This is a genomic window from Mesorhizobium sp. M1004, from assembly GCF_040318795.1.
Classification (GTDB): Bacteria; Pseudomonadota; Alphaproteobacteria; order Rhizobiales; family Rhizobiaceae; genus Mesorhizobium.
Genome location: NZ_JAMYNB010000004.1, coordinates 1 through 110795, shown reverse-complemented (window position 1 = coordinate 110795; position 110795 = coordinate 1). Strand labels below are relative to the sequence as shown.

General features: G+C 63.3%; 114 protein-coding genes, 1 tRNA gene and 2 pseudogenes (1 of these 117 running past the window's edge). 74 read left to right on the top strand and 43 right to left on the bottom strand.

What is annotated here, in order from left to right:
- Together NKH54_RS09875 and NKH54_RS09870 are read left to right on the top strand one after the other, a co-directional pair.
- On the top strand, positions 1-361 hold the 3' portion of the coding sequence (locus NKH54_RS09875) for a F0F1 ATP synthase subunit B (protein WP_352512927.1). The gene continues 239 nt to the left of window position 1, outside the view; only the last 361 of its 600 coding nucleotides appear in the window; its start codon lies beyond the left edge, outside the window; it ends in the stop codon at positions 359-361.
- A gap of 10 nt (positions 362-371) precedes the next feature.
- Positions 372-863, top strand: coding sequence for a F0F1 ATP synthase subunit B (locus NKH54_RS09870; protein ID WP_023668483.1), 492 nt, complete (start codon positions 372-374; stop codon positions 861-863).
- 254 nt (positions 864-1117) lie between these two features.
- Here the strand turns inward: NKH54_RS09870 and rnhB are convergent, their stop codons facing one another.
- Both rnhB and NKH54_RS09860 read right to left on the bottom strand, forming a co-directional pair.
- The gene (gene rnhB / locus NKH54_RS09865) at positions 1118-1816 is read right to left on the bottom strand and encodes a ribonuclease HII (protein WP_023726390.1); all 699 of its coding nucleotides are present in this window, start codon (positions 1814-1816) and stop codon (positions 1118-1120) included.
- 154 nt (positions 1817-1970) lie between these two features.
- Entirely contained in the window at positions 1971-3125 is a 1155-nt protein-coding gene (locus NKH54_RS09860) for a PA0069 family radical SAM protein (protein ID WP_023754078.1), read from the bottom strand.
- A gap of 150 nt (positions 3126-3275) precedes the next feature.
- Between NKH54_RS09860 and NKH54_RS09855 the strand changes: the two genes are divergently transcribed.
- Both NKH54_RS09855 and NKH54_RS09850 read left to right on the top strand, forming a co-directional pair.
- Positions 3276-3779 carry a glycosyltransferase gene (locus NKH54_RS09855; RefSeq protein WP_023684377.1) on the top strand — a complete coding sequence of 168 codons (504 nt, stop codon included), beginning with the start codon at positions 3276-3278 and terminating at the stop codon, positions 3777-3779.
- A 252-nt stretch (positions 3780-4031) separates the two neighbouring features.
- Positions 4032-5006 carry a hypothetical protein gene (locus NKH54_RS09850; RefSeq protein WP_023823457.1) on the top strand — a complete coding sequence of 325 codons (975 nt, stop codon included), beginning with the start codon at positions 4032-4034 and terminating at the stop codon, positions 5004-5006.
- Here NKH54_RS09850 and NKH54_RS09845 read toward each other — a convergent pair.
- The 7 genes from NKH54_RS09845 to NKH54_RS09815 form a co-directional block, all read right to left on the bottom strand.
- Positions 4996-5427 carry a GFA family protein gene (locus NKH54_RS09845; protein ID WP_352658811.1) on the bottom strand — a complete coding sequence of 144 codons (432 nt, stop codon included), beginning with the start codon at positions 5425-5427 and terminating at the stop codon, positions 4996-4998. The genes NKH54_RS09850 and NKH54_RS09845 overlap by 11 nt on opposite strands.
- A 126-nt stretch (positions 5428-5553) precedes the next feature.
- Positions 5554-6108 (bottom strand): molybdenum cofactor biosynthesis protein B, encoded by a 555-nt coding sequence (gene moaB / locus NKH54_RS09840; RefSeq protein WP_353028123.1) that lies wholly within the window; start codon positions 6106-6108, stop codon positions 5554-5556.
- On the bottom strand, positions 6095-6988 hold the full coding sequence (locus NKH54_RS09835) for a 4-(cytidine 5'-diphospho)-2-C-methyl-D-erythritol kinase (protein WP_353028122.1): 894 nt from the start codon (positions 6986-6988) through the stop codon (positions 6095-6097). Before NKH54_RS09835 ends, moaB begins: the two co-directional genes overlap by 14 nt.
- Positions 6989-7014: 26 nt before the next feature.
- Positions 7015-7200 (bottom strand): membrane protein, encoded by a 186-nt coding sequence (locus tag NKH54_RS09830; RefSeq protein ID WP_023668475.1) that lies wholly within the window; start codon positions 7198-7200, stop codon positions 7015-7017.
- Between the two features lie 72 nt (positions 7201-7272).
- Positions 7273-8130, bottom strand: a complete 858-nt coding sequence (locus tag NKH54_RS09825; protein ID WP_023668474.1) for a S49 family peptidase — start codon at positions 8128-8130, stop codon at positions 7273-7275.
- A gap of 121 nt (positions 8131-8251) precedes the next feature.
- Positions 8252-9046, bottom strand: coding sequence for a tRNA1(Val) (adenine(37)-N6)-methyltransferase (locus NKH54_RS09820; protein ID WP_353028121.1), 795 nt, complete (start codon positions 9044-9046; stop codon positions 8252-8254).
- Positions 9046-9270: a putative signal transducing protein gene (locus tag NKH54_RS09815; RefSeq protein ID WP_023692106.1), complete on the bottom strand. Its 225-nt coding sequence runs from the start codon at positions 9268-9270 to the stop codon at positions 9046-9048. The genes NKH54_RS09820 and NKH54_RS09815 overlap by 1 nt, the downstream gene beginning before the upstream one ends.
- Positions 9271-9490: 220 nt before the next feature.
- On the opposite strand from NKH54_RS09815, the gene NKH54_RS09810 reads away from it, so the two are divergent.
- The 5 genes from NKH54_RS09810 to NKH54_RS09790 all read left to right on the top strand — a co-directional run bounded on the left by NKH54_RS09810 (position 9491) and on the right by NKH54_RS09790 (position 14699).
- Complete coding sequence (locus NKH54_RS09810; protein WP_023668471.1) at positions 9491-10507, top strand: polyprenyl synthetase family protein; 1017 nt, start codon at positions 9491-9493, stop codon at positions 10505-10507.
- Between the two features lie 87 nt (positions 10508-10594).
- Positions 10595-11263, top strand: a complete 669-nt coding sequence (locus NKH54_RS09805; protein ID WP_023687112.1) for a GntR family transcriptional regulator — start codon at positions 10595-10597, stop codon at positions 11261-11263.
- 352 nt (positions 11264-11615) lie between these two features.
- On the top strand, positions 11616-12206 hold the full coding sequence (locus NKH54_RS09800; RefSeq protein ID WP_023740683.1) for a biotin transporter BioY: 591 nt from the start codon (positions 11616-11618) through the stop codon (positions 12204-12206).
- A gap of 109 nt (positions 12207-12315) precedes the next feature.
- The gene (locus tag NKH54_RS09795) at positions 12316-12732 is read left to right on the top strand and encodes a DUF1284 domain-containing protein (RefSeq protein ID WP_023740684.1); all 417 of its coding nucleotides are present in this window, start codon (positions 12316-12318) and stop codon (positions 12730-12732) included.
- 191 nt (positions 12733-12923) lie between these two features.
- Entirely contained in the window at positions 12924-14699 is a 1776-nt protein-coding gene (locus tag NKH54_RS09790) for a tetratricopeptide repeat protein (protein ID WP_023709651.1), read from the top strand.
- Positions 14700-15177: 478 nt separating this feature from the next.
- On the opposite strand, the gene NKH54_RS09785 is transcribed toward NKH54_RS09790, so the two are convergent.
- On the bottom strand, positions 15178-15639 hold the full coding sequence (locus tag NKH54_RS09785; protein WP_352514476.1) for a GNAT family N-acetyltransferase: 462 nt from the start codon (positions 15637-15639) through the stop codon (positions 15178-15180).
- Positions 15640-15815: 176 nt separating this feature from the next.
- On the opposite strand from NKH54_RS09785, the gene NKH54_RS09780 reads away from it, so the two are divergent.
- Positions 15816-16760 carry a glycine--tRNA ligase subunit alpha gene (locus tag NKH54_RS09780; RefSeq protein WP_023687115.1) on the top strand — a complete coding sequence of 315 codons (945 nt, stop codon included), beginning with the start codon at positions 15816-15818 and terminating at the stop codon, positions 16758-16760.
- 3 nt (positions 16761-16763) lie between these two features.
- On the opposite strand, the gene NKH54_RS09775 is transcribed toward NKH54_RS09780, so the two are convergent.
- On the bottom strand, positions 16764-16934 hold the full coding sequence (locus tag NKH54_RS09775; protein WP_352500447.1) for a hypothetical protein: 171 nt from the start codon (positions 16932-16934) through the stop codon (positions 16764-16766).
- A gap of 224 nt (positions 16935-17158) precedes the next feature.
- On the opposite strand from NKH54_RS09775, the gene NKH54_RS09770 reads away from it, so the two are divergent.
- Positions 17159-17560 (top strand): endonuclease domain-containing protein, encoded by a 402-nt coding sequence (locus NKH54_RS09770; RefSeq protein WP_023732115.1) that lies wholly within the window; start codon positions 17159-17161, stop codon positions 17558-17560.
- Between the two features lie 302 nt (positions 17561-17862).
- Positions 17863-20331: a glycine--tRNA ligase subunit beta gene (glyS, locus tag NKH54_RS09765; RefSeq protein WP_353028120.1), complete on the top strand. Its 2469-nt coding sequence runs from the start codon at positions 17863-17865 to the stop codon at positions 20329-20331.
- A gap of 80 nt (positions 20332-20411) precedes the next feature.
- Here the strand turns inward: glyS and NKH54_RS09760 are convergent, their stop codons facing one another.
- Positions 20412-20801, bottom strand: coding sequence for a hypothetical protein (locus NKH54_RS09760; RefSeq protein ID WP_023684361.1), 390 nt, complete (start codon positions 20799-20801; stop codon positions 20412-20414).
- Between the two features lie 159 nt (positions 20802-20960).
- Positions 20961-21413: a hypothetical protein gene (locus tag NKH54_RS09755; RefSeq protein WP_023684360.1), complete on the bottom strand. Its 453-nt coding sequence runs from the start codon at positions 21411-21413 to the stop codon at positions 20961-20963.
- 371 nt (positions 21414-21784) lie between these two features.
- Between NKH54_RS09755 and NKH54_RS09750 the strand changes: the two genes are divergently transcribed.
- The 3 genes from NKH54_RS09750 to NKH54_RS09740 all read left to right on the top strand — a co-directional run bounded on the left by NKH54_RS09750 (position 21785) and on the right by NKH54_RS09740 (position 24952).
- The gene (locus NKH54_RS09750; protein ID WP_031209625.1) at positions 21785-22750 is read left to right on the top strand and encodes an L-threonylcarbamoyladenylate synthase; all 966 of its coding nucleotides are present in this window, start codon (positions 21785-21787) and stop codon (positions 22748-22750) included.
- Between the two features lie 18 nt (positions 22751-22768).
- Positions 22769-24199, top strand: coding sequence for an FAD-binding oxidoreductase (locus NKH54_RS09745; protein WP_353028119.1), 1431 nt, complete (start codon positions 22769-22771; stop codon positions 24197-24199).
- A gap of 186 nt (positions 24200-24385) precedes the next feature.
- The gene (locus NKH54_RS09740) at positions 24386-24952 is read left to right on the top strand and encodes a DUF6101 family protein (RefSeq protein WP_353028118.1); all 567 of its coding nucleotides are present in this window, start codon (positions 24386-24388) and stop codon (positions 24950-24952) included.
- 173 nt (positions 24953-25125) lie between these two features.
- Here the strand turns inward: NKH54_RS09740 and ubiA are convergent, their stop codons facing one another.
- The gene (gene ubiA, locus NKH54_RS09735; RefSeq protein WP_353028246.1) at positions 25126-26109 is read right to left on the bottom strand and encodes a 4-hydroxybenzoate octaprenyltransferase; all 984 of its coding nucleotides are present in this window, start codon (positions 26107-26109) and stop codon (positions 25126-25128) included.
- Positions 26110-26160: 51 nt separating this feature from the next.
- Positions 26161-27072, bottom strand: a complete 912-nt coding sequence (locus tag NKH54_RS09730) for a LysR family transcriptional regulator (RefSeq protein ID WP_353028117.1) — start codon at positions 27070-27072, stop codon at positions 26161-26163.
- A gap of 90 nt (positions 27073-27162) precedes the next feature.
- On the opposite strand from NKH54_RS09730, the gene NKH54_RS09725 reads away from it, so the two are divergent.
- On the top strand, positions 27163-27957 hold the full coding sequence (locus NKH54_RS09725) for a phytanoyl-CoA dioxygenase family protein (protein WP_353028116.1): 795 nt from the start codon (positions 27163-27165) through the stop codon (positions 27955-27957).
- Positions 27958-28088: 131 nt separating this feature from the next.
- Entirely contained in the window at positions 28089-29375 is a 1287-nt protein-coding gene (purD, locus tag NKH54_RS09720) for a phosphoribosylamine--glycine ligase (protein WP_353028115.1), read from the top strand.
- A 12-nt stretch (positions 29376-29387) separates the two neighbouring features.
- Here purD and NKH54_RS09715 read toward each other — a convergent pair whose 3' ends face one another.
- On the bottom strand, positions 29388-30500 hold the full coding sequence (locus NKH54_RS09715; RefSeq protein ID WP_502907502.1) for a glycoside hydrolase family 25 protein: 1113 nt from the start codon (positions 30498-30500) through the stop codon (positions 29388-29390).
- A gap of 342 nt (positions 30501-30842) precedes the next feature.
- Complete coding sequence (locus NKH54_RS09710) at positions 30843-31079, bottom strand: hypothetical protein (protein WP_353028112.1); 237 nt, start codon at positions 31077-31079, stop codon at positions 30843-30845.
- A gap of 434 nt (positions 31080-31513) precedes the next feature.
- Here NKH54_RS09710 and NKH54_RS09705 point away from each other — a divergent pair, with 434 nt between their 5' ends.
- Together NKH54_RS09705 and NKH54_RS09700 are read left to right on the top strand one after the other, a co-directional pair.
- Positions 31514-33283 (top strand): acyl-CoA dehydrogenase family protein, encoded by a 1770-nt coding sequence (locus NKH54_RS09705; protein ID WP_353028111.1) that lies wholly within the window; start codon positions 31514-31516, stop codon positions 33281-33283.
- Positions 33284-33315: 32 nt separating this feature from the next.
- The gene (locus tag NKH54_RS09700) at positions 33316-34068 is read left to right on the top strand and encodes a crotonase/enoyl-CoA hydratase family protein (protein ID WP_353028110.1); all 753 of its coding nucleotides are present in this window, start codon (positions 33316-33318) and stop codon (positions 34066-34068) included.
- 7 nt (positions 34069-34075) lie between these two features.
- On the opposite strand, the gene pdxH is transcribed toward NKH54_RS09700, so the two are convergent.
- Complete coding sequence (pdxH, locus tag NKH54_RS09695; protein ID WP_353028109.1) at positions 34076-34693, bottom strand: pyridoxamine 5'-phosphate oxidase; 618 nt, start codon at positions 34691-34693, stop codon at positions 34076-34078.
- Between the two features lie 40 nt (positions 34694-34733).
- Here pdxH and NKH54_RS09690 point away from each other — a divergent pair, with 40 nt between their 5' ends.
- Together NKH54_RS09690 and NKH54_RS09685 are read left to right on the top strand one after the other, a co-directional pair.
- Positions 34734-35195, top strand: coding sequence for an RT0821/Lpp0805 family surface protein (locus NKH54_RS09690; protein WP_353028108.1), 462 nt, complete (start codon positions 34734-34736; stop codon positions 35193-35195).
- 124 nt (positions 35196-35319) lie between these two features.
- A complete protein-coding gene (locus tag NKH54_RS09685) occupies positions 35320-36249 on the top strand; it encodes a DnaJ C-terminal domain-containing protein (protein ID WP_023692090.1) in 930 nt (309 codons plus the stop codon).
- Positions 36250-36268: 19 nt separating this feature from the next.
- On the opposite strand, the gene NKH54_RS09680 is transcribed toward NKH54_RS09685, so the two are convergent.
- On the bottom strand, positions 36269-36904 hold the full coding sequence (locus NKH54_RS09680) for a TetR/AcrR family transcriptional regulator (protein ID WP_023743671.1): 636 nt from the start codon (positions 36902-36904) through the stop codon (positions 36269-36271).
- A 187-nt stretch (positions 36905-37091) separates the two neighbouring features.
- Here NKH54_RS09680 and mddA point away from each other — a divergent pair, with 187 nt between their 5' ends.
- The 3 genes from mddA (at position 37092) to NKH54_RS09665 (ending at position 39506) form a co-directional block, all read left to right on the top strand.
- Complete coding sequence (mddA, locus tag NKH54_RS09675) at positions 37092-37826, top strand: methanethiol S-methyltransferase (RefSeq protein ID WP_353028107.1); 735 nt, start codon at positions 37092-37094, stop codon at positions 37824-37826.
- Between the two features lie 224 nt (positions 37827-38050).
- Positions 38051-38872 (top strand): enoyl-ACP reductase FabI, encoded by an 822-nt coding sequence (gene fabI / locus NKH54_RS09670; protein WP_023727494.1) that lies wholly within the window; start codon positions 38051-38053, stop codon positions 38870-38872.
- Positions 38873-38918: 46 nt separating this feature from the next.
- Positions 38919-39506 (top strand): histidine phosphatase family protein, encoded by a 588-nt coding sequence (locus tag NKH54_RS09665; protein ID WP_353028106.1) that lies wholly within the window; start codon positions 38919-38921, stop codon positions 39504-39506.
- Between the two features lie 82 nt (positions 39507-39588).
- On the opposite strand, the gene NKH54_RS09660 is transcribed toward NKH54_RS09665, so the two are convergent.
- Positions 39589-39843: a DUF1344 domain-containing protein gene (locus tag NKH54_RS09660; protein WP_023685405.1), complete on the bottom strand. Its 255-nt coding sequence runs from the start codon at positions 39841-39843 to the stop codon at positions 39589-39591.
- A gap of 183 nt (positions 39844-40026) precedes the next feature.
- Between NKH54_RS09660 and aroC the strand changes: the two genes are divergently transcribed.
- Together aroC and ribB are read left to right on the top strand one after the other, a co-directional pair.
- Complete coding sequence (gene aroC / locus NKH54_RS09655) at positions 40027-41142, top strand: chorismate synthase (RefSeq protein ID WP_352886437.1); 1116 nt, start codon at positions 40027-40029, stop codon at positions 41140-41142.
- Positions 41143-41216: 74 nt separating this feature from the next.
- On the top strand, positions 41217-42317 hold the full coding sequence (ribB, locus tag NKH54_RS09650) for a 3,4-dihydroxy-2-butanone-4-phosphate synthase (RefSeq protein ID WP_023668438.1): 1101 nt from the start codon (positions 41217-41219) through the stop codon (positions 42315-42317).
- A 319-nt stretch (positions 42318-42636) separates the two neighbouring features.
- Here the strand turns inward: ribB and NKH54_RS09645 are convergent, their stop codons facing one another.
- Positions 42637-43860: an MFS transporter gene (locus NKH54_RS09645; RefSeq protein ID WP_353028105.1), complete on the bottom strand. Its 1224-nt coding sequence runs from the start codon at positions 43858-43860 to the stop codon at positions 42637-42639.
- A gap of 118 nt (positions 43861-43978) precedes the next feature.
- Here NKH54_RS09645 and NKH54_RS09640 point away from each other — a divergent pair, with 118 nt between their 5' ends.
- The 8 genes from NKH54_RS09640 (at position 43979) to NKH54_RS09605 (ending at position 50598) form a co-directional block, all read left to right on the top strand.
- Positions 43979-44587: a TetR/AcrR family transcriptional regulator gene (locus NKH54_RS09640; RefSeq protein WP_023685410.1), complete on the top strand. Its 609-nt coding sequence runs from the start codon at positions 43979-43981 to the stop codon at positions 44585-44587.
- Between the two features lie 93 nt (positions 44588-44680).
- Entirely contained in the window at positions 44681-45664 is a 984-nt protein-coding gene (locus NKH54_RS09635) for a hypothetical protein (protein ID WP_353028104.1), read from the top strand.
- Positions 45665-45735: 71 nt separating this feature from the next.
- Entirely contained in the window at positions 45736-46662 is a 927-nt protein-coding gene (locus tag NKH54_RS09630) for a histone deacetylase family protein (protein ID WP_023685412.1), read from the top strand.
- A 3-nt stretch (positions 46663-46665) separates the two neighbouring features.
- Positions 46666-46917: an exodeoxyribonuclease VII small subunit gene (locus NKH54_RS09625; protein WP_023668433.1), complete on the top strand. Its 252-nt coding sequence runs from the start codon at positions 46666-46668 to the stop codon at positions 46915-46917.
- A 38-nt stretch (positions 46918-46955) separates the two neighbouring features.
- A complete protein-coding gene (locus tag NKH54_RS09620; protein ID WP_023668432.1) occupies positions 46956-47222 on the top strand; it encodes a DUF2277 domain-containing protein in 267 nt (88 codons plus the stop codon).
- Positions 47223-47232: 10 nt separating this feature from the next.
- Complete coding sequence (locus NKH54_RS09615) at positions 47233-48153, top strand: pirin family protein (RefSeq protein ID WP_352597346.1); 921 nt, start codon at positions 47233-47235, stop codon at positions 48151-48153.
- Positions 48154-48254: 101 nt separating this feature from the next.
- Entirely contained in the window at positions 48255-50168 is a 1914-nt protein-coding gene (gene dxs / locus NKH54_RS09610) for a 1-deoxy-D-xylulose-5-phosphate synthase (RefSeq protein WP_023685414.1), read from the top strand.
- A 145-nt stretch (positions 50169-50313) separates the two neighbouring features.
- The gene (locus NKH54_RS09605; protein WP_023668429.1) at positions 50314-50598 is read left to right on the top strand and encodes a hypothetical protein; all 285 of its coding nucleotides are present in this window, start codon (positions 50314-50316) and stop codon (positions 50596-50598) included.
- Here NKH54_RS09605 and NKH54_RS09600 read toward each other — a convergent pair.
- Positions 50595-50997: pseudogene (locus tag NKH54_RS09600) on the bottom strand (GFA family protein). The gene NKH54_RS09605 and the pseudogene NKH54_RS09600 overlap by 4 nt on opposite strands.
- Positions 50998-51143: 146 nt before the next feature.
- On the opposite strand from NKH54_RS09600, the gene NKH54_RS09595 reads away from it, so the two are divergent.
- Positions 51144-51953, top strand: a complete 810-nt coding sequence (locus NKH54_RS09595; protein WP_023731318.1) for a TlyA family RNA methyltransferase — start codon at positions 51144-51146, stop codon at positions 51951-51953.
- On the top strand, positions 51950-53185 hold the full coding sequence (locus tag NKH54_RS09590; RefSeq protein WP_023668426.1) for a class I SAM-dependent RNA methyltransferase: 1236 nt from the start codon (positions 51950-51952) through the stop codon (positions 53183-53185). Before NKH54_RS09595 ends, NKH54_RS09590 begins: the two co-directional genes overlap by 4 nt.
- 66 nt (positions 53186-53251) lie before the next feature.
- Here NKH54_RS09590 and NKH54_RS09585 read toward each other — a convergent pair whose 3' ends face one another.
- From NKH54_RS09585 to NKH54_RS09565, 5 genes are all read right to left on the bottom strand, one after another.
- Positions 53252-53641, bottom strand: a complete 390-nt coding sequence (locus NKH54_RS09585; RefSeq protein WP_023709873.1) for a type II toxin-antitoxin system VapC family toxin — start codon at positions 53639-53641, stop codon at positions 53252-53254.
- Positions 53628-53903, bottom strand: coding sequence for an AbrB/MazE/SpoVT family DNA-binding domain-containing protein (locus tag NKH54_RS09580; protein WP_084569973.1), 276 nt, complete (start codon positions 53901-53903; stop codon positions 53628-53630). Before NKH54_RS09580 ends, NKH54_RS09585 begins: the two co-directional genes overlap by 14 nt.
- Before the next feature lie 79 nt (positions 53904-53982).
- Positions 53983-55686 carry a metalloprotease TldD gene (gene tldD / locus NKH54_RS09575; protein WP_245264574.1) on the bottom strand — a complete coding sequence of 568 codons (1704 nt, stop codon included), beginning with the start codon at positions 55684-55686 and terminating at the stop codon, positions 53983-53985.
- Entirely contained in the window at positions 55683-55880 is a 198-nt protein-coding gene (locus NKH54_RS09570; protein ID WP_027050054.1) for a hypothetical protein, read from the bottom strand. Before NKH54_RS09570 ends, tldD begins: the two co-directional genes overlap by 4 nt.
- 69 nt (positions 55881-55949) lie before the next feature.
- Positions 55950-56534 carry an invasion associated locus B family protein gene (locus tag NKH54_RS09565; RefSeq protein ID WP_023668422.1) on the bottom strand — a complete coding sequence of 195 codons (585 nt, stop codon included), beginning with the start codon at positions 56532-56534 and terminating at the stop codon, positions 55950-55952.
- 363 nt (positions 56535-56897) lie between these two features.
- Here NKH54_RS09565 and coxB point away from each other — a divergent pair, with 363 nt between their 5' ends.
- The 13 genes from coxB to NKH54_RS09500 all read left to right on the top strand — a co-directional run bounded on the left by coxB (position 56898) and on the right by NKH54_RS09500 (position 66832).
- Positions 56898-57794 carry a cytochrome c oxidase subunit II gene (gene coxB / locus NKH54_RS09560; RefSeq protein ID WP_050485823.1) on the top strand — a complete coding sequence of 299 codons (897 nt, stop codon included), beginning with the start codon at positions 56898-56900 and terminating at the stop codon, positions 57792-57794.
- Positions 57795-57832: 38 nt separating this feature from the next.
- Entirely contained in the window at positions 57833-59485 is a 1653-nt protein-coding gene (ctaD, locus tag NKH54_RS09555) for a cytochrome c oxidase subunit I (protein ID WP_023668420.1), read from the top strand.
- A 71-nt stretch (positions 59486-59556) separates the two neighbouring features.
- The gene (locus NKH54_RS09550; RefSeq protein WP_023668419.1) at positions 59557-60501 is read left to right on the top strand and encodes a heme o synthase; all 945 of its coding nucleotides are present in this window, start codon (positions 59557-59559) and stop codon (positions 60499-60501) included.
- Positions 60498-60653, top strand: a complete 156-nt coding sequence (locus tag NKH54_RS09545; RefSeq protein ID WP_023668418.1) for a cytochrome c oxidase system small membrane protein — start codon at positions 60498-60500, stop codon at positions 60651-60653. Before NKH54_RS09550 ends, NKH54_RS09545 begins: the two co-directional genes overlap by 4 nt.
- Before the next feature lie 8 nt (positions 60654-60661).
- Complete coding sequence (locus tag NKH54_RS09540) at positions 60662-61288, top strand: cytochrome c oxidase assembly protein (protein ID WP_023692073.1); 627 nt, start codon at positions 60662-60664, stop codon at positions 61286-61288.
- A gap of 1 nt (position 61289) precedes the next feature.
- Positions 61290-62171, top strand: coding sequence for a cytochrome c oxidase subunit 3 (locus NKH54_RS09535; protein WP_023668416.1), 882 nt, complete (start codon positions 61290-61292; stop codon positions 62169-62171).
- A gap of 77 nt (positions 62172-62248) precedes the next feature.
- Entirely contained in the window at positions 62249-62389 is a 141-nt protein-coding gene (locus NKH54_RS09530; RefSeq protein WP_023668415.1) for a L,D-transpeptidase family protein, read from the top strand.
- 13 nt (positions 62390-62402) lie between these two features.
- Positions 62403-62789 (top strand): DUF983 domain-containing protein, encoded by a 387-nt coding sequence (locus NKH54_RS09525; protein ID WP_023709870.1) that lies wholly within the window; start codon positions 62403-62405, stop codon positions 62787-62789.
- Complete coding sequence (locus tag NKH54_RS09520) at positions 62786-63541, top strand: SURF1 family protein (protein ID WP_023709869.1); 756 nt, start codon at positions 62786-62788, stop codon at positions 63539-63541. Before NKH54_RS09525 ends, NKH54_RS09520 begins: the two co-directional genes overlap by 4 nt.
- Positions 63542-63703: 162 nt before the next feature.
- Positions 63704-64714 carry a 4-hydroxy-3-methylbut-2-enyl diphosphate reductase gene (gene ispH / locus NKH54_RS09515; RefSeq protein ID WP_023692071.1) on the top strand — a complete coding sequence of 337 codons (1011 nt, stop codon included), beginning with the start codon at positions 63704-63706 and terminating at the stop codon, positions 64712-64714.
- Positions 64715-64721: 7 nt separating this feature from the next.
- A complete protein-coding gene (locus NKH54_RS09510; RefSeq protein WP_023824241.1) occupies positions 64722-65684 on the top strand; it encodes a homoserine kinase in 963 nt (320 codons plus the stop codon).
- Positions 65681-66217, top strand: a complete 537-nt coding sequence (rnhA, locus tag NKH54_RS09505) for a ribonuclease HI (RefSeq protein ID WP_023818961.1) — start codon at positions 65681-65683, stop codon at positions 66215-66217. Before NKH54_RS09510 ends, rnhA begins: the two co-directional genes overlap by 4 nt.
- 30 nt (positions 66218-66247) lie before the next feature.
- On the top strand, positions 66248-66832 hold the full coding sequence (locus NKH54_RS09500) for a histidine phosphatase family protein (protein WP_023668409.1): 585 nt from the start codon (positions 66248-66250) through the stop codon (positions 66830-66832).
- A 72-nt stretch (positions 66833-66904) separates the two neighbouring features.
- On the opposite strand, the gene NKH54_RS09495 is transcribed toward NKH54_RS09500, so the two are convergent.
- The 3 genes from NKH54_RS09495 to NKH54_RS09485 form a co-directional block, all read right to left on the bottom strand.
- Positions 66905-67384, bottom strand: a complete 480-nt coding sequence (locus NKH54_RS09495; protein WP_353028103.1) for a DUF2938 domain-containing protein — start codon at positions 67382-67384, stop codon at positions 66905-66907.
- An 87-nt stretch (positions 67385-67471) separates the two neighbouring features.
- The gene (locus tag NKH54_RS09490; protein ID WP_023698522.1) at positions 67472-67954 is read right to left on the bottom strand and encodes a peroxiredoxin; all 483 of its coding nucleotides are present in this window, start codon (positions 67952-67954) and stop codon (positions 67472-67474) included.
- Positions 67955-68065: 111 nt separating this feature from the next.
- A complete protein-coding gene (locus tag NKH54_RS09485; protein WP_353028102.1) occupies positions 68066-68872 on the bottom strand; it encodes a protein-disulfide reductase DsbD domain-containing protein in 807 nt (268 codons plus the stop codon).
- A 215-nt stretch (positions 68873-69087) separates the two neighbouring features.
- On the opposite strand from NKH54_RS09485, the gene NKH54_RS09480 reads away from it, so the two are divergent.
- Positions 69088-69696 carry a YqgE/AlgH family protein gene (locus NKH54_RS09480; protein ID WP_023668405.1) on the top strand — a complete coding sequence of 203 codons (609 nt, stop codon included), beginning with the start codon at positions 69088-69090 and terminating at the stop codon, positions 69694-69696.
- 196 nt (positions 69697-69892) lie between these two features.
- On the opposite strand, the gene NKH54_RS09475 is transcribed toward NKH54_RS09480, so the two are convergent.
- From NKH54_RS09475 to thrC, 4 genes are read right to left on the bottom strand one after another with little or no spacing between them, the layout of a single operon-like run.
- On the bottom strand, positions 69893-72781 hold the full coding sequence (locus tag NKH54_RS09475; protein WP_023706671.1) for an EAL domain-containing protein: 2889 nt from the start codon (positions 72779-72781) through the stop codon (positions 69893-69895).
- Between the two features lie 3 nt (positions 72782-72784).
- Positions 72785-73381: a GNAT family N-acetyltransferase gene (locus tag NKH54_RS09470; protein WP_023668403.1), complete on the bottom strand. Its 597-nt coding sequence runs from the start codon at positions 73379-73381 to the stop codon at positions 72785-72787.
- A gap of 14 nt (positions 73382-73395) precedes the next feature.
- On the bottom strand, positions 73396-74688 hold the full coding sequence (locus NKH54_RS09465; protein WP_023668402.1) for a M16 family metallopeptidase: 1293 nt from the start codon (positions 74686-74688) through the stop codon (positions 73396-73398).
- Positions 74689-74702: 14 nt separating this feature from the next.
- The gene (gene thrC / locus NKH54_RS09460; RefSeq protein WP_353028101.1) at positions 74703-76100 is read right to left on the bottom strand and encodes a threonine synthase; all 1398 of its coding nucleotides are present in this window, start codon (positions 76098-76100) and stop codon (positions 74703-74705) included.
- A 128-nt stretch (positions 76101-76228) separates the two neighbouring features.
- On the opposite strand from thrC, the gene NKH54_RS09455 reads away from it, so the two are divergent.
- From NKH54_RS09455 to NKH54_RS09425, 7 genes and pseudogenes are all read left to right on the top strand, one after another.
- A complete protein-coding gene (locus NKH54_RS09455) occupies positions 76229-76960 on the top strand; it encodes a hypothetical protein (protein ID WP_353028100.1) in 732 nt (243 codons plus the stop codon).
- A 199-nt stretch (positions 76961-77159) separates the two neighbouring features.
- A complete protein-coding gene (locus NKH54_RS09450; RefSeq protein WP_023806728.1) occupies positions 77160-77483 on the top strand; it encodes an ArsR/SmtB family transcription factor in 324 nt (107 codons plus the stop codon).
- On the top strand, positions 77480-77905 hold the full coding sequence (locus NKH54_RS09445) for an SRPBCC family protein (RefSeq protein ID WP_353028099.1): 426 nt from the start codon (positions 77480-77482) through the stop codon (positions 77903-77905). Before NKH54_RS09450 ends, NKH54_RS09445 begins: the two co-directional genes overlap by 4 nt.
- A 57-nt stretch (positions 77906-77962) precedes the next feature.
- Positions 77963-78355: a VOC family protein gene (locus NKH54_RS09440; RefSeq protein WP_023668397.1), complete on the top strand. Its 393-nt coding sequence runs from the start codon at positions 77963-77965 to the stop codon at positions 78353-78355.
- A gap of 25 nt (positions 78356-78380) precedes the next feature.
- Positions 78381-78602, top strand: a complete 222-nt coding sequence (locus tag NKH54_RS09435) for a hypothetical protein (RefSeq protein WP_023668396.1) — start codon at positions 78381-78383, stop codon at positions 78600-78602.
- Between the two features lie 3 nt (positions 78603-78605).
- Positions 78606-79064: pseudogene (locus NKH54_RS09430) on the top strand (DUF1801 domain-containing protein).
- Positions 79065-79077: 13 nt separating this feature from the next.
- Entirely contained in the window at positions 79078-79509 is a 432-nt protein-coding gene (locus tag NKH54_RS09425) for a DUF1801 domain-containing protein (RefSeq protein WP_353028098.1), read from the top strand.
- 6 nt (positions 79510-79515) lie between these two features.
- Here the strand turns inward: NKH54_RS09425 and NKH54_RS09420 are convergent, their stop codons facing one another.
- Positions 79516-80202 (bottom strand): HAD family hydrolase, encoded by a 687-nt coding sequence (locus tag NKH54_RS09420; RefSeq protein ID WP_353028097.1) that lies wholly within the window; start codon positions 80200-80202, stop codon positions 79516-79518.
- Between the two features lie 182 nt (positions 80203-80384).
- Here NKH54_RS09420 and NKH54_RS09415 point away from each other — a divergent pair, with 182 nt between their 5' ends.
- Positions 80385-81518, top strand: a complete 1134-nt coding sequence (locus NKH54_RS09415; protein ID WP_353003646.1) for a site-specific DNA-methyltransferase — start codon at positions 80385-80387, stop codon at positions 81516-81518.
- A 218-nt stretch (positions 81519-81736) separates the two neighbouring features.
- Here NKH54_RS09415 and NKH54_RS09410 read toward each other — a convergent pair whose 3' ends face one another.
- Positions 81737-82348: an HAD family hydrolase gene (locus tag NKH54_RS09410; protein WP_023687166.1), complete on the bottom strand. Its 612-nt coding sequence runs from the start codon at positions 82346-82348 to the stop codon at positions 81737-81739.
- Positions 82349-82370: 22 nt separating this feature from the next.
- Complete coding sequence (gene mutY / locus NKH54_RS09405) at positions 82371-83492, bottom strand: A/G-specific adenine glycosylase (RefSeq protein ID WP_353028096.1); 1122 nt, start codon at positions 83490-83492, stop codon at positions 82371-82373.
- Positions 83493-83542: 50 nt separating this feature from the next.
- On the opposite strand from mutY, the gene NKH54_RS09400 reads away from it, so the two are divergent.
- From NKH54_RS09400 to NKH54_RS09385, 4 genes are all read left to right on the top strand, one after another.
- A complete protein-coding gene (locus tag NKH54_RS09400; RefSeq protein WP_023687168.1) occupies positions 83543-84049 on the top strand; it encodes a DUF721 domain-containing protein in 507 nt (168 codons plus the stop codon).
- A 167-nt stretch (positions 84050-84216) separates the two neighbouring features.
- Positions 84217-84945 carry a DsbA family protein gene (locus NKH54_RS09395; protein ID WP_353028095.1) on the top strand — a complete coding sequence of 243 codons (729 nt, stop codon included), beginning with the start codon at positions 84217-84219 and terminating at the stop codon, positions 84943-84945.
- A gap of 69 nt (positions 84946-85014) precedes the next feature.
- Positions 85015-88473, top strand: coding sequence for a chromosome segregation protein SMC (smc, locus tag NKH54_RS09390; RefSeq protein ID WP_353028094.1), 3459 nt, complete (start codon positions 85015-85017; stop codon positions 88471-88473).
- 1231 nt (positions 88474-89704) lie between these two features.
- A complete protein-coding gene (locus NKH54_RS09385) occupies positions 89705-90013 on the top strand; it encodes a hypothetical protein (RefSeq protein ID WP_023670691.1) in 309 nt (102 codons plus the stop codon).
- A gap of 117 nt (positions 90014-90130) precedes the next feature.
- On the opposite strand, the gene NKH54_RS09380 is transcribed toward NKH54_RS09385, so the two are convergent.
- Both NKH54_RS09380 and NKH54_RS09375 read right to left on the bottom strand, forming a co-directional pair.
- Positions 90131-90205: transfer RNA gene (locus NKH54_RS09380), tRNA-Gln, on the bottom strand.
- Between the two features lie 110 nt (positions 90206-90315).
- Positions 90316-90660 (bottom strand): VOC family protein, encoded by a 345-nt coding sequence (locus NKH54_RS09375; protein ID WP_023670692.1) that lies wholly within the window; start codon positions 90658-90660, stop codon positions 90316-90318.
- Positions 90661-90875: 215 nt separating this feature from the next.
- Here NKH54_RS09375 and ppdK point away from each other — a divergent pair, with 215 nt between their 5' ends.
- From ppdK to NKH54_RS09360, 3 genes are all read left to right on the top strand, one after another.
- Positions 90876-93581, top strand: a complete 2706-nt coding sequence (ppdK, locus tag NKH54_RS09370; protein ID WP_023670693.1) for a pyruvate, phosphate dikinase — start codon at positions 90876-90878, stop codon at positions 93579-93581.
- Positions 93582-93755: 174 nt separating this feature from the next.
- On the top strand, positions 93756-94856 hold the full coding sequence (locus tag NKH54_RS09365) for a glycosyltransferase family 9 protein (protein ID WP_023670694.1): 1101 nt from the start codon (positions 93756-93758) through the stop codon (positions 94854-94856).
- A gap of 89 nt (positions 94857-94945) precedes the next feature.
- Complete coding sequence (locus NKH54_RS09360; protein WP_050485822.1) at positions 94946-95716, top strand: polysaccharide deacetylase family protein; 771 nt, start codon at positions 94946-94948, stop codon at positions 95714-95716.
- A gap of 165 nt (positions 95717-95881) precedes the next feature.
- On the opposite strand, the gene NKH54_RS09355 is transcribed toward NKH54_RS09360, so the two are convergent.
- On the bottom strand, positions 95882-96271 hold the full coding sequence (locus NKH54_RS09355; RefSeq protein WP_023670696.1) for a DUF427 domain-containing protein: 390 nt from the start codon (positions 96269-96271) through the stop codon (positions 95882-95884).
- Between the two features lie 159 nt (positions 96272-96430).
- On the bottom strand, positions 96431-96790 hold the full coding sequence (locus tag NKH54_RS09350) for a hypothetical protein (protein ID WP_023670697.1): 360 nt from the start codon (positions 96788-96790) through the stop codon (positions 96431-96433).
- Positions 96791-97102: 312 nt separating this feature from the next.
- Here NKH54_RS09350 and NKH54_RS09345 point away from each other — a divergent pair, with 312 nt between their 5' ends.
- Together NKH54_RS09345 and NKH54_RS09340 are read left to right on the top strand one after the other, a co-directional pair.
- Positions 97103-98731, top strand: a complete 1629-nt coding sequence (locus NKH54_RS09345) for a fatty-acid--CoA ligase (RefSeq protein ID WP_023703205.1) — start codon at positions 97103-97105, stop codon at positions 98729-98731.
- 122 nt (positions 98732-98853) lie between these two features.
- Positions 98854-99636 (top strand): DUF1499 domain-containing protein, encoded by a 783-nt coding sequence (locus tag NKH54_RS09340; protein WP_023703206.1) that lies wholly within the window; start codon positions 98854-98856, stop codon positions 99634-99636.
- Between the two features lie 2 nt (positions 99637-99638).
- Here NKH54_RS09340 and NKH54_RS09335 read toward each other — a convergent pair whose 3' ends face one another.
- Positions 99639-100547 (bottom strand): MBL fold metallo-hydrolase, encoded by a 909-nt coding sequence (locus NKH54_RS09335; RefSeq protein ID WP_023692735.1) that lies wholly within the window; start codon positions 100545-100547, stop codon positions 99639-99641.
- A 117-nt stretch (positions 100548-100664) separates the two neighbouring features.
- On the opposite strand from NKH54_RS09335, the gene NKH54_RS09330 reads away from it, so the two are divergent.
- The 7 genes from NKH54_RS09330 to NKH54_RS09300 all read left to right on the top strand — a co-directional run bounded on the left by NKH54_RS09330 (position 100665) and on the right by NKH54_RS09300 (position 110583).
- Complete coding sequence (locus NKH54_RS09330; RefSeq protein WP_023703207.1) at positions 100665-101258, top strand: biotin transporter BioY; 594 nt, start codon at positions 100665-100667, stop codon at positions 101256-101258.
- 272 nt (positions 101259-101530) lie between these two features.
- Positions 101531-102412, top strand: coding sequence for a glucose-1-phosphate thymidylyltransferase RfbA (gene rfbA, locus NKH54_RS09325; RefSeq protein WP_023698135.1), 882 nt, complete (start codon positions 101531-101533; stop codon positions 102410-102412).
- A gap of 1 nt (position 102413) precedes the next feature.
- On the top strand, positions 102414-102968 hold the full coding sequence (gene rfbC / locus NKH54_RS09320; RefSeq protein ID WP_023687179.1) for a dTDP-4-dehydrorhamnose 3,5-epimerase: 555 nt from the start codon (positions 102414-102416) through the stop codon (positions 102966-102968).
- A gap of 25 nt (positions 102969-102993) precedes the next feature.
- Positions 102994-104088, top strand: a complete 1095-nt coding sequence (rfbB, locus tag NKH54_RS09315; protein ID WP_023670704.1) for a dTDP-glucose 4,6-dehydratase — start codon at positions 102994-102996, stop codon at positions 104086-104088.
- Entirely contained in the window at positions 104085-105056 is a 972-nt protein-coding gene (gene rfbD, locus NKH54_RS09310; RefSeq protein ID WP_353028093.1) for a dTDP-4-dehydrorhamnose reductase, read from the top strand. The genes rfbB and rfbD overlap by 4 nt, the downstream gene beginning before the upstream one ends.
- Complete coding sequence (locus tag NKH54_RS09305; protein ID WP_353028092.1) at positions 105053-109603, top strand: glycoside hydrolase family 99-like domain-containing protein; 4551 nt, start codon at positions 105053-105055, stop codon at positions 109601-109603. Before rfbD ends, NKH54_RS09305 begins: the two co-directional genes overlap by 4 nt.
- Positions 109600-110583 carry an NAD-dependent epimerase/dehydratase family protein gene (locus tag NKH54_RS09300; protein WP_353028091.1) on the top strand — a complete coding sequence of 328 codons (984 nt, stop codon included), beginning with the start codon at positions 109600-109602 and terminating at the stop codon, positions 110581-110583. The genes NKH54_RS09305 and NKH54_RS09300 overlap by 4 nt, the downstream gene beginning before the upstream one ends.
- Before the next feature lie 63 nt (positions 110584-110646).
- On the opposite strand, the gene NKH54_RS09295 is transcribed toward NKH54_RS09300, so the two are convergent.
- The coding region (locus NKH54_RS09295) for a transposase (RefSeq protein ID WP_353028245.1) at positions 110647-110795 on the bottom strand (149 nt) is incomplete at its 5' end.

Below are 110795 nucleotides of genomic sequence, written 5' to 3'. Positions count from 1 at the left end.
CCGCAGCGATCGCATCACGCAGGACCTCGACCAGGCCGCCAAGCTGAAGGGCGAGGCCGACGCCGCCGTTGCCGCTTACGAGCAGGAACTGGCGGAAGCCAAGGCCAAGGCCAACGCGATCGGCCAGCAGGCCAACGACGCTGCCAAGGCTGAAGCCGAGGCTGCCCGCAAGAAGGTCGAGGCCGCCCTCGACAAGAAGCTCGGCGAGGCCGAGGCCAGCATTGCTTCCATCAAGGCCAACGCCATGAAGGAAGTCGGCATGATTGCCGAGGACACCGCTTCAGCCATCGTCGATGCGCTTGTCGGCGGCAAGACGAGCAAGGCCGAGATCTCGGCTGCGGTCAAATCCGTGGCCCGGTGAGGAGCACATCATGGACGCCACATCTCTCGCAACGCTTTGGGCAACGGTTGCCCTCGTCATTTTCCTCGGCGTTGCCGTTTACATCAAGGTGCCAGGCCTGATCGCCAAGTCGCTCGACGCCCGTGCGACCAAGATCAGCGACGAGCTTGCGGAAGCCCGCCGGTTGCGCGAAGAGGCCCAGCAACTGCTCGGCCAATACCAGAAGAAGCGCAAGGAAGCCGAGCAGGAGGCCGCAGCCATCGTCGCTGCCGCCAAGCGCGAGGCCGACATGCTTGCCGCCGAGGCGCACAAGAAGACCGAAGACTATGTCACCCGTCGCACTGCGCTTGCCGAGCAGAAGATCGGCCAGGCCGAGCGCGAAGCCGTCGCCGAAGTGCGCGCCAGCGCCGTCGACATCGCCGTCGAGGCGGCCCGCACGCTGCTTGCCGGCAAGATCGACGCCAAGGCCGGCGCCGACCTGTTCAAGTCCGCGCTGCAGGACGTGAAGGCCAGGCTGAACTGAGCGGGGTTAACTCGCTGACATCAAGCCGCCCGGGCAACCTGGCGGCTTTTTTGTTGAGCGGCGACGGAGATTGGCGAAGGCGGTGGTGCGCCTGATCTCCCCCTCGAGGGCCCTCGAGGGGGGGATGTCGCCAAAGGCGACAGAGGGGGTCCGTTCGACCAGGCGCGACGCTCTTTCTGCGACCAAGAAGGGCTAGCACTTCACGCGCGCGACCCCCTCTGGCCTGCCGGCCATCTCCCCCTCAAGGGGGGAGATTAGCTGTCCAACCCGACAAACCCTTCTTCTTCCACCACCTCAACCCCACCCAGCCTGAACGGCGCGAATGATGCCCGGTGCAGCCTTGCCACCGGCCCATGCGCTTCGATCGCGGTGCGGTGCCGCACGGTGGCGTAGCCCATATGGACCTCGAACCCGTAGCGCTCGTGATGGCTGCCGCAGCCGCACATCATGCGGTCGCGCATCACCTTGGCGACGATCGAGGCGGCGGCGATCGATTGCGAGCGCTGGTCGCCCTTGATCAGCGCGCGGCCTTCGCAGAGGAGGCCCGGCGGCACATCGCGGCCATCGGCCAGCGCCAGCTTCGCCTGGATCGGCAGGCCGGCAAGGGCGCGGCGCATGGCTTCCAGGCTGGCCTTGAGGATGTTGCTGCCGTCAATGCCTTCGGCGCTGACCGAGGCCATCGACACGCCGAGCGCTGACCCCAGGATTTTCAGGAACAGCGCCTCGCGCTGCAAATGGTTGAGCCGTTTGGAATCGTCGAGCCCGTCGGGAATGTTGGCGGGATCGAGGATCACGGCCGCCGCCACCACCGGCCCGGCCAGCGGACCGCGGCCGGCCTCGTCCATGCCTGCCACCGGCCACAGGCCTTCCGCCATCGCCTTCGTCTCGAAGGAGAAGTCGGGCTTTTCGACGATTTCGAAAAGAAGCGGAGAATCGGAACGTGCGCGAGCCATGTTGCGGCGAGGTTCGCATCGGCTCCGATTCTCCGCAAGTCCCTCCAAGGTCGAGTGGGGCAAGACCGGGAGGGCACCGTCTGCAGGCCGGGGGACAGGCCGGACGGGATTCTTGGGTCGCCTGACAGCCACGAGGGCAGGGCAGGCGCTACTCTCAGAGCAGCATCAGCTGCTCGGTCGCCTTGGCGGCGGCGACAAACTGGTCGGTTCGGAGCGTGCGCCGCTCGGCGTTGAGGCCGAGCCGCTTGGCCGTGATCTCGAAGCGCCGGCCGATCTGCCAGGCATAGGGGCCGGCGCCTTTCATCCGCTTGCCCCATTCCGAATCATAGTCCTTGCCGTCGCGCATCGAACGGATCAGCGACATCACGTGCCGATAGCGGTCGGGATAATGGCGCAGCAGCCAGTCCTTGAAGATCGGCGCCACCTCGAGCGGCAGGCGCAGGATGACATAGCCGGCCTCGCGGGCGCCTGCGGCGCGTGCCGAATCGAGGATGCGCTCCATCTCCTGGTCGGTCAGGCCGGGAATGATCGGCGCCACCATGACAGAGGCCGGAATGCCGGCATCGGAAAGCTGCCGGATCGCCTCAAGCCGCTTGGTCGGCGTCGACGCGCGTGGCTCCATGGTGCGCGCCAGCATGCGGTCCATCGTTGTCACCGACAGCGCCACCTTGGCCAAGCCCCGTTCGGCCATGCGCGACAAGATGTCGATGTCGCGCGTCACCAGATGGGATTTGGTGACGATGCCGACCGGATGGCCGCGCGCCTCCAGCACTTCGAGGATCTCGCGCATAATCCGGTATTGTTTCTCGATCGGCTGGTAGGGATCGGTGTTGGTGCCGATCGCGATGGTGCGCGGCTGATAGCCATCCTTCGACAGTTCCTTGTCGAGCAGCCGCGCCGCATCCGGCTTGGCAAACAGCTTCGCTTCGAAATCCAGCCCCGGCGACAGGCCCATGAAGGAATGCGTCGGCCGGGCGAAACAATAGACGCAGCCATGCTCGCAGCCGCGATAGGGGTTGATCGAGCGGTCGAAGGAAATGTCGGGCGATTCGTTGCGGGTGATGATGGTGCGCGGCTTCTCGACCTGCACTTCGGTCTTGAACGGCGGCAATTCCTCCAGCGAATTCCAGCCGTCGTCGAACACATCCCGGCTGACCGGCTCGAACCGGCCGGACGGGTTGATGCCCGCGGAACGGCCGCGGTTGCGATCCGGACGGACGCGCATGCCGCTCTGTTCGATCATCGCATTGGCCATCTCGGCTCGCCCTGCTCCGAAAGCAGCAATGTCCGCACGCACGATATGTTCCATTTTGGCCCTTTCCCAAGGACTGTCGGCTGGCTGTCGAATCGCTCTGTTCATGAAAATAATCCTATTTCGCTGATGAGAACAAAGCAAGAACTTTTTCGTTGGGCCATGCAAAACTGGCGCTGCGCCGGGCTTTCCGCTATTCGGCTAAAAATGCTCAGCGTTCTCATCGAAACCCGGGATGACGAAGAAGGCCTTGCCCGCACGCTCGCCTCGTTGATCGGCGGCGCGGTCGAGGGCGTGGTGCGCGATGTCATCGTCTGCGACACCGGCTCGACCGACCAGACGCATCGGGTTGCCGATCATGCCGGCTGCCACTTCGTGGCCGGCGGCATTGCCGCGGGAATCAGGCAGGCGAAGGGTGACTGGCTGCTGTTTCTGGAACCCGGCGCAAGGCTGGCGGAGGGCTGGATCGACGACGTTGTCGCTCACACGGCGCGGCAAACCATGCCGGCGCGCTTTTCCCGTGCGCGCGGCAGCCGCACGCCGTTCCTGTCACGGGTGTTTTCGGGCAACCGGGCGCTGGCCGAAGGGCTGGTCATCAGCAAGCGCCAGGCCGCTGCCCTGTCGAAGAACGCGCACAGCGCCGAAGCCCTTGCGCGCGGTCTCGCCACCAGGCGGCTCGACGCCGAAATCTGGCTGGCGCCGAAGAAGTGATCTTTCTCCCTTTTCCCGTTCCCAGGGAGAAGGGTGCCCGAAGGGCGGATGAGGGGCAGCGTCGGCGTCTCATCCGCATTGGCACGGTCGCAGCACCATCCCTCTTTTTCGCCGCAAAAAGCTATTGTGCATTGCACAAAAGCTGACGCGGGATTAGCATTCCGTTGATGCGGGATATCGGGGTTTGGGTAGTGCCGGAGCGGTAAGCAAGCGCCGCGTCGTCGTTGCTGCCGTTCATATCTGAGGACCCCGATGAACCTTTCGTCCCCTGACAAATCCGGCGCCCCCAGTCTGGAAGCCATTGCCCGCAACGGCAGCCTGCTCCGCCGCATTGCGGTGCGTATCCCGACCTATCTGTCCGACCTGCGCGAAAATCCCGCATGGCTGCCGATGTTCGTGCTTGCCCGCACCATGCCGGCGCGCAAGCTGCACTGGCTTGGCGCCAAAGCCGCGCGCCCCGCGCAGAGTGCCGGAGCGACGATGTTCAGGGGCGTCGACCTCAAGTCGATCGTCGCGGCGCTGCGCACCGATGGCCTGTTCTCCGGACTGGTCCTTCCGCAGGCAATCCACGAAGAGATCGCCAGCTTTGCTCAGAGCACGCCGTGCTTCGGCAATTTCGACCGCCGGCTCGAATTCATGCCCGGAGAACACGCAGAAGCCGAGAAGCGGTTCGGCCGCTCTTTGCTCAGCGGACACTATTTCGAGCGCATCCTCGGCTGCAAGGCGGCACTCGCCATCCAGAACGACCCGCTGCTGCTCGACATCGCCCAGCACTATCTGGGCGGGCAGGCAAAGCTGATCACCACGCGTGTCTGGTGGAGCTTTCCGACCGGCGAGGCTTCCGACGCCGACAAGAACCTTGCCTCGCTCGGCAAATATCATTTCGATCTCGACGACTGGCGGATGCTGAAATTCTTCTTCTATCTGAAACCCTGCGATGCCGGCACCGGTCCGCATGTCTATGTCAAAGGCAGCCACAACAGGCGCAGTCTCAAGCACCAGCTGACGCTGCTGGTCGGCCATCCGGCGCAAGACGTGCTCAAGGTCTATGGCGAGGACAGCCCGGTCACGCTGACCGGCGAGGCCGGGCTCGGCTTCGTCGAGGACCCGTTCGGCTTCCACATGGGCACCGTGCCGTCCACCACGCCACGGCTGATGATGGAGGTCGGCTTCGGCGTCTCGCCGCCCTCGCGCCGCCGCTTCCACGGCGAGCCGGTCATCCGCTGACGCCGGAGCGGATCTCGACCGGCATCCAGCGCGCTTGCCGCCGGGCAATGCGACCCTCTTTGTTCTCGGCATCATAGTCCATTGGGACCGGCTCGCGGTTGAACCGCGGCCGGTCATCCAGCGCATTGACGATGACGATCGCTCTCGGTTCGCCGTCGGTGGTCACAGCAGCGACATAGACGCCGCAGTCCCGGCAGATGAGATAATCGGCGGTGCGCAATCCGAACCGGTATCGGTGCAGCCGGGCCTCGTCCTCGACCGCGACGATCAATCGCCCCTGCGGATCGGCGGCGGCGCGTGAGCCATGCCGGACGCAGAAGGCGCATTGGCAGGCGCGGATCTCCATCTCGGACGGCTCAATTCCGGTTTCGAAGGTCAGGTGGATGTTGCCGCAATGGCAGCCGCCGCGGTGCGCGCTCATTGGATCTCTTCCGTCTTGACTTGGCGACAGACTATCCGCCCGACGACCCGGAGGAAATGACCTCTCGAAGGCGCAGCCGCCATTCTGCCTGACAAAGGCAGCACTTGGCCGGCACTTTGCCTTGGTTTACGAGGCGGCCTTGCCGCGCCGCAAATGCTCGTCCAGGCGCGGCATGATCTCGACGAAGTTGCAGGGCATGTGGCGGTAGTCGAGCTGCGGTTTCAGGATGCCGTCCCAGGCGTCCTTGCAGGCGCCGGGCGAGCCCGGCAGCACGAAGACGAAGGTGGCGTTGACGACGCCGCCCGTCGCTCGGCTCTGCACTGTCGAGGTGCCGATCTTGTCGTAGGAAATGCGGTGGAACACTTCGGAAAAGCCATCCATGCGCTTCTCGAAGATCGGCTCCAGCGCCTCCGGCGTCACGTCGCGGCCGGTAAAACCGGTGCCGCCGGTGGTGATGACGACGTCGATCTCCTTGTCGCGCGACCAGCCCAGCACTTTGTCGCGGATTTTCTCCCGGTCATCCGTGACGATGTCGCGCGCGGCCAGGACATGGCCGGCCTCGACGATGCGATCGGCCAGCGTCCGCCCTGATTTGTCGTCGGCAAGGCTGCGCGTATCGGACACCGTCAGCACCGCGATGCGCACCGGGATGAACGGGCGGCTCTCGTCAATTTTGGCCATCGGCACCCTCCGAAGCGATGCTTCGTGTCGCGGCGACAAACCACTCCGGTTCGCGACTGCGGATCTCGGCGGCGGCGCGCTTGGCGACATTGCCGGTCTCGAACAGTCCGAAGCATGTCGCGCCGGAGCCCGACATGCGCGAGAATCCAGATCCGGCCCTGTTCAGCAGGGAAAGCGCTCGGCCGATGGGCGGCTGGATCGCCTGCGCCGCCGGTTCGAGATCGTTGCGGGTGATCTCCAGCCAATTGCGGACGCTGTGGAAGTCAAATGCGCGCGGCAGCGGCGGCAGTCCATCATTCTCGCGTTTCTCAAGTGCGTTGAACACATCAGGCGTCGAGACGGCGACGCCGGGATTGACCAGCACCAAAGCGAGCGCCGGAAAATCCGGCACCAGCGACAGCTCGTCGCCGACGCCACGCGCAACCAGCGGTTTTGCCGCAAGACACATCGGCACGTCGGCGCCGAGCGTGAGACCGATCCGGCTCAGTTCGGCCTCGCCGATGTCGAGCCCCCAGGTCCGGACAAGACCCTGCAATACCGCCGCCGCGTCGCTCGAGCCGCCGCCGACGCCGGATGCGATCGGCAGGTTCTTTTCCAGCCGGATGGCAACCGGCGGCGTGCTCTGCTGGCCGGCCTGCCTGCGCAGCGCCTCGCGCGCCTTCACCACCAGATTGCTGTCGTCGATCGGCACGGAAGTCGCGTAACGGCCCGATACGGAGAACCGGTCGGCGTCGGCAGGCTCGATCTCGACCCTGTCGCCGAAGCGGGTGAAAACGACCAGGCTCTCGAGCAGATGGTAGCCGTCGGCGCGCTTGCCGGTGACGTGCAGCGCCAGATTTATCTTGGCGGGCGCAAGCCACGTCCGGGCTGCGGCATCCAAACTGTCGGCTGCTGACGGGATGATGCTCAGTCCTTGGCCAGGCGGTATTCGCCGGTCTTAGGATCCTGGACCAGCGTGCCGTTGGTGCCGTTGGCTGCCTGCTTTTCGGTGCGCCGCACCTTGGCGGTCACACGTTCGGCCTCGCGGACGAAGGTGCGGTAGCCGAAATAAGCGGCTGCGCCGACAACTGCGAAGAAAATGATCTGTGGCATTTCAAAGCTCCTCCCTCGCAAGGCGGCAAGGCAGACTGTCAAGCCCTCATGCTAGACTCTTTCCCTGCTTTTTCAAAGCCCGAAGCGAGCCCACAATGCGCGCTCTTCCGCCGCATCGATCACGCCGCTTGCGGCGGCGGCGGCAATATCGGGCGCTGAAAAGTTCGAGCCGAACAGGCCGATGCGGCCAAACAGGCCACGCGGCGCGGTGACCAGCCTGAGCTGGGTTTTCGCGCCGAAGCGGGTTTTCAGTACCGTGCGCATGTCGCTCAACGCATCGACGAGGCCAAGCTCCAGCCCTTTCTTGCCGGTCCAGAACAGGCCGGTGAACAGGTCCGGATCGTCCTTCAGCTTGGTGCCACGGCGTTCCCTGACCAGGTCGATGAAGGTCTCGTGCACTTCCAGCTGCAGCGCCTTCAGGCGCTCGACGTCTTCCCTCTTCTCCGGCTTGAACGGGTCGAGCACCGCCTTGTTCTGGCCGGCGGTGTGGACACGGCGCTCGACACCGATCTTCTTCATCAGTTCGGGAAAGCCGAACGAGGCCGAGACGACACCAATCGAACCGACGATGGAGGACGGATCGGCAAAGATCTCGTCGCCGGCGACCGCGATCATGTAGCCGCCCGAGGCCGCCACATCCTCGACGAAGACCAGCACCTTCTTGTTCTTCTCGACCGCGAGGTCGCGGATGCGCTTGAAGATCAGCCGCGACTGCACCGGCGAGCCGCCAGGCGAATTGATCGAAATGGCGACGGCGGGCGCATCGAACAGGAACGCCTTTTCGATGAGGGCGGCGGTGGACGCCAAGGAGAGGCTCGGCCGGAACGGGCCGCCGCCGGCCATGATGGTGCCATGCAGCCTGATGACGGGAATGGTGACGACGCTGGATCGCCAGGATTTCGGCAGCAGGCGGTTGAAAAGGCGTTTCACGAGGTGGCTGTCTCCAAATGGCTTCAACGCATGTAGGGATTTGCCGGTCAACGGCAATGCTGCAATCCATCTCAGCCAACTGTGTGCCGGTTTTGCGGCAACGACACTGACGGGCCCAAAATCAATCACCAAACAGCGACGCCAGTCCGTTGTTGATCATCTCGGTGCGTTCCGACGGGCCGTCGCCCGTTTGCCCATGCAGCATCAAAGGCTGGCGGATCGACAGCTTGCCGCGCGCGCCGAGCGCTGCCCTGACGACAATGCGGATTGCGGCTGCTTCCGGGCGCGGATGGACGGCCAGCATCTCGGCGTCGCCGAAGCGGCCCGACAGCGCATGGAGGAGGTCGCCAAGCTGTTCCGGCCGCGCAATGACGGCCAGGCCCCCGCGCGGTTTGGCGACGGCAGCCGCACTCCGGATCCAGCTTTCGAACAGCCCCTGTTCCATCACATGCGCTTGCCGCCGCAGCGGATCGGGCGTGGCGCGGTCTTGCGCCGCGTTGAAGGGCGGGTTCATGATGACGAAATCGAAGGAATTGTCGGCAAGGCCGGCTTGCGTCCGCGCCCGGCCCGACAGCGTGACGTCGGCGGTCAGCACCGAGGCGCGATTGCCGAGATGCGCATTGCCGGGATGGGCGAGCGTGGTTGTGGCGAAGCTTGCCATCTCGGTCGACCGTTCGACGAGCACGACCTGCGCCTCTGGGCAGCGCGACAGCACGGCGAGACCCGCCGCACCGGCGCCGGCGCCGAAATCGGCGAGGCGTCCAGAAAAGCCGGATGAAACTGCTGCCGCCAGCATCATGGCATCCATCCCGGCGCGATGCCCTGTCCTGGGCTGGACCAGCCAGAAGCGGCCGCGATGGAAGGCATCGACCGTATGGGCCGGCGTATCGCTGGTAAGCGCGCTCGCTTCAGCCATTATGTCTGGCGGATTTCGTTCTCGATGCCGGCGTCTTTCAAGATGCGCCGCGCCTGATCGGCCTGGTCGGCATCGACCATCACGCGCTTCTGCAAAAGACCGATCGACCCTTCGAGAATGCTCATGTTCTGGTCGGCGACGAAGCAGGCAATCCCGGCATCGCGCATCAGCGATTCGACAAAGGAGATGATCACGGCATCGTTGGTGCGCACGAGTTCTATCATCGGACGAAGTTCGCAGGTTGCAGCGTTGATGTAAACGCTGGAGCATGGCGCCGAAAGTGTGGAGCGGTTTTCGGGAAACGGCATGCGGTCGCTAAGGTTGACACGCCGTCACCGCAGCCGCGCCAATTCGCCTCTTGCCGTGCCCGTATGTGCCGCCCTAGAGTCCCAGGCGGGACCAGGGTGCCGTCGCACGCGTGATCAAAGACGGGAGTGTTTGTTGGTGGGTGTCGTTCTCAACATCGAAAACGGGAAGCGGGAACCCGCCTCCATCAAGGATCTCATCGACCTGACAGCAGCCGATATGGGGCGCGTCAACAAACTGATCCTGTCCAAGGCCGGCTCCGACGTCGAGATGATCCCGGAGGTCGCCAATCATCTGATCTCGTCCGGCGGCAAAAGGCTGCGTCCCATGCTGACGCTCGCGGCGGCCCAGATGTTCGGCTATTCCGGCGAGGGCCACGTCAAGCTCGCCACCGCGGTCGAGTTCATGCACACCGCCACGCTGCTCCACGACGACGTCGTCGACGAGAGCGGCATGCGGCGCGGCAAAAAGACTGCCCGCATGATCTGGGGCAACCAGGCGAGCGTGCTGGTCGGCGATTTCCTGCTCGGCCAGGCTTTTCGCATGATGGTCGATGTCGGTTCGCTGGAAGCGCTCGACATCCTGTCCAGCGCCGCCTCGATCATCGCCGAGGGCGAGGTGATGCAGCTGGCGGCCGCCAAGAACCTGGATACCACCGAGGACGAGCATTTCGCCGTCATCAAGGCCAAGACCGCGGCGCTGTTCTCGGCTGCCGCCGAGGTCGGTCCGGTCATCGCATCGGCGACGCGCAACGATCGCGCCGCATTGCGCTCCTACGGCATGAATCTCGGCCTTGCCTTCCAGCTCATCGACGATGCGCTGGATTATGGCGGCTCCAGCCAGGAGCTGGGCAAGAATGTCGGCGACGATTTCCGCGAAGGCAAGGTTACGCTGCCGGTCATCCTCGCCTACCGGCGCGGCACCAAGGCCGAGCGCACCTTCTGGAAGCGCGCCATCGAGGACAATGTCACCGACGATGCCGGACTGGAAAAGGCAATCGGCCTGATGACCCGCCATGGCGCCATTGCCGACACCATCGGCCGCGCCCGCCATTTCGGCGAGATCGCCCGTGACGCGCTGGCGCCGCTGGAAGCGACGCCGCAGAAATCGGCGCTGATCGACGTCATCGACTTCTGCATCAGCCGGGTGAACTGACCCGCGCCTGGCGCCAAAGCAAGTTTGCACGCAAAATCGGGCAATCACCGCTCGACAATCGGTTGCGGCGCAAATTATCTATAAAACATGGCAAAGACCGCAGACGACACTATCGCCGTGCGCATCAGCAAGGTGCTGGCGGATCGCATCATATCGGGTGCGATCGAACCGGGAGCCCGGCTGCGGCAGGATCACATCGCCGAGGAATTCCAGACCAGCCATGTCCCGGTGCGCGAGGCCTTCCGGCGCCTGGAGGCGCAAGGGCTGGCGGTCAGTGAGCCCAGGCGGGGCGTGCGCGTCGCCGCTTTCGATCTCGGCGAGGTAAGGGAAGTCGCCGAAATGCGGGCAGCGCTCGAAGTGTTGGCGCTGCGCCATGCCGCGCCGCATCTGACGGCTTCCATTCTCAATCTTGCCGAAGAAGCCACAAAGGCCGGCGACAAATCCCGCGATGTCCGCTCTTGGGAGGAGGCCAACCGCACCTTCCACCGGCTGATCCTGGCGCCCTGCGGCATGCCGCGGCTCATCGCCACCATCGACGATTTGCACGCCGCAAGCGCCCGCTTCCTGTTCGCCGCCTGGCGTTCGGAATGGGAAATCCGCACCGACCAGGATCATCGCGCGATCCTAAGCGCGCTGCGGCAAGGCAACACCGAATCGGCCGCGGCCACGCTTGGCCGGCACGTGCAGTGGATCGGCCAGAAACCGGTCAAGACCGCGTCGGGCAAGATGCGCGAAGCGTTTGCCATCGTCGGGTAGGGACGAAGGGACAGTCGTCGGTTTCCGCGCGTAGCGATCCTTCACACCCCCCTCTGTCCTGCCGGACATCTCCCCCGCAAGGGGGGAGATCAACAGCTTTGCCGTTGCGTTAGTCCTGCAACGTCGGCCATTGGCGAAAGCAGAGGCGACATCCGATCTCCCCACTTGCGGGGGAGATGGCCGGCAAGCCAGAGGGGGGTGCTGTCCCGCCAGCCTTTCCAAATGTCCTTTATTCGACACGCAAGCCCAAGCCTTTTTAGGGGTGAGGGTTGCCATTCCCGCGCAAATATGGATTCGATAATAGATCGAACAACAAAATTATCTATAATTTCAAACCAGCTAGGAAGCAACCATGACCGACATCGCCTTTTCGCCGTCCAAGCCGTCCTTCAGCCCGTTGCGCCTGCAAACCCGCTCGCATAGCTGGCAGGCCGCGGCCGTCGTCCTCGGTACGCTGTTTCTGGCGCTGTTGTCCCAGATCGAGGTGCCGATGGTGCCGGTGCCGGTCACCATGCAGACCTTCGCCGTGACGCTGGTCGGCGCACTTTATGGCTGGCGGCTTGGCGCCATGACCATCATCGCCTGGCTCGCCGAGGGCGCCGTGGGCTTTCCTGTCCTGTCCGGAGGGGCAGCGGGCGCGTCGTATTTCGTCGGGGCAACGGGCGGTTATCTCTTCGCCTTCCCGCTCGTCAGCGCGCTTGTCGGCTGGCTGGCCGAGCGCGGCTGGAACGGCAACCGCGTGCTGCTCGCCTTCGCCGGCATGGTCCTCGGCAACCTCGCCTGCCTGGTTCTCGGAACGGCCTGGCTCGCCGTCATGATCGGCCTCGAACAGGCCATCGCCTTCGGTTTCCTGCCGTTCCTCGTCGGCGGCCTGCTGAAATCGGCGCTCGGCGCCGCGACGCTCAAGCTGTTTTCCGGTAAGGCGGACCCGGCAGGAGCATGATCCCGAAAAATGAGTCCGGTTTTCGGAAGAGATCATGCTCAAACAAAAAGATGGAGCCCCATCCCGATACCATCGGGATGGAACAGGCTCCGCTGGCGCGTCCTGACCGATGACCGTCCGGCTGCGCTCCCACCATCTGCTTTGCCTGCTAACCTATATCGGCGAAGGGTACAGCGCAGCCTTCGTCGCCAATTATGACGTGATCGCGAAACGTCTGGGCCGGGGCGAGGATATTCTGATCGTCTCCGGCCCCGACGACATCTGTCGGCCGCTGCTCGGCGAGGCCGAGCCCCACTGCTTGCGCGAAAGCGCCGCAGGCCGGGACGAGCTGGCAGCACGCGATGTCGGCAAGCTGCTGACCCGGCCGATCCGGGCCGGCGTCCGCTTCAGCCTCGACGCGGCAACGCTTGCCGCCTTGCGCGCGGCCTTTTCAGCCGGCGTGACGCGTGAGGCCTGCCAGGGTTGCGAGTGGGCCGGCCTGTGCAGCACGATAGCGGCAGGCGGATATCGCGATGTCAGGCTGTAGCTCCCAACCCCGATCTGCTATTGTCGGAACTGACAGTGTCTGCGTCGCCATGGTTTGTTAATCGGGTGACCCGATTGTGAATTCGGCCCGGATTGAAGCCTGACCCCAAAAAGGCCATGCTTTGTCAGGAAACATCGAGTCTATGGCTTCTCCGCGCCGACGCGGGATGGCGCTTGGCTGAAAGGGATACGATGCGGCAAGGACGTGCGCGCTGGCTCGCGGGGCTGGCAATTGTGGCAGGGATGGCGATTTCTCCGCTGCCTGCCTACGCCAAGGAATCGACCGACCCGGTCAAGATCACCTCCTTCTCGGGCGCCTATCTCGCCGCCCGCATCGCCGAAGGCGACAACGACCTCGACAATGCCATCGCTTATTACAAGCAGGCGCTCGCCTTCAATCCCGGCGACACCTCGCTGCAGCAAAGCCTGATGCTGTCGCTGATCGCGCAAGGCCGCTTCGAGGAATCGCTGGTCTATGCCGACAAGCTCAAGGCAGTTCCCGACGTCGAGCGCTTCTCGCGTCTGGCTCTGGCGGTCGATTCCTTCCACAAGAAGGATTTCACCAAGGCGCAGTACTGGCTCAAGCTGTCGCTCGAATCCGATCTCGACCGGCTGATTTCCGGCGTCATGTCCGGCTGGGCACAAGAGGGCGCCGGCGACCCCACCGGGGCGATGGCCTCGATCGACAAACTGCAGGGGCCTGACTGGTTCGGCCTGTTCAAGTCCTTCCACCGCGCGCTGATCGCCGATGCCGCAGGCCTATCGGACAAGGCCGACGCGCTTTATGACGCGACCCTGACCGACGTCACGGCCGGCGGTGCCGCGCCCGAGACATGGATGCGCAACGCCCAGGCCTACGCGTCTTTCCTGGCGCGCAAGGGAAACAAGAACAAGGCGCTCTACGTGCTCGACAAGGCCGAGGCGTTCGCGCCCGGCAAGCTCGACATCCAGGCGCTTCGCGACAGGATCAGCAAGGGCGACAAGATCGAGCCCTTCGTCGCCAGTCCCTCCGAAGGCGCCGCTGAAATCCTGCTCGACCTCGCCATCGCGCTCAATCGCGGCGGCGGCGAGCCGTTCGTGCGCCTCTATCTGCAATATGCGCTCGCGCTCAAGCCCGACAGCGACGCCGCTTTGGTGCAGCTTGCGGCCGTTGCGGAGCAGCTGAAGGACGGCGAAGGCGCCATTGCGCTCTATAGCCGCATTCCAGCCTCCTCGCCGCTGAAGGAGCTTTCCGACCTGCAGCTCGGCCTCAACCTTGCCGATCTCAACCGTCACGACGAGGCGATCGCCCATCTCAAGGCATTCGTCGAAGCTCACCCCGATGACATGCGCGCCTATCTGGCGCTGGGCGGGGTCTATGCCTCGAAGGAGGATTTCCGCTCCGCCGCCACTCTCTACGACAAGGCGGTCGCGGTGCTGAAGACGCCGACCAATGCCAACTGGAACATCTACTATCAGCGCGGCATCGCCTATGAGCGGCTGAAGGAATGGCCCAAGGCCGAACCGAACTTCCTCAAGGCGCTGGAACTGTTCCCCGACCAGCCGCAGGTACTGAACTATCTCGGCTATTCCTGGGTCGACATGAACATGAACCTCAAGGAAGGCCTGGCGATGATCCAGAAGGCCGTCGACCTCAGGCCGAGCGACGGCTACATCGTCGATTCGCTGGGCTGGGCCTATTTCCGCATGGGCCGGTTCGACGACGCCGTGCGCGAAATGGAGCGCGCCGTGTCGCTCAAGCCGGAAGATCCGGTGCTCAACGACCATCTCGGCGATGCCTATTGGCGCGTCGGCCGCAAGCTCGAAGCCACTTTCCAGTGGAATCAGGCGCGCGACCTGAAGCCGGATCCCGATGTGCTTGCCATTTTGCAGCAGAAGCTGATGAAGGGCCTGCCGCCGATCGAATCCAACACGGCGCAGGAAACCCCGAAGGTCAAGCCGGCCACCCCGCCAGCGCCGAAGGGGTGATCGGGCCATACTTCTGATGAAACGGGGCTCGCTGAGCCCCGTTTTTTCGGCTTGGCATCTTAGAGCAATTCCAGGAAAGTGTGCGCGGTTTTCCGTTCGGAATTGCGACAGAAACAAAGAGATAGAGACGCCCTATCGCGATCGTCATTCCGTGGCGGAGCAAGGAGCAAGGAGCGAAGCGACGCGGCGCAGACCATAGAAGCCATGCCGTGACCTTAAGGCGTTGCGAGGGTGCAGAATTCTGCTCCGCTTCGTTCTTCGATCAAGGTCACGGAATGGATTCCAGGTCTGCGCGACGCCGCTTGGCGGCTGCTTCGCCCTGGAATGACGAAGTCGGGAAGGCTTTCAGCCAATCTCCAGCGTTGGCGCTCATTCTAGAGCGCGTCGCGCTGAAACGGATTCATACGACGCGCTTTAAGTCTTTGTTTTGATGCATGTCGTTGTCCCAGAGCCGCGGCACACTTCTGGGCGACATGCATTAGAACAGCTTTCGGTAGACGACGAACCCCGAGAGATCGCCGATCTTGTTATAGAGCTTCATCGCCGTGTGGTTGGTTTCGTGTGTCAGCCAGTAGACGCGGCTGGAGCCTGCGGTTTGCGCCCTGGTATAGACGTCTTCGATCAGTGCCCGGCCGACGCCCTTGCCGCGCGACGCCTCATTGGTGAAGAGGTCCTGCAGATAGCAGTTCGGCGAAATCGCCGTCGTGGTGCGGTGGTAGAGATAATGGACAAGACCGAGAAGCTTGCCTTCGCTCTCCGCGACCAGCGCATGCATCGGCTCATAGGCATCGAAGAAGCGCGACCATGTCATTGCAGTGATGTCACCGGGCAGGGCGGTCTCGCCCGAGCGGCCGTAAAACGCATTGTAGCCGTCCCACAGCGGCAGCCATTGCTCGTAATCCTCTCGGGTGACGGGGCGTACGGTGAACTGGCCTTGCATGGCTGAACCTTTGTCGTTGAAGCTGGGCGAGCAAACGGCCACCGGCACCGTCCGGCAATGGGCCAGTCCGAAGCAAAGCGTTCAACCTCTCATCAAGGCGGCGATAGGCGCTGCCTTGACGCCTACCGGCCCGGCAACTAGGGAATGGCATCATTTCAGCGCTTTCCGAGGCCGCCGTGACGTCAGACAGTCCAGCCCATATGCATCCCAGCCGCTCGTTCCAGGGGCTGATCCTGACCCTGCACAATTACTGGGCCGCCTATGGCTGCGTCATCCTGCAGCCTTACGACATGGAAGTCGGCGCCGGCACCTTCCATCCGGCCACCACGCTGCGCGCGCTCGGGCCCAAGGGCTGGAACGCCGCCTACGTCCAGCCCTCGCGCCGGCCCAAGGACGGCCGCTACGGCGAAAACCCCAACCGGCTGCAGCATTATTACCAGTACCAGGTGATCCTGAAGCCCAACCCGCCGAACCTGCAGGAACTCTATCTCGGCTCGCTCAAGGCGATCGGCGTCGATCCGTTGCTGCACGACATTCGCTTCGTCGAGGACGACTGGGCAAGCCCGACGCTTGGCGCCTGGGGGCTCGGCTGGGAGTGCTGGTGCGACGGCATGGAAGTGTCGCAGTTCACCTATTTCCAGCAGGTCTGCGGCATCGAATGCGCGCCGGTGGCGGGAGAACTGACCTACGGCCTGGAGCGGCTGGCCATGTATGTGCAGGGCGTCGACAATGTCTACGACCTCAACTTCAATGGCCGAGAAGGCGCCGAAAAAGTCACCTATGGCGATGTCTTCCTGCAGGCCGAGCAGGAATATTCCAGGCACAATTTCGAATATGCCAACACCGCCATGCTGCTCAGGCATTTCGAGGACGCCGAAGCCGAATGCAAGGCGCTGCTCGCGGCCGGCGCCCCGGCTTCGAACGACAATCTGCCGATGCACCGCATGGTCTTCCCGGCCTATGACCAGTGCATCAAGGCCAGCCACGTCTTCAATCTGCTCGACGCGCGCGGCGTGATTTCGGTGACCGAGCGGCAGAGCTACATCCTGCGGGTGCGCAATCTGGCGAAGGCCTGCGGCGAGGCGTTCCTCCAAACCCAGGCCGGCGGCCTCGCCGCCTGAGGCTCACTTCATCATTTCGGGGGACATGTTGATTGGGGCCAACATCGGGCCAGTCGATCCGGCCATGGTCCGCAAAGCCTGCCGTACGCCCGGCATCGCGAAGGCGCCATGGGCCTGCGCGGTCAAACAGGCGCTGAGCGCGATGATCTGCAGAAGTCTCGATGCCGTTTTCATGGTCGTTCAGCCAATAAGTTCCCTGCCTGAGCGTTCGTCGCTTCAGCGCTGCGTTTGGTTCATGGAAATCTTTGATCAAAGGACGGGCGGGCTGGTTGCGGCCCGACAGGGGCGGTCAAAATTTCTGGAAACAGCGGTCAGCCGAGTTGCTATGCCCTCTTGCCTCCCCCTAGATGGGGGAGGTCGCCGCGAAGCGGCGGGTGGGGGTGACAGCGCGACGTTCCATGCCAAAACTCGATCGATTCAAGCTGCAGTCTGCGCAAAGGCTTCGCGCGGCGATGACCGACGAGGAACGCATCCTGTGGCGGCATCTGTGGCGCATTCCAGTAGAAGGCACTCATTTTCGCAGGCAGGCGTCGGTAGGCGTTTACTTCCCTGATTTCACCTCCCACCGGCTGAAGCTGATCATTGAGGTGGACGGTGTCCATCACAGCTTCGATGACCAACAGCACCATGACGAACGTCGAACGAAATGGTTTGAGAGCCAGGGTTATCGAGTCATCCGCTTCTGGAACCATGAAATCAAAAACGAACTGGATTCCGTGCTCGATACGATCTATGCGGCGGTGGAAGAACGAAAATCACACCTGCGTTTGCGCGATGGTGCCGAAGGTATCGGCGGCTGAGAGGTCGCCACCCCACCCCGGCGCTACGCGCCGACCCTCCCCATCGAGGGGAGGGTGGGAGCCTAACTATGCCTGATCTGCTTCTAGAACTTCGCTCCGAGGAAATCCCCGCCCGGCCGCGCAACCGCAGCGCCGGAGGCGCGAGGACGCGCAATCAGAAGGCATGCGGGTGGAGAAACTCTGATGCCTGATCTTTTGCTAGAACTTCGCTCCGAGGAAATCCCCGCCCGGCCGCGCAACCGCAGCGCCGGAGGCGCGAGGACGCGCAATCAGGGAGAAGGCATGCGGGTGGAGAAACTCTGATGCCGGATTTGTTGCTGGAACTCCGCTCCGAGGAAATCCCCGCCCGTATGCAGCGCAAGGCGGCGGGCGATCTCAGGAAGATGCTGACCGACGGTCTGGTCGAGGCGGGTCTGACCTATGACGCCGCGCGCGAATACTGGACGCCGCGGCGCCTGGCGCTCGATGTCAGGGGCCTGACCGCGCGCTCGAAGGATATCCACGAGGAGATCAAGGGGCCGTCGACGACGGCGCCGGAACAGGCGGTGCAGGGTTTTCTGCGCAAGGCAGGCCTTGCCTCGGTTGCCGAGGCGCATGTTCATTCCGATCCGAAGAAGGGCGATTTCTACGTCGCCCATATTTCGAAGCCGGGCAGGGCGGCGGAAGAAATCATCGCCGAACTGGTGCCGGCCATCATTCGCGGCTTCCCCTGGCCGACATCGATGCGCTGGGGGCCGGCTTCAGCCAAGCCCGGTTCGCTACGCTGGGTGCGGCCGCTGCAGACGATTCTGTGCACCTTCGGCCCGGAGACCGAGGAGCCGGTGGTGGTCGATTTCGAGATCGATGGCATCCGCTCGGGCAATATCACCTACGGCCATCGTTTCATGGCGCCGGGAGAAATCACCGTGCGCCGCTTCGACGATTACGTGACCAAGCTGGAAGCGGCCAAGGTCGTGCTCGATGGCGACCGCCGCAAGGAGATCATCCTTGCCGACGCCCGCAACCTTGCCTTCGCCAACGGGCTCGATCTGGTCGAGGACGAAGGGTTGTTGGAAGAAGTGTCGGGCCTGGTCGAATGGCCGGTGGTGCTGATGGGCGAATTCGAGCAGGCCTTTCTTGCCATACCGCCAGAAGTGGTCCGGCTGACCATCCGCGCCAATCAGAAATGCTTTGTCACCCGGCCGCAGGGCGACGGCGAAAACCTCTCCAACCGCTTCATCCTCACCGCCAACATCGAGGCCAAGGACGGCGGCAAGGAGGTCGCGCACGGCAACGGCAAGGTGGTGCGTGCCCGCCTGTCGGACGCGCTGTATTTCTGGAAGACCGACCAGGGCGATCTGCCGGATCTGGAGCAGCTCGAGGCGTCGGCGAAGAAATTCGGGCTCGATCTGAAAAAGCCGCTCGACCAGCGCATGGCCCGCCTCGACCATCTCAATGTCACCTTTCACGCCAAGCTCGGTACGCAAGGCGATCGGGTGGAGCGGATCAAGCGGCTGGCGCAGGAGCTGGCGCCAACAGTGGCGCAGTCGATCTCCCCCCTTGAGGGGGAGATGGCCGGCAGGCCAGAGGGGGTCGCTTCGGCTGCCGCGACGCCGTCCGGTCTCTCGAAGAAAGAGGGAGTTGGCACTCCACGCGAGACGACCCCCTCTGTCGCCTTCGGCGACATCTCCCCCTCAAGGGGGGAGATTACCGCGCTCGCCGCTCGCGCCGCCGTGCTGGCCAAGGCTGATCTCACGACAGAAGCAGTGGGCGAGTTTCCGGAACTGCAAGGCGCAATGGGCCGCAAATACGCGCTGCTGCAGGGTGAGCATCCGTCCGTGGCTGCGGCGATCGAGGAGCACTACAAACCGCAAGGTCCGTCAGATAGCGTGCCGACCAATCCGGTGTCGATTGCCGTCGCGCTGGCCGACAAAATCGATACGCTGGTCGGCTTCTGGGTCATTGATGAAAAGCCGACGGGGTCGAAGGACCCTTACGCGCTGAGAAGGGCCGCACTGGGCGTGGTGAGAATCCTGATCGAGAATGGGATCTCACTGCCGCTGACATCGCTCTTCGATAGTGCCTATCAAACGGCGAGTTATCTCGCGTCTAAGGCTGGACGGGCATTTGGGCCCGACCTCCTCGCCTTCTTCCACGACCGCCTGAAAGTCTATCTCCGCGACCAGGGCGCTCGGCATGATCTCATTGACGCCGTGCTGGCAGGTGGTGGAAGCGCGCCAATCTCCCCCCTTTTGGGGGCGGCGAAGCCGACAAAGGGGGGCGCTGTCCCGCCGACCTCTCATTCTGGCGCGCCCCCCTCTGCCCTGCCGGGCATCTCCCCCACAAGGGGGGAGATCGGCCAATCGCACTCGGACGACCTCCTGCAGATCGTGCGTCGCGTCGAAGCTCTGGGGTCCTTCCTCGACACCGAGGACGGCAAGAACCTGCTCGCCGGCGCCAAGCGGGCGGCCAACATTCTGGCTGCCGAGGAGAAGAAGAAAACGCTCGTCGCCGAGACTGTTGAGCCGGCGCTGTTTCGCGAGGAGGCCGAGAAATCGCTGTTTGCAGCGGTGAATCAGGCGGAGAGAGAAGCCGGCGAAGCGATTCAAAACGAAGACTTTTCCGCCGCCATGCTGGCGCTTAGCGTGCTGCGCGAACCGGTTGATTCATTCTTTGAACGTGTTCTCGTGAATGATGAGGACCAGGCCGTGCGCGCCAACCGTCTGGCATTGCTCGCCCGCATCCGCACGGCCACCGACCAGGTGGCTGATTTCTCCAGAATAGCTGGCTAGCTAAGGGACGGACAAGCCCGAACACGGGCGGCGTTCACACGCCGCCCGTCTTGTTTTCAGTCCTCCCGAGGCTGACTCCGTCAGTCCTCCAAAATGCTGACATGCACGCTGTCTGAATAGACGTCGACCTGGATCAGCGGCTCGCCATTGACGATGGCGTTCCGTGTCGAGGAGCTCATCGCGCCACTGCGCTTCAGCATGCGTTCCAGATACGCGCGATCATCGTTGCTGCGGAACCAGTCATCGCCCTGGTCGTCGGCGTCGCGCCGGTGGAACTTGTGCCAGTTGGCACGGTCCTGCCGCACCATCTGTGCTGCGCTGCTCAGCTCATAGCCGTCGCTGGCATGGTGGTCGCGATCGGAAATGCGCGCGACGTAGGACCCTAGCTCGTCACCGGCCTGCGCGCCGCCGACACCTATAGGTGACGCCAGCAACAGGCCGGCAATAATCAAAGATTTCGTCATGTTCATGATAACCCCTCGCTCTCCTACAACCCGGCGCGCTCATGCCAAAACCGATTGGCGAAATTGGGGCCGCCGCCGCCAAGCCGATCGTGCGCCGGGCTGTCGATTGGCGTCAAGCGGCATGGATCGGCCGACTGTCTTGGCCGACTGTTTTGGCTGAATGGCCTACTCGGCTTTGCCGACGCCCTCGATCGGCTGCTGCGGTGTTGTTGCCGGCTGCGGCGCTGCCGGTTGCGACTCGGGCTTGCCGTTCGATGCCGTTGCAGTTCCGGCTGGTGCGGTCTCTGCCGTCGGCTCAGTTGCCGGCGCCGCGGCGCTCGCCCTGGCCGGAGCCGGCGCGGCGAAGGCGCCGCCGACGATGCCGCCGCGAATGATCATCGGATCCTGCCTAGGCTTTTCGGGGATCGCCGCGACCTTTTCATAAGTCACATCGGGCTGGGCATCGCCGAGCGCGACGATCGATGGCGTCGAGGCGGTCCTGACCGGTTCGGATCCGCCAACCTTGATGACCGATGGCGTCGAGGTCGAGACGCCGAGAAAGACGATCGACGAGGCGTGCGCCCCACCGGTCATCGCCGCCAGGGTGAAACCAAGCGCTCCAAGCACACGCATCGACATCGAAACCGTCCCCTTGCCCAACAAGCCGCCAGCCCTAACCCAAGTAGCCTTAACCCGAGTGGATTGATGCCGGCTTGCAGGGAAACATAGCATTTTAGGCATTGATAATTCGCCAACGCCGGCTTGCCCGAAAACCACTGCCGTATTAGAGCAATTCCAGGAAAAGTGAGTAGCGGTTTTCCGTCCGGAATTCCGCAAAAACAAATACTTAGAGCGTTTAAGCGAACAGCTGAACCGCTCTAATGCATGTCGCTCAAAAGTGGCCCCGGTTTTGAGAGAACGACATGCATCAAAACAAAGACCTAAAGCGCGTCGCATGAATCCGGTTCAGCGCGACGCGCTTTAGGTCCGGTGCCTGTGAGGTGAAGCGAGTGGCTGAGATACTATCCGTCGGCGAAGCGATGGAGCAGGCGTTGGCGCTGCTTGAGGGCGGCGACGTGGTCGCCATCCCGACGGAGACCGTCTATGGACTGGCCAGCGACGCGACCAATGGCGTCGGCGTCGCCCGCATCTTCGAAGCCAAGGGCCGGCCGCGCTTCAACCCGCTGATTGCCCATGTCGCCGATCTGGCGATGGCAGAGCGCATTGCGGCCTTCGATCCGCTGTCGAAACGGCTGGCCGAGGCGTTCTGGCCGGGGCCGCTGACGCTGGTGCTGCCGCTCCAACCCGGCAACGGCATCCATCCGCTGGTCACCGCCGGGCTGGACACGATCGCGCTGCGCATGCCGAGGGGCTTCGGCGGAGAGCTGATCGCCAGGCTCGGCCGGCCGCTGGCCGCGCCCAGCGCGAACTCTTCGGGCAAGATAAGCGCGACGACAGCGCAAGCCGTGGCGGCCGATCTCGGCGCCAAAATCCGGCTGGTGGTCGATGGCGGCGCCACCCCGGTCGGGCTGGAATCGACCATCGTCAAGGTCGAAGGCAACAGCGTGCGGCTGCTGAGGCCAGGCGGCATCGCTGCCGCCGATATCGAGGCCGTCACCGGCATTAAGCTGCAGCGCGGCGCGACAGCCGGCATTGAGGCGCCCGGCATGCTGGCGTCGCATTATGCGCCGCGCGCATCGGTGCGGCTCGATGCACAGAGTGTGGCTGAAGGCGAGGCCTTGCTGGCCTTTGGTGGCGACCGCGCCGAAGGCTGGCAAGCGGCGGCCGCCTTGCGCAACCTGTCCGCGTCAGGCGATTTGCGCGAAGCCGCAAGCAATCTGTTCGCGTATTTGCAGGAACTCGACCGCAGCGGTGCGGCGACGATCGCTGTCGAGCCGATCCCGTTCGATGGGCTTGGCGAGGCGATCAACGATCGGCTGTTTCGTGCCGCTGCCCCCCGTGACAAGCTCGACTGAGCGCCATAGTTTGCGCCGATGAACGACTCCCCCTTCGACCTCGATCCCGCTCTCATCGACCGCTTCACTGCCATTGTCGGCGAAAAATATGCACTGCGCGACCAAGCCGATATTGCGCCGTATCTTACCGAGCGGCGCGGGCTGTGGCACGGCAGGACGGCCTTGGTGCTGCGTCCCGGCAGCGTCGACGAGGTGAGCCGTATCATGCGGCTGGCGAGCGAGACGGGAACGCCGGTCGTGCCGCAAAGCGGCAACACCGGGCTGGTCGGCGCCCAGGTGCCTGACGCATCCGGCCGCGAGATCGTGCTTTCTTTGTCGCGGCTGAACCGCATTCGCGAGATCGACGTCTTCTCCAACACGGTGACCGTCGAGGCCGGCGTTATCCTGCAGACGCTGCAGGAAGCGGCCGACGCCGCCGACCGGCTGTTTCCGCTGTCGCTCGCCGCGCAAGGCTCCTGCCAGATCGGCGGCAATCTGTCCTCCAATGCCGGAGGCACCGGCGTGCTTGCCTATGGCAATGCGCGCGAACTCTGCCTCGGCGTCGAAGTGGTGCTGCCGACCGGCGAGGTGTTCGACGATTTGCGCAAACTGAAGAAGGACAACACCGGCTACGATCTGAAGAACCTGTTTGTCGGCGCCGAAGGCACGCTCGGCATCATCACCGCCGCGGTGCTGAAGCTGTTTCCCAAGCCCAAGGGGCGCGAAGTCGCCTTTGCCGGCCTGTCGTCGCCGGAAGCAGCGCTTTCGCTGTTCAGCCTGGCCATGGACCGGGCAGGGGCCGCACTCACCGCCTTCGAACTGATCGGCCAGCGCCCTTATGATTTCACGCTGCGCCACGCACAGGGCGTCACCCGGCCGCTGGCCGAGAATTGGCCCTGGTATGTGCTGATGCAGGTGTCATCCGGCCGTTCGGCCGAGGACGCCAGGGGGCTGATCGAGGAGGTGCTGTCGGAAGGCCTCGAGCAAGGCATTGTCGGCGATGCGGTGATCGCGGCAAGCCTGGCGCAGGGCGACGCCTTCTGGAATTTCCGCGAAGTGCTGCCGGATTCGCAGAAGCCCGAAGGTGCTTCGATCAAGCATGACATTTCGGTGCCGGTGGCATCCATACCTGCGTTCGTCGCCAAGGCTGCCGGCGCTGTCGCCTCGGTCAGCCCGCAGGCGCGCGTCGTCTGCTTCGGCCACATGGGCGACGGCAATCTCCACTACAACATCTCCCGGCCGAAGGACGCCGACGATGAAGCGTTTCTCGGCCTCTATCACGCCATGAACCATGCCGTGCACGATGTCGTACGCGCCTTCCACGGTTCTATCTCGGCCGAGCATGGGATCGGCCAATTGAAGCGCGACGAACTGATCGCCACCGCGCCGCCAATGGCGATCGATCTGATGCGCCGGGTGAAGGCCGCTTTCGATCCGGCCGGCATCATGAATCCCGGTAAGGTTATCTGATCCTTTCGACATCTTGTGGCTGGTCTCATTCCGATAACCATCCCCTGAGATCAGCAAAATTTAACTGACTTTCTTAAGCGCGGCGGTAAGGAGCCCGCGCTAACGTTTCGCCATAACGAGGCTGGGAAAACTGGCCCGGTGAGGTCCGTGAAAGCGGCTCTCAGGAGAAACACAGGAAGGCAGTAGATGAACAGTGTACTGAAGCCCGTCTGGGCTGGGCGCAATATGCGTCTTGACCCATTCCGCCTGCCGCAAGTGGTCAGCTATGCCACGCGCGACGACTATGGCGACGTAACCTTCACCATCGACCAGCGTGGCGCCGTCATCCGCCGCACGCTCGAGATGAGCGGCGTGCCGGCGATCATTGCGCTGCCCGCCAACGCGTTTCGCGGCGTCGCCGCCCGCGCGATGGAGGATCCGGAAGGCAATGTCACGGTGACGCTCGAACTCCTTCACAATGACCCGATGTTGTCGGTGCCGCTGCTGGTGGCCGACGATCTCGACGATGTCGCCGCCGATTGGCGCGCCTGGGCCGACGCCTACCGGCTGCAGATGCTGCTGATCGAATCCGACGGCATTGCCCGCACGCTTGAGGAATCGCTCGGCGCCGCCATCAAGGCGCTGCCGGCCAAGGATCGCCGCAAGGGCCGGGTCTCGACCACGCGCCGCCCGCGCTTCCTCGCCCGCCGCAGGGCCGGCAATCTCGGGCTGAGACTGGTGATCGACGGCCAGGAGATTATTTCGAGAGAGTAGAGCGCTCTTCTCCTTCCCCCCTTGTGGGGGAAGGTGGATTGCCGCGAAGCGGCAAGACGGATGAGGGGTGTTCCAGGGAACGCCAACGCCTCACTCCGCTGGAGCACCCCTCATCCGTCTCGGCGCTGCGCGTCGATCCACCTTCTCCCACAAAGGGAGAAGGAAGAGGGAGCCTACACCAGCGGCTTCAGCGCCACCCACAGCGCACCGCCGATCAGGCCGACGAAGATCAGCCAGCCGACCTGGTTGTTCGATTTGAACAGCCGCAGGCACTGATCGGGATCGTCGATATCCAGAACCGCAATCTGCCGCGCCATATGGGCGCCGGCGGCGATCAGCCCGGCCAGCGCCACCACCGGCGCCTGCGCCGAGGCAAAGGCGATGGCGAAGCACACCAGCATTCCGCCATAGAGCCCGACCAGCCATGTCCTGGTGTTGTCGCCGAACAGCCGCGCCGTCGAGTGCACGCCGACAATGGCGTCGTCTTCCTTGTCCTGGTGGGCATAGATCGTGTCGTAGCCGATCACCCACAGGATCGAGCCGATATAGAGCATGATGGCCGGGCCATCGAGATCGCCGAACTCGACCGCCCAGCCCATCAGCGCGCCCCAGGAGAAGGCGAGGCCAAGCACGAATTGCGGCCAGTTGGTGAAGCGCTTCATGAAGGGATAGACGGCAACGATCACCAGCGAGACGATGCCGAGCGGAATGGCAAAGTCGTTGAACTGCAATAGCACGACGAGGCCCAGCAAGGCCTGGATGACCAGAAATATCCAAGCCTGGCGGCGCGTCACCTTGCCGGCCGGCAGCGGCCGCGAACGCGTGCGCTCGACCTTGTTGTCGATGTCCTGATCGACAATGTCGTTGTAGGTGCAGCCGGCGCCGCGCATGGCGACGGCGCCGACAAAGAACAGGAACAGGAACCACGGCGACGGCAGCAGCGTCAGCAGCGGGTCGGTGGGGCGCGGATAGGCGCTGGCCGCAAGCGCTGCCGACCACCAGCAGGGCCACAGCAGCAATTGCCAGCCGATCGGCCGGTCCCAGCGCGCAAGCTGCGCGCACGGCCACAGCCAGCGCGGCAATATCTTGTAGACCCAATGGCCGCTCGGTGCGTCGGCGACGCGGCCCTGGGCGGCTTTCGACTGGATGGTTTCCATCGTGCTGGAGTGGCAGCAGCCGCGAGCGCCGTCAAGCGGCCGCATTGTCGCTCAGGCGGTGAAAACATCGTGCGTGGCGAACCATTCCTTCGCCACCTCGATGAAGGCCAGCGCCGCCTTCGACAGCCTTTGCCTTGTGTCATGGGTGAGGATGATGCGCTGCATCGGCAGCGGATCGGACAGCGGCTTGCAGACCAGCGGCAGGCCGTCATAGCTCCTGTCGCCATAGGGCCTTGTGTAACTCACCGCGACGCCGAAACCGTTGGCGACCATGCTGCGCTGCAGTTCGAATGAACTCGTCGTCGATTGCGAGATCGGCGACAGGCCGCGGCTGAGGAACAGGTCCAGCATATGCTGCCAGCTGTGCGGCTGGTCGGTGGTAACAAGCGGATGGGCCGCCAGCTCCGCCAGGCTGACGCTGGCCTGGCTGGCCAGCGGGTGGCCTTGCGGCAGAAGCGCGTGCGGCCGCAGCTCATGCAGCAGGATGCGGGCGAAGTGCGAGGGCAGGCCGAGATCGTAGGTCAGGCCGAGATCTATTGCCGCATCGCCGAGCCGCCGGCCCAGCGTCTCGAAGGTCTCGTCGCGCACGACCACAGTGACCGCCGGGCAGCGTTGCGAAAACGCGCGGATCAGCGCCGGCGCGAAATAGGGCGCCAGATCCTCGAAGCAGCCGAGCACCAGCTCGCCGCCGACATCGGCGTCGCGCGTCCCGAGCCCAACCAGTTCGTCCGCTTCGGCCAGCACCTGCTTCGCCTTGGCCACCGCGCCGCGGCCGAACGAGGTCAGCGCAATGCCGCTGCCGCGCTGGCGCACAAACAGTTTCTGGCCGAGCGTCGCTTCGACATTGTCGATCGCCACCGAGATCGACGGCTGTGAGACGTTCAGCATCCGGGCGGCCGCGGTGACGCTGCCTTGGCGGGCGACAGCAACGAGATAGCGCAATTGGGTGAGGGTCAGGTTCATAGGCCAGAACTATAAGAGAGATGAGAAGTTATTATTTTACGCGATGTGCGGCGGCTGCGATAGTCGGTCATCGAACAGGGGAGACATGAGATGGCCGCCAGACATATCGATGCCGCAGCGATTGCCGACTACCAGCGCGATGGCGCGGTCTGTATACGCGGCGCTTTCAAGGACTGGGTCGGCACCATCGCCGCCGGCATCGAGCGCAACATGCAAAACCGCAGCGCCACAGCGTCGGATATCGCCAATGGCAAGGGCAGCTTCTTCGACGATTATTGCAACTGGGAGCGTATCCCCGAATTCGTCGATGTGGTGCGCAATTCACCGGCCGCCGAACTGGCGGCGGCGGCAATGCAGTCGCGCAGCGCGCAGTTCTTCCACGACCATGTGCTGGTCAAGGAACCCGGCACGCAGAAGCCGACGCCCTGGCACCAGGACATCCCGTATTATTTCGTCGATGGCAGCCAGACCGTCAGCTTCTGGATACCGATCGACCCGGTCAAGGAAGCAACGCTGAGGCTGATCGCCGGCTCGCACAAATGGGACAAGATGATCCTGCCGGTGCGCTGGCTCGACGACAGCAATTTCTATGCCGGCGAGGGTGATTATCTGCCGGTGCCCGATCCCGACAACGACCCGTCGCTGAAGGTGCTGGAATGGGAGATGGAGCCGGGCGACGCCATCCTGTTCGACTTCCGCACCGCGCATGGCGCGCGCGGCAATCCGACGGCGGCCCGGCGTCGGGCGCTGTCGCTGCGCTGGGTTGGTGACGATGCGCGCTATGTCGAGCGTCCAGGCCGCACCTCGCCGCCCTATCCCGGCCATGACATGAAGCCCGGCCAGAAACTGCGCGAGGACTGGTTCCCGGTTGTCTTCCAGAGCTGAGCGGCTCACTTCGGTTGCCGGTGCGCGCGACGTTCCCGTGCGCAACCGGCATGGCGCAAGGTAAAGCTCTTGACCCGCGCCGCCCGGCGCAATAGCGCAATCCCTGTCGTGAAATGACAAGGGACATCGGCATGCGCGTTTTGTTGATCGGCTCCGGCGGCCGCGAACATGCCCTGGCCTGGAAGATCGCGGCCTCGCCGCTGCTGACCAAGCTCTATGCCGCGCCCGGCAATCCAGGCATTGCTGGCGAGGCCGAACTGGTCAAGCTCGACATTGGCGACCATGCCGCTGTTACTGCTTTCTGCAAGGACAATGCGATCGACCTCGTCGTCGTCGGCCCGGAAGGGCCGTTGGTCGCCGGCATTGCCGATGATCTGCGCGATCAAGGCATCCGCGTCTTCGGCCCGTCGAAGCGGGCGGCAAGGCTCGAAGGTTCGAAAGGTTTCACCAAGGACCTCTGCGCGAAATACGACATCCCGACCGCCGCCTATGGCCGCTTCACCGATCTGGCCGCGGCCAAGGCCTATGTCGAAAGAGTCGGTGCGCCGATCGTCATCAAGGCCGACGGGCTGGCCGCCGGCAAGGGCGTCACCATCGCCATGACGCTGGACGAGGCGCGAGCAGCGCTCGATGCCTGTTTCGACGGCGCCTTTGGCGACGCCGGGGCGGAAGTGGTGGTCGAGGAATTCATGACCGGCGAAGAGGCGAGTTTCTTCTGCCTGTGCGACGGCGCCACGGCTCTTCCCTTCGGCACCGCGCAGGACCACAAGCGCGTCGGCGACGGCGACACCGGCCCAAACACCGGCGGCATGGGCGCCTATTCGCCGGCGCCGGTGATGACGCCCGACATGGTCGAGCGCACCATGCGCGAGATCGTCGAGCCGACGATGCGCGGCATGGCCGAGCTTGGCGCGCCCTTCGCCGGCATTCTTTTCGCTGGGCTGATGATCACGGACAAAGGGCCGAAGCTGATCGAATACAACACCCGCTTCGGCGATCCCGAATGCCAGGTGCTGATGATGCGGCTGAAGGACGATCTGCTGGTGCTGCTCAACGCCGCCGTCGACGGCCAGCTTGCGCACAGTTCTGTGCGCTGGCGCGACGATGCCGCACTGACCGTGGTGATGGCGGCGCGAGGCTATCCCGGCACGCCGGAAAAAGGTTCGGTCATCCGCGGGCTGGACGAAGCCGCCGGCGACGGCGTCGAGATCTTCCATGCCGGCACCGCCATCAATGGCGGCGCGCTGGTCGCCAATGGCGGCCGCGTGCTCAACGTCACCGCGTCGGGCAAGACGGTGGGCGAAGCGCAGAGCCGCGCCTACGCCGCGCTCGACCGCATCGACTGGCCCCAAGGCTTTTGCCGCCGCGACATAGGCTGGCAGGCGGTGGCGCGGGAAAAAGCCGACGCGGCCGGGTAATATCGGCAGGCTTCAGCGCTCGCGAACGAGTTCGGTCGAAGCGGTGCTGACCGGGTCGGCGGCCTGGGAGAAGGCTGCCTCGAGCAGAGCCTCCGAGCGATACGCGGTCCGCTTCCAGGCGACATACTCGGCAATGCCGAAGCGCGCGCGGCGCGGCACCGTCTTGACCACCGGCATGCGGAAGGCGGCGCGAAATGTCTGCCAGCGCGCGCCGATCACCGCTACCATCTCCTCGACTGTCGGTGGCGTCGCCACATCGGCATAGGTGATGGTGACTTTGCCGGCGAGCCCGGCTGCGCGCGAAACCGGCACCGGGATCGAGGCGAGGTAATCGGGCGGCACATCGATCAGGCCGCCGAACGGCCATTGCTGGCGCAGCGTGGCTGCATCCATCGGCGCGACGTTGACATCGATGTCGTTGGGCGTGCCGGCGACCCGGTAGGGGCAGCGCAGGCGCCCGCAATTGGCTTGCGCCGAAAATTGCCACAGCGCATAGCCCTGCCAGTTGCCCATCGGAAAATGCACGTCGATGTCCGGCTTGTAGCGCGCATACCAGAGCGGCAGCCGCGACAGCAGCCGGTATTGATAGCGGTTGTCGGCGATGTACTGGGCGGTCTTGCCGTTGGTGTAGAGTATCGGGAAACGGCCGAGTCGCCGGTGGACCTGGCGCACGAATTCCTCGGCATCCTCCAGCGACATCCACTGCGTCGGGTCGTTGCCTTCGAGGTCGAGGGCCAGCAGATCATCCGGCGCCGGTTCGGCGAAATCGATGAAATTGTTCGCCTGCTCGACCGGATTGCCGGGCCGGGCAAGATGATAGGCGCCCCATTTCAGGCCGAGCGCCTTGGCCACCACCTTGCGCGTCTGGAACAACTCGCGCGTCACCGCATAGCGTTTCCACAGCGTCTTGCAGAGTTTGACTGTAGTTTCGTCGCCGTAGCAGAAATAGGGCGGCGGCAGCCCGTCGGAGGCCTTGTTGATGAAGCCGACGACGCGCTTATCGGTGGAGAGTTGCGCCCAGTCGATGGAATTGTATTCATAGGCGTCGACGACGAGCGCGCGGTCGCCATCCCGCCACGGCTCGGAGAAGTCCGAAGCTTTAGCCGCCGATGTCAGCGACATCATCGCCGCGAGAGCGATCGCTGAGCGGCGAAGAAGATGCGCCGGCGTTTTCAAACAGGGGATCCCCGCTGACCAAACACCGATGGTGAACCGCTATGGTTAAGGAAGTGCTTTCAGAGAGGCACTGGCGAAAGCCCGCGTGACATCCGATCTCCCCCCTCGTGGGGGAGATGTCCGGCAGGACAGAGGGGGGCGCTGTCCCTCTGCCCTCTCAATCGATCGCAATTGCGACCAGAGGCTTGTCCCCGATTGGTTGGAAAATGAATAAGGTTGGCGTTCCTTCACGCCCCCCTCTGCCCTGCCGGGCATCTCCCCCACGAGGGGGGAGATTGCCAGTTCCGCCGCTCACCGCCGCGTAACCGTCCGCACCTCAAGCGGATCAGGCGCCGGTTCTTGCGGCAGCGTGCCTTCGGCGGCGCGCTTGCGGTGATGAGCGAGCGAGCATTGCGGCGAGCACAATATGCCGCGATCGGTCCAGTAGGCGGGGCCTCTTTGGAGATCGCCATGATAATACCAGAAGCCGCTTGCCTGATATGGCAGGCCGCATTCGATGCAACGGTATGTCTCAGGTCTGGCAAGCATGTTGCCCGGTCCAATCTGTCGATGGCCTGTCTTTCCGAGAGATCATAACAGCAGGATGTCATTCCTTGCCGCAGAAATTTTGATAGGTAGTGCGGCCTCGAAAATTGGCTAAAGCCCTCGCGATTTCGTCATTCTATGGCGAAGCAAGGAGCGAAGCGACGCGGCGCAGACCATAGAATCCATGCCGCGACTTCGACGCGTTGCCACGGCCCAGAATTCTGAGCCGTTGCACCCTGCGCGCGAGGTCGCGGCATGGGTACTCGGCGTCCGCTTCGCTTCCGCTCCGCCAGTGGATGACGAAGTTCGGTGCAAAATCCGCGTGACAAAGTTTGACGTTTACGTAAAAAGAAGATCGGAGGCCGCCCAAAGGCGGATGGTTTTGCATCGGCCCGGGTCCTAGGATCGAGGAGGCGAGCAGCGGAGGAGAAAGCGGCATGTACAAGGCGCCGGTCGACGACATTTCGTTCACGCTCAAGCATGTCGCCGGCCTCAAGCCGGCGCTCGATAGCGGCGCGTTCGGCGATCTCGGCGAAGACCTTGTCGACGCCATCCTGTCAGAGGCCGGCCGCTTCGCCAGCGAGGAAGTGGCGCCGCTCTACAAGATCGGCGACGAGCACGGCGCGGTGCTGAAGGATGCGGCAGTGACCACGCCGCCCGGCTGGAAGGCGCTTTACCGCAGCTGGATCGACGGTGGCTGGAACGCGCTGTCGGGGCCGGAAGAGTTCGGCGGCCAGGGCCTGCCGACCATGCTCGGCGTCGCCGCGCTCGAAATGTGGAATTCGGCCGCCATGGCCTTCGGCATCGGCCCGACGCTGACCATGGGCGCGGTCGAGGCGCTCGACAAGCATGCCTCCGAGGCGCTCAAGGCCAAATATCTGGCAAAGCTCGTTTCCGGCGAATGGATGGGGACGATGAACCTGACCGAGCCACAGGCCGGTTCCGATCTCGCCGCACTGCGAACCCGCGCCGAGCCTGCCGGCGACGGCACCTATCGCATCTTCGGCCAGAAAATTTTTATCACCTATGGCGAGCATGATTTCACCGACAACATCATCCATCTTGTGCTGGCGCGGCTGCCGGATGCGCCGGCCGGCACGCGCGGCATTTCGCTGTTCCTGGTCCCGAAAGTCCTGGTCGACGATGACGGGTCGCTCGGCGCCCGCAACGACGTCTTCTGCTCCGGCCTCGAGCACAAGCTCGGCATCCATGGCTCGCCGACCTGCACCATGATCTATGGCGACGGGTTTCAGGATGCCACGCCCGGCGCCGTCGGCTGGCTGATCGGCGAGGAGAACAAGGGGCTGGCCTGCATGTTCACCATGATGAACAACGCCAGGCTTTGCGTCGGCATGCAGGGCGTGGCGGTGGCTGAAGCCGCGACGCAGAAGGCGATCGCCTATGCCAATGAGCGCCGCCAGGGCAAGGCGTCGAATTACACCGGCGCCGGCATGGCGCCGATCGTCCATCACCCCGACGTGCAGCGCAACCTGCTGACCATGAAGGCGCTGACCCAGATCGCCCGCGCCATCTCCTATTCCTGCGCCCACGCCATCGACCTGGCGCGAGTCTCGGCCGGCGATGAGGCCGCGCATTGGCGTGACCGCGCCAATCTTTTGACGCCGCTGGCCAAGGCCTTCTCCACCGATGTCGGCGTCGACGTCGCCTCGCTCGGTGTCCAGGTGCATGGCGGTATGGGTTTCATCGAGGAGACGGGGGCGGCCGCCCTTTATCGCGATGCCCGCATCGCGCCGATCTATGAGGGCACCAACGGCATCCAGGCCATCGACCTCGTGGCGCGCAAATTGCCGCTCGGCGGCGGCGAGCATGTGCATGGCTACATCGCCGAACTGAAGGCGGTCGCCGATGAAGTGCGGACCTCCAACCTCCAAGGCTTCGGCCGCACCGCTGAAAGCCTAGATCGTGCGCTCGATGATCTGAGCGAGGCGACGCGCTTCCTGCAGAAGCTGCTGGCCGAAGGCCGCTTCGACGAAGCGCTGGCCGGTGCCACGCCCTATCTCAGGCTGATCTCGCTTGCCGCCGGCGGCGCCTATCTGGCGCGTGGCGGACTTGCCGAGCAGGACCGCATCGCCCTTTGCCGCTTCTTCGCCGAAAACCTGCTTGGCGAAGCCAGCGCCTTGAAGGACCGCGTCGTCGATGGAGCCGAAAGCCTCGCCGCCGCCGGCAAGACGCTGATATCAGCCTGAATACTTAAAGCGCTTACCAGGGAAAAATGACCGTGACAGACCATATTCTCATCGAGCGCCAGGGCGCCGTACAGATCATCCGCATGAACCGTCCGGACAAGAAGAACGCGCTGACGCGCGCCATGTACGCGACAATGTCCAACGCCCTTGCCGAAGGCGATGCCGATCCGGCGGTCCGCGTTCATGTCTTCCTCGGCGTGCCCGGCGCCTTCTCGGCCGGCAACGACCTCGCCGACTTCCTGGTCATCGCCACCGGCGGCGAAGGCGGCAACGAAGTTTGGGACTTCCTGATGGCGCTGGCCAAAACGGAAAAGCCGATGGTCTCCGGCGTCGACGGCATTGCGGTCGGCATCGGCACGACGCTCAACCTGCATTGCGACCTGACCTTTGCCACGCCGCACACGGTGTTCCGCACGCCCTTCGTCGACCTCGGCCTGGTGCCGGAAGCGGGCTCCAGCCTGCTTGCGCCGCTCATCCTCGGCCGTCAGGGCGCTTTCGCTCTGCTTGGCCTTGGCGAAGGCTTTTCCGCCGAGCGCGCCAAGGCCGCCGGCCTGATCTACGAGGTCGTCGAGGAAGGCGCGCTCGAAGCCGCTGTGCTGGCTGCTGCCGGCGCAATCGCCGCCAAGCCGCCGCAGGCGCTGAAGATCGCCCGTGACCTGATGCGCGGCTCGCGTGAGGACCTGGTCGCCCGCATCGGCGAGGAAAGCGCGCATTTCCGTGACCGGCTGAAATCCGACGAAGCGCGCGCCGCGCTGACCGCTTTCATGACCAGGAAAAAGTCCTGAATATCGGTCAGGGATAGAGCCGCGTCTTGTCCCAGCCGCCTTCGGCATTGCGCGAAAAGACCAGGCGGTCATGCAGCCGGAACGGTCGGTCGTGCCAGAATTCGATCGCCTGCGGCACGATGCGGAAGCCTGACCAGTGCTTTGGCCGCGGAATCTCGCCGATCGGATAGCGCGCCGTGTATTCGGCCACCGCCTTCTCCAGCGCGAAACGGCTTTCCAGCGGCCGCGACTGTTTCGAGGCCCAGGCGCCGATGCGGCTGCCGCGCGGCCGCGTCGCGTAATAGGCGTCCGCCTCGACGTCGCTGACGATTTCCACCGGTCCGCGTATGCGCACCTGGCGGCGCAGCGATTTCCAGTGGAAGCACATCGCCGCCTTCATGCTGCCAAGAATCTCGCGGCCCTTGGCGCTCTCGAAATTCGTGTAGAAGACAAAGCCACCCTCGTCGAACCCCTTGAGCAGCACCATTCGCACATCCGGCATGCCGTCGGCATCGACGGTTGCCAGCGCGACGCCGTTGGCATCGTTGATTTCGCTTTTTTTTGCGTCCTCCAGCCAGGCGGCAAAGAGCCGGAACGGCTCGGCGGCCTCGGTAAAGTCACCAGTTGTTAACTCAGTGTCACTCATAGTTTTTCTCAAATTGTCTCGAGCTTCAGGAGGTTGCCGATTGTCGCGTATCGCGCAAGCTTTTGACAGCGGGCAATGGAGCGTTATCGCTTCGGCCAGTTCGAAAGCCGTGATCGTGATCGTCGCCTTGCCGCTTGCCGCCTGCGGTGCCGGGGGGTTCAGCCTGGAAAAGGCTGAGGTCGACCGCTCCATCGTCACCTCGAGTGCGCCGGCCCAAACGACATCGGTCGATGCCGACAACGCTTCCGACCAGACCACGATCGGCAATGCGGTGTCTTCCGCCGACATCCAGGAGCTTCGCGGCCAGGCCGTGCCGTGGGCGAATGCCGACACCGGCTCGCGGGGCTCCATCACCGAACTCGCCGAAGTGCAGGACAACGGCCAGGCCTGCCGCAGCTTTACCGCCTCGCGCGAAAGCTTCGACGGCGTCGCTTTGTTCAAGGGGCAATTGTGCATCGCCGCGGCCGGCGGCTGGCACATGCAGGACTTCAAACCGCTCTGATTTTCGAGGTTTGCGGGCATCGCAATTTCAACCCTCGATAAGCCTGCGCGCCACTGGAATTTCTTCCTATGGGAGCGCATATAAGGGCCAACGTGGATTTAACTCATTTTCCAGGGCAGGACGCATGCGCGACCCCTATGAGGTGCTGGGCGTTGCCAAGAACGCATCGGCCAAGGACATAAAATCGGCTTACCGCAAGCTCGCCAAGAAGTATCATCCGGACCAGAATCCGAATGATCCCAAGGCCAAGGACCGTTTTGCCGCCGCCAATCAGGCCTATGAGGTCGTCGGCGACGAGAAGAACCGTGCGGCCTTCGACCGCGGCGAGATCGACGCCGACGGCAAGCCGAAATTCCAGGGCTTCGAGGGCGCAGCCGGCGGCGGCGATCCGTTCGGTGGCTTCCGCCGCCAGCAGGGCGCCGGCGGCTCGCGCTTCGAATTCCGATCGGGGCGTCCGGGCGGCGATCCGTTCGACGGCAACAGCGACATTTTCAGCCAGATCTTCGGCGACGCCTTTTCCGGCGCGCGCGGCGCCGGAACAGGCGACCGCCGCCAGCAGGCGACCGCCGCCGATCTGAACGTCACGCTCGACGTCACCATCGAGGAGATAGCGACCGCCGAAAAGGTGACGGCGATGTTCCCCGACGGCCGCAAGATCGCGGTCAAGCTGCCGGTCTATGTCGAGGATGGCCAGACCATCCGGCTGAAGGGCCAGGGCGAGCAGGGGCCGGGACAGCCGGGCGATGCGCTGGTCAAGATCCGTATCCGCAGGCACCCGCGCTACCGCATCGAAGGCCGTGACCTGCATGCCGATCTGGAGGTAGCGTTGGCCGACGCGGTGCTGGGCGCCAAGGTGCCGGTCGACACGCCGACCGGCAGGCTGGCGGTCAACATTCCGGCCTGGTCGAGTTCCGATAAGGTGCTGCGCCTGAAGGGCAGGGGCTTGCCGGAAAAGGCCGGCGGCCATGGCGATCTCTACGCCCATGTTCGCATCATGCTGCCGGAAGGCGGCGACAGCGAACTCGAAGCGCTGATGCGCAGCCGCAAAGGCTGATGCGGCTCGACTTGGCTGGCTAGCTGCCGGGCGCCGCTTCCTCCATCCGCCGGATGGTTTCGCCGAAGCGGCGCAGCGCCTGCCGCACCGGGACATGCGGGCCCTCGATCTCCAGCAGGATCATCGTCTCGCTGCCGAGGAAGGCGGCGCTGACCAGACTGGTTACTTCGGCGGCGGAGAATGGCCCGAGGCCGCCGAACCGCTGCTCCGCCTCTTGCGCCAGTCCGTCCAGCAGTTCGAACCAGCCGCGCAGGTCGCGGCGCACCGCCTTGGCGATTTCGGGGCTCGACAGGCTTGCCGCGATCATCTCGTGCAGGATCCGGACATAGCCGGACGCCAGATCATCGTCGAGGAAATCGCAAGCGCGCTCCCAGCGTTGCCACAGCGGCATCGGTGCCGCAAAGGTCTCCGCCTGGCGCTTCAGCAGGCCCTCGTTCAGATGGTCCAGCAGGGCCAGGAACAGCCGTTCCTTGGAGCCGAAATGGTAATGGATCTGGCTGAGCGGAACGCCGGCGATCTCGGCAACGCGGCGCGTCGACAGATCGGCATAACCGCCTTGATGGAGGCATAACTCGGCGGCCGAAATCAGTTCGGCGCGCGTGTCGCGCTTTTGCTTGTTCTGCGGCGGGGTAACGGCTTCGGCAGCGTCCGTCATGCGGCGTGGCTGCCGCTGTTAGCGGTGCAATCTGGGCGGATCATAGCTTCTCCTGTCCGGGGCTGGACGTCCCTCCACTCTATCTCGGTCGAGCGACCGATCAAGTTGACTCGTCAGAGAATTTATGGTTTTTGACACTGAATTCGGTCGACCGACCGAATCCTGATGCTTGCATGGAGGGGCAGTCATGGCGGGCGTAATCACCCTTATCTACGGCGTTGCCGCATACCTGATTTTTCTCGGTTCGTTTCTCTATGCGGTCGGTTTTGTCAGCAACATGGTCGTGCCGAAATCGATCGATTCAGGCGTAGCTGGAAGTCCGGTCGAAGCCATCATCGTCAACGCGCTGCTGCTCGGTCTTTTCGCCGCCCAGCACAGCATCATGGCGCGGCCGGCGTTCAAGCGCTGGTGGACGCGGATTGTCCCGCACGCGGCCGAGCGTAGCACCTATGTGCTTTTGGCCAGCCTCATCCTGCTGCTGCTCTACTGGCAATGGCGGCCGATCCCCGGTCCCGTCTGGACGGTCGAGAACCCGGTGTGGGTCGCCGTCATCCATGGCGTGTTCTGGCTCGGCTGGGCGGTTCTGCTGACCAGCACCTTTCTGATCAACCATTTCGAACTGTTCGGCCTGCGCCAGGTCTTGGCGGCTTTGCGCAAGAGCGAACCGGCGCCGCCCGTATTCAGGACGCCGCTGTTCTACAAATGGGTCCGGCACCCGCTCTATGTCGGCTTTCTCCTGGCTTTCTGGGCGACGCCGTCGATGACATGGGGCCATCTTCTGTTCGCGGCGGGCAGCACCGGCTACATCCTGCTCGGCATCTTCCTCGAGGAACGCGATCTCGTCGCGATGTTTGGCGATCAGTACCGCCTCTACCGCAAGCAGGTGGGAATGCTCATTCCCTGGCGCAAAATGGCTGGATAGAGCCGATGCGGTGCCGGCCAGCCGATTCGGCTGGTCGGCCGGCCTGGGCCGTCAAGGCGCGCTGGCCGCAGTGAGGCGTTCAAATCTCACAACAACGTTATTATCCCCCATTCGTTGTTCATGCCGAGTGTCTGAATTGAACGCGCCGTCCGTCTGCGCTTGATGCGCCTTTCTGCCTGTGCGATAGGCACTCCAAAGCAGAAAATCTTTCGGAGAGCGCTGACATGGCGGGTGGACAGGGCCTTATGGCCGGCAAGCGCGGCCTTATACTGGGCGTCGCCAACAACAGATCGATTGCCTACGGCATCGCCAAGGCCTGCGTCGACCATGGCGCCGAGATCGCGCTGACCTATCAGGGCGAGGCGTTCAAGAAGCGCGTCGAGCCGCTGGCTGCGGAATTGGGCGCCTTTGTCGCCGGTCATTGCGATGTCACCGATCCGGCGAGCCTCGACGAGGTGTTTGCCAATGTCGCCAAGCATTGGGGCGGCAAGCTCGACTTCCTCGTCCATGCCATCGCTTTTTCCGACAAGGACGAGCTGACCGGACGCTATGTCGAGACGACGCGCGACAATTTCCTGCGCACCATGGACATTTCGGTCTATTCCTTCACCACCATCGCCAAGCGCGCCGAAGCGTTGATGACCGATGGCGGCTCGCTGCTGACGCTGACCTATTATGGCGCCGAAAAGGTCATGCCGCATTACAACGTCATGGGTGTCGCCAAGGCCGCGCTCGAAGCCAGCGTGCGCTATCTCGCCGTCGACCTCGGCGGCAAGAAGATCCGCGTCAACGCCATCTCGGCCGGGCCGATCAAGACCTTGGCTGCTTCGGGCATCGGCGACTTCCGCTACATCCTCAAGTGGAACGAATACAATTCGCCGCTGAAGCAGACCGTCACCCAGGAAGAAGTCGGCGATTCCGCCGTCTATTTCCTGTCGGACCTGTCGCGTGGCGTCACCGGCGAGGTGCACCATGTCGATTCCGGCTATCACGTCGTCGGCATGAAGGCGGTCGACGCGCCGGATATTTCGACCGTCAAGGAATAGTTCTGCCGCGGTTTCCGCCCGCCTGTCCTGATTTCCGGAAGACCTGATGGTTCCGCTCGTCTACATCGTGCGCCATGGCCAGACGCAGTGGAATGCCGAGTCGCGGCTGCAGGGCCAGGCCGACACCGATCTCAACGCGCTCGGCCGCGAGCAGGCGACCCGCAATGGACGGCGGCTGGCCGAACTGATCCAGAACCCTGAGGATTTCGACTTTGTCGCCAGCCCGATGAAGCGGACGCGCGAGACGATGCAGCGGCTGCGCTTGGCGATGCAGCTCGATCCCGATGCCTACCGCACCGACCCGCGTCTGGTCGAGGTGCACTTTGGCGACTGGCAGGGCTTTACCTATGCCGAACTCGACGCGCGAATGCCGGGCTCGGCGAAGGCGCGACGGCGCAACAAATGGAATTTCCAGCCGCCGGGCGAGGGCGCCGAAAGCTACCAGATGCTGCTCGAACGGGTGAAGCCGTGGTTCGACGCGCTCGACCGCCAGACGGTCTGCGTCACGCATGGTGGCGTCGTGCGGACCCTGTTCAGGATGGTCGAAGGTGTTCCCGAACACGAAGCGGCAAACCTGGAAGTGCGGCAGGACCGGGTGCTCAGGCTGCAGGACGGGCGTCTGGATTGGCTTTAGGTTGGAGCAGATAAACAGGACGACCGTCCTGTTTATCCGGGCAGGGCTCCGCCGAGCGGCAAGACCCTGTTCGGCGTCGGTGTTACTCGGTGTCGGGCAGTTCCATGTCGGTGACGACGTTCTCGCCATTCGTCACGTCATAGGCAATGACGATATCCATGCCCGGCTTCAGCGAATCGAGATCGGTCTCGGCGTTGAGCTTGAAGGACTTGCCGTCCTCCAGCGTCAGCGTCAGCGCGTCCTTGTCGACCTTCTTGATCAGGCCTTCGGTCTGGCCGGCATAGGCGGCGGTGGAAATCAGCAACATGGCGGCAGCAGCGCCAATCAGGGTACGCATCGTCGTCCTCTTTGTCATTGCGCCTGCACGGATGGCGGCGAGCTTTCAACGGGCGGATGGAAGAGAGCAGAAACCAACCGAATGTGTCAAAACTAAAACCGCCGGATCACAGTTTGACCGCTGTGGAAAACGCCAATAGAACGCACCTTTGATCCGGTCCGCTGCCGGGCAGGGCTAAAATTCATGTCTCACAACACGTTCGGCCATCTCTTCCGCGTCACCACCTGGGGCGAAAGCCATGGCCCGTCGCTCGGCTGTGTCGTCGACGGCTGCCCGCCCGGCATCCGCTTCACACGGGCCGAAATCCAGGCCGAACTCGACAAGCGCCGCCCCGGCCAGTCACGTTTTGTGACGCAGCGCCGCGAACCGGACGAGGTGAAGGTGCTGTCCGGCTTCATCCTCGACGAGGACGGCGAGTCGATGATCACCACCGGCACGCCCGTCTCGATGCTGATCGAGAATGTCGACCAGCGCTCCAAGGACTATGGCGAGATCGCCCGCCAGTACCGCCCCGGCCATGCGGACTACACCTATGACGTCAAATACGGCCTGCGCGACCATCGCGGCGGCGGCCGTTCTTCGGCCCGTGAGACCGCCGCTCGCGTGGCGGCCGGCGCCTTGGCGCGCAAGGTGGTGCCCGGCATGGTGGTGCGCGGCGCGCTGGTCTCGATGGGCGAGAAATCCATCGACCGCGCCAACTGGAACTGGAATTTCATCGGTGACGCCGAAAACCCGTTCTTCACCCCCGATCCGGCGTCCGTTCCCGTCTTCACGCAATATCTCGACGGCATCCGCAAATCAGGCTCCTCGGTCGGCGCGGTGATCGAGATCGTCGCCGACGGCGTGCCAGCCGGCCTTGGCGCGCCGATCTATGCCAAGCTCGACCAGGACATCGCGTCCGGCCTGATGTCGATCAACGCCGTCAAGGGCGTCGAGATCGGCAACGGCTTCGAGGCCGCGCGCATCACCGGCGAACAGAATGCCGACGAGATGCGCATCGGCAATGACGGCAAGCCGGTCTTCCTGTCCAACAATGCCGGCGGCATTCTGGGCGGCATCTCGACCGGCCAGGCGATCGTCGCCCGCTTCGCCGTCAAGCCGACCTCGTCGATCCTGACGCCGCGCAAATCCATCGACAAGGACGGCAACGACGTCGACGTCATGACCAAGGGCCGCCACGACCCCTGCGTCGGCATCCGCGCCGTGCCGATCGGCGAAGCCATGGTTGCCTGCGCCATCGCCGACCATTATCTGCGGCACCGGGGACAGACAGGCCGGGGATTAGGCAGTAGGGATTAGGTAATAGGCCAGCCCGTCCTTCCTTCCCTAACTCCTACTGCCCAACCTCTATTCCCTGCGAGCGAAGCGAGCCAATGCCATACGATCAGAAGAAAATCGTCGAAGCCATCCGCGCCTTCGAGCGCGGCGAGATCGTCGTCGTCATGGACGATGACGGGCGTGAGAACGAGGGCGACCTGATCGTTGCCGCCGTGCATTGCAGCCCGGAGAAAATGGCCTTCATCATCCGTCACACCTCCGGCATCGTTTGCACGCCGATGCCGCGCGAGGAGGCCAAGCGGCTCAATCTGCAGCCGATGGTCGCCGACAATGATTCCGCCCACACCACGGCCTTTACCGTCAGCGTCGATTTCAAGCATGGCACCACCACCGGCATTTCGGCCGAGGACCGCACGCTGACCGTGCGCAACCTGGCCAACGGCAATGTCGGCGGTTCGGATTTCGTCCGGCCCGGCCACATCTTCCCGCTGATCGCTAGGGAAGGCGGCGTGCTGATGCGCTCGGGCCATACCGAAGCCGCGGTTGACTTGTGCAAACTTGCCGGCCTGCCGCCGGTTGGCGTGATCTCGGAGTTGGTCAATGACGACGGCACCGTCAAGCGCGGCCCGCAGGTGGCGAGCTTTGCCGAGGAACACGGCCTCAAGCAGGTCTCGGTCGCCGACCTCATCGCCTACCGGCAGCGCAAGGAAACGCTGGTCGAACGCGTCGCCTGCTCCGAAATCGACACACTCGGCGGCAAGGCGCAGGTCTTCACCTACACGCTGCCTTGGGATTCCATGCACCATGTCGCGGTCGTTTTCGGCGACATCCGTGACGGCGAGGACGTCCCGGTGCGGCTGCATTCCGAGGATGTGGTGACCGACGTGTTCGGCACCAGCCACCGGCTCGACGCCATTATGAAGGCGATGGGCGAACGCAAGCGCGGCGTCATCGTTTACCTCCGAGAGGGTTCGGTCGGCGTCGCCCATCAGGAGCGCAACCGGCCGATGAGTGCCGACCGTGAGGACCACGAAGAGGCCCGCCGCCGTGAGAACGAGTGGCGAGAAATCGGCCTCGGCGCCCAGATCCTGAAGGACCTCGGCATTTCCTCGATCAACCTGATCGCCTCGCGCGAGCGCCACTATGTCGGGCTTGAAGGCTTTGGGATTCACATCGCGAAAACTGAGATTATCTAGTTTCTCAGGTGGATGGCGCGTCGGAAGGATTGCGCGGGCAGGTCACATGCGTTTGTGATTGGCCGAAGCCTTTCCGCGGTCGTCATCCTATGGCGAAGCAAGGAGCGAAGCGACGCGGCGCAGACATAGGACCCATGCCGTGACTTCGACGCGTTGCAACGGTGCAGAATTCTGCTCCGCTGCACCCTTCGGTCAAGGTAACGGAATGGGTCCTCGGGTCTGCGCTTCGCTTCGCGTCGCTCCGTGATGACGACGCCAGAGGCCTCACCTAATTCCGAACGTTTGCGGTGGTCTCCAAAGCGAACGTCAGGCCGCGTCCTTACTCCGCGGGAACGGCGGCCGCGTCGCATCCGTCCAGCTCGCATGTGTGGGTGGCCAGGCTGCGCTGGCCCAGCAACACCGTGACCAATGCGATGACGCCGGCCGCCACCGAGACCCAGAACCCGTTCCTGGCGCCGAACTCATCCACCACCGCGCCGGCGGCAAACGAACCCAGCGCCATGCCGATGCCGATGCCGGTCATCACCCAGGTGATGCCTTCGGTCAGCATCGCTTCCGGCACGTGCCGCTCGATCAGGCCGAAGGCGGTGATGAAGGTCGGCGAGATCGCCACGCCGCTGATGAAAACGGTCAGCGCCAGCAGCGGCACCGTGTCGGCGGTGAGCGGCAGCAATGTGCCGAGCGCAACGAGGGCGACCGCGAGGGCCAACTGGCGCTGCAGCGGCGCTTTCAGGTTGAGCGCACCGACGACGAGGCCGAGCACGAACGATCCCAGCGCATAGACGCCGATGACGAGGCTGGCGGCGCCCGGCTGGCCGAGTTCCTTGGTGATCGCCACCGTGCTCACTTCCGTCGTCGCAAAGGTGGCGCCGACGAAGATCAGGGCGAAGGTGACGATCTGCACCGGCCTGAGCCGGATTGCCGAGCCGCTCGAGACATGGTCCACCGGCCGCACTTGTGGTTCGGTCGAACGCTGCAGGATGAAGGCTGCCGAGCCAAGGGCGAGGAACAGCGTGCTGACCAGGACACCGGCTTCCGGGAACAGAGCGGCACTCAAGCCCACCGACAGCGATGCGCCTGCAATGTAGACGAGTTCGTCCGCCGCCGATTCGAAGGCGAATGCGGTGTTCATCTGCGGCCGGCCGCGAAAAATCTCGGTCCAGCGCGCGCGCACCATCGCCGGCATGCTGGGCATGGCGGCGGCCGCCAGTGCCGACACAAACAGCGTCCACACCGGCCAGTCCTGATTGGCTGCGGCAATCAGCACCGCGAAGGCGAGCACGGTGAGGATGGTGGTCGGAATCACGATCCGCGTCTGGCCGAGGCGATCGACCAGCCGTGATATCTGCGGCGCCACGAAAGCGTTGCTCAGCGCGAACGTCGCCGAGACAGCTCCCGCCAGCCAGTATTCGCCACGCGTCTGCGAGAGCATGGCCACGATGCCGATCGGCGCCATGGCGATCGGCAGCCGCGCGAGGAAGCCCGCGGCGGCAAACCCCTTGGCTCCAGGGGCACCAAAGATTTCCGAGTATGGGTTTTGCATGGCTGGTTCCTCGACAAAGGCCAATTCGACAATTACATACGGTCCGTATGAATATAGGTAGTCGATACGCCGCGTATGTCAATTGGCATACGAAGCGTATGTGAATAAGGCCAGAACCATGCACAGACCCCGCAAGGAGATGATTGCCGAAACGCGCGCCAAGCTGATCACGGCGGCCCGCCACGCTTTCGGCACAATCGGCTATGCCGAGGCGTCGATGGACGACTTCACCGCCTCGGCCGGGCTGACCCGCGGCGCGCTCTACCATCATTTCGGCGACAAGAAGGGCCTGCTGCAGGCTGTCATCGCCGAAATCGATGGCGAGATGGCCGTCCGCATCCATGAGATTGCGTCGCGGGCGCCAAGCCGCTGGCAGCGTTTCGTCGACGAATGCACGACCTATATCGAGATGGCGCTGGAGCCGGAAATCCAGCGCATCATGTTTCGCGACGGTCCGGCTGTGCTCGGCGATCCGGCGCAATGGCCGAATGCCAATGCCTGCGTCGGTTCAATGACCGATCATCTGACGGCTCTGCAGCAGGAGGGGGTGGTCGTCCCCGGCGTCGACCCCGAAACCGCCGCCCGGCTGATCAACGGCGCCAGCAGCCAGGCGGCACAGCGCATCGCCAATTCGAACGACCCCGAAGCCACGTCGAAGACCGTGGTGGCGGCCTTCCAGCAGTTGCTTGAAGGCTTGCTTAAAAAGCAGGACTCGCAGCCGGTCTGAAATCTCGCCAGCCGATCCCCGGCATTGCCGAGATTGACAATTCCCGGCCCGGGTTCATCCTCGCCGTCCATCTCTGAGGGGAGATTCGGGCGCATGTGGGATTTCGAAATCGGCAGGTCGGTGTCCATCATGATCAGGACATGGCCATTCATCGTCTTTCGCATGATCGTCTATTTCGGCATTACGCTCGCCTACATCGTGGCGACCGGCAGCGGCGCCTCGGTCGGCTATGGCGTCGGCCACATCTCCACCGATCCCGACGGGCCGCTGTCTTTTGCGCTCTGGGGCGGCATCGTCGGCATCGGCGTCGTTTCGATCGCGCTGTACTGGATCCGCGAATACATCCTCTATGTCGTCAAGGCCGGCCATATCGCCGTCATGGTCCATTTGATCGATGGCCGGGACGTTCCCAATGGGCAGGACCAGATCGCCTACGCCAAGGACGTGGTGAAGGAGCGTTTCGCCGAGGCCAACATCCTTTTCGTGGTCGACCAGCTGGTCAAGGGCGCCATCCGCGCCATCACCGGCCTGATCGGCGGCATCGCCGCCTTCCTGCCCATTCCGGGTCTCGGCGGCCTGATCGCTTTCATCAATACGGTCATCCGCCTGTCGCTGACCTATGTCGACGAGATCATCCTCGGCTACAACATCCGCATCAATTCATCATCGCCCTTCGAGACAGCCCGGCAAGGCGTCGTGCTCTACGCCCAGAACGGCAAGACCATGGTCAAGAACGCCATCTGGCTGGCGGTCATCATGTGGGGTGTGTCCTTGGTCATCTTCCTTTTGATGCTGGCGCCGGCCGCCGCCATCATGTGGTTCATTCCGGGGCAGCTCGGCGGCTGGGCCTTCGTGCTCGCCATCCTCCTTGCCTGGGCCTTCAAGGCGGCCTTCATCGAACCCTTCGCCATAGCCTGCCTGATGCAGGTCTATTTCAAGACCATCGAAGGCCAGGTGCCGAACGCCGAATGGGACCAGCGGCTGGCCGAGGGGTCGTCCAAGTTCAGGGAACTCAGGGATAAGGCGCTGGCCTCCTTCGGCGGCTCGCGCTGGACGCAGCCGGCGCCCGGGGTGTAATCCCTGTTGAACGTCGGGGCGGTGCGGCGTCAAACCATGGTCAAAGCGGCCGGGCGCGCCTATATCGGGTCATGGTCACCAGGCTCTACACCCATCCGATCTTCCTCGAACATCTGACGCCCCCCGGTCATCCGGAGCGGCCGGACCGCTTGCGCGCTATCGAGCGCGTGCTCGACGACGAGGCCTTCACCGCACTCGATCGGGTAACGGCGCCGCAAGGCGACGAGGCCACAATCCTCTACGCCCACCCCGAGGATTTCGTCGCCCGCGTCCGCGCCGCGATCCCTGAAAGCGGCATTGCCTCGATCGACGCCGACACGAGCGCCAGCCCGAAAAGCTGGCAGGCGGTGGTCACTGCCATCGGTGCGGCCAACGCTGCCGTCGACGATGTTTTCGAGGGCAGCGTTGCCAATGCCTTCGTCGCCGCGCGTCCGCCCGGCCATCATGCCGAAAAGACCACGGCCATGGGCTTTTGCCTGTTCAACACCGCGGCGATCGCGGCCCGCTACGCGCAGAAGAAACACGGCGCCGAGCGTGTCGCCATCGTCGACTGGGACGTGCATCACGGCAATGGCACGCAGGACATTTTCTGGGACGATCCCTCGGTGCTCTATTGTTCGACGCACCAGATGCCGCTCTATCCCGGCACCGGGGCTAAAAACGAAACCGGCGCCGGCAACATCGTCAACGCGCCGCTGGCGCCGCAGACCGGCTCGGACATGTTTCGCGATGCCTTGCTGTCGCGCGTCCTTCCGGCACTCGACAATTTCGCGCCCGATCTGATCATCATTTCCGCAGGCTTCGACGCTCACCATCGCGACCCGCTGGCCGAGATCAACCTCAGCGAGGACGATTTCGACTGGGCGACAGGCCAGTTGCTGGAACGCGCCGGGCGCCACAGCGGCAACCGGCTCGTCAGCCTGCTTGAGGGCGGCTACGATCTGCAGGGACTGGCATTTTCGGTCGCCGCCCATGTCGGGCGGCTGATGAAGGGGTAAAGTATGGCTGGCGAAGCAAATGAAGACGTGAAGGCGATGAGCTTCGAGCAGGCACTCGACGCGCTGGAAAAGATCGTCGATGATCTGGAACGCGGCGACGTGCCGCTCGACCAATCGATCAAGATCTATGAGCGCGGCGAGGCGCTGAAGGCCCATTGCGACCGGCTGCTGAAGGCGGCCGAAGACAAGGTCGAGAAGATCAGGCTGTCGCGTGATGGCAAACCGGTGGGAACGGAGCCGCTCGACGCGGAGTAGTGGAATGGGGCGGGCATAAAGCAGATAGGAGTTCAAGCATGTGCAGAAACATCAAGACCCTGTTCAATTTCGAGCCGCCGGCGACCCATGACGAGATCCGCGACGCCGCCCTTCAATTCGTGCGCAAACTGAGCGGAACGACGCGCCCCTCGCAGCGCAACCAGGCAGCCTTCGACCGTGCCGTCGAGGCGATCGCCGAATCGGCGCATGAATTGCTGCATTCGCTGGAAACCACGCATCATCCGCGCAATCGTGAGGAGGTGGCGGCCAAGGCAAAAGCCAAATCGGCGCTCCGCTTCGCCTGAGGACATCCAGATGAGTTTCTTCCCCGGCAAGGACCCTGAGCCTGGCGATGCCTTCGCCAGCGACCAGATCGAGCTCATGGTCATTCCAAACGCCAAGGACATTGGCGGCTTCCAGGTTCGTCGCGCTCTGCCGACGGCAAAGCGGCGGCTGGTCGGTCCCTTCATCTTCTTCGACCGCATGGGGCCGGCGATCTTGCGCGCCGGCCAGGCGATGGATGTGCGCCCGCACCCGCATATCGGGCTTTCCACCGTCACCTATCTGTTCGACGGCAATATCAGGCACCGCGATTCGCTCGGCACCGAGATGGTCATCCAGCCCGGCGACGTGAATTTGATGACCGCCGGCCGCGGCATTGTCCATTCCGAGCGCACGCCCGAAGAACTGCGCGGCGCGCCGATGTCGGTCTCCGGCCTGCAGACATGGCTGGCTTTGCCCGACGGCAAGGAGGAAGTGACGCCGGTGTTCGAGAACACGGCCGCGCTCCTTCTGCCCGAGATCGACGCCGAAGGTGTTTCCGGCCGCGTGGTGATCGGCGATTTCCAGGGACTGCGCTCGCCGGTAAGAGCCGACACCGAGACGCTCTACGCCGATCTGAGGCTGGCGCCCGGCGCCAGCGTCAAAATTCCCGCCGACGCCGAGGAACGCGCCATCTACACGCTGGACGGCGATGTCTCGATCTCGGGCGACCGCTTTCCGGCCGAACGGCTTTTGGTGTTCCGGCCTGGCGACGAGATCGTCGTGTCGTCCGAGCGCGGCGCCCATTTCATGCTCTTCGGCGGCGCTTCGCTCGGCTCCCCGCGCCACATCTGGTGGAACTTCGTCTCGTCGTCGAAGGAACGCATCGAACAGGCCAAGCAGGAATGGAAGACGGGCCGCTTCGATATCGTTCCCGGAGACGAGGAAGAGTTCATTCCGTTACCGGACAATTAACGTCAGCATCACCCGCGTCACTGACACGCATTTACATTCCGGCGACGCAGGCATATTTCGCCATGATCGACGCGCATCATAGCTGAGCAGGCCCTTTAACAGTGAACGCAACGCTGCATACGCCGCTTCTCGACAAGGTCCGCATTCCAGCCGACCTGAAGAAGCTTGACGAAAGCGAGCTGCCGCAGCTGGCCTCGGAGCTGCGCGCCGAGCTGATCGATGCCGTCTCGCATACGGGCGGGCATCTCGGCGCCGGCCTCGGTGTCGTCGAACTGACGGTGGCGCTGCACTATGTCTTCAACACGCCGGAAGACCGCGTGATCTGGGATGTCGGCCACCAGGCCTATCCGCACAAGATCCTGACCGGCCGCCGCGACCGCATCCGCACGCTGCGCCAGGAGGGCGGCCTGTCCGGCTTCACCCGTCGCGCCGAGAGCGAATACGACCCGTTCGGCGCCGCGCACTCCTCGACCTCCATTTCCGCCGGCCTCGGCATGGCCATGGCGCGCGACCTCTCCGGCGGCCACAACAATGTCATTGCCGTCATCGGCGACGGCGCCATGTCTGCCGGCATGGCCTATGAAGCCATGAACAATGCCGGCGCGCTCGATGCTCGCCTGATCGTCATTCTCAACGACAACGACATGTCGATCGCGCCGCCGACCGGCGCCATGAGCGCCTATCTGGCGCGGCTTGCCTCTGGCAAGACCTATCTTGGCCTGCGCGACTTCGGCAAGAAACTGACCTCCTATCTCGGCAAGCGTGCCGATCGCGCCATCAAGCGGGCGGTCGAGCATGCGCGCGGCTACGTCACCGGCGGCACGCTGTTCGAGGAGCTTGGCTTCTACCATATCGGCCCGATCGACGGCCACAATCTCGAGCATCTGATCCCGGTGCTGAAGAACGTCCGCGACCATGCCGACGGTCCGGTGCTGATCCATGTCGTGACCCAGAAGGGCAAGGGCTACGCGCCGGCCGAGGCTGCGGCCGACAAATATCATGGCGTGAACAAGTTCGACGTCATCACCGGCGCGCAGACCAAGGCCCCGGCCAATGCGCCGGCCTACACCAAGGTGTTTGCCGAAAGCCTGGTCCAGGAAGCCCGCCTGGACGAACGTATCGTCGCCGTCACCGCCGCCATGCCGAACGGCACCGGCCTCGATTTGTTCGGCGAAGCGTTTCCGACCCGGACCTTCGATGTCGGCATTGCCGAGCAACATGCCGTGACCTTCGCCGCCGGCCTCGCCAGCGAGGGCTACAAGCCCTTCGCCGCCATCTATTCGACCTTCCTGCAGCGCGCCTACGATCAGGTCGTCCATGATGTGGCGATCCAGAAACTGCCGGTGCGTTTCCCGATCGACCGCGCCGGTTTCGTCGGCGCCGACGGCGCCACTCATTGCGGCGCCTTCGACACCACCTTCCTGGCGACGCTGCCGGGCTTCGTGGTGATGGCGGCCGCCGACGAGGCGGAGCTTCGCCACATGGTGCGCACCGCCGCCTATTATGACGAAGGCCCGATCGCCTTCCGCTATCCGCGCGGCAATGGCGTCGGCGTCGACATGCCGGAGCGCGGCTCGGTGCTCGAAATTGGCAAGGGCCGCATCGTCAGGGAAGGCACCAAGGTGGCGCTTCTGTCCTTTGGCACAAGACTGCAGGACTGTCTGCTGGCGGCCGAGGAACTCGGCGCGGCAGGGCTTTCGACGACGGTTGCGGACGCCCGTTTCGCCAAGCCGCTGGACGAGGATTTGATCCGCCGTCTCGCCCGCTCGCACGAAGTGCTGGTGACGGTGGAAGAGGGGGCTGTCGGCGGTTTCGCCAGCCACGTGCTGCAGTTCCTCGCCCATGAAGGCTTGCTGGAAAGCGGTCTGAAAGTTCGGCCGCTGGTGCTGCCGGACGAGTTCACCGACCACGCCAAGCCGGAAAAAATGTATGCCGATGCCGGGCTCGACGCGGCCGGCATCGTGCGCACCGTGTTCGTCGCGCTCGGCCATTCCGCGCGCGCGCAGCGCGCCTGAATCAAACCTCACGCAGCTGAAGCAGTTGCCTGTGCAAGCCTGACACTTTGTTAACGCTTCTCTTTGGCGTTTCGCTTACCGTCTCTTTTGGCCGTTTTTCAACGCCGCCCTGCTAGAACTGCCTCCAGGCAGGGAGTTAAAAACAATGCGAACGCTTCTGTGCGGCGCGGCCCTTTTGGCCGTCATCGCCGCGCCGGCCATGGCCGAGACGCGCTATGACCGCAAGCTCGAACAGGCGGTGGCAGGCATCGTCGCCCGCAAGATGGGCGATATCAGGGGCGCTTTTTCCTACAAGCAGGTGCCGCAGCTTGTCGTCGTGCCGGACGCACCAGTCGTTGCTGTCGAGCGCCCGCGCAAGCAGGCTTCAGATGACGGAAGCGACGGCCTGATGCCGGCCGTTGAACGGCAGGTCTCACGGACGATCTTCTAAAACCACATATCGCGCACGCAGCGCCCATCGCGCGGCAGGTCGTCATAAGTTGTCCAGCCCGTCGAAATGGTCGATCGGCAGGTCGGCGACCGCCTCCGGCGGTGCCAGCCTGACATTGACGGCGATCCGCGTGCGGCCGCTGTCGCTGCGGCGCAAACCGCGCCAGGCAAGCACACAGGCACATGTCGGGCAAAACAGTATTTCCAGCGACGGCGTCTCCTTGCCAGCGCGGGTGTAGGACTGCACAGGCCCCACAAGCCGGATACGCTCGTCGACAAAGTCATAGGCCCAGAGTGTGCCATAGCGGCGGCAAAGCGTGCAATTGCAGGCCGTGATCGGGCCGGGATCGCCTTCCAGGGTCCAGTGGGCGGCGCCGCAATGGCAGGTTCCCGTCAGCATTCGTCTTCCTCCGCATTGCCTGAGCCTCTACATCTTGCCGGACTGGCTGCGCTATTCAACCGGGCGGACTGGCTTGCGGCCCGGGTCTCGACGTCCTCCTATGCCAATGTCCTTGCCTTCGCGGCCGGCTTTCGCCATGAAGGCCGATGAACTCCCCTCTGCCAGCCAGCACACGCCAGCGGCTCGACGAATTGCTCGTCCAGCGCGGCCTGTTTGCGAGCCGCTCGCGCGCCCGCGACGCGGTCGAGCGCGGCACCGTGACGGTCGACGGCGTGGTCGCCCGCAAGCCCGGCCAGACGGTTCTGCCGCACTGTCTCATCGTCATCGACGACCCGGCGCAGGGTTATGTCTCACGCGCGGCGCTGAAGCTGATCGCCGGGCTCGACCATTTCAGTCTCGATCCCGCGGGCAGTGAAGCCCTCGATATCGGCGCCTCGACAGGCGGCTTCACCCAGGTGCTGCTCGAACGCGGCGCGGCCCATGTCACTGCCATCGATGTCGGCCACGGCCAGATGCATCCCGGTGTCTCGTCCGACCCGCGCGTCACCGTGATCGAGGGCCTCAACGCTCGCGAGCTCGCGGCTGCCGATCTCGGCGGCCGTATCCCCGATTTCATCGTCTCCGATGTCAGCTTCATCTCGTTGAAACTGGCGATGCCACCGGCGTTGGCATTGGCACGGGACGGCGCTCGTGCGGTGTTTCTGGTCAAGCCGCAATTCGAGGCCGGCCGCGAGGCGATCGGCAAGGGCGGTCTTTTGAAAGACCCTTATGACGCCGCCCGTGTGGCCGGCTTGCTGCAGGAATGGCTCGAAGGCGTCCCTGGCTGGCGTACATTGGGCTTGCACATGTCGCCGATCGAAGGCGGGGACGGCAACCGCGAATTCCTGCTTGCCGGGATCAAGGATGCCGGGATCAAGGATGCCGGGACCAAGGATGCCGGGACCAAGGACCGATGAGCACGGGCTTCACCATCAAGAGACTGGGTTCGCAGGGCGACGGCGTCGCCGAGACGGAAACCGGCGAGCTGTTCATTCCCTTCACCCTGCCCGGCGAGACCGTCACCGCCGCGCGCGAGAGGGATCGCGCCATGCTGATGGCGGTATTGGAGACGTCGCCGCTGCGTATCGATCCGGCCTGCCGGCATTTCACCGAATGTGGCGGCTGCGCCGTCCAGCATCTGCAAGCCGACGCTTACCAGCAATGGAAACGCGACAAGGTCGTGCACGCTTTGAAAGGCATTGCCGGCGACATCGGCGCCCTGGTGCCGTGTGCGCCACACACACGCCGCCGCGTCGTGCTTGCCGCCAGGCGCGCCGACACAGGCATGCTGCTTGGCTTCCATCGCCATCTTTCGCCGGAAATCATCCCCATCGAGGAATGTCCGATCTCGCTGCCGGAGATCGTTGCCGCGCTCGATCGCTTGAGGTCGGTCGCCGACCTGGTTTGCGCCACCACCAAATCGTTCCGGATGGCGGTCACTGTGACGGGCTCGGGGCTTGACGTCGCTGTCTATGAGTCGGGCAAGCTGGGCGAGAACCAGCGCCGGGTCGCCTCCAACTTCATCATGGCCAATGGCTTTGCCCGGCTTTCGATCGACGACGAGATCGTCATCGAGCCGAAAAAGCCGGTGGTCATGTTCGGCACCGTCGCTGTCGCCATACCGCCTGGCGCCTTCCTGCAGGCAACGCAAGCCGCCGAACAGACGATGGCCGATCTCGTTGGCGGACATCTGAAGCGGGCCAGGAAAGTCGCGGATCTTTTCGCCGGCTGCGGCAGCTTTGCGCTTCGGCTGGCGGCCAAATCCGAAGTCCACGCGGTCGAAGGCGACGCGGCAGCCCTTTCGGCGCTCGACCGCGGATCGCGCTTCGCCACCGGCCTGAAGCGGGTAACCGGCGAACGCCGCGACCTGTTCCGGCGGCCGCTGACGTTCAAGGAGCTGAATGCTTTCGATGGCGTCGTCTTCGACCCGCCGCGCGCCGGCGCCGAGGACCAGTCGAAGCAAATCGCCCGCTCGGATGTGCCGTTCGTCGCCGCCGTCTCCTGCAATCCGGTGACGCTGGCACGCGACCTGCGCATCCTGATTGACGGCGGCTACATCTTGAAGAGCGTCACGCCCATCGACCAGTTCCTGTGGTCGCCGCATGTCGAGGCCGTGGCGCTGCTGGAGAAGCCGAAACGGCGACGTTAATCCGCCGATTTTCACAAGGCCGTGCTTGAGTTTGCCGCCCCCCGCAAGACGTAGCCGGCTGGCAAACTAGCCTTCGCGAACGCTTTCGTACCCGGCCGCTTGTGCGGCCTTGATGAACTTACGGTCGAAGGACACAAATGCTGAGCAGTGCGAGGACTTGCCCAGATGGAGCGCATCGGCGAAATCCATTCCCGTCTCGGCTAGATCGACCGCGGAAGAGACCATCGCAGCATCCTCTATCTCGATAGTGGGAAGCCCGCCGAACACCCGCAGTGCATTGACGATCGAGGCCTGATCATAACCATAGCCGCTGCGCAGCACCCACTCAGCCTCCAGGATCACCGTGACGGCGACGAAAACGGGCTGACCGTCGATCAGCCGCCGGGCTCGCGGGGACTGCTCGGGATCGTCGTTCGTCAGATACCTGACGACAACGTTGGTATCAATCGCGAGCATGGCGCCGCCGTGCTTCAGCAAGGACGGCTGCGTCCATCTCCTCCAAGGTCTTCGGTCTGCCACTGTGCGGCAGGACACCAAAGACATCTTCTGGTCGTGTCGGGACAAAGGCAGGCGCCGGTCTCAAAAGTACACCGTCCGGTGTGTCTTCGACCTGCAGGCGCGTGCCCGCGCCCCAGTCCCTCCGTTTGCGGATAGCGCTGGGCAGGATGACTTGTCCCTTGGTCGAGACGGTCGTTATAAGCTTTTCTATTGCACCCATTGCGGTATTACCCTTGTGTAAGACAAAGGTAAGATATCCCTGTGAGGGGAACTATTCAAGCCCGCCGACGTCTCCTCGCTCAAACCCTGGTGCCGCCGAGGGTCATCTGGTTCATCCTGAGATGCGGCTGGCCGACGCCGACCGGCACGCCTTGTCCGGCCTTGCCGCACATGCCGATGCCGGTGTCGAGTTTCATGTCGTTGCCGATCATCGAAACGCGGTGCATGGCGTCCGGTCCGTTGCCGATCAGCATGGCGCCCTTTATCGGCTGCGTCACCTTGCCGTTCTCGATCATGTAGGCCTCGGTGCAGCCGAACACGAACTTGCCTGACGTGATGTCGACCTGGCCGCCGCCGAAGGATACGGCATAGATGCCGGTCTTGACCGAGGCGATGATCTCGTCCGGCTCCATGTCGCCCGCCGTCATATAGGTGTTGGTCATGCGCGGCATCGGCTGGTGCGCATAGCCTTCGCGCCGGCCGTTTCCCGTGGCTTTCATGCCCATCAGCCGGGCGTTCTGGCGGTCCTGCATGTAGCCGACAAGCTTGCCGTCCTCGATCAGCACATTGCGGGCCGAAGGCGTGCCTTCATCGTCGACGGTCAGCGAACCCCGCCGCTCCGGCATGGTGCCGTCATCGACCACGGTAACGCCCTTGGCCGCCACCTGCTGGCCCAGCAGGCCGGCGAAGGCGGACGTCTTCTTGCGGTTGAAGTCGCCTTCCAGCCCGTGGCCGACAGCCTCATGCAGCATGACGCCCGGCCAGCCGCTGGACAAAACGATGTCGAACGTTCCGGCCGGCGCGGGAATGGCTTCGAGATTGACCAGCGCCTGCCTGAGCGCCTCCCTGGCCGCATGCTTCCAGGCGTCCTCGACCAGGAACTCGCCGAACGCCTTGCGCCCGCCCATGCCATAGGAACCGCTTTCCTGGCGGTCGCCGTCGCCGACGACGACGGAAACGTTGATGCGGACCAGCGGGCGGATGTCGCGCACGATCTGGCCGTCGGCGCGCACGATCTCGACATGCTGCCAGGACGCCGCGAGCGAGGCCGTCACCTGGCGCACGCGCGGGTCCTCGGCACGCAGCCATGCGTCGATCTCCTGCAACAGCTTGGCCTTGACCTCGAAGGAAGGCGAGGGGATCGGGTTCTCCTCGCCATAGAGATGGCGGTTGGTGCGCGCGGGCGCCCCGGCAAGCGTGCCGGAATAGCCGCCCTTGACGGTCGAGACGACGTCGGCGGCGCGCAGCAGCGACGCCTCGGAAAGATCGCTGGAATGGGCGTAGCCGCTGGCCTCGCCGGCCACGGCGCGAAGGCCAAAACCCTGGTCAGTGTTGAAATTGGCGGTCTTCAGCCTGCCATTGTCGAACATCAGCGCTTCGCTCTCGCTGTATTCGAGGAACAGTTCGCCGTCGTCGGCGCCGTTCAGTGTGTCGGCGACGATCCGCTTGATGCGATCGTCTGAAATGTCGAATTGGCCGGTCAGGCTGTTCATGGCAGGTCCGCTCACAAGAGGAATGGTGTTGCCACGATGTAGGCGCGAAGACGCGCCTGCACAATCCGCAATGACGATCCGCAGCAGGTAGGAGCGGGTAACCCCGCCCCTGAACATGACATCCATCTTGAAGTTCGACCCGTCACCCGAAAAGGCCTTCACCCAGCGATATTTCTTGTTCCATTCATCGGCCTGGTCGGCCGTGAAGGGGTCGGTATAGCCCGAGGAGAACTGGATCGACTTGCACTTCTCATGGTTTTCGCAGCCATAGAAGTAGATGACATATTTCATGCCCTGAAGCCGGCCCGAGACCATCGGATCGCCCCGTCGGCCTTGTCCATCTTGGCCGAGCCATAGCCTTTCGCAAGCTCGAAAATGACGGCCGGATCGGGCGCCGTGATGATTTCGGAATCCTCGGCAAAGGCGACGGAAACGGCGCCGGTCAGGATTAGACCGGTCGACAAAAGCAAAGAACAAGCACGCATGATGACCCCCACAGCCAAAGATCAAACCCGTGGGAATTGTGAGGAAAGACGGTTTCGCAAGCATCAAGCTCAGGGCAGGGCGGCAAAACCGTCGGCGAAGCCCTTGAGGTCGACGGGGATGCCGATGCCTTCTTCCGGCGTCTGGAAGACGATGAAGGTGGCCGACGTCCCGGTCTTCAGCGTATCGAGCAGCGGCTTTTCGAGAATGACCTCGGCATAGCAGCCGTCCTGGAAGCAGCGCACGAAATAGGCGCGGCCAATATCCTTGCCGTCGACATTGAGGCCCAGGCCATTGGGCAGCAGAACGCCGAGCGGGGCCAGCACGCGCAGGATCTCGGCCTTGTTGTCGGCGGTGCGCAGGACGACGACGGACAGTCCCATTTCCGGGCGATCCTCGGCAACGACGTTCTGCATCATCACGCATTGTTCCGAGGTGGCGCCGGCCGGCGTGTCGCAGATGATCGACCACGCGCCATGCGTTGACTTGACCGTGCCGCTGGGCTGCGCTGCATTGGCGACGCCGGTTGCGGACGAGCCGATACCGATCAGGGCGGCGAGAAAAACGACCTTCGCCCCGCTTCTCGAAAGCCAAGCGCTTTTCGAATGCCAGGCGCTCTTCGAATGCCAGGCGTTTCTCGAAAGCCAAGAGGTCATGACGGCTCCATTGCGAATCACGGCACTTTAAGCCGCGCCAAGGCCAAGTAAAGGATAGGGCGACCGCCGGTCAGCCCCGGCAGGCGCAATAATGCGCTTTTCCCTAGCAAATTCGCCCGAATTGCGACCGTCGGGCGCATTCCGGACACAAGCCCGCATAGCCTGTCTGTCGACGACCCGCGCGGGCCACGAGGCCGTCGAAACAGCGCGGCAGCACTTGCGCGCAAAAATGCCGCACGGTTTCGCCCGCTCCTTTCTTGCGGAGGGAAATAGAGTATGGTTTGAACCACCCTTGGGACTGTCCGGGATTCCCATCCCGGCATTGTTCGATATTCTTGCGTCGCGATCGCGAGGAACCGGGAGATGAAGAGGGCGATGAGAAAATTCCCAGCAAGCGCCAAATTGATGGCAACGGCAGGCGCCGCCGCCGCATTTTTCGCCGGTGCCTCCGCCCATGCGGCCCAGCCGCAGCCGTGGGAGATGACTTTTCAGCCGCCGGCGACAGACATGATGCGGCAGATCGAGTGGTTCGGGAACTACACGATGTGGTTCGTCGTCCCGATCACTGCTTTGGTTCTGGCGCTTCTCGCCTGGTGCATCTTCAGGTTCCGCGCCAGCAAAAACCCGGTTCCGTCCAAGACCAGCCACAACACGCTGATCGAGATCATCTGGACAGTCGGGCCGGTCGTCGTCCTGCTGTTCATCGCCATTCCCTCGTTCCAGTTGCTGACGGCGCAGTACACGCCGCCGGAAGAGGCCAAGCTGACCGTCAAGGTAACGGGCAATCAGTGGAACTGGGACTATGAGTACCAGACCGAGAACACGCTCTCCTTCAACTCGGCCATCCTGCAGGACGCCGACCGCGCCGCGATCGGCAAGGAAGACCGCAAGGTCTATCCGCGCCTGCTGGCGGTCGACAACGAGCTGGTCGTGCCGGTCAACACCATGACGCGCGTCCTGGTTACCGCAGCCGACGTGATCCATTCCTTTGCCGTTCCGGCCTTCGGCATCAAGATGGACGCGGTTCCCGGCCGCACCAACGAGACGTGGTTCAAGGCGGAAAAGGAAGGCATCTATTACGGCCAGTGCTCGCAGCTCTGCGGCAAGGACCATGCCTTCATGCCGATCGCCGTCCGCGTCGTATCCGATGCGCAGTACAAGACCTGGCTGGCAGCAGCCAAGACCGACCTCCCCGGCGCCAACAAGGCGCTGATGGCCGAGGTCGACGGTACCAACAAGGTAGCGGCCGCCGGCAATTGATGCCGCGGGTTAGCAAGAATTAGGGAACGGAGCCGACCATGGCAGAAGCTGCAGCTCACGACGACCACGACCACAAGCCCTATCATGGCTGGGTCCGGTGGGTGTACTCCACCAACCACAAGGACATCGGCACGCTCTACCTGATCTTCGCGATCTTCGCGGGCATCGTCGGCGGCGCGCTTTCGGTCGTCATCCGCATGGAGCTGCAGGAGCCGGGCATCCAGATCTTCACCGGTCTGGCGCAGATGGTCTATGGCATGAACGGCGATGCCGCCATCGACGGCGGCAAGAGCATGTACAACGCCTTCGGCACCGCGCACGCGCTGATCATGATCTTCTTCATGGTCATGCCGGCGCTGATCGGCGGCTTCGCCAACTGGATGGTGCCGATCATGATCGGCGCGCCTGACATGGCCTTCCCGCGCATGAACAACATCTCGTTCTGGCTGCTGCCGCCGGCCTTCCTGCTGCTCATCGCTTCGGCTTTCATGCCGAGCGCGCCCGGCGCCTATGGCGTTGGCGGCGGCTGGACGCTCTATCCGCCGCTGTCGACCTCCGGCCAGCCCGGGCCGGCCATGGATCTGGCGATCCTGTCGATCCACATTGCCGGCGCGTCCTCGATCCTCGGCGCCATCAACTTCATCACCACCATTTTCAACATGCGCGCGCCGGGCATGACGCTGCACAAAATGCCGCTATTTGCCTGGTCGGTTCTGATCACCGCCTTCCTGCTGCTCTTGTCGCTTCCGGTTCTGGCCGGTGGCATCACCATGCTGCTTACCGACCGCAATTTCGGCACCACCTTCTTCGCCCCGGATGGCGGCGGCGATCCGATCCTGTTCCAGCATCTGTTCTGGTTCTTTGGTCACCCCGAAGTGTACATCCTGATCCTGCCGGGCTTCGGCATCATCAGCCACATCGTCTCGACCTTCTCGAAGAAGCCGGTGTTCGGCTATCTCGGCATGGCCTACGCCATGGTCGCGATCGGCGCCGTCGGCTTCATCGTCTGGGCGCACCACATGTACACGACCGGCCTGTCGCTCGACACGCAGCGCTACTTCGTCTTCGCCACCATGGTCATCGCCGTACCGACAGGCGTGAAGATCTTCTCCTGGATCGCGACGATGTGGGGCGGCTCGATCTCGTTCAAGACGCCGATGCTGTGGGCGCTGGGCTTCATCTTCCTGTTCACGGTCGGCGGCGTCACCGGCGTCCAACTCGCCAACGCCGGCCTCGACCGCTCGCTGCATGACACCTATTTCGTCATTGCCCACTTCCACTATGTGCTGTCGCTGGGTGCGGTCTTCGCCATCTTCGCCGGCTGGTACTACTGGTTCCCCAAGATGACCGGCTACATGTACTCGCCGGTGATCGCCAACACCCACTTCTGGGTCACCTTCGTCGGCGTCAATTTGATCTTCTTCCCGCAGCATTTCCTCGGCCTGGCCGGCATGCCGCGCCGCACCATCGACTATCCCGACGCGTTCGCCGGCTGGAACATGGTGTCGTCCTACGGCTCCTATATATCGGCCGTCGGCGTGGTGATCTTCCTCTATGGCGTGTTCGAGGCCTTCCAGAAGAAGCGCGTCGCCGGCGCCAACCCGTGGGGCGAGGGTGCAACGACGCTCGAATGGCAGCTGCCTTCGCCGCCGCCTTTCCACCAGTGGGAACAGCTGCCGAAGATCAAGTAAGGCAGCCCGAATACGAAACCGCCGGCCCGCCGGCGGTTTTCGGCCAACGGAATGATTGGACTTATGTACGCATGGCCCTTGTCGACGACCCAATGATTGACGAAGCGGGCTTTCGCATGTCGGAAGCCACGTCGGGCGATTTCTTCGCCCTGCTGAAGCCGCGCGTCATGTCGCTGGTGGTGTTCACGGCCTTTGTCGGCATGGTCGCTGCGCCCGTGACCATCAACCCGCTGCTGGCGGTGATCGCCATCCTGGCCATTGCCATCGGCGCCGGCGCCTCGGGTGCGCTCAACATGTGGTACGACGCCGACATCGATGCGGTGATGAGCCGGACCGCCGGCCGCCCGGTACCGTCCGGCCGCATCCTGCCCGGCGAAGCCCTGAGCTTCGGCCTTGTGCTTTCGGTGCTGTCGGTGATGACGCTGGGCGTGCTGGTCAACTGGCTGTCGGCGGCGCTGCTTGCCTTCACCATCTTCTTCTACGCCGTCGTCTACACGATGTGGCTGAAGCGCTCGACGCCGCAGAACATCGTCATCGGCGGCGCCGCCGGCGCCATCCCGCCGGTCATCGGCTGGGCCGCGGTGACCGGAACGGTGAGCCTGGAAAGCCTCGTCCTGTTCCTGATCATCTTCCTGTGGACGCCGCCGCACTTCTGGGCGCTGGCGCTGTTCAAGTCCGACGACTACGCCAAGGCCGGCATCCCGATGATGCCGAACGTTGCCGGCCAGGCCTCGACCCGCCGCCAGATCTTTGCCTACGCCCTGATCCTGGCGCCGATCGGCGTGCTGCCCTGGGTGCTCGGTTTCACTACCGCCTTCTATGGCGTCGCATCAGTGGCTCTCGGCGCCGGCTTCGTCTGGTATGCCTGGAAAGTGCTGTGCATGACCGATAGCGACCGCGTCATGAAGCCGGCCAAGGCTCTGTTCGCCTATTCGCTGCTCTACCTCTTCGCCATCTTCGCCATCTATCTTGCCGACTGTGTCGTCGGTCGCGCTTTGGCCATCGGTGGAGCATGACCATGATCGACAAGAAGCTTGAACTGGTCACGCTGACCGAAAGCCAGAAGAAGGCGCGGCGCAACCGTTCGGCGGCGATCGGCGTCGCGCTGGCGATTCTGGTCGTCATCTTCTACGTCGCGACCATCGTGAAATTCGGCCATACCGGATGAGGCCGATGATGACCCGCCAGACCGTGACCGATCCCAGGAAGAAGAACACCAACCGCGTCGTCGCCGCCGTCTGCGTCGCCTTTTTCGGCGGCATGATCGGGATGGCCTACGCCGCGGTGCCGCTCTACAAGATGTTCTGCCAGGCCACCGGCTATGGCGGCACGACGCAGCGCGCCGAAAAGCAATATGCCGGCCGCATCCTCGACCGCGACATCACCGTGCGCTTCGACGCCAACACCAACGGCATTCCCTGGCAGTTCCAGCCGGTCGCCCGCTCGGTCACCATCAAGATCGGCGAGACCACGCAGGCGCATTACAGCGCCACCAACAAGTTCGACCGCGCCGTTACCGGCCGCGCCACCTTCAACGTGCAGCCGGAACTGGCGGGCCCCTACTTCAACAAGGTCGAGTGTTTCTGCTTCACCGACACGACGCTGAAGCCCGGCGAGACGCTGGACATGCCGGTCGTGTTCTATGTGGATCCCGATATCGTCAACGTGCCGGAACTGAAGGACTTGAAGACGATCACCCTGTCCTACACCATGTTCCCGGTCCAAAAGAACAAGCCGGTGGCGTCATCGACGCCGGACAGCAGCAGCAAAGTTTCAGATACCGAAGCAAATCTCGGGGGTTGATATGGCAGACGCGCACGCAAAACCACAACACGACTACCATCTCGTCAACCCGAGCCCGTGGCCCTTCCTGGGGTCGATCGGCGCGCTGGTGACTGCAGTCGGCGGCGTCGCCCTGATGCAGTATCTCAAGAACGGCGATTTTCCAATTTTCGGCCACAACATCGCCAATCCATGGCTGTTCTTCATCGGCCTCGTCATCGTCCTCTACACGATGTTTGCCTGGTGGTCGGACACCATCAAGGAAGCGCATGAGGGCCACCATACGCGCGTCGTGTCGCTGCATCTGCGCTACGGCATGATCATGTTCATCGCTTCGGAAGTGATGTTCTTCGTTGCCTGGTTCTGGGCCTATTTCGATGCCAGCCTGTTTCCGAGCGAAGTGCAGAATTACGCCCGCACCGCTTTCACTGGCGGCGTCTGGCCGCCGAAGGGTCTCGAAGTCCTCGATCCGTTCCATCTGCCGCTCTACAACACCATCATCCTGCTTCTGTCGGGCACCACGGTGACATGGGCGCACCATTCGCTCATCCATGGCGACCGCAAGGGCCTGATCAACGGCCTGGTGCTGACCGTCGGCCTCGGCATGCTGTTCACCATGGTGCAGGCCTACGAGTACATGCACGCTCCGTTCGGCTTCAAGGATTCCATCTACGGCGCCACCTTCTTCATGGCGACCGGCTTCCATGGCTTCCACGTCATCATCGGCACCATCTTCCTGCTGGTCTGCCTGATCCGCGCCTGGAAAGGCGACTTCACGCCCAAGCAGCATTTCGGCTTCGAGGCGGCTGCCTGGTACTGGCACTTCGTCGACGTGGTCTGGCTGTTCCTGTTCGCATCGATCTACGTCTGGGGATCGGTCGGCGCGGTGATCGAAGGCCACTGACGGCTTTCACCGAACCGACAAATCAGAAGGGCGGTCGCGGCAACGCGGTCGCCTTTCTTCTTTTCGGCGCCCCATCAATGGCCAACGGATTCGGCTGGTCGGGCTGGCTGCTTCAATTGGTCGACTGGACCGATGGCTGCATTGGGGTTACCGACTGCGACATGGACGAAATCTGGACTATGGTGCCGGATGGAACGCTGATCGAAATCGAGCCGTAAAGCATGACTATCCATGAGTGAAGATAGGGCGATCTGGCCACCCATTGAGCCGATCTCGGCCGGCCTGCACGGATGCTGCCCGCGCTGCGGCGAAGGACGGCTGTTTTCCGGCTTCCTCACCGTCGGCAAGCGCTGCAACAATTGCGGCCTCGACTATTCCTACGCCGATGCCGGCGACGGCCCGGCGGTGTTCGTTATCCTGATCATCGGCTTCATCGTCGTGGGGCTGGCGCTGTGGGTGGAGGTGACGCTGAGCCCGCCGCTCTGGCTGCATTTCATCATCTGGATACCGCTGGCCGTGGGACTGTGCCTGACGGCGCTGAGGTTGATCAAGGGGGTGCTGCTGACGCTTCAATACGCCAACAAGGCGGCCGAAGGCCGCCTGGACCAGGGGCAATGAGCGAGGCGCTGACCAAGCCCGCCGGCCGCTCGCGGCCGAAGACGGCATTGCTGCTCGGCCTCGGCCTGGTGGTGTTCGTCATCCTGCTCGGGCTTGGCACATGGCAGGTGCAGCGCCTGTACTGGAAGGAAGCCCTTCTGCAGACCATCGACCAGCGCACCCATTCAGCGCCGCAGCCGCTGGCGGACGTCGAGAAGGAATTCGCCGCAACCGGTGATGTCGACTACACGCCGGTCACCGTCAGCGGGACGTTCCTGCACTCCGGCGAGCGGCATTTCTACGCCACCTGGGACGGCGACGCCGGCTTCAACGTCTACACCCCGCTGGCCCTCGACGATGGCCGCTATATCCTGATCAACCGCGGCTTCGTTCCCTATGATCTCAAGGATGCCGCCAAGCGGCCGCAAGGGCAGGTGACCGGCAAGGTCACGGTCACCGGCCTGGCGCGCAACCCGCTGCCGGGCAAGCCGTCGATGATGCTGCCCGACAATGACGTGGCCAAGAACATCTTCTACTGGAAGGATCGTGATGTCATGGCGGCGAGTGCCGGCCTGCCGGCCGGCGCCGTGCTGGTGCCGATCTTCATCGACGCCGACAAGACGCCGAACCCGGGCGGGCTGCCGGTCGGCGGCGTCACCATCATCGACCTGCCGAACTCTCATCTGCAATATGCCTTCACCTGGTATGGCCTGGCGGCGGCTCTTGCCGCGGTTCTGATCATCAGGCTGCGCCGCCCGGCAAAGACTGAATGATCCAGAGCATCATCCCGAAAAGTGGGAACCGGTTTCGGACAAGATCATGCTCCAACAAAGAGTTAGATCAGGTTGACCATTCAACCTGATCTCAACTGCCCTTGACAGGGCAGGGGTGCACACCTCATTTCGCGTCACGATACGATCAACCGATCTGGAATCATGCTGCAGACCGCCACAAAACCACCGCTGACGATCCGGCTCTGCCAGCCGCGCGGCTTTTGCGCCGGTGTCGACCGCGCGATCCAGATCGTCGTGCTGGCGTTGAAGAAATACGGCGCGCCGGTCTATGTCCGCCACGAGATCGTGCACAACCGCTATGTCGTCGAAGGCCTGCAAAGCCTTGGCGCGGTTTTCATCGAGGAACTCTCGGAAATCCCGGCCGAGCACCGCAAGTCGCCGGTTGTCTTCTCGGCCCACGGCGTGCCGAAATCGGTGCCGGCCGACGCCAAGGCACGCGAGCTCTTCTATCTCGACGCCACCTGCCCGCTGGTGTCCAAGGTGCACAAGCAGGCGATGCGCCATCAGCGGCTCGGCCGCCATGTGCTTCTGATCGGCCATGCCGGCCATCCCGAAGTGATCGGCACCATGGGCCAACTGGCTGAAGGCGCCGTCACGCTGATCGAGACCGAAGCCGACGCTGGGACCTTTGCCCCCGCCGACCCGGAAGCGCTCGGCTTCGTAAGCCAGACAACGTTGTCGGTCGAAGACACTGCCGGCATATTGCGGGTGCTGCAGGAGCGCTTCCCGCAACTGCATGCACCGGCCGCCGAATCGATCTGCTACGCCACCACCAACCGCCAGGAAGCGGTCAAGGAAACCGCCGCCGGCGCCGATCTCTATCTGATCGTCGGTGCGCCCAATTCCTCCAATTCGCGCCGTCTTGTCGAAGTGGCGGAGCGCGCCGGCGCCACCATGTCGCTTCTCGTACAGCGCGCCGCCGAAATTCCGTGGAATGACATCACAAATATATCGACGCTCGGCCTGTCTGCCGGCGCGTCGGCGCCGGAGATCATCGTCGACGAGATCATCGACGCCTTCCGCCAGCGCTTCGAGGTGAACATCGACCTGGCGATCACGGCCACCGAAACGGAGGATTTTCCAGTCATGCGGGTTCTGCGCGATGTCGAACTGACGCGGGCCGACATGGCCTTCGTCAACGGAGCCGCGTGAACAGCCCATGGCGGTCTACACCGACGTCAATGAGGGCGAACTCGGCGCGTTCCTGAGGGCATATCCAGTCGGCGAACTCTTGTCCTACAAGGGTATCGCCGAAGGCACGGAGAATTCGAATTTCCTGCTGCACACCTCAAGCGGCTCTTACATACTGACGCTCTACGAGAAGCGCGTCGACAAGGCCGACCTGCCGTTCTTCCTCGGCCTGATGGGCCATCTCGCCCGCAAAGGCATTTCCTGTCCGCTGCCGGTGACCGCGCATGACGGCACCGTCATCGGCACGCTGGCCGGCCGTCCCGCGGTCATCATCACCTTCCTCGAAGGCCTGTCGCTGCGGCGGCCGACAGCGGCGCATTGCGCGGAGGTCGGCAAGGCGCTCGCCGCCCTGCATCTCGCCGGCCAGGATTTTGCGATGACGCGTGACAACGCGCTCGCCATCGAGGGCTGGCGCAAACTCTGGAATGCCTCGCGCGACCGAGCCGACGAGGTCGAGCCGGGACTGGCGGCCGAGGTCGACGCGGATTTCGCGGATTTCGAACGCCATTGGCCGCAGGGCCTGCCGGCAGGCATCATCCATGCCGATCTGTTTCCCGACAATGTCTTCTTCCTCGGCGAGAAACTGTCCGGCCTCATCGACTTCTATTTCGCCTGCCACGACCTCTACGCCTATGACGTCGCCACCTGTCTCAACGCCTGGTGTTTCGAGAAGGATTTCTCCTTCAACCTGACCAAAGGCACGGCGCTGCTGGCCGGCTATCAGAGCGTGCGGCCTTTGAGCGATGGCGAGAAAGCAGCGCTGCCGATGCTTTCTCGCGGCTCGGCGCTGCGCTTTATGCTGACCCGGCTCTATGACTGGCTGACCGTTCCCGACGGCGGGCTGGTCATGAAGCGCGATCCGACCGAATATATCCGCCGCATGCGCTTCCACCGCGCGATCAAGTCGCCTTCTGAATACGGACTGACATGACCAAGCAGGTTGAAATCTTCACCGACGGCGCCTGCTCGGGCAATCCCGGTCCCGGCGGCTGGGGCGCCATCCTGCGCTTCAACGGCAAGACCAGGGAATTGTCGGGCGGCGAGGCCGAGACGACCAATAACCGTATGGAGCTGCTGGCCGCCATCTCGGCGCTGAATGCGCTGAAGGAGCCGTGCGCCGTCGAGCTTCACACCGACAGCAAATATGTCATGGACGGTATCTCCAAATGGATCCACGGCTGGAAGAAAAACGGCTGGAAGACCGCCGACAAGAAGCCGGTCAAGAACGGTGAACTGTGGCAGGCGCTGGATGAGGCCAATGGGCGCCACAAGGTGACCTGGAACTGGGTCAAGGGCCATGCCGGCCACACCGAGAACGAACGCGCCGACGAACTCGCAAGGGAAGGTATGGCGCCGTTCAAGAGGGGCTCAGCCAAACCTGCGGCGCCGAAAGTGGCGCTGAAGCCGGCGGCATCCGAGAAGCAGCCGGCGCCACGGGCACGGCGCTCGACCCAAAGCTATTGAGCTCAAGCTATCGGCAAGGGGATCTCACTCATGCCGATCGTATACTACATCACCCATCCCCAGGTTCAGATCGATGCCAACGTTCCCGTGCCGCACTGGGGGCTGTCCGAGATCGGACGAGCGCGAGCATCAGCCATGCTCGATCAGCCATGGGTCGGATCGATCCGCCGTGTCGTCTCGTCGGCCGAGCGCAAGGCGATCGAAACCGCCGAGATCCTTGGCAAACACCTCGGCCTCGCGGTCGAGGTGAAGGAGCGCATGCATGAGAACGATCGGTCGGCAACCGGCTTCCTGCCGCCGCCGGAGTTCGAGGCGGTCGCCGACCAGTTCTTCGCCAATCCGCACAAAAGCATTCGCGGCTGGGAACGGGCCATCGACGCCCAGCAACGCATTGTCAGCGAGGTCGAAACGGTGCTGGGTGCTGCCGACGGCGGCGACATTGCCTTCGTCGGCCATGGCGGCGTCGGAACATTGCTGCTGCTCTCGCTCAGCGGCCGCGCAATCAGCCGCGCGGCGGACCAGCCGGCCGGCGGTGGTAATTACTTCGCCTATGATGTCGGCACGCGCCGCGTCGTCCACGGATGGCGGCCGATAGACAGTCTGGCGCCGCGCTAAAGCGGATGTCAGGAGATCATCGATACCGTAGCCGCGATGAAGCCGCGCGCGACCAACAGATAGAACCCGTCCTCAGCGGATCAGCAGGGCCGTGCCGTAGAGGCCGAGCGCGAACACCGTGTGCGAGATCACGTTGAAGGCGCGGATCTGCATCGCGTTGGGGCGCTTTGAGGCAGCCCAGCCGCCGCCCATGCCGGGCGCCAGCAGGAACCAGCCGGCGCCGATGGTGACCATGCCGAGGATGAAGGCCGGCAGGAAGGTCGGCGCGTCCAGCCATGCCGTGCCCACCAGCGCCACCAGGATGAAGCCGTAGACGATGCCGGTGACATAGTGGAAAGCCCAGCCCAGCGCCTGCTCATGCGCATAGGATGCGGCTTGGGCGATATCGTCGTGGAAAACCTTGCCTTCCCTAAGGTGCCAGACCCAGCGGCCGGGCGGCCCCCAGTTCGGCCGCGGCTGGCTGAGCGCCAGATGCAGGAACAGCGCCCAAAGATCCATCAGCACCGTGGCGCCGATGCCGATCGCAACGCTGCGCCAGATGATGTCAAACATCGTCGATGTCCCCCAAAGCAGGCAATCCGGCTGGAAGCGCGTCGTCGTCAGGCCATGGCGCTCATGAGCCGACGCGGCCGCCGCGGTTTAGAGCTGGCTCAGAATGTGAGCGGCACCCGATGTGTCGACTCCTGGCTTGGTCTCGACATTGAGCGCCGTGACCTTGCCGTTGTCGACGATCATCGAGAAGCGCTTCGAGCGCAATCCCATGCCGCCGCTGGAATAGTCGGAGTCGAGGCCGATCGACCTGGCGAAGTCGCCATTGCCGTCGGCGAGATAGAGGATCTTGCCTTGACCGCCGGTGAAATTGGCCCAGGCGCCCATGACATGGACATCGTTGACGGACACGACGGCGATGGTGTCGACGCCGCGGGCCAGGATGGCATCGTGGTTCTCGAGATAGCCCGGCAGATGATTGTTGCTGCAGGTCGGCGTGAAGGCGCCTGGAACGCCGAACAGCACGACCTTCTTGCCCGCGAAAATCTCGGCCGAGGTGATCACCTTGGCGCCGTCGGCGGTCATTTCCTTGAAGGTCGCATCGGGCAGTTTGTCGCCAACGGCAATCGTCATGATGGTCCTCGTGTGAAAAGCAGGGAAGGTTTCTTGCGATAGCGAAATCGGGCATCTCCCGCAACCGCCGACAAGGCCTGGATCAAGGGAAAGCCCGGATCGGGTTCGGTATCAGGGGAACGGCAGAACGCCCTCGACCGCGCCTTTGGCACTTGTCAGGGTGTAATACAACCCGCCATCGGTCGGTGTCGTCGACGGCCGGTCGAGGATCGGAATGGTAAACACAAGCCGGCCGTCGTTCTCGTTGCGCGCAGGCGCCCCGAACATATAGTCGCGTCCCCCGGCGACGAATAAATCCGCCGCCTCCGGATCGCCGGGAAAAGTCGCCTCGACGATCAGCGTCTCATGGTCGCCCGGCAGCACCCTGATCCCGAAATCGGGCTTGGCAGGCGCGGGCAAGGTGGCGAGTGCAGCCTTCACCAGCGCCGCATCTTCGGCATTGTCGGGATCGGCGGCGGGATCGACGCTCAGCCGCGTCTGCACCGGAATACAGATCGTCTCGCAGATGCCAAGAAAGATGTCGGCATCGATGACGGCCGCATCCCCAGGCGACGACAAAGTGAATGTCACCGGCAGCGAGACCGGATGGTTGTAGCCGGCCCATTTGCCGTAGCCGTCGTCATGGCGCTGCGGCGGCGGGAAGGAAAACGCCGCATCGGTGATGTTGGTGCTGGCCGAAACGTCGATCTGCGGCGGCACGCCGGCGTCGCCCGGATCGCGCCAATAAGTTTTCCAGCCGGGCTTGAGCGCGATGTCGAGCACGCCCTGTATGCGACCGGCCTCGTCGGCCTTGCCTGATGTCACCAGCCGCACCTTACCGCCTTCGCTGTTGTACCAGTCGGAAGAGGACGCGGCGGCGGGAATAGCTGCTCCGCATCCAATGGCGGCGCCGAGCAGCAGGATTTTCAATCTTTGCATGGCGTTGATTTGATCGTCAGTTCATGGCCGCGCAATGTTTTCATGGCGCTCTGCGTATCATATTTGCGTGACCTTCGGGCAAGGAACAGTTGGCTTCAAGCAATCGGCCGAGTGAAGTTCGCAGTCAAGATTCCGTTGTTCCAACCGTTGGGCTTTGGCCGAATCGCACGCGGCGCATCTTTTCGGCGTCCCGGAAACGCGTTACGCTCCAGTCCATGGACTTGTTGCGCCACAAAAAGACAGCCGGTGGACGCGGCTTTCTTGACGACCAGTTCCTGATTGCCATGCCCGGCATGAAGGACGATCGCTTCACGCGCTCGGTCATCTACATCTGCGCGCACAGCGATGAAGGCGCCATGGGCCTGATCATCAACCAGACGCAACAGATGCTGTTTCCCGATCTTCTGGTGCAGCTCGGCATCATGAACGAGCAGGAGGCGATCAGGCTGCCGGCGCAGGCTCGCGACTTCGTCGTGCGCAATGGCGGCCCCGTCGACCGTAGCCGCGGCTTCGTCCTGCACTCGGGCGACTACCGGGTGGAATCCTCGCTCACCGTCTCCGACGATATCTGCCTGACCGCGACGGTCGACATATTGCGCGCCATCTCGTCCGGCCGCGGCCCGCGGCGCGCATTAATGGCGCTCGGCTATTCCGGCTGGGGCGCCGGCCAGCTGGAAACCGAGATCGCCGAGAATGGCTGGCTGACCTGTCCGGCCACGCCGGAGCTGCTGTTCGACGCCGACATCGAGCGGAAGTACGACCGCATCCTGGCATCGATCGGGATTGATCTGGCGCATCTGAGCCTGGCCGCGGGGCACGCCTGAGGCCTCGCATTCGCCGACGTTCCGCCGAACCTTCGCGACTAGCCGAAGCCGCCCGCCACTTTCGTCATCCTAGGGTCTGCGCCGCGTCGCTGCGCTCCTTGCTTCGCCCTAGGATGACGAAGGCGCGGTCGCTTCAGCTAATTTTCGGGGTTCATTCCAATGTAACCACGCGCCTGCACGACGCATGCCTCACCCATCACGCCTGCGTCATCGGGTACTGCTCTTTCAACGCCTTCAGCACCTGGTCGCCTGGCATCGGCGCGCCGAACATGAAGCTTTGCACATACTCGCAGCCCATCTGGCGCAGTTCCAGCGCATCGCTTTCGTCGGAAATGCCCTCGGCCACCACCGACAGGCCGAGTTCATGCGCCATGTTGACCATGGATTTGAGCAGCACCGCCCGCTTCGGCGTCGCGTCGTCGACGAAGCTCTTGTCGATCTTGATGGTGTCGAAGGGGAAGCGGGTCAGATAGGCGAGCGAGGAATAGCCGGTGCCGAAATCGTCCAGCGACAGGCCGATGCCGAGCTGCTTGAGCTTGGTCAGCACATGCGAGGTCTGCTCTGGATTGTCCATGACCAGCGATTCGGTAAGTTCGAGCCGGAAGCAGCGCGGCTTCAGATTGGCGCGGGCGATGACCGAGCGGACATCGCTAACCAGGTCGCGGCGGATCAGCTGGCGACTGGACAGATTGACCGACACCGACAGCGGGGTGTCGCCGATCTGCTTTTGCCAGCCGGCGAGGTCTTCGGCCGCCTGCTGCATGGCAAACAGCCCAAGCTGCACGATCAGGCCACAGCTTTCGGCGACCGGAATGAAATCGCCGGGCGGGATCATGCCGCGGCGCGGATGGTCCCAACGCAGCAGCGCTTCGAAGCCGGCAATGCTGCCGTCCTCCAGCCGCACGATCGGCTGGTAGGCAAGGGTGAATTCGCGCCGCTCGATGGCGCGGCGCAGATCGGATTCGAATTGCAGCCGGTCGGTGCCGACGGTGCGGAAGGCCGGCCGGAACGGCTCGATCCTGTCGCCGCCGAAGCGCTTGGCCTGGTGCATGGCAAGCTCGGCGTCCTTGACCATGTCTTCTGCCGAAGTCTGCGCCGAGGTCCAGGTGATCAGGCCGATCGAGGCAGTCAGCACGATCTCGCGCTTGGCGAAGGTGATCGGGTTGTTGATGGCGTGCTTGATGGCGTCTGCCACCGCCGCGATGCGGGAGGGTTCCTGTTCCGAGAGCAGCATCAGGGCGAACTGGTCACCGGCAAAGCGCGACAGCGAATCCTTCGGTTTCAACAGCCGGTGCAAGCGGCGCGCAATGGTGAGCAGGATGGTGTCGCCGGCCGAGATGCCAAGCCCGTCATTGACCTGCTTGAAGCGGTCGATGTCGATGACGAAGACGGTGGGGCGCACCTTCTCTTCGGTGCGCGCGATCGAGATGATGGCTTCCAGCCGGTTCATCAGAAGTTCGCGGTTGGGCAGGCCGGTCAGATTGTCGTGAACGGCATCGTGCAGCAGCCTTTCCTCGGACTTTTTCTGCTCGGTGACGTCGACCATGGTGCCGACGCAGCGAATCACTTCGCCGTCCGAGCCGATCACCGGCCGCGCCCGAAGCAAGAACCAGTGGTAGTGCCCGTCGGCGCCGCGCAGGCGGAAATTCTGCGAGACCCGGCCGCGCCGATGTTCGAGCACCACGTCGAGGGTGGTGCGGAACGTGTCGCGGTCGTCGGCATGCAGCACCGGCAGCCAGTTGCGGGCCGCACCCCCCAGGCTGTTGGGCGCCAGGCCAAGCTGGATGCTGACGTCGGGCTTGGTGACGACGCGGTCGCGCAGCACGTCCCAGTCCCACACCGTGTCGCCGGAGCCGGCGACGGCCAGCGCCTGGCGCTCAAGATCGGAGAACAGGCCCTGATGCAGCGCGCCGCCGGCAAAGGCATGCTGCATGACGGTGAAGCCGATCAAAAGGATGATCAGGATCAGCCCGCCGCCCAATGCCGGCTGGGCGATGTCGTTGTCGAGCATGCCGGTGATTGCCATCCACGACCCGCACAGCCATAGCAGCACCATCACCCAACTGGGCACCAGCATGATCGCACGGTCGTAACCACGAAGACCGAGCAGGATGATGAGGCCGAGCCCGGTCAGCGCGGTGGCGGCAAAGGACAGCCGGGCAATACCGGCGGCGACGGCCGGATCGATGATGGCCACACCCGCAATCAGCACCAGACCGAGGATCCAGACCAGCGCGCCATAGCTGAAATGGCCGTGCCACCGGTTGAGGTTGAGATAGGCGAACAGGAACACCACGAAGGTCGCCGCAAGCGCCACCTCCGTTCCCGCCCGCCACATCTGCTCGTTCCCGGGCGATATCTCTATGATCTTGTTTAGAAAGCCGAAATCGACGCAGATATAGGCAAGTACCGCCCACGCAAGTGCGGCTGTCGCCGGAAACATCGAGGTTCCCTTGACGACGAAAAGGATGGTCAGGAAGAGCGCCAGCAGCCCGGCGATGCCGATAACGATGCCGCGGAACAGCGTATAGGAATTGACCGAGTCCTTGTAGGCTTCCGGCTCCCATAGATAGACCTGCGGCAGCTTCGGCGAGGCGAGTTCGGCGATGAAGGTGATCACCGTTCCCGGGTTCAGCGTCACCCGGAACACGTCGGCGTCGGAGCTTGACTGGCGGTCGAGCGCGAAGCCCTCGCTGGGGGTGATCGCGGCGATGCGGGTGGCGCCGAGATCGGGCCAGAAGATGCCGGAATTCACCAGCCGGAAATGCGGCGCCACGATCAGCCGGTCGAGCTGCTGGTCGGTGGTGTTGGCGAGCGCGAACACCGCCCAGTCGCCGCTCGAGCGCGCGTCATTGGCCTCGACCTCGATGCGCCGCACGATGCCGTCGGGACCGGGCGCGGTCGACACCTGGAAGTTTTCGCCCTGATTGACGTAGATCTGGACGGCGCGCGACAGGTCGAGCGCGACATCGTCGCGGGCAATCTTGATCGGTTCGACGGCGAAGGCCGGGAGCGCCGCGCAAAGCGTGACGACAACCGCCAGAACAAAGGCCAACAGCGACCCGTTTCGCAGGAAATTCGTCAAAAATCAGTCCTTCGTTCCAGCGCCCGGCGGATCGTCCGCGATCCGGGCGTAGAGGTAGTGGTCCTGCCAGATGCCGTTGATCCTGAGGTAGGATCGCAGAAGTCCTTCGCGCCGGAATCCGGCTTTTTCAAGCACGCGGATCGACCGGACATTGTCGGGAATACAGGCAGCTTCGATCCGGTGCAACCTCAGCGTATCGAAGGCGAAGCGGCAGACCACCTTGACCGCGTCGGTCATCAGGCCGCGGCCGCCAAACCGCTCCCCGATCCAGTACCCGACATGGCCGCTTTGCGAGACGCCGTGGCGGATATTGCCGAGCGTAATGCCGCCGGCAAGCTTGCCGCTCGCCTTCTCGAAGATGAAGAAGGCGATGGCTGTCCCCTGCGCATAGTCTTCGCGGTAGCGGCCGATGCGCAGCCGCCAGGCGGTGCGGTCGAGTTCATCGGGCGTCCAGCGCGGCTCCCACGGTTCGAGGAAGGCACGGCTTTCGCCGCGCACCGCTGACCATTCGCGATAGTCGTTGGTGTAGGGCACGCGCAGCATGACCCGGTCGCCTTTCAGTGCCGGCAGGTCACGGCGAAAGAAAGGGAGCGCGAACACCGGCGCTTGAAGGCTTAGACGGCGAGCTTGCGGGCCGTGGTGTGCGTGCCCGCAAGCGAATCGAGAATCGCCTCATAGGGCGCGAGCGTACCCACCGGTCCAACCGCGGTCAGCGTCGGCTTGGTCGAAAACAGCCGGGACGAAAGGTCGGTCAGCCGCTCGACGGTCAGCGCCGACAGCCGTTCCATCAACTCCTCCTTGGCGATCGGCCGACCGAACAGAAGCAGCTGCCTGGCGATCTGCGAGGCGCGGCTGGCCGGGCTTTCAGCCGACATGATCAGGCCGGCGCGATATTGCGCGCGGGCGCGGTCGAGCTCTTCCTGAAGGATATTCTCGCCGGCCTTCTGCAGCTCGTCGATAATGACCGGCACCAGTTCGGCAATGTCGCTCTGCCCGGTCGCGGCATGAACGCCGAAGATGCCGGTATCGGAAAAACCCCAGTGGAAGGCATAGACCGAATAGCACAGGCCACGCTTTTCGCGGACCTCCTGGAACAGCCGGGACGACATGCCGCCGCCGAGGATCATCGACAGCACCTGCGAAGCGTAGAAATCGCGCACATGATAGGCTCGGCCTTCGAAGCCGAGCACGATCTGCGCGTCCATCAGGTCGCGATCCTCGCGGAAATCGCCGCCGACATACTGCGCATATTGCGGCATCGTGCTGTCGGACTTGCTGCGGAAACCGCCGAGCTGCTTTTCGACCTCGCGCACGAAATTGTCGTGCTTAATGTCGCCTGCCGCCACGATCACCATCTTCTCGGCGCCATACTGGCGCTCTATGAAATCATGCAGCTGTTTGGAGGTGAAGGATTTGACGGTTTCCGGCGTGCCGAGGATCGAGCGGCCGATCGTCTGGTGGCGGAAGGCGGTCTCGGTGAAACGGTCGAAGACGATGTCGTCGGGCGTGTCGTGCGCGGCGCCGATCTCCTGCAGGATCACATGCTGCTCGCGCTCCAGTTCCTCTGGGTCGAATTCGGACTCCTGCAGGATATCGGCAAGGATATCCACCGCCAGCGGCACATCGTCGGACAGCACCCTGGCGTAATAGGACGTCGTCTCGACTGATGTGGCGGCATTGATCTCGCCGCCGACATCCTCGATTTCCGAGGCGATCTCGAAGGCCGTCCGCCTTTTCGTACCCTTGAAGGCCATATGCTCGAGCAGATGGGCCATTCCGTGCTCGTCGTCACGCTCATTGCGGGCGCCGGACTTGACCCAGGCGCCAAGGGCAACGGATTCGAGGCTTGGAAGGGTTTCGGTGGCGACTGTCAGGCCGTTCGACAGACGGCTTACCTCAACACCCATATAGCAAGTACTCCCTAACGCGCTGCCCTTGAGTGGCGGCTCACGTAATCTTCCACCATTTTCAGGTCGGATGGAAGTACCGTGTACTTTTCGTCGGCTGACATCAAGGACCCCAGCCATGCGGGCAGGGCCGGCGACACGCCGCAGGCGGCTTCGACCGCGGCCGGGAACTTGGCCGGGTGCGCCGTGCCCAGCACCACCATCGGCACTGCACCGTCAGCCTTGCCGGTGGCGACATGCACGGCCGCGGCCGTGTGCGGATCGAGCAGATAATTGCTGGATTCGAGCGTTGAACGGATGGTGGCGGCAACCTCGTCCATATCAGCGCGTCCGGCGTCGAATTCGGACCGCATCCGGTCGATTTCTGCGGTTTCGATGGTGAAGGCGCCGGATTGCTTGAGGCCGGCCATGTAACGCCGCACCGTCTCTGCGTTACGGTCGCAGGCCTCGAACAGCAGTCGCTCGAAGTTCGACGATACCTGGATGTCCATCGATGGCGACGTCGTCGCAAACACACCCTTGGTGCGGTATTCACCGGTCGCGAAAGTGCGCGCCAATATGTCGTTGTCGTTGGTGGCGACGATCAGCCGCTCGATCGGCAGGCCCATCTTCTTGGCGGCGTAACCGGCGAAAATATCGCCGAAATTGCCGGTCGGCACGGTAAAGGAGACCGGCCTGTCCGGCGCGCCGAGCGAAAGCGCCGAGGAAAAATAATAGACGATCTGGGCCATGATGCGGGCCCAGTTGATCGAATTGACGCCCGACAGCGACACGCGATCACGAAAACGATGATCGTTGAACATATCCTTCAGCAGGCCCTGGCAATCGTCGAAATTGCCTTCGATCGCCAGCGCCTGGACGTTGGCGGCAGTCGATGTCGTCATCTGCCGCTGCTGCACCGGCGAGACGCGGCCATGCGGGAACATCACGAAAATGTCAGTTCGGTCGCGGCCGGCGAAGGCATCGATGGCGGCGCCGCCAGTGTCACCCGAGGTCGCGCCGACGATGGTGGCGCGCTGGCCACGCTCAGTCAGTACATGGTCCATCAGCCGGGCAAGCAGCTGCATGGCAACGTCCTTGAAGGCCAGCGTCGGACCGTGGAAGAGCTCGAGGATGAACGTGTTGGCGCCGGTCTGCACCAGCGGGCAGACGGCCCGGTGGCGGAAGGTGGCATAGGCTTCTCGCACCAGGCGCTCGAAGACGGGTGCGGCGATCTCGCCGCCGAGGAAGGGCGTCAGCACGCGGATGGCGAGGTCCGCATAGGGCAGGCCGCGCATGGCGCGGATCTCGGCTGCCGAAAACTGCGGCCATGTCTGCGGCACATAAAGCCCGCCGTCGCGGGCCAGCCCCGCCAGCACCGCATCGGCAAATCCAAGCACGGGCGCATCCCCGCGGGTACTCACATAGCGCATCGTCAAAGGTCCATTGCTGCCGCCGGTTTCATCCACGGCAATTGGTTAATTTTCCGAGCCGCCTCAGTCGCATTTTTGCCGTGGCGTTGCTATACGTCACCAACTTTGCGAGAGGGAAGTGCAGTTTCATGGCGTTTCATAAGTTCAACCGTCGCTTTGTCGCGGGTCTGGCGCTAACCGGCTTTATGCTTGCCGCCGCCGGTTGCCAATCGAGCGACAATGGCATCCTCAATCTCGGTTTCGGCAAGAAGACCGACCCGAATGCGCCAATACCGCCTCAGGATCCCAAGGTTCTCGCCAGCCAGTTGCAGGCCTACTGCCCGAAAGTGACGGTGCGTGACGGCACCGCATACTTCAATACCTACGCCAAGGGCGCGCCGCAGCCGAAAAAGAAAAAGGCTGATGCAACACAGGATGCCGAGGCCGCTGCCGCCGCGCAGACGGCGCCTGACGGCTCCATCGTCGATCCGAACAAGGATCCGGCCAAGATCATCTACCAGGCCTCGATCAGCGATGTGAGCCGCGATTGCAGCCGTGCCAACGGCCAGTTGACGATGAAGGTTGGAGTTGCCGGCAAGATCGTGCCGGGACCGCTGTTCGCCCCCGGCACCATCACCATGCCGATCCGCATTGCCGTCATGCACGGCCCCGACGTGCTTTATTCGCAAATTCACCCCTATCAGATCCAGGTCAGCGATCCCTCGACCGCCACCCAGTTCGTGTTCACCGATTCCAACGTCGTCGTGCCCGAACCCTCCGCCCGGGATTACACTGTCTATGCCGGCTATGACGACACCGCGCCGGCGGCGGCGGACAAGAAGTCCGGCAAGAAAAAGAAGCGCGCTCCCGCGACCAACTAAGCGCCTGGGCGCCGTCGCTGCTGCGACGGTGCCGGTTAACTCTTTGAAAGATCCAAACGATCCGATCGTAATCCTGCAGGTGTGCGCCTGCGGGCAGGTCGCGTCTGCGCTTTAATCTCGATCCATTCCACCAGCGCACTTGACTCATTCATATCTCGGCAGTTATACGTCGATCAATAGCTCGCAGGTTATCGATCCTATGCCAGACGCCCACGATACTTTGTTCAGAACGCTTGCCGACCCGACCCGGCGGTCCATCTTCGAGCGCCTTTGCCGCCAAGGTGAGCAGACCGTGGGGGCCCTGACGGCGGAGTCCGGGGTTTCGCAACCGGCGGTGTCGAAGCATCTCGGCGTCCTGAAGCTGGCCGGGCTGGTGCGTGATCGCCACGCCGGACGCCAGACCCACTACAGCGCCCAGCCCGCGGCACTTGGTCCGCTGACCGACTGGACAGTTCAAATGACAGGATTCTGGGAGGGCCGCTTCGATGACCTCGAGAACCTGCTGAAAAGGATGGACCAGTGAGCAATCCCGAGCTGCGCACCGTCGTCGTCGAACGTGAAATATCCTGGCCGGCGGAGAAGATCTGGCGCGCGTTGACGCAGCCGCATCTGATTGAGGAATGGCTCATGAAGAACGATTTCAAGCCTGTCGTCGGCCACAGCTTCAATCTTCGCGGCGAGTGGGGCGGCGTGCTCGATTGCGAGGTGCTGGCCATCGAGCAAAACAGGACGCTGTCCTACAGCTGGGATTTTGCGCATGAGGATGCCGCCTACAATCTGAAGAGCGTGGTGACGTTCACGCTCACACCCACGAGCTCGGGAACCCATCTGCGCGTCGAGCAGTCGGGCTTCCATCCGAGCCAGAAGCAGGCCTATGGCGGCGCCAGGGCCGGGTGGCAGCAATTCCTCACCAAGCTGGAGCAGGTCCTGGCGAAGCCGGATTGAAGCCTGCCGGTACCATGCCCTGATCGCGGGGCACCGAATGCAAAAAGGAGGAAATCGATGAAGATCAAGCTGACCAGCGTCTATGTGGACAACCAGGACAACGCACTGCGCTTCTACACCGACGTGCTGGGCTTTGCCGTGAAGGCCGACTTCAGCAATGGGCCTTTTCGTTGGCTGACCGTCATCTCACCCGATGAGCCCGAGGGAGCCGAGCTACAGCTGGCGCTCAACGACAACCCGGCCGCCAAGGCCTACCAGCAGGCCATCTTCAAGCAGGGGCAGCCCGCGCTCATGCTGTTCACCGACGACGTCAAGGGTGATTACGAGCGCATCAAGGGACGCGGCGGTGCGTTCGCCATGGCGCCGACAGAAGTGACCGGCTCGACCATCGCCCAGCTCAACGACAGCTGCGGCAATCTCATCCAGATCACCCAACTGGCGCGTTGGTAGGCGCTGGTTTCAAGAGGAAGTTGCAATGAACTTGAGCAAATGGATACGTCAAACCCATCGTTGGCTGTCGATCATCTTCACGCTGACCGTGGCAGCCAATTTCATCACCATGGCGTTCGGGCAACCTCCGGCCTGGGTGGTCTATTCGCCGCTGCTGCCGCTATTCCTGCTGCTGTTCAGCGGCCTCTACATGTTCGTGCTGCCTTACGTCGCGAGATCGCGTGGCGAGCAGGGCGCGCAAGGGTAGGACATGGCCAAGGCGCCGGGAAAATCGAACGTCGCAAAACCGGCCCCAGACAAGCCGGAAAAGCCGGTCCTGCTTTCGGGCGGCAACCCGCAGATCCCGAAGGCCTATGGGGACGCTCCGGTGCAGGCCTATATTGCTGCCATGCCGGGCTAGAAAAGCGATGTCGGGCGCTGGATCGACGCACTTATCGTCAGCGCCGTCCCCAGCGTCTGCAAGGCGGTGAAGTGGAACTCACCGTTCTATGGCATCGAGGGCGAGGGTTGGTTCCTCAGCCTGCATTGCTTCACCAGATACGTCAAAGTCGCCTTCTTTCGCGGCACGTCGCTCGATCCTGTGCCTCCCGGCGGTTCCAGGCAAAAGGAAGTGCGCTATCTCGACATCCATGAAGGCGAAGAGATCGACGAAGCCCGCTTCGCCTCCTGGGTGAGCCAGGCCAGCCGATTGCCCGGCGAGAAGATGTGAACGGAGGCAGACCATGAAGGTCAGCATGTCGAGCAAGGACGAGGGAGGCGCCTCTGCCTCCGAGCGGATAGATGCCCGAATCCGGGAGCTGGACGATTGGCGGGGCAAGACGTTGGCCAGCCTGCGCAAGACCATCCTCGACGCCGACCCGGAAATCATCGAGGAGTGGAAGTGGATGGGCAGCCCGGTATGGTCACGCGACGGCATGATCGCCGTCGGCAACGCTCACAAGGACAAGGTGAAGCTGACCTTTTCTCACGGCGCCAGCCTGCCGGATCCCGACAGGCTGTTCAACAACGGGCTCAACGGCAAGGTGTGGCGCGCCATCGATGTGTCGGAGGGCGACGAGATCGATGCGGATGCGCTGAAAGCGCTCGTCCGCGCCGCGATTGCCTACAACAGGGCGAAGAAGAAACCGGCCAGGTCGGCCAAAGCCAAGGACTGATCCGGTTCAGGCGTCCGACCACTCCGACAGCGCCGCAATCGTGCCGCCTAGCTCCGCCCAGCGGCGGATGACGGTTTCGGCGCCGGCCTCGGTCAGCACATCGGCATGGCCGGGATAGCTGTGCGCGGCGCCGGTGAAGCCGATGACGCGCATGCCGGCAGCCCTGGCGCCCGCGACGCCATGCACCGAATCTTCGATGACGAAGGTGTTTGCCGGATCGGCGTTGAGTTGCTCCGCCGCGAGCAGGAACACATCCGGCGCGGGCTTGGTCTTCTTGCTTGGTGTCTCCAGCGCTGAAAAAATCCGACCGGCGAAGAACGGCAGCAGGCCCACCTTCTCCAGCATGAACTCGATCCGCTCGGAGCGTGAGTTCGAGCAGACGCAGCGCGGCGCGGTCACCGCGGCAGCCGCCTCGCGCACGCCGTCGATGGCGCGCACGTCGCTGCGCAGTTTGCGGTCGACCAGCTCTTCGGCCCGGTCGATCATCGAGGCCTGGAACGGGATGGCGGATTTTTGCTCGACCCGCATCATGATGTCCTTGAAGGTCAGTCCGGCATAGGCTTCGGCGTATTCCTCAGCCGAGATTTCATATCCGGCCAAGGTCAGCAATTCGGCCTCGACGCGGGCTGCGATGATTTCGGAATCGACGAGCACGCCGTCGCAATCGAAGATGACAAGATCTGGCTGGGGCATGGCAATCCGAAACGAGGGGGGAAGCCCGGCGGGGCTCAAGCGGCGCGACATACACCAACGGGCCGGACTGCGCAAATTAACGACGACAGGGCTGCCTGGACCGTTGCGTCCTTCACCGAATATTTACGCTGATCGGTAACCATAACGGGGAGTAAACAGTAACGCGTGCCTTGGGTGTAAAAATGTCTGCCGTGCGTCTTGTCGCCGACCTCTCCCACGCCCCCCAGCAATCCGAGTGGCTGGACACGATCCTCAAGGGCGATTGCGTCGCCGCGCTCGACCGGCTGCCGGAAAAATCCATCGACGTCATCTTCGCCGATCCGCCTTACAATCTGCAGCTCGACGGCGATTTGCACCGGCCCGACCAGTCCAAGGTCGACGCCGTCGACGACGACTGGGACCAGTTCGAGAGTTTCGAGGCCTATGACGCCTTCACCCGCGCCTGGCTCCTGGCGGCACGCCGCGTGCTGAAGCCCAATGGCACCATCTGGGTCATCGGCTCCTACCACAACATCTTCCGCGTCGGCGCCAAGATGCAGGATCTCGGCTTCTGGATCCTCAACGATGTCGTCTGGCGCAAGACCAACCCAATGCCGAACTTCCGCGGCCGCCGCTTCCAGAACGCGCATGAGACCATGATCTGGGCCTCGCGCGACCAGAAGGGCAAGGGCTATACCTTCAATTACGAAGCCATGAAGGCGTCGAACGACGACATCCAGATGCGCTCCGACTGGCTGTTCCCGATCTGCACTGGCGGCGAGCGGCTGAAGAACGACAATGGCGACAAGCTGCATCCGACGCAGAAGCCGGAAGCGCTGCTCGCCCGCATCATGATGGCTTCGACCAAGCCGGGCGACATCGTGCTCGACCCATTCTTCGGCTCCGGCACCACCGGCGCCGTGGCCAAGCGGCTCGGCCGTCACTTCGTCGGCATCGAGCGCGAACAGGTCTATATCGACGCCGCCAACGAGCGCATCGATGCCGTGCGGCCGCTGGAAAGCGCCGATCTCACCGTGCTCACCGGCAAGCGCGCCGAGCCGCGCGTCGCCTTTGTCAGCCTCATCGATACCGGGCTTATGCAGCCCGGCGCCACGCTTTACGATGCCAAGAAGCGCTGGTCGGCCAAGGTACGCGCCGACGGCACGGTGGCGATCGGCGACAGCGCCGGCTCGATCCACAAGATCGGCGCCGAAGTGCAGGGCCTTGACGCCTGCAATGGCTGGACCTTCTGGCACTATGAGCGCTCGGGCGGCCTGACCCCGATCGACGAACTGCGCCGCATCGCCAGGCTCGGCATGGAACGGGCAGGGGCTTGAGATTCAAGGTTTAAATTCGGCGCTCTACGACGGCCCCCCTCTGCCCTGCCGGGCATCTCCCCCTCAAGGGGGGAGATTGCTGTCATCAACGCTTTCGCCAATTTTTGATCTTGCAAGGTGAGAACGGCCGCAGCGGCCGCTGATCTCCCCCCTTGAGGGGAGATGGCCGGCAGGCCAGAGGGGGGCGCCGTAGAGCGTTACTTCGGCCCTCCGCGCATTCACACCGCGATCCCATACCCCGCAAGATCTGCCCGCAGCGTTTTTGCATCCGTGAACAGCACCGACTGCCAGCCGGCGGCCCTGGCGCCATCGACATTTCTGGGGCTGTCGTCGATGAACAGCGTGGCTGACGGTTCGAGACCGAACGCGGCGACGTGATGGTCGTAGATGGCACGGTCGGGCTTGATCTCACGGATATCGGCCGACACGGTCACGCCGCGCGGGCGGCTAAGGAAATCGAAGCGCAGTCTTGCCTCGGCAAGTGTGTCGGCGGCGAAGTTCGTCAGCATGGTCACATCGTGGCCGCTCTCGATCAGGCCGAGCATGATGGCGACGCTGTCCTCATAGGCATGCGGCACCATGTCGTTCCAATAGCGTCGGAAATTGCGAATGTTTTCAGCATGATCCGGGTAATCCGCGATCAGCAGCGCTTCCGCCTCTTCCCACGTCCGGCCACGGTCCTGCTCGATGTTCCAGTCATGCGTGCAGACATTGTCGAAGAACCACTTGCGCTCTTCGGCATCGGGAATGAGGCGGCTGAACGGAATGTTCGGATCGTAGTGGAGCAAGACGCGACCGATGTCGAACACGATATGGCGGATTTCAGTCATTTCGGGCCTTTCAAAGCGAATGCTAGTCAATGGGGCGGTGCTTTTTGGTTGCGCCCGGTATCGCTGCTTCGATGACCTTTTTCATGACCGTCGGCAGCGCTTCTCCGGAAATGTCATGGGCCAGCGACCAGAAATGCCCTTCCGGCGCATCACTTTTCACTTGAGCGTGAAAAACTTCGAGTTCGAGCGCGAAATGGGTGAAGACATGCGCGATCTCTCCGGTGCGCCGCCAGTCCGCAGGGAAGGGCGCTGCTTGGGCAGTCGTCGCGCCGTCTATCCGGGCTGTCCAACCTGTGGTCGGCACCTCGGTCATGCCGCCGAGCAGGCCCTTGTCAGGCCGCTTGCGCAACAGGATGGCGCCGTCGCCGCGCTCGGCGACGAAGGCGGCACCCCGCCTGAGTGGTTTGTCGACCTTGGGCAGGCGGACCGGAAAGCGCTCGGGGTCGCCGGACAGGATGGCGCTGCAATCCTCGCGCACCGGGCACAGCATGCAGCGCGGCCGTCTTGGCGTGCAGATCGTGGCGCCAAGGTCCATCATTGCCTGGGCGAAGTCGCCCGGCCTTGCCTGCGGAACCAGTCTTTCGACGAGCGCGCGGATCTCAGGCTTTGCCTCGCTGAGCGGCGTTGCGATCGAATAGAGCCGCGAGATGACACGTTCGACATTGCCGTCGACGACCGCCGCCGGACGGTCGAAGGCGATCGCCGCGATCGCCGCCGCCGTATAGGCGCCGATCCCCGGCAATTCCCTCAATCCCGTTTCGTTGTCGGGAAAACGGCCGCCCTGGCTCGCAACCAGATCGGCGCAGGCCTTGAGGTTGCGCGCCCGTGAATAATAGCCGAGCCCGGCCCAGGCCTTCATCACATCCTCGGCCGGCGCAGCCGCCAGCGCCTTCACATCAGGCCATTTCTCGACAAAGGCGCGAAAATAGGATTTTACCGCTTCGACCGTGGTCTGCTGCAGCATCACTTCCGAAAGCCAGATGCGATAGGGGTCCGGCCGTGCACCGCCGGCCGCGGCGTGCGGCGTGATCCGCCACGGCAGTTCGCGATGGTGCGCGTCGTACCAGGCAAGCAGACGCGCGGCGATCTCTCCCGATAGAGGTGGTCCGGATGCGGCCTTGCGGGTCTGTTCGTGCAGTGCCATTGATCGCGGGCTGGCTCTAGGCTGGTGAGGAGCGTGGCTGGAGAACGTACATGGCAGGGAGAACGCCTTACGGCAATCCCGTTCCGGTGAGCGATCTCGCGACCGCGATCCTCGACCCCGTGCTGCGCAAGCGGGCCGGCATTTCGATCGGGCTGGTGCAGTCATGGGAAGAGATCGCCGGCCCCAGGCTCGCCGGCCATTCGCGCCCCGAAAAAATCCAGTGGCCGCGCCGCATGCATGAGGACGATCCGTTCGAGCCGGCGGTGCTGGTCATCGCCTGCGAGGGCATGGCCGCGCTGCACCTACAGCACGAGACCGGCGAGATCATCAACCGCGTCAATGCCTTTCTCGGCTTCAACGCGATCGGCAGGATCCGGATCGTGCAAAAGCCGGTGCTGAGGGACAAAGCCCGGCCGAAACCGACGCCGAGAGCACTGACTTCTGTCGAAAAGGCCAAATTGTCCGATACCGTCGGCAAGATCGAGGATGAAGGCTTGCGCGCCTCGCTGGAGCGTCTTGGCGCCACAATTCTTGGCCAAAGGAAGCGGCCAAGGTAATCAACCGGTAATCAGTCGGTCATGAACGCGTCATCTATCTCGCGCATTCGTGATCCTGCATGTAGAGTTTGGCGATTGGAATGGGGACGGCGATGCCTTAATTCCCGCCAACTCTCGCCTTTTCTAGCCTTTGCGTTGCAAAATCAAACCACAGTCAGGTGATTCGCATGAACCGTAGCTTGTCCCGCAGAAACCTCCTGTCTTCGCTGGCCGTCATTCCGGCAGTGGCTATGCTCGCCGCATGCAGCGATTCAGGCGAGGATGCCAAAGCAGCGGATGTGAAGCCTGCGGCTCCCGCGCCTGCTTCGACGCCTGCCACTCCGGCCGCCGTCAAGGTCCCGGAGTCTTCCGGCAATGTCGACATGGCCGAACTGCTGAAGCCCGGCGCTTTGCCCGACAAGCAGCTCGGCAAGGATGACGCCAAGGTCACCATCGTCGAATATGCCTCGATGACCTGCCCGCATTGTGCGCATTTCGCCGCGACCACCTTCCCTGAGTTGAAGACCAAGTACATCGACACCGGCAAGGCGCGTTACATCCTGCGCGAATTCCCGTTCGATCCGAGCGCCGAGGCCGGTTTCATGCTGGCGCGCTGTTCGAAGGACAATTATTTCCCGATGGTCGACGTGCTGTTCAAGCAGCAGGTCAACTGGGTCGGCGTCAACAATACCAAGGATGCGCTGCTGCAGATCTCCAAGCTCGCCGGTTTTACACAGGAGTCCTTCGAGGCCTGCTTGACGGACCAGAAACTTCTGGACGATGTGAGATCGGTCCAGAAGCGCGGCGCCGATGAATTCAAGGTCGACTCGACGCCGACCTTCTTCATCAACGGGAAAACCTACAAAGGTGCGATGTCGATTGAGGAAATATCGGCCATCATCGACCCTCTGCTCTGACGTCCAGGCGGCGCCGGAGCGACTGCGCTTCGGCGTCAGCGCACCTTTGTGCCTTCCAGGCAGGCGCGAATGAAGTTTTCGCGCCTTCGCCTCCTCGGCTTCAAGTCCTTCGTCGAACCCGGCGAGTTCGTCATCGAACGTGGCCTGACCGGCATTGTCGGGCCGAATGGCTGCGGCAAGTCGAACCTTGTCGAGGCGATGCGCTGGGTGATGGGCGAAAGCTCATACAAGAACATGCGCGCGTCCGGCATGGACGACGTGATCTTTTCCGGCTCGGGAACGCGCCCGGCCCGCAACACCGCCGAAGTCACGCTGTTCCTCGACAATAGCGACCGGACCGCGCCCGCCGCCTTCAACGACGCCGATGAATTGCAGGTGTCGCGCCGCATCGAGCGCGAAGCCGGCTCGCTCTACCGCATCAACGGCAAGGAAGCCCGCGCCAAGGACGTGCAGCTTCTGTTCGCCGACCAGTCGACCGGCGCGCGCTCGCCATCCATGGTCGGACAGGGCCGTATCGGCGAACTGATCCAGGCCAAGCCGCAGGCGCGCCGCGCGCTGCTCGAAGAAGCCGCCGGCATTTCCGGCCTGCACACGCGCCGTCACGAGGCCGAGCTTCGGCTTAAGGCGGCCGAACAAAATCTGGAACGGCTGGACGATGTCGTCGGCGAACTGGAGAGCCAGATCGAAAGCCTTAAGCGCCAGGCGCGCCAGGCATCGCGCTTCAAGAACCTGTCGGCCGATATCCGCAAGGCGGAAGCCACGCTCTTGCATCTGCGCTGGACGCTGGCCAAGACCCAGGAGGGCGATGCGCGGTCGGCGCTGGCGGTTGCCACAGCTCTGGTCGGCGACCGCGCCGCCGCCCAGATGGCTGCCGCCCGGGAGCAAGGCATCGCCGCCCACCGGCTGCCGGATCTGCGTGACGCCGAGGCCGCGGCTGCCGCCGCCTTCCAGCGGCTGTCGATCGCCAAGGCGCAGATCGAGGAGGAGGCAGGCCGCATCCGCGCCCGCCAGGCCGAACTCGAGCGCCGGCTGCAGCAGCTCGACGGCGACATCGCCCGCGAAGAGCGCATGGTGCGCGACAATGCCGACATCCTCGAGCGCCTGCGCGAGGAAGAAGCGACACTCAACTCCGAAAATGCCGGTGCCGCCGACCGCGAAGCCACCACGCGCGCCGCTTTCGAGCAGGCCGGCGCAACGCTTGTCACAAGCGAAGCAAAGCTCGCCACGCTAACCGCCGAACGCGCAGAGGCCGCCGCCTCGCGCAACCAGATCGAGCGCACGCTGCGCGACACCGCCGAACGCCGCGATCGCTTTGCCCGCCAGCTGGCCGATGTCGACCGCGAGCTATCGGAGATCGTCTCGAAAGTCGCCGGCCTGCCCGATCCCGCCGAGAAGCGCGCTTTGGTCGAGGACGCGCTCGCCCGGTTGGAGGAAGCCGAGGCCGGCGCCATTGCTGCCGAACAGGCCGTCGCCGAGGCGCGCGCCACCGAGAGTGCCGCCCGTCCGCCGCTGCAGGATGCCAGGGCCGAACTCGCCGGCATCGAGACCGAAGCCCGCACGCTGGCCAAGATCCTCAATGCCGCCAGCGGCGATCTTTTCCCGTCGGTACTGGAGCAACTCAGCGTCGAACGCGGCTATGAGACGGCCCTCGGTGCTGCGCTTGGCGAGGATCTCGACGTGCCGCTCGACCGCAGCGCGCCGGTGCATTGGGGCGAAAGCCAGGTTGAACCAGGCGATGCGGCTTTGCCGGAAGGCCTCAAGAGCCTCGCCAGCGTGGTGCGCGCGCCTTCGCAGCTTGCCCGCCGGTTGGCGCAGATCGGCATCGTCGATGCGGCGGACGGCAAACGCCTGCAGACGCTGCTTGCCCCCGGCCAGCGGCTGGTCAGCCGTGACGGCGCGCTGTGGCGTTGGGATGGCTTGACCGCCAGCGCCGATGCACCGACCGCGGCCGCGCAGAGGCTGGCGCAGAAGAACCGGCTGGCCGAGCTCGATGCCGAGGCGGTGCAGGCGACGCAGATGATGCGTGAGGCAGAGGCTGCCCTTGCCCAGGCCGAACAGGCGCTGCGTGAGGCGAGCGAGGCCGAACGCAACGCCCGCCAGGCCGGGCGCGATGCCCAGCACGGCCTGGACGCCGCCCGCAGCGCGCTGGCCGAGGCCGAAAAGGCCGGTGGCGAGCTGGCAAGCCGCCGCGCCGCCCTGGACGAGGCGCGCGCGCGAATCGTCGACAGCCATGAAGAAACGGCCGCCGCCTTCGCCGAGGCCGAAATGCTGCTGCAGGACGCCCCCGATCTCGGCGACCTGCAATTGCAGCTTGAACAATCCGCCGCCAATGTCAGCCGCGATCGCGCAACCTTGGCCGACGCGCGCGCCGTCCATGAAGGCCTGCGCCGCGAAGCCGAGGCGCGCACGCGCCGGCTCGACGCCATCGGCGCCGAGCGCAGCAACTGGTTGCAGCGGGCCGAAAACGCCTCGACGCAGATTGCCTCGCTGGGCGAGCGCAGGGCCGAGGCCGAGGCCGAGCGCGAAACGCTGGCCGACGCCCCCGACGAGATCGACGCCAGGCGGCGCGCGCTGCTGTCGCAGCTGACCGAGGCCGAGACCTTGCGCAAGGCGGCCGCCGACCGTTTGCAGGAGGCCGAGAACAAGCAGGCCGAGCTGGACAAGGCCGCCACCGCGGCCATCCAGTCGCTGGCCGATTCCCGCGAAACCCGCGTCCGCGCCGAAGAGCGATTGACCGCCGCCGATGAGCGCCGGCTCGAGGTCGAGGCGCGCATCCAGGAAACGCTGAACACGCCGCCGCATCTGGTCATTCGCCATACTGGCCTGGAAGCCGACAGCCCGATGCCGGAAATGGCCGAGATCGAGCGCCAGCTCGACCGGCTGAAGGTTGAGCGCGAGCGGCTCGGCGCCGTCAATCTGCGCGCCGAGGAAGAGCAGAAGGAATTGTCGGACCGGCTGGAGGCCATCGTTTCCGAGCGCGAGGACATCATCGAGGCGATCCGCAAGCTCAGGCAAGCGATCCAGAGCCTGAACCGCGAAGGCCGCGAACGGCTGCTTGCCGCTTTCGAGGTGGTCAACGGCCATTTCCAGCGGCTGTTCTCGCATCTGTTCGGTGGCGGCACGGCCGAATTGCAGCTGATCGAATCCGACGACCCGCTCGAAGCCGGGCTCGAAATCCTGGCCCGTCCGCCCGGCAAGAAGCCGCAGACCATGACGCTGCTGTCCGGCGGCGAGCAGGCGCTGACGGCGATGTCGCTTATCTTTGCGGTGTTCCTGACCAATCCGGCGCCGATCTGCGTGCTCGACGAAGTCGACGCGCCGCTCGACGATCACAATGTCGAGCGCTTCTGCAATTTGATGGACGAAATGGCCGCGACCACCGAGACGCGCTTCGTCATCATCACCCACAACCCGATCACGATGGCGCGCATGAACCGCCTGTTCGGCGTGACCATGGCCGAGCAGGGCGTCAGCCAACTGGTCTCGGTCGATCTGCAGGCCGCCGAGGCGATGCGCGAGGCGAGCTGACGCAGCATGCTTTGTTGATTTCGTCGGCGATGGCGTCGATCCGACTGTTGCAATAGGACCGTCGCCCTTGCGACCTGCTTGCGACGCGCATTCTGTAAGGTTCGAAGAGAAGGAATTTAAGCGCCACCTGAGAGCGAACGCCAAAGCCCACATGCAAAGCGCCCGGCCAACGCGAAAGCGAGGCCTACAAGGCGCAGATGGCAATAGGCTCCGACCGCAATTCAGCTGCCACGTTTATCGGAAGCCCAGGAAGCTCAGTATCGCAATCACGATAACGACTGCTCCGATGAGCCAGATTATGTTGTTCACCGTATCTCTCCCGAACTAGTTGCTGGGAGTGAACTCGTAAGAGCCTACTAATGTTCCCGCATTTTCTGCGTCGAAACAAAATGGCGGCCATCGCTTCGTCGATTGCCAGACCAAGGTCCGAACAGGGTATGACTGAAGTCCTGACGTCGGAGCCATAGGCCTGAAGGCGGGCAACCTATGCCCTCCCGATACATTGGAACCGGGCTGCCGAGCATGAGTCCCTTCATCGGTGGTCAATCGGGTGCCCGCCATTCCTGAGAGGTTAGCGGGCACCCGATTGTCGTGACACCGCCAACGGCGTGCGTTTCAATAGCGAGGCTAACAGTGACCTTTGTCCAGAGATCTGTGCGTGACGGCGCAACCCGACCCGCAAACGACAACGACAGTCCTGCGGAGGTTTCTTCCGTTCTTGACCTCATACCATCGGCTGACGACGACAAGGTCGCTGAGCTTGTCAGGCGAACAGAGCGCCTGGCAATCGCAGTGGTTATCGGAATCGCGGTTCTGCTGATCTTGGCGCCGGTGGTTTACCTTGCACTTTCTTACGGGATCTGAGACGGCCCGACTTAGGCGATCTAAGATGGCCTGATTGGTCTCGTAAATCTCACAAATTGTGCCGACGGTCTTCCTCGCAAGACGGGTGTTTCCCGTCACAGATCAGGAGATCGAACGCGACGACATAGAAGGGTCCTGTGCAGCGCTCCTTTGTCGAGTGGCGTAACCCTGGTGGTCGGCTTGAAAGAGCGCCTTTACCAGAAGTTGCCAACAGGAGCTGCTGTCGCAACTTCTTCTTTCGATACGCCGTGTTGCACGGGAGCAGCCGTCACTGATCGCGCCCGTGGACCGACGACGCTACTCGGAACCAAAGGGATGGGACGCGGTTATCCCCGCGAAGGGATAATTAGCAGGTGGAGATATTACAATGAAAACAATGATCGTGAGCGCCTTGGCGCTGTTCATTGCCATGCCGACGATAGCTCCGGCAGCCGAAGCTGACGTGGTCATCACGACCCACCATCGACATCATCACAGGAGCGTAAAGGTCATCAATGACCAGGGTCAACGCCTTCATCACCGCAGACACGGCACGGTTGCCTTCTACGACCACGGCCGCAGACATCATCGCCGGGATACGGTCATCGTGACCGGCTCGATCGAGCGCAGCCATCATCGCTATTATCGACATCATCGGCATCATCCCGTCGTCATCCAGGACGACAACGATTACTGATCCTCTCCGCACGGCCCCGGCTCTGTCAACGGAGTCGGGGTCGCGTGGGAGTCAGATAGCTCCTGACGGCAGCCATCGATAAGGTCGGTAAATCATTGATTCCAAAGGCATGTGATTTGGCTGGGGCGCCAGGATTCGAACCTGGGAATGTCGGTACCAAAAACCGATGCCTTACCACTTGGCGACGCCCCAGCAAGCGAGCTTTGCCCGTTGCGCGCGGCCTTATAGGACGAGCGGCACGAAAGCTCAATGCCGAGTTGGCCACTGTGCAAAACTGATCCACCGCTTGGCGCGGGGACGCGCTATTCGCCCCAGACCGCCAACTCGTTGCCAGCGGGATCGGTGAAATGGAACCGCCTGCCGCCCGGGAACGAGAATATCGGCTTGACGATCGTGCCGCCGGCGCTTTCGACAACGTCGAGCGTTGCTTCCAGATCCTGCGAATAGAGCACCGGCAATGGTTTCGCCGGCGCCTCCGCTGCATCGGCCTGGAAGCCGCCATCGAGCCCTTCGCCGAAGGCCGAATAGGTCGGCCCGTAATCGGTGAACGACCACGAGAAGGCGGCGCTGTAGAAAGCCTTGACGCTGTCCAGCGTCGCGCCGGTCGCGGGCAGTTCGAGATAGTCGAGTTTTCCGTTGAGTTTCATCACGCTGCTCCCAACTTGTTCCCTATATGTTCTATATCCTGGGCAGCGATCCGGCAAGTCTTTTCGACGCAGCTTTTGCTTAATCGATTGTAGTCGCCGGGCTTCGCTGCCACACCTTGCCTTTCGCACTGCAGCATAATAACGCTCGGGTCGGAACGCGGGGGAACCGGGTCTTGGCCCCGGTGTTCTATCTTCCGAGGACTTGGAGGGCGAGCATGACCAAATGGGTCTACACCTTCGGCGATGGCGCCGCGGAGGGACGTGCGGGCGACCGCAACCTTCTCGGCGGCAAAGGCGCCAATCTGGCCGAGATGTGCAGTCTTGGCCTGCCCGTGCCGCCGGGCTTCACCCTCACCACCGAAGTCTGCAACGCCTATTACGCCAACGGCAACAGCTATCCGGCCGCGTTGCAGGCCGATGTCGTCAAGGCGCTGGACCATATCGGGCAGCTGACGGGGCGCCGTTTCGGCGATCCGTCGAAGCTGCTTCTGGTCTCGGTCCGCTCCGGGGCCAGGGCCTCGATGCCGGGCATGATGGACACCGTGCTCAATCTCGGCCTCAATGACGAGACGGTCGAGGCGTTGGCAGCCGATTCCGGCGATGCCCGCTTTGCCTATGACAGCTACCGCCGCTTCATTCAGATGTATTCCGATGTCGTCATGGGTCTCGACCACGAAGTGTTCGAGGAAATCCTGGAGGACCAGAAGGCGAGCCTCGGCCACGAGCTCGACACCGAACTGACAGCGCAGGAATGGCAGAGCGTCATCGCCCTTTACAAGGCCAAGGTCGAGGAGGAACTCGACAAGCCGTTTCCGCAGGACCCGCACGAGCAGCTGTGGGGGGCGATCGGCGCGGTGTTTTCCAGCTGGATGAACAACCGCGCCATCACCTACCGGCGCCTACACGACATCCCGGAAAGCTGGGGCACGGCGGTCAATGTCCAGGCCATGGTATTCGGCAACATGGGCGAGACGTCGGCCACCGGCGTCGCCTTCACGCGCAACCCCTCGACCGGCGAAAAGATGCTCTATGGCGAATTCCTGGTGAACGCGCAGGGCGAGGATGTCGTAGCCGGCATCCGCACGCCGCAAAACATCACCGAGGCGGCGCGCATCGCCGCCGGCTCCGACAAGCCGTCGCTGCAGAAACTGATGCCGGACGCGTTCCGGTCCTTCGTCGACATCTCCGACCGCCTGGAACAGCACTACCGCGACATGCAGGATCTCGAATTCACCATCGAGCGCGGCAAATTGTGGATGCTGCAGACGCGTTCCGGCAAGCGCACCGCCAAGGCGGCGCTGAAGATTGCCGTCGAAATGGCGCGCGACAAGCTGATCACGACGGAGGAGGCGGTCGCCCGCATCGATCCCGCCTCGCTCGATCAGCTGTTGCATCCTACCATCGACCCCAAGGCCGCGCGCGATGTCATCGGCGTCGGCCTGCCGGCTTCTCCGGGCGCCGCGACCGGCGAGATCGTCTTCTCGTCCGCCGATGCCGAGGATCTGAAGACGCAAGGTCGCAAGGCAATCCTGGTGCGCATCGAAACCAGCCCCGAAGACATTCACGGCATGCATGCTTCAGAAGGCATCCTGACCACGCGCGGCGGCATGACCAGCCACGCCGCCGTGGTCGCGCGCGGCATGGGCAAGCCTTGCGTTTCGGGCGCCGGCTCGCTGCGTGTCGACTACAAGGCCGGCACGCTGATGTCGATGGGCCAGACCTTCCGCAAGGGCGACATCATCACCATCGATGGTAGCAACGGCCAGGTGCTGAAGGGCGCCGTGTCGATGCTGCAGCCGGAACTGTCGGGCGATTTCGCCGCCATCATGGAATGGGCCGATGCGGTGCGCCGCATGAAGGTGCGCACCAATGCCGAGACGCCGCTCGATGCGCGCATGGCGCGCTCCTTCGGCGCCGAAGGCATCGGCCTCTGCCGCACCGAGCACATGTTCTTCGACGGCGAGCGTATCGTCGCCATGCGCGAGATGATCCTGGCCGATACCGAGAAGGACCGCCGCACCGCGCTTGCCAAGCTGTTGCCGATGCAGCGCTCGGATTTCCTCGAACTGTTCGAGATCATGGCCGGCCTGCCGGTGACGATCCGGCTGCTCGATCCGCCGCTGCACGAATTCCTGCCCAAGACGGAAGCGGAGGTGGCGGAGGTCGCCGCCGCCATGAACGTCTCGCTCGACAAGCTCAGGCAGCGCACCGAAGCCCTGCACGAGTTCAACCCGATGCTCGGCCATCGCGGCTGCCGCCTCGCCGTCTCCTATCCCGAGATTGCCGAGATGCAGGCGCGCGCCATTTTCGAGGCAGCCGTCGAGGCCGGCAAGAAAGCCGGCGCGCTGGTCGTTCCCGAGATCATGGTGCCGCTGGTCGGCCTGGTGAAGGAGCTCGACTACGTCAAGGCGCGCATCGATGCGGTCGCCAAGGCTGTCATGGACGAGACCGGCGTCAAGATCGACTATCTCACCGGCACGATGATCGAGCTTCCGCGCGCGGCGATCCGCGCCCACGTCATCGCTGCTACGGCCGAGTTCTTCTCCTTCGGCACCAACGACCTCACCCAGACCACTTTCGGCATCTCGCGCGACGATGCGGCGTCCTTCCTCGAGACCTATCGGCAGAAAGGCATCATCGAGCAGGACCCGTTCGTCTCGCTCGACATCGAGGGCGTCGGCGAACTGGTGCGCATGGCTGCGCAAAAGGGCAGGGCGACACGGCCCGACATCAAGCTCGGCATATGCGGTGAACATGGCGGCGATCCGGCCTCGATCCGCTTCTGCGAAGAGGTCGGCCTCGACTATGTCTCGTGCTCTCCCTACCGCGTGCCGATCGCGAGATTGGCCGCAGCCCAAGCCGCGGTGCAGATTGCCAAAACAGCAGTGCCGCGCCCCAAAAAGAGCGCCGCGGCATCCTGATTTCGACACAGTCCTTTCGGTATCGATGAAACGGCCACCCGTGGGTGGCCGTTTGGCGCTAAGCTTACGATTTTGTAAGCAAATTCACGCTGATGTGCGCGCCCCAACACGCAATCCCGACATCGTTTCTTCCCAATTTCACGGCCCCCCAACCCGCCCGGTGCCGAGAAAAAGATGTTACAGATTTCGCCCAGACCCTTCCGCTCGATCCTGATTATCCAGACCAAGTTCATCGGCGATATTGTTCTGTCCTCCACGCTCGCCAAGAACCTGCAGCTCGAATATCCCGGTGTCAGGATCGTCTTTCTCTGCGAGGCGCGCCTCGCCAGTTTCGTCACCGCGCACGGCATCGCCGCCGAGGTCGTCAGCTTCCGCCGCGCCGCCATGCGCGGCACCCCGCTGGAGCGTGGGCGCGAGCTCTATTCTATGATCAGCAAGCTGCGCCAATTCCGTTTCGACCTGACCATCGACCTCACCGATTCAAAGACATCGCGGCTCATCGTCAGGTTCCTCAACGCCAGCACCCGCATCGGCTACAATCCTCCGGAAAGGCCGCTGCGCTGGCATGAGCGCCAGCCCGCCAATGTCTTTGCCGAGCCGTTCGGTTTTGGCGAACGTCACTATCTCTACCGCTACCTTTCGCCGCTCGAGCCGCTCGGCGTCGGCCTGCGCGTGCGGGTGCCGTCGATTCGGCCATTGCCGATGGAGACGGCGAGGGCCCAGGCATTGCTGGACAAACACCATTTGCGGCCAAACGGCTTTATCGCGGTGCATGCCGGCGCAAGTTTTCACGGCCGGCGCTGGCAGCATGAACGCTTTGCCGCCGTGATCGACACGATTTCGCGCGAAACCGGACTGGATTTCGTACTCGTCGGCGGCCCTGACGAGCGCAAGCCGGCCGAGCAGATCCTCGCCAGTGCCGCGTCGATCGTCAACCTCGTCGGCGCGCTGTCGCTGGAAACGCTGCTGGCGGTGTTGCAGCAGGCGCGGCTGTTTGTCGGCAATGAGAGCGGCCCCATGCACATGGCAGCAGCGGCCGGAACGCCGGTTGTCGGCCTTTTCGGCCTGACCAGCCCGGCCGTCTGGGGACCGGTCGGCGTGCCCAGCCTCGCCTTGCAGCCATCCATGCCGTGCAATTGCGTGGCGGGCAGCCTGTGCAATCCGCTCGATCCCAGCAAGGCCTGCTGCGTCTGGCGCCTCGAGGTCGAACCGGTCGTCGCGGCCGTGCGCGAAGTCCTGTCACGCACGCATGTGGAACTGGAACACGCCGTCTGACGGTGCGCGGCGGTCACATTGTCGGGATATCAGCTTTCTCACGGCCACTATCCCGATTTCCGCCTTGTTGCGGGTCCTGGGATGCGGCTATGACAGCGCCGATTCTCAGACAAGACAGGCATCCCTTGCAAAAGCTGTTTTGCGCCTTGGCGCTATCTATCGTGGCCGTGTCCTCGGCCCAGGCCGCGCCGCTTGTCGAGCCGGCGCTGCATCTGAAGGCTGAGGACGGTAGCAGTGTCGGCCGCGTCGCGCTTACGCTCGACGCCTGCGGCGGCCAGACCGATACGAGGATCCTGTCGGCGCTGGTGGAGAACCGGATTCCGGCGACGATCTTCGTCACCGGTATCTGGCTGAAGCGCAACGCCGCCGCCGTCGAGATCATGCGCGCGCATCCGGACCTGTTCGAACTGGAAAACCATGGCGGCCATCACATCCCGGCCGTCGACACGCCGCGCAAGATCTATGGCATCCGCAGCGCCGGCAGCCCGGAAGCGGTGCAGGCCGAAGTCGAATCGGGCGCTGCCGCTCTCGCTGGCACCGGCGAGCCGGCGCCGAAATGGTTTCGCGGCGCGACCGCCGAATACAGCCCGTCGGCTATCGCCATGATCCGCAAGCTTGGCTTCAAGGTCGCCGGCTTTTCGATCAACGGCGATGGCGGCTCGTTGCTCGGCGCAAAAGAAACCGCCCGGCGCATCGCCGCCGCCAAGGATGGCGATGTCATCATCGCCCACATCAACCAGCCGACCCACGCCGCCGGCGAGGGCGTCGTGCAAGGTCTGCTCGCGCTGAAGGCCAAGGGGCTGATGTTCGTGCGGCTGGATGACGCCGACGGTGTCGGCAACGACGGGACGACTGATTAGGATCAGGCGGCGGCAGGCAGTTTCACCGCCTTTGGACTGACGTCGCCGACGTTTGAGATTAGCCGAGGCCTCTGAGCTTCGTCATCCCAGGATGAAACAGGAGCGAAGCTCCGTCGCGAAGACCCTGGGATGACGAAGCGAGCAACGGCGGCTTGAGTCGCTTGCTCAGGCCGGTGCTGCTTCGATCGTCACCCTGTCGGGATAGAAGGCGCCGTGGTCGCGAATCTCAGCCATTTCGTCGAACGGCTGCTCATAGCCCCACATTGCGTCCTTGCCGGTCTCGCTGGCCGGCAGCACGCTCCAGTAGCTGGCGTCGCCCTTGTAGGGGCAGTGGGTCGACAGGGTGGTTTTGCCGAGCTGGGTGAAGTCGATGTCTTCGAAGGGGATGTAGAATGCCTGGCGGTAGGGCGGTTCGGACAGAAGCTTCGCCCGCGTCGATGAGGCGATCACCGTATCGCCGGCACGCACGACCACGGTACCGCGATAGGGTTCGACGGTGATGACCTTGCCGGGATTGCTCTGAAAGCCGGGGGCGGGGTTGGCGATCTGGTCCATGCGGGGTTCTCCTTGTTCGATTGGGAGCACAGTCCGATTGAGAGCGTGCGGGATGCTTCCCATGTCTCTAAAATGTGTCTGGAGAACCCGTTGCGCAAGCCTTCGCCAGTAGCCCAGAGCTGGCCTTCCGATCACTAAAAACGATCCCGCGTGGAATGCTCAGGCTGCGGTCTTGAACACGTCCATGAGGCCGGCATAGGCCGCGGCAATACCGGCTACCGGGTTGGTGCTTCTTGACGTCGTCTCGACCTTCAGTGGGCCGCCGCCTGTCGGCAAGGTGAGCAGCAGGAACTGGCGATTGCCGCCATCGCCGATCGATGCGGCGGCGACATGCTGGCCTTCGCCTTCGTTCTGGACGCACATTTTGAACAGCAGCGTGCCGCCGACCGCTTCAAGGGCGCCGCCGACCACCTCGACAAATTCGTCTTCGGAGACCTTTTTGGCCTCCGGCACGAGATCGGCCAGACTTGCGGCAAGCGTGTCTTCAAGCTCTTTGTCGTCGAGTTGAATATCGTCCAACTGCACGTCTTGGGCCTCGCTGTCATCCAGCTGCCTGTCGTCGATCTGCCTGTAATCGATCTGCTTGCCGTCGATCTGCTTGCCGTCGAGCTGCGTGTCCATGCGAACCTCTTTCAGTCGCCAATCCGCACCCCTACCCCGTTAACGAACCTTAACGTCGACGATGGCCGGATTGTGGCGGTTTTCCCCGCCTTTCGATCACTGCTTGCTTCAGCCGTTAACGGTTGGAGACGTCATGGCTGGACAATCCGTCCGTTCGTCCCACAATGGAACAAAAGACGGGAAAAACGAGGAAGCAATGGGAGGAACCAGATGCTCGGACTGATGCAGGAATGGCCGCTGCTCTGCCACAAGCTGATCGACAATGCCGAGCGGCAGCACGGGACGCGCGAGATCGTCTCGCGCTCGATCGAAGGTCCTGTCGTTCGCACCACCTATGCTGAAGTTCATCGCCGCGCGCTCAAGGTCGCTCAACGGTTGGAGCGCGATGGCTTTGTGCTCGGCGACCGCATCGCGACCCTGGCCTGGAACACGGCGCGCCACATAGAGGCCTGGTACGGCATCATGGGCATCGGCGCCATCTACCATACGCTCAACCCGCGTTTGTTCCCCGAGCAGATCGTCTGGATCATGAACAATGCGCAGGATAGAGGGATCTTCGTCGACCTGACCTTCATGCCGCTGCTGGAAAAGATCGCCGGCGCGGTCAAATCGCTGAAAAAGGTGATCGTCCTGACCGACAAGGCGCATCTGCCTGAAACGACGCTGTCGAATGTGGTTGCCTATGAGGACTGGTTGAACGAGGCCGATGGCGACTTCGCCTGGAAGGTTTTCGGCGAAAACACCGCAGCCGGCATGTGCTACACCTCCGGCACGACGGGCGATCCCAAAGGTGTGCTCTACAGCCACCGCTCGAATGTGCTGCATGCCATGATTGCTGCCATGCCCGACGCCATGGGCCTCTCCGCGCGGGACACGATCCTCCCCGTCGTGCCGATGTTTCATGCCAATGCCTGGGGCCTTGGCCAGAGCGCGCCGATGATCGGCGCCAAGCTGGTCATGCCCGGTTGCAAGATGGACGGCGCCTCGATCTACGAGCTGCTCGACACCGAGAAGGTGACCTTCAGCGCCGCCGTGCCGACCGTCTGGATGATGCTGCTGCAGCATCTGGAAGACACCGGCAAGAAGCTTCCCTATCTCAGCAAAGTCGTCATCGGCGGCTCGTCCTGCCCGCGCGCCATCATCAGGAAATTCCAGGACAATTACGGTGTCGAAGTCATCCATGCCTGGGGCATGACCGAAATGTCACCGCTCGGCACGCTGTGCACCATGAAGCCGCAGTATCAAGCGCTCGAGGGCGAGGACCGGCTCGATATCCAGGGCAAGCAGGGCTACCCGCCCTTCGGGGTCGAGATGAAGGTGACGGATGACGACGACAAGGAACTGCCTTGGGACGGCAAGACCTTCGGCCGGCTGAAGGTGCGCGGTCCAGCCGTCGCCAGCGCCTATTATGGCGGCGTCGGAGCCGAGCAGTTCGACAAGGACGGCTGGTTCGACACTGGCGATGTCGCCCATATCGATTCCGGCGGCTACATGCAGATCACCGATCGCGCCAAGGACGTCATCAAGTCGGGCGGCGAGTGGATATCGACCATCGACCTGGAGAACCTCGCCGTCGGCCATCCCGATGTCGCCGAGGCCGCGGCGATCGGCGTCCATCATTCGAAATGGGGCGAGCGGCCCTTGCTGGTCGTGGTCGCCAAGCCCGGCAAGGAGCCGAGCAAGGCCGATATACTGGCGTTCATGGACGGCAAGGTGCCGAAATGGTGGATACCCGACGACGTCGCTTTCGTCAGTGAAATCCCGCACACCGCCACCGGCAAGATCCAGAAGATCACCTTGCGCAAGCAGTTCAGCGACTACCGCCTGCCGACGGATTGACCGGGACCGTGCGTTTCCTTGACCTTCAAGCTACCGGCCGCAAAAACGTTAGGGCAGGGGATGTTCAATTTGAGCATCCTTTGCTCTAAGCGTCTGTGCGGGTTGGGGCGGTGCTGAAGACAATGGAAATTGACGAGCGGCAGACATCGAAGGCGGCCGGCTGGTCGCGGCGCACGGGCGCTTTTGCCCTGGTCCTGCTGCTCACCGTGCTGGCCGGCCATCATTTCGAACTGGTCGAAACGCCGGCCTTCCTGTGGGTGCTGGCGATCGTCGCCTTGCTTGCCGCGTTCGCTTTGCTGTTTGCCGGCCTCGCTTTGTCCCGGCTGTGGCATTTCGGTGACCGTGGCGGCCGCGACCTCTCGGTCGGCGCCCTGCTGGCGCTGCTGGTGCTGACGCCCTACGGCTTTGCCACCTATTTGGCGGCGACCACGCCGCCCCTGAGGGACATTTCGACGGACCTCGACAATCCGCCGGTGCTCGAGACCAGCGACCGCACCAAGGACATGAACGTGCTCGCGCCGCCAACGCCTGGCGAAGTGCGCCTGCAGGCCGACGCCTATCCGCTGGTCACCGGGCACAGCTACAATCTGCCGTTCGAAACCGTCGTCGACGCCGTTGAAACCGTGCTCGACCGCCGCGATTGGCAACTTACTGCGCCATATCCGGTGACGGACGGTCAAGACGAGGTGACGATATCGGCCGTTGCCCGGAGCTTCGTCGTAGGCCTGCCCGCCGACGTCGCCATCCGGGTCAGCAATGATGGCGACACCATCGTCGTCGACATGCGCTCAGCCTCCCGCTACGGCCGCTACGACCTCGGCGACAATGCGGCGCGCATCGTCGGGTTCCTCGCCGAACTCGACCAGGAGGTTGCAGGGCAGGTGGGTGCCGCGCCGGCTGAGTAGTTCTACCCCACCGGCACAAAAACGCCGTCGATGGCCGGGTCACCCTGGGTAGCAACCAGGCCGCGCGCCACCAGGTCCTCGAGATGGGCAAGCACCGACAGGCCGGCGGCGCCATGCAGGCGCGGGTCGGTGTCCCGGTAGATAGCCTTGACCATGTCCGGGATCGTCCGGTCGCTGTCGCGGATCCGTTCGAGGATCGCCCGTTCGCGCATCTTGCGATGGGTCTTGAGGCCGCGCATGAAGCTGCGCGGCGCGGTCACCGGGCCGCCATGGCCGGGCAGCAGCAGGCGATCGCCGCGCGCGATCAGCCTGTCGAGCGAGGCCATGTAGTCGGCCATCGCTCCGTCCGGCGGCGCCACGATCGATGTCGCCCACGCCATCACATGGTCGGCTGAAAACAGGATGCCGGTGCCTTCGAGCGCAAATGCCGCGTGATTGGCGGTGTGGCCCGGCGTCAGCACCGTCCGGATCGTCCAGTCATCGCCCTCGACCAGCGCATTGTCGGGCAACGCGATCTCCGGGACGAAAACCGTGTCGGCGCTGGCGTCGAGCGGGTTGATCTCGCCGATCCGCAGCGGCCTTGCCGGGCGGTGCGGGCCTTCGGCCAGTACAATAGCGCCGGTGTGCGCTTTCAGCCGGGCGGCCAGCGGAGAATGGTCGCGATGCGTGTGGCTGACGAAGATATGGCTGACCGGCCGGTTTGCGATCACCTTGAGCAGCGTCTGGAAATGCGCCTCGTCATCGGGGCCGGGATCGATCACCGCCAGCGTATCGCGCCCGACGATGTAGCTGTTGGTGCCGTGAAAGGTGAACGGGCTGGGGTTTTTGGCGGTGACGCGCAAGACGTCCGGCGCAACGGTGACGCCCTCGCCATATGCCGGATCGAAGCTGGTGTCGAATTTGAGCGCCATGGCGGTGTCGTTGAATCTCTGTTCAGGAAGACGGCAAAACTGATTGCCGCATAACACGGAAGCCAATATAGAAAAACGCAAGGCCGCGATCTGCGGCAATCCGGATTGGGGAAGACCATGGCACTTGCAACGACGATGCGCCCGCTTGTTTCTCTCGCTTTGCCCCAGGAGGGCGCGCAGCGCCTGGCAACCCAGCTTTTGCTGGCGATCGCCGGAACGCTGCTTTTGACCCTGTCGGCCAAGACGAAAGTCGTGCTCGGGCCGGTCGACATCTCGCTGCAGACGCTGGCCGTCCTGCTGATCGCCACTGCATTTGGCCTGCGGCTTGGCGTCGCTACCCTGCTTCTCTACATGGCCGAAGGCGCCATGGGCTTCCCGGTCTTCCAAAGCACGCCTGAAAAGGGCATCGGCATCGCCTACATGATCGGCGGCACCGGCGGTTATCTCGCCGGCTTCGTCGTCATGGCGGCCATTGTCGGCTGGGCCGCCGACCGCGGCTGGGACCGCCACCCGATCAAGTTGTTCAACGCCATGCTGGTCGCCGAAATCGTCATGATGGCCATGGGCTTTGCCTGGCTGGCCACCCTCATCGGCGCGGAAAAGGCGTGGCAGTTCGGCGTTTTGCCGTTCGTCCTCGGCGACCTGATCAAGGTTGCGCTCGCCGCCAGCCTGGTGCCGGCGGTATGGTCGCTGCTGCCCAAGCAGCCCTGAAACCGGACAAATGAATGAGCCGGCGGGTCCAAGGCCCGCCGGCTTTTTGTTGTCACGCGTCCGCCAGCCGATGGTGCAAGCCGGTTGCCAAATCGCCACGCCCATTTGCACCGTCAGCTTGTGCCTGGTCGGTCAAATTGCCGCGAGGCGGCAGATGCAGAGTAATTCTGGCGCCGATCCACGGCCGAGATTGAATTGACAAGCCATTGCGCGAAACCTAAGCACGGGCAACTTGATTTCGAGGCGGGGGCCGGTAATTCAAGGAGAGCTTGTTGAAGGGAATAATCCTTGCAGGAGGCAGCGGGACGCGTCTGTATCCCCTTACATTAGCGATCTCTAAGCAGATTCTGCCGATATACGACAAGCCGATGATTTTTTATCCGCTGAGCGTCTTGATGCTCGCCGGTATCCGCCAGATTTTGATCATTTCGACACCTCGCGACTTGCCGGTGTTTCGGGAGTTGCTGGGCGACGGTTCGGAATTCGGGGTCGAATTCTCCTATGCCGAGCAGGCGCAGCCCAACGGGCTTGCCGAGGCCTTCATCATCGGCCGCGACTTCATCGGCAAGGATAATGTGTCAATGATTCTCGGCGACAACATCTATTTCGGCGAGGGCCTGTCGCAGCTCTGCCGCACTGCTGCGCAGCGCCAAAGCGGCGCGTCGGTGTTCGCCTACCATGTCGAGGACCCGCAGCGCTACGGCGTGGTGTCGTTCGACAAGCTCAGCGGCACGGCTTTGACGATCGAGGAGAAGCCGCGGGAGCCGAAGTCCAACTGGGCGGTCACCGGCCTCTATTTCTACGACAATGAGGTCGTCGACATCGCGTCGACGATCAAGCCCTCGGCGCGCGGCGAACTCGAGATCACGGCGGTCAACAACGTCTATCTCGAGCGCGGGAAATTGCATGTGCATCAGCTCGGCCGCGGCTATGCCTGGCTCGACACCGGCACGCATGACAGCCTGCATGAAGCCTCTTCCTTCGTGCGCACGATCGAGCACCGCCAGGGGATCAAAGTCGCCTGTCCTGAAGAAATCGCTTTCGAGCAGGGCTGGCTGACCGCCGACAAGGTGCTTGAGCGCGCCACGCGCCTGGGCAAGAACGAATACGCCGCCTATCTGCGCCGGCGTGTCACCGAGCTGACGGAGACATAGGGTGCTGGAAGTCAGGCAGCTCGGTTTGGACGGCGTGCTGGAAATCGTGCCGAAGCGGCACGGCGATGCGCGCGGTTATTTCATCGAAACCTGGAATGCCGAGGCCTTTGCCGAGGCCGGCATCGATCTGCGTTTCGTCCAGGACAATCATTCCTATTCGGCTGCCGCAGGTGTCGTGCGGGGGCTTCACTATCAACTGCCTCCACGCGCGCAGGACAAGTTGCTGCGTGTGATCCGAGGCAAGATTCTCGACGTGGCGGTCGACATCCGCCGCAGCTCGAAAACCTTCGGCAAATGGGTCGCGCTCGAAATATCGGCCGAGAGAGGCAACCAGATCCTCGTGCCGAAGGGTTTCGCGCACGGTTTCGTCACGCTCGTGCCGGACACCGAGGTTCTGTATAAGGTCACCGACACCTATTCGCCGGCGCATGATCGATCGATCCGTTTCGACGATCCTGATATCGGCATCGATTGGCCGTCGCCGGCCGGCGCCTTCGAGCTCTCGGCCAAGGACCTCAAGGCGTCGGCGCTTGCTGAGGCCGAGGTGTTCGCATGACGCGCGACGATGTGAGGAGAGCGCCATGAATTTTCTGGTGACAGGCGGTGCCGGCTTCATCGGCTCGGCCGTGTGCCGGCATTTGTGCGCCAATCCCGCCTACCATGTGACCAATCTCGACAAGCTCACCTATGCCGGCAATCTGGCCTCGCTGCGCACCATCGAGAATGCACACAACTACAAATTTGCGCAGGCCGACATCTGTGACGAGCGGGCGGTTCTCGACATCCTCCACCGCGACGAGATCGACGTCGTCATGAACCTCGCCGCCGAAAGCCATGTCGACCGCTCGATCGACGGACCCGGCGCCTTCATCGAGACCAACATCGTCGGCACCTACCGGGTGCTGAATTCGGCGCTCGAATATTGGCGCGGCCTTGACGAGGACAGGAAGGCGCGCTTCCGCTTCCACCATGTCTCGACCGACGAGGTGTTCGGCGATCTGCCCTTCGATGGCGGCATGTTCGTGGAGGAGACGCCTTACGCGCCATCCTCGCCCTATTCCGCCTCCAAGGCCGCATCCGACCATCTGGTGCGGGCCTGGCACGAGACGTACGGCCTGCCGGTCGTGCTCTCCAACTGTTCGAACAATTACGGGCCTTATCACTTCCCCGAAAAGCTGATCCCGCTGGTCATCCTCAACGCGCTCGACGAAAAGCCGCTGCCGGTCTACGGCGCTGGCGCCAATGTGCGCGACTGGCTGTTCGTAGAGGATCACGCCCGTGCTCTGGAACTGGTCGCCACAAAGGGCCAGCCCGGCGAAAGTTACAATGTCGGCGGCAATTCCGAGCGTACCAACCTTGGCGTCGTCGAGACGATCTGCGGCCTGCTCGACATCAGGCGTCCGCGCAGCGGCGGCAGGAGCTACCGCGATTTGATCAGCTTCGTCACCGATCGGCCCGGCCACGACCGCCGCTATGCAATCGATGCCTCCAAGATCGGCCGGGATCTCGGTTGGGCGCCGGCGGAGAGTTTCGACAGCGGCCTTGCAAGGACCGTCGACTGGTTCCTCGACAACAAATGGTGGTGGGGACCGATCCGCGAGCAGCGCTACGCCGGCGAGCGGCTGGGGCAAGTCCGGTCGCGCGGCCAGGTTGAAGGCAGGAAGGGCGCGGCGTGAGGCTGGTTGTCACCGGACGCGACGGTCAGGTCGCTGCCAGCCTGCTGGAGGCCGGGCAGAGGCGCGATGGCATCGAGGTCGTCACCCTCGGCCGCCCAGTGCTCGATCTGGCGCGCCCCGATACGGTGTTCGACGCACTCGCGGCAGCGCGGCCGGATATCGTGGTGTCGGCTGCCGCCTACACCGCCGTCGACCAGGCCGAGGACGAGCCCGATCTTGCCTTCGCTGTGAACGCCGTCGGCGCCGGCAAGGTCGCCGAGGCGGCCGCGAAGCTCGGCGTGCCCGTAATCCATCTGTCGACCGACTACGTCTTCGATGGCACCAAGGACGGCGCCTATGTCGAGACCGACGCCACCGCACCGCTCGGCGTCTACGGCGCCTCCAAGCTTGCCGGCGAGCTGGCCGTGGCCGCCGTCAATCCGCGCCATCTGATCCTGCGCACCGCCTGGGTCTACAGCCCGTTCGGCAAGAATTTCGTGAAAACCATGCTGCGGCTGGCCGGCGACCGCGACGAGATCGCCGTGGTCGCCGACCAATGGGGAAATCCGACATCCGCACTTGATATTGCCGACGCGATCCTGCATGCGGCGGCGGTGTTGCGCGGCGACTTTGACGGCTACGGCATTTATCATCTTGCCGGCACCGGCGAGACCAGCTGGAGCGGCTTTTCCCGTCATATACTCGACACAAGCGCGCAATACGGCGGGCCCACAGCGCGGGTGCGTGACATCGCGACAGTGGACTATCCGACCAAGGCAAAGCGGCCCGCCAATTCACGGCTGTCGACGGCGAGATTCGCAGCCGTGTTCGAGTGGGCCGTGCCGGAGTGGCAAGTTTCTGCCCAAATTGTGATCTCCTGCTTGGCGGAACGGAATTTGGGGCTTCGATTGCGAGATGGCGCCACCGATTTGTTTCCAGAGCCCGCTCCAAGTGGTTTGACGCCGGTCAAGGACAGTCTGCAACAATGAAAAAGCCAACACGCTCGCCGAAGAGCAGCGGTCCGCAAAAGAATGTCGAATCGACAGATGCCGGTGGGCGGTTGCTTCGCCAACTCTACGGTGCCCATGACGGCAAAGTCTCGGACAAATGGTCGATTTATCTCGACGAGTATGACCGGATTTTTTCGAAATATCGAAATCAACCGGTCCGCATGCTCGAAATCGGAATCCAGAACGGCGGTTCGCTCGAGATATGGAGCAAATATTTTCCGCGCGCCGCGCTTATCATCGGCTGCGACATCAACCCAGCCTGCGGTCTGCTGAATTTTGATGACAAGAGGATCAGTGTTGTCGTCGGCGATGCCAATGCCGATGAAACGCACCGCCATATCCTTGAGAAATCCGGGGCATTCGAGATCGTCATCGATGATGGCTCACACAAATCTTCGGATGTCGTGCAAACCTTCTCGCGGTATTTTCCCCATCTTGCCGAGGGTGGAGTATTTGTCGTTGAAGATTTGCATACGAGCTACTGGCAGGATTTCGAAGGGGGTCTCTATGATCCGCTTTCCTCGATGTCGTTCTTCAAGCGGCTGCTTGACCTGATCAACCACCAGCATTGGGGACTGGAGCACAGTCGAACCGATGCCCTCGCGGCCTTCGCCGGCCACTACGGGATTGCATTCGACGAGACTACGCTGGCGTCCATCCATTCCATCGAATTCCTGAACTCGCTCTGCGTCATAACCAAACGGCCGCCCTTGGAAAACGTGCTCGGCCCCCGTTTTGTGGCCGGTCGGAGTGCTGTCGTTGCGCCAGACATCATGACCGTGGATGGCGCAGCCGCCATTGTCGCCGACGAGGCCAGAAATCCATGGTCCCTTCAATTGGTGACAATCGAGCAGGAGATTGCGGAAAATCGGAAAGCAGTCAGCCGACATGCGGCACATCTACGGGCGCTCGCCGACGAGCTTGTCGAAGCAAGAGAATTGCTGGCGAACAGCGAGGCTGAAACGGTCCGTGCAAAGTCCGAGGCTGCTGGCATTGCTGGGCAGCTTCAAGTCCTTGCGGGCGAGACAGCCCGCGCCAAAGCCGACGCCGCAGGCGTGGCCGAGGAACTTCAAGCCCTTAAGACGCAGCTCTCGGCTGCATATGCAAACTACAGCTTGTTGCTCTCCGACCGCGATCATGCCCGTTCGGAAGAGAAGCGCCTGCACGATGTGCTTGATGCCGTCTACGGCAGCACGTCCTGGCGTGTGACCCGTCCCTTGCGCGGGGTTAGGCGCGGTGTCGGGTCAATTGGTGACACGACGGGGAAGGTCCGCAGATCTGCCGCGCGTGGAGCCCATAAAGGCTGGCACTGGCTTCCGCTCCCGACTGGTGTCAAGCAGAGAGTGAAGAGCGCCGGTTTTTCGGCGTTCCCGTCGTTGTTCAACGCGACAAATGCCTACCGCGCCTGGAAGAATCTCCAAGCGCACGGCGACCCGGCAAGCGCTCCTCCGTCGTGGCAACCTCCTCTGTCCGGCTCAGGCTATCACGTGGCGCCGCCGGCAACCTATGTTCCGCGTCTCGAGGCTTCGCCGCTGCTGCGAAAACCCGTTCGGATGGTCGCTTTCTACCTGCCGCAATTTCATCCGATCCCGGAGAATGATGAATGGTGGGGAGAGGGTTTTACCGAGTGGACGAATGTCGGCCCGGCTCAGCCACAATTCGTTGGTCACCACCAGCCGCACGTACCCGATGAGCTTGGCTATTACGATTTGCGCGACGTGGTTGTTCAGCGCCGGCAGATCGAACTCGCCAAGCTCTATGGCATCGAAGGTTTCTGCTTCTACTTCTATTGGTTCGGTGGCAAGAGGTTGCTCGAAAAGCCGCTTGAAAACTGGCTGGCCGACCGGAGTCTGGACCTGCCGTTCTGCCTGTGTTGGGCAAACGAGAACTGGTCGCGCCGATGGGATGGCCTGGATCAGGAAATCCTCATCGCGCAGAACCATTCCGCGGAAGACGACCTCGCTTTCATTGCCGAAGTCGCCCCCTATCTTCGTGATCCGCGCTACATTCGTATCGATGGCAAGCCGTTGCTGCTCGTCTATCGACCGAGCTTGCTCCCGGCATCGGATCAGACAGCGCGGCGGTGGCGGACCTGGTGCCGCGAAAACGGCATAGGCGAGATATATCTCGCCTACACCCAATCCTTTGAAGCTGGAGACCCGGGTCAGTATGGATTCGATGCGGCTGTTGAGTTTCCGCCCAACAGATCATCACCGCCGAACGTCACGCATGCTGTGGTTCCGTTGCGAGACGATTTTTCTGCAAACGTCTATGACTGGTCGGTCTTTCCCCAGCGCAGCGAAAACTATCAGCCCCGCCACTACAAACTCTTTCGTTCGGTTTGCCCCGGCTGGGACAATACGGCACGTCGCAGGCAGGGCGCGGGCGTATTTATCAATAACACTCCGGACCTTTACCGAACGTGGCTGGAGAACGCCATTGAGGATACGCTCAGCCATGTCAGCGTGCCGAGCGAGCGGCTGGTCTTCGTCAATGCATGGAACGAGTGGGCGGAAGGTGCCCATCTAGAGCCGGATGCCGCAAACGGTTTCGCTTATTTGCAGGCGACCCGCGATGCTTTGGAGGCTGTGAACAGGAAGGCCAAGCCCCGTATTATCGTCGTTTCCCATGATGCTCATCCGCACGGTGCGCAATATCTGGCCCTGGCGATGGTTCGCGAGTTCGTGGCGCTGGGATTCGACGTCGAGGTAATCGTCCTGGGCGACGGTCCCATACTGCCCCGCTTCGCCGAAGTTGCAACCGTTCACCGAATAGCCCTCGACACCGAACCGTCGGACCGGGTGCTTGCCAAACTCCAGGCAATGCGCAGTGCAGGCGCCGAGGTCGCCATCGCAAACACGGCGGTATCTGGTCTCATTGTTCCAATGTTGAAGGAGGCAGGCTTCCGTACGGTGGCGCTGGTCCACGAACTGCCAGGGGTTTTGCAGCAGTACCATCTCGAGAAACACGCCGCGGCCATTAACCGGTACGCCGATACCGTCGTCGTTGCGGCTCCGATGGTGCAGTCGGGGTTTGAGCAATTCTTGGGTGAGCCACTCGGCAAGGCGGTCATCCGCCCGCAAGGCCTCGTGCGGAAAAACCCGTTCAAGCATCGGGCCGAAGAAGCCCGCCGCTTGGTCTGCGAACAGCACGGGCTCGCTCCAGACACTCGCTATGTTCTCGCTGTAGCCTTTGTCGACCACCGCAAGGGGCCGGACATTTTCATCGATATGGCGCAAGGAGTACTCCGCACACATCCCGATACGGCCTTCATCTGGGTTGGTCACTTCGACGCCGGCATGGAAGAACAGATTGCGTCCACGCTGGACAAGCGGAAGTTGACGGAGCGGGTGAAGTTCGTCGGTTTCGTCCAGGAGCCAATGGCATATTACGCAGGGGCGTCCGCTTACGCACTGACCTCGCGCGAAGATCCGTTTCCGAATGTCGTTCTGGAATCTGCGGAAGTCGGGGTGCCGGTTGTAGCCTTTCAAGGGGCGACTGGCGCGGCGGATTTCGTACTCGAACATGGCGGGCTGCTTGCTGAGAACCTGAACAGCAAGGATTTTGCGGCGAAGGTGCGTGATGTCCTGAACCGTCCGGCGCAACCGAGCGTCGCTGGCGTAGGATCCATGCGACAATATCTGCTGGATCTACTTCACCACGCGACCGGGCTTCAGCGGGTGTCGGTGGTCGTTCCAAACTACAACTACGCGCATCACCTGATGCAGCGGCTGAACAGCATCGCGGACCAGACCTGGCCAATCTATGAGCTTGTCGTGCTTGACGATGCCTCCACCGACGGAAGCGCCGGCATTGTAGACGCCTTCCTGGCCGAGCGGCCCGAACTTGATGGTGAGTTGATCGTCAACGAGCAAAACTCCGGCTCCGTGTTTCGGCAATGGGCAAAGGGGATCGCGCGATGCCGCGGCGATGTTGTCTGGCTTGCTGAGGCGGATGATTTTGCGGCGCCTGATTTTCTGAAGGAACTCGTACCGGCCTTCGCTGATCCTTCCGTAGTGATTGCCTACAGTCAGTCTCGCCAGGTGGACGGCGCTGGGTTTGCCCTTGCAGAGGACTACACCGCCTACACAAGCGATATCTCGAACAAGTGGTCCGCCGATTATGTGCGCAACGGTTCTGACGAAATCAGCGAGGCGATGGCGGTCAAGAACACGATCCCGAATGTCAGCGCCGCCCTCTTTCGCCGCACGGCTCTGAATAACGTGGTCGCCGACCTGGGTGAAGAGTTGTTCAGCTATCGCGTCGCGGGAGACTGGCTGGTTTACCTGCGGGTGCTGTTGCAAGGCAAAATCTGGTTCAGTGCAAAGCGGCTCAATTCTCACCGGCGTCATGCAAGCAGCGCGACGAGGGCAGAAATGGCGGAGGGGCACCTCGATGAGGTGCGGCGTATGCAAGAACTCGCGCGCTCTTTCGTAGGCATCTCTGCCGAAACACGAGATAAGGCCGATGCCTGGCTGGAGCACGTGCGCGTTCATCTCGGCGTTCAAGGTGCGGATGCTGCATGACATACGGTCAAGGCTCGCAGCCCAATCTGCGGAAAAAAGCGGTCATCCTGGGTGCCTCGGGCTTTATCGGGATTAATCTCGCACGCAAGCTCGTCGAAGAGGGTTTCGAGCTGACCTGCTTCGCGCACAAGGCATCCGAGCACTGGCCGACGTCGGTGCGGGTCATCCTTGGCGATTTGGTTGCCCCGCCGCGCCAGCTTCTGGAGGCGATGGAGGGAGCCATTGTCTTTCACCTGGTCAGTTCGACACGGCCGACGGCAAAAACCGAAGTGGCTGTAGCCGAGATCGCTACCAACCTGATGGCGACGGTAGGCTTGCTGGAGACCACGCAGGACGCAGACTGCCGCTGGGTCTTTTCATCGTCAGGCGGGACCGTCTACGGCCAGACGGATGCCGCGCTGATTTCCGAGGAGCATACGAATCTTCCGATCTCGTCCTACGGAACGGTCAAGCTTGCAATCGAGCGGTACTTCAGTCTCTACCGGACCTTGCACGGTACCGACTTTGTGGTAGCGCGGATATCGAACCCGTTTGGCCCCTTTCAATCTGCGGCGAAAGGGCAGGGGCTGATCGCAGCATTGTTCGAGAGAATTGGCGACGGGGCGCCGGTCGAAATCTGGGGCGACGGCAAAAATGTTCGCGACTTCGTTTACATCGACGACGTTACCGATGCTCTGACCTTGCTTGGGGAGCGCGGGAGACCGGGAGAGGTCTACAATGTCGGCTCAGGCGTGGGAACCAGCGTGATCGAGCTGGTGGCGAAAATATCGACCACCCTCGATACGCCATCGAAGGTCGTCTATGCCCCAGCCCGGGGTGTCGACGTACGCCGCAATGTGCTCGATATCGGCAAGATCAATCGCGAGCTGGGTTGGCGCCCGGGTCATAGCCTGGATGAGGGTATCGCTCTTACCCATCGCTGGCGGCAGGGCCAGGTTGTGTGCGTCAAGTTCTGCAAAATGGGGCAGCCATGGTCATGATGCTGGTTATGCGGCTTGGCGCAGAGCGAGCTTCTTGTGCTCGCGCAGGTCGTCCATGTTGATCTATCGGTTGGCCTCCATCCAGTTTTCATTGGTCTCGACGGCCAACGCCCTGACCAGGCGCAGGCAGCTTTCGGTATTGGGGAAGATGCGCACGACATAGGTGCGCCGGCGGATTTCCTCGTTGAGCCGCTCCAGCATGTTGGTGGATT

Coding starts and splice junctions, on each gene's coding strand:
- NKH54_RS09870 (WP_023668483.1), top strand. CDS start 372: ATGGACGCCACATCTCTCGCAACGCTTTGGGCAACGGTTGCCCTCGTC.
- rnhB (WP_023726390.1), bottom strand. CDS start 1,816: ATGGCTCGCGCACGTTCCGATTCTCCGCTTCTTTTCGAAATCGTCGAA.
- NKH54_RS09860 (WP_023754078.1), bottom strand. CDS start 3,125: ATGGAACATATCGTGCGTGCGGACATTGCTGCTTTCGGAGCAGGGCGA.
- NKH54_RS09855 (WP_023684377.1), top strand. CDS start 3,276: ATGCTCAGCGTTCTCATCGAAACCCGGGATGACGAAGAAGGCCTTGCC.
- NKH54_RS09850 (WP_023823457.1), top strand. CDS start 4,032: ATGAACCTTTCGTCCCCTGACAAATCCGGCGCCCCCAGTCTGGAAGCC.
- NKH54_RS09845 (WP_352658811.1), bottom strand. CDS start 5,427: ATGAGCGCGCACCGCGGCGGCTGCCATTGCGGCAACATCCACCTGACC.
- moaB (WP_353028123.1), bottom strand. CDS start 6,108: ATGGCCAAAATTGACGAGAGCCGCCCGTTCATCCCGGTGCGCATCGCG.
- NKH54_RS09830 (WP_023668475.1), bottom strand. CDS start 7,200: ATGCCACAGATCATTTTCTTCGCAGTTGTCGGCGCAGCCGCTTATTTC.
- NKH54_RS09820 (WP_353028121.1), bottom strand. CDS start 9,046: ATGGCTGAAGCGAGCGCGCTTACCAGCGATACGCCGGCCCATACGGTC.
- NKH54_RS09815 (WP_023692106.1), bottom strand. CDS start 9,270: ATGATAGAACTCGTGCGCACCAACGATGCCGTGATCATCTCCTTTGTC.
- NKH54_RS09805 (WP_023687112.1), top strand. CDS start 10,595: ATGGCAAAGACCGCAGACGACACTATCGCCGTGCGCATCAGCAAGGTG.
- NKH54_RS09800 (WP_023740683.1), top strand. CDS start 11,616: ATGACCGACATCGCCTTTTCGCCGTCCAAGCCGTCCTTCAGCCCGTTG.
- NKH54_RS09795 (WP_023740684.1), top strand. CDS start 12,316: ATGACCGTCCGGCTGCGCTCCCACCATCTGCTTTGCCTGCTAACCTAT.
- NKH54_RS09790 (WP_023709651.1), top strand. CDS start 12,924: ATGCGGCAAGGACGTGCGCGCTGGCTCGCGGGGCTGGCAATTGTGGCA.
- NKH54_RS09785 (WP_352514476.1), bottom strand. CDS start 15,639: ATGCAAGGCCAGTTCACCGTACGCCCCGTCACCCGAGAGGATTACGAG.
- NKH54_RS09775 (WP_352500447.1), bottom strand. CDS start 16,934: ATGAAAACGGCATCGAGACTTCTGCAGATCATCGCGCTCAGCGCCTGT.
- NKH54_RS09770 (WP_023732115.1), top strand. CDS start 17,159: ATGCCAAAACTCGATCGATTCAAGCTGCAGTCTGCGCAAAGGCTTCGC.
- glyS (WP_353028120.1), top strand. CDS start 17,863: ATGCCGGATTTGTTGCTGGAACTCCGCTCCGAGGAAATCCCCGCCCGT.
- NKH54_RS09760 (WP_023684361.1), bottom strand. CDS start 20,801: ATGAACATGACGAAATCTTTGATTATTGCCGGCCTGTTGCTGGCGTCA.
- NKH54_RS09755 (WP_023684360.1), bottom strand. CDS start 21,413: ATGTCGATGCGTGTGCTTGGAGCGCTTGGTTTCACCCTGGCGGCGATG.
- NKH54_RS09745 (WP_353028119.1), top strand. CDS start 22,769: ATGAACGACTCCCCCTTCGACCTCGATCCCGCTCTCATCGACCGCTTC.
- NKH54_RS09740 (WP_353028118.1), top strand. CDS start 24,386: ATGAACAGTGTACTGAAGCCCGTCTGGGCTGGGCGCAATATGCGTCTT.
- ubiA (WP_353028246.1), bottom strand. CDS start 26,109: ATGGAAACCATCCAGTCGAAAGCCGCCCAGGGCCGCGTCGCCGACGCA.
- NKH54_RS09730 (WP_353028117.1), bottom strand. CDS start 27,072: ATGAACCTGACCCTCACCCAATTGCGCTATCTCGTTGCTGTCGCCCGC.
- NKH54_RS09725 (WP_353028116.1), top strand. CDS start 27,163: ATGGCCGCCAGACATATCGATGCCGCAGCGATTGCCGACTACCAGCGC.
- purD (WP_353028115.1), top strand. CDS start 28,089: ATGCGCGTTTTGTTGATCGGCTCCGGCGGCCGCGAACATGCCCTGGCC.
- NKH54_RS09715 (WP_502907502.1), bottom strand. CDS start 30,500: ATGATGTCGCTGACATCGGCGGCTAAAGCTTCGGACTTCTCCGAGCCG.
- NKH54_RS09710 (WP_353028112.1), bottom strand. CDS start 31,079: ATGCTTGCCAGACCTGAGACATACCGTTGCATCGAATGCGGCCTGCCA.
- NKH54_RS09705 (WP_353028111.1), top strand. CDS start 31,514: ATGTACAAGGCGCCGGTCGACGACATTTCGTTCACGCTCAAGCATGTC.
- pdxH (WP_353028109.1), bottom strand. CDS start 34,693: ATGAGTGACACTGAGTTAACAACTGGTGACTTTACCGAGGCCGCCGAG.
- NKH54_RS09685 (WP_023692090.1), top strand. CDS start 35,320: ATGCGCGACCCCTATGAGGTGCTGGGCGTTGCCAAGAACGCATCGGCC.
- NKH54_RS09680 (WP_023743671.1), bottom strand. CDS start 36,904: ATGACGGACGCTGCCGAAGCCGTTACCCCGCCGCAGAACAAGCAAAAG.
- mddA (WP_353028107.1), top strand. CDS start 37,092: ATGGCGGGCGTAATCACCCTTATCTACGGCGTTGCCGCATACCTGATT.
- fabI (WP_023727494.1), top strand. CDS start 38,051: ATGGCGGGTGGACAGGGCCTTATGGCCGGCAAGCGCGGCCTTATACTG.
- NKH54_RS09665 (WP_353028106.1), top strand. CDS start 38,919: ATGGTTCCGCTCGTCTACATCGTGCGCCATGGCCAGACGCAGTGGAAT.
- NKH54_RS09660 (WP_023685405.1), bottom strand. CDS start 39,843: ATGCGTACCCTGATTGGCGCTGCTGCCGCCATGTTGCTGATTTCCACC.
- aroC (WP_352886437.1), top strand. CDS start 40,027: ATGTCTCACAACACGTTCGGCCATCTCTTCCGCGTCACCACCTGGGGC.
- ribB (WP_023668438.1), top strand. CDS start 41,217: ATGCCATACGATCAGAAGAAAATCGTCGAAGCCATCCGCGCCTTCGAG.
- NKH54_RS09645 (WP_353028105.1), bottom strand. CDS start 43,860: ATGCAAAACCCATACTCGGAAATCTTTGGTGCCCCTGGAGCCAAGGGG.
- NKH54_RS09640 (WP_023685410.1), top strand. CDS start 43,979: ATGCACAGACCCCGCAAGGAGATGATTGCCGAAACGCGCGCCAAGCTG.
- NKH54_RS09635 (WP_353028104.1), top strand. CDS start 44,681: ATGTGGGATTTCGAAATCGGCAGGTCGGTGTCCATCATGATCAGGACA.
- NKH54_RS09630 (WP_023685412.1), top strand. CDS start 45,736: ATGGTCACCAGGCTCTACACCCATCCGATCTTCCTCGAACATCTGACG.
- NKH54_RS09625 (WP_023668433.1), top strand. CDS start 46,666: ATGGCTGGCGAAGCAAATGAAGACGTGAAGGCGATGAGCTTCGAGCAG.
- NKH54_RS09620 (WP_023668432.1), top strand. CDS start 46,956: ATGTGCAGAAACATCAAGACCCTGTTCAATTTCGAGCCGCCGGCGACC.
- NKH54_RS09615 (WP_352597346.1), top strand. CDS start 47,233: ATGAGTTTCTTCCCCGGCAAGGACCCTGAGCCTGGCGATGCCTTCGCC.
- NKH54_RS09605 (WP_023668429.1), top strand. CDS start 50,314: ATGCGAACGCTTCTGTGCGGCGCGGCCCTTTTGGCCGTCATCGCCGCG.
- NKH54_RS09595 (WP_023731318.1), top strand. CDS start 51,144: ATGAACTCCCCTCTGCCAGCCAGCACACGCCAGCGGCTCGACGAATTG.
- NKH54_RS09590 (WP_023668426.1), top strand. CDS start 51,950: ATGAGCACGGGCTTCACCATCAAGAGACTGGGTTCGCAGGGCGACGGC.
- NKH54_RS09585 (WP_023709873.1), bottom strand. CDS start 53,641: ATGCTCGCGATTGATACCAACGTTGTCGTCAGGTATCTGACGAACGAC.
- NKH54_RS09580 (WP_084569973.1), bottom strand. CDS start 53,903: ATGGGTGCAATAGAAAAGCTTATAACGACCGTCTCGACCAAGGGACAA.
- tldD (WP_245264574.1), bottom strand. CDS start 55,686: ATGAAATATGTCATCTACTTCTATGGCTGCGAAAACCATGAGAAGTGC.
- NKH54_RS09570 (WP_027050054.1), bottom strand. CDS start 55,880: ATGCGTGCTTGTTCTTTGCTTTTGTCGACCGGTCTAATCCTGACCGGC.
- NKH54_RS09565 (WP_023668422.1), bottom strand. CDS start 56,534: ATGACCTCTTGGCTTTCGAGAAACGCCTGGCATTCGAAGAGCGCCTGG.
- coxB (WP_050485823.1), top strand. CDS start 56,898: ATGAAGAGGGCGATGAGAAAATTCCCAGCAAGCGCCAAATTGATGGCA.
- ctaD (WP_023668420.1), top strand. CDS start 57,833: ATGGCAGAAGCTGCAGCTCACGACGACCACGACCACAAGCCCTATCAT.
- NKH54_RS09550 (WP_023668419.1), top strand. CDS start 59,557: ATGGCCCTTGTCGACGACCCAATGATTGACGAAGCGGGCTTTCGCATG.
- NKH54_RS09545 (WP_023668418.1), top strand. CDS start 60,498: ATGACCATGATCGACAAGAAGCTTGAACTGGTCACGCTGACCGAAAGC.
- NKH54_RS09540 (WP_023692073.1), top strand. CDS start 60,662: ATGACCCGCCAGACCGTGACCGATCCCAGGAAGAAGAACACCAACCGC.
- NKH54_RS09535 (WP_023668416.1), top strand. CDS start 61,290: ATGGCAGACGCGCACGCAAAACCACAACACGACTACCATCTCGTCAAC.
- NKH54_RS09530 (WP_023668415.1), top strand. CDS start 62,249: ATGGCCAACGGATTCGGCTGGTCGGGCTGGCTGCTTCAATTGGTCGAC.
- NKH54_RS09525 (WP_023709870.1), top strand. CDS start 62,403: ATGAGTGAAGATAGGGCGATCTGGCCACCCATTGAGCCGATCTCGGCC.
- NKH54_RS09520 (WP_023709869.1), top strand. CDS start 62,786: ATGAGCGAGGCGCTGACCAAGCCCGCCGGCCGCTCGCGGCCGAAGACG.
- ispH (WP_023692071.1), top strand. CDS start 63,704: ATGCTGCAGACCGCCACAAAACCACCGCTGACGATCCGGCTCTGCCAG.
- NKH54_RS09510 (WP_023824241.1), top strand. CDS start 64,722: ATGGCGGTCTACACCGACGTCAATGAGGGCGAACTCGGCGCGTTCCTG.
- rnhA (WP_023818961.1), top strand. CDS start 65,681: ATGACCAAGCAGGTTGAAATCTTCACCGACGGCGCCTGCTCGGGCAAT.
- NKH54_RS09500 (WP_023668409.1), top strand. CDS start 66,248: ATGCCGATCGTATACTACATCACCCATCCCCAGGTTCAGATCGATGCC.
- NKH54_RS09495 (WP_353028103.1), bottom strand. CDS start 67,384: ATGTTTGACATCATCTGGCGCAGCGTTGCGATCGGCATCGGCGCCACG.
- NKH54_RS09490 (WP_023698522.1), bottom strand. CDS start 67,954: ATGACGATTGCCGTTGGCGACAAACTGCCCGATGCGACCTTCAAGGAA.
- NKH54_RS09485 (WP_353028102.1), bottom strand. CDS start 68,872: ATGCAAAGATTGAAAATCCTGCTGCTCGGCGCCGCCATTGGATGCGGA.
- NKH54_RS09480 (WP_023668405.1), top strand. CDS start 69,088: ATGGACTTGTTGCGCCACAAAAAGACAGCCGGTGGACGCGGCTTTCTT.
- NKH54_RS09465 (WP_023668402.1), bottom strand. CDS start 74,688: ATGGGTGTTGAGGTAAGCCGTCTGTCGAACGGCCTGACAGTCGCCACC.
- thrC (WP_353028101.1), bottom strand. CDS start 76,100: ATGCGCTATGTGAGTACCCGCGGGGATGCGCCCGTGCTTGGATTTGCC.
- NKH54_RS09455 (WP_353028100.1), top strand. CDS start 76,229: ATGGCGTTTCATAAGTTCAACCGTCGCTTTGTCGCGGGTCTGGCGCTA.
- NKH54_RS09450 (WP_023806728.1), top strand. CDS start 77,160: ATGCCAGACGCCCACGATACTTTGTTCAGAACGCTTGCCGACCCGACC.
- NKH54_RS09440 (WP_023668397.1), top strand. CDS start 77,963: ATGAAGATCAAGCTGACCAGCGTCTATGTGGACAACCAGGACAACGCA.
- NKH54_RS09435 (WP_023668396.1), top strand. CDS start 78,381: ATGAACTTGAGCAAATGGATACGTCAAACCCATCGTTGGCTGTCGATC.
- NKH54_RS09425 (WP_353028098.1), top strand. CDS start 79,078: ATGAAGGTCAGCATGTCGAGCAAGGACGAGGGAGGCGCCTCTGCCTCC.
- NKH54_RS09420 (WP_353028097.1), bottom strand. CDS start 80,202: ATGCCCCAGCCAGATCTTGTCATCTTCGATTGCGACGGCGTGCTCGTC.
- NKH54_RS09415 (WP_353003646.1), top strand. CDS start 80,385: ATGTCTGCCGTGCGTCTTGTCGCCGACCTCTCCCACGCCCCCCAGCAA.
- NKH54_RS09410 (WP_023687166.1), bottom strand. CDS start 82,348: ATGACTGAAATCCGCCATATCGTGTTCGACATCGGTCGCGTCTTGCTC.
- mutY (WP_353028096.1), bottom strand. CDS start 83,492: ATGGCACTGCACGAACAGACCCGCAAGGCCGCATCCGGACCACCTCTA.
- NKH54_RS09400 (WP_023687168.1), top strand. CDS start 83,543: ATGGCAGGGAGAACGCCTTACGGCAATCCCGTTCCGGTGAGCGATCTC.
- NKH54_RS09395 (WP_353028095.1), top strand. CDS start 84,217: ATGAACCGTAGCTTGTCCCGCAGAAACCTCCTGTCTTCGCTGGCCGTC.
- smc (WP_353028094.1), top strand. CDS start 85,015: ATGAAGTTTTCGCGCCTTCGCCTCCTCGGCTTCAAGTCCTTCGTCGAA.
- NKH54_RS09385 (WP_023670691.1), top strand. CDS start 89,705: ATGAAAACAATGATCGTGAGCGCCTTGGCGCTGTTCATTGCCATGCCG.
- NKH54_RS09375 (WP_023670692.1), bottom strand. CDS start 90,660: ATGAAACTCAACGGAAAACTCGACTATCTCGAACTGCCCGCGACCGGC.
- ppdK (WP_023670693.1), top strand. CDS start 90,876: ATGACCAAATGGGTCTACACCTTCGGCGATGGCGCCGCGGAGGGACGT.
- NKH54_RS09365 (WP_023670694.1), top strand. CDS start 93,756: ATGTTACAGATTTCGCCCAGACCCTTCCGCTCGATCCTGATTATCCAG.
- NKH54_RS09360 (WP_050485822.1), top strand. CDS start 94,946: ATGACAGCGCCGATTCTCAGACAAGACAGGCATCCCTTGCAAAAGCTG.
- NKH54_RS09355 (WP_023670696.1), bottom strand. CDS start 96,271: ATGGACCAGATCGCCAACCCCGCCCCCGGCTTTCAGAGCAATCCCGGC.
- NKH54_RS09345 (WP_023703205.1), top strand. CDS start 97,103: ATGCTCGGACTGATGCAGGAATGGCCGCTGCTCTGCCACAAGCTGATC.
- NKH54_RS09340 (WP_023703206.1), top strand. CDS start 98,854: ATGGAAATTGACGAGCGGCAGACATCGAAGGCGGCCGGCTGGTCGCGG.
- NKH54_RS09335 (WP_023692735.1), bottom strand. CDS start 100,547: ATGGCGCTCAAATTCGACACCAGCTTCGATCCGGCATATGGCGAGGGC.
- NKH54_RS09330 (WP_023703207.1), top strand. CDS start 100,665: ATGGCACTTGCAACGACGATGCGCCCGCTTGTTTCTCTCGCTTTGCCC.
- rfbB (WP_023670704.1), top strand. CDS start 102,994: ATGAATTTTCTGGTGACAGGCGGTGCCGGCTTCATCGGCTCGGCCGTG.
- NKH54_RS09305 (WP_353028092.1), top strand. CDS start 105,053: ATGAAAAAGCCAACACGCTCGCCGAAGAGCAGCGGTCCGCAAAAGAAT.
- NKH54_RS09300 (WP_353028091.1), top strand. CDS start 109,600: ATGACATACGGTCAAGGCTCGCAGCCCAATCTGCGGAAAAAAGCGGTC.